The sequence below is a fragment of the Maribacter sp. genome (assembly GCA_020629415.1).
GTDB lineage: Bacteria > Bacteroidota > Bacteroidia > Flavobacteriales > Flavobacteriaceae > Maribacter > Maribacter huludaoensis.
This window is the reverse complement of record JAHDDL010000004.1, coordinates 36466-143361: the sequence shown is the minus strand read 5'-3', so window position 1 is coordinate 143361 and position 106896 is coordinate 36466. Positions and strand designations below refer to the sequence as shown.

Sequence of the window (106896 nt, the reverse complement as noted above, 5' to 3'; positions counted from 1 at the left end):
CGTTACCTGCAAGCTTAAAAAACCACGCTTGAATACAAATTGGAATCAGGTAAAGCTAATTTCGGTTTGGGAATTATAGATGATTTGAATGAATTATCACATTTTAAAATAGAACTGACTGACAAAAATGTACCAGAACAAATTGTTGCCTTTCGAAATAGAATTACGAATGCAGACGGAATTATAATTTGTGCACCTGAATATGTTTCAACATTTCGAGTGGTTTAAAAAATATGATTGAATGTTACATATCAACAACTATTTTCTCTAACATACCAATTGGACTTATTAATTAAATTAAGAATAAATAGTTGCTTAGCTAACTATTTTATTATATTTGCATCAATGATTAATAATAACCTATACTTTAAAATAGAACTTACCGCCAGAAGAATTAGACAGTATGGCCAAAATGTACTTAAATCTCATAATATTGATATTACTATTGAACAATGGCTTGTTTTAAACATAATAAATGAGAATGAATATATAAATCAAATTTCTGTGGGAGACAAACTTGTAAAGGATAAGCCTACTATTTCAAGAATGGTTAATCATTTAGAAAAAAAAGAGTACATAATAAAAACACCATCTTCAATAGATTCTAGAAAAGTTGAATTATCTATATCTAAAAAAGGACAAACTTTAATTAATGACTTATACCCAATTATCGAAAAAATCCGTTTTTCAGGTCTAAGTAAACTATCAGAAAAAGAAAATGAAAGTATTGAAACTATTCTAAATAAAATTCTAAAAAATCTAAGCGACTAATTTTTTGTCTATTTAGTTGTCTAGCTAACTTTAATAAATTAAACATTTTAAATTAAAAATTATGAAAACAAAAATTTTAACATTATTAACAATCGTTGTCTTATTTTCTTGTAAATCAAAAGCTCAAAATGGTAATACTGATGATATAAAATCTACACTAACATCATACATCCATGCAGGAGATATAAATGATGTTGCAAAATTAAAACCATACTTACATGATGACTTTAGAGTTGTATTATACGATACTAAAAAAGACGCCACATCTATTTTGGACAAAAAAACTTATGTATCATTTATAAAAACCAAAAAATTTGGAGGATATGAAAGAACTGCTAATTATGAAGATATTCAATTGATTGGAAATAATATGGCTTCAATAAAAATGACACTCACAAGCCCTGGGAAACCTACATTAAAGAATTTTTATTCATTGGTGAAAATCAAAGGTAAATGGTTGGTGTTTCAAGATTTTGTAACCTTGATTTTCTAATAATTAATGAAATATCTATTAATAGCTATTGTTTCTATTCTATCCATTTCTTTCTGTAAATCACAGAAAGAAGATAGTAATAGACAATTAATCAAAGAGAGTATTACCTATAAAGAAATAGGTAATACTCTCTTAAAATTACACCTTTTCACTTCAAATAAAGAGGAAAAAAAACCTGTAATTGTTTTTTTTCATCCTGGTGGTTGGATTTCTGGGTCACCATCATTCTTTTTTGAAAAAGCTAAAATGTTTTCATCATTAGGTTATCATACAGTTTGTGTACAATACCGATTAGCCAATTTAAAAACAACAACACCTAAAGACTGTCTTAACGATTCCAAAGATGCTTTAAGATATCTAAAGCAGAATAAGGAAAAACTAAACTTAGATATGTCAAAGTTATTTCTGATAGGTTATTCGGCCGGAGGACATTTGGCCCTAATGACTCAATTGAATACAGATGAATCAATCCCCATAGCGAATAGAGTATTTACCATTGCCTCGCCAGTAGATTTAATGGAAGATGAACTATTAAAAACATCTGTAATGACTACTAACGAAAAAATAGAACTATCGCCTATTAATCATATTCAAAACTTGAAAACCAAACTTTATCTCTTTAATGGCACAACTGATGAATATATAGCATATTCAACCATCTCAGATTTTAGTAATAAAGCAAAACAATTGAACAAAAATGTTGAATTAACCACCTTTAAAAATACTGGTCATTTTTTATTGACTACAACACATAAGGAAAAAATTGAACAAAAAATAAAACAAGAAATACTTAAAGAATAGTTTAATATGAATACTACAAATAAATCTATCGTTATTGATTTTATTGAACAGATATGGAATCTAAATCAGTTTGAAAAAATGGATACTTATGTTTCTGATGATTTTATTGACTATTCACTACCATCAAGATTACCTACCAACAAAAAAGGGATGAAAAATTGGATTATTGGAACTGGTAAATCATTTAAACATAAAACAATTATTGATACTATTGTTAGCGAAGAAGATAACGTAATTGTAAAAATAAAAATGAATCTTAAACACGTTGGTGTTTGGAGAGGCATCAATCCTACAGATTTAAATATTACAACTGAGGGTTATAGATATTATAAACTTAAAAACAAAAAAATTACAGCACATTGGGCTTTAATTGATGGTAATGCTATTCAAAATCAACTAATTCCATTTAAAGATAGAGATACTTGTTAAATTTCAAGAATAAAGCATATTATTTTTAAATCTTGAAATGATTTATTACAAACCATTCTTAAGAAGAAATTTAAAGTGTAAATAGGATTAGTTCCCAAACATAAAATTAAAAGCCAGCAGGTAACAAAGAACTGAGATAAAAAACAAACAAATTCTTCTTTAATCCGAGACAATATTATTTCAGGCTCATAGATTCAATAACTTGATTCTTTGAGCTTTTTTTATTCGATCTAGCTTCTATTTATCTAGGCAATATTGAAACGTATGTTTCATCATATGGCCTGCCAGATTTTGCAATGGCAAAAGACTGCTTTAAAAGTTTGTTGGCAACGGCTATCAGTGCCAGTTTCTTGCTCTTTCCCCTGTTCACGATCCGCTCATAAACCTCTCTGCATGCCCTATTGTGCTTACAAGCGTTAAAAGAACATAGAAACAATAGGTTGCGAAGTTTTCTATTACCGACCTTGCTTATTCGCGCACGACCTTTTACACTGCTCCCCGATTCCCGTATCGTTGGGGTTATACCTACATAGCTACAAAGCTGTGCCGCATTTTCGAACTTATTGAACCCATCGGTGACCACTATTAGGAACAATGCAGTCTTTTGACCTATACCTGGTATTGACATCAATAAAGTCAATTGCTCCTGTTGGTCCTCTTTTACCAATGACAGAATCTTTGATTCGATAGCGGCTACCTCTTTATTGAGCAGTTTCTTATTACGTATCAAGGAACGATAAACAAACTTTGAAGGTATGCCCAGAACAGCTTCTCCGTGTATCTTGTTCTTGGTCGCGGTACGTTGTTTTAAATAGATATCCAATAACCGGAACAACTGTAAACATTCGCTCTGGATATCCGTCAAGGCATTGTAAATAGGTACCTCGTTGACCAGTGCATATTCACATATAGCCTTGGCATCGCTCTTATCCGTTTTTACTTTAGCCAGTTTCATTTGAATGAAACGTTTTACGGATAATGGGTTTACTACTGAAACTATTACTCCATTTTTGTAAAGAAACTGGGCAAGTCTATAATGATAATAACCGGTTGCTTCCATAACGACCAATGAACATTTGGGCAGTTCCTTAAGGAATTTCTTAAATCCAGTTTCATCGTTCTTATACTGGTCGTGACCTTTGTTACTACCATGTACATCAAAGACATCTTTACTGATGTCGACTCCAAAAGTTTCTTTATATTTATTCATAAGATATGTTTTACGAAAGAACCGGCTACTTCTGCTCACAACAACTTGAAAACGAGATCTAAGGTCTCACAGAACTGAACGTGATCTAAGTAGTAAAAGAGAGAGGATTATCAATGTTGTCGAAGTCTAAAGCTTCACCGTATATAGTAACCTTAATTCTCTCTTTTGTTCTTTCTAGTTATATCAACAATTTACTGAGAATCAAACTTAAGCCGTATATAAAAAATAGCGCTAAGGTACAAGCCTGAATCGTTTTTCCTTTTAATTAAGTATATTGCTTTCGGAAAGATTAGTGCTTATAAATCCGCTACTTTTCATATACAAGACCGTTAGGCAACATATTGACCCGTCCTGAAATATGTATACAAAACACTTCAAGTATATGTATAAAAATGATGGATATGTAAAACGCTATAGTGAGAGCTTTAAGCTCAAAGTCTTGGCAGAACTTACCAAAGGAAACCATTCCAAAAGACAAATTGCATTAACTTACGGTATACAATCCAGTACTATAAACGTATGGATAAAAAAGTATGATCGTAAAGATTTAATGAACACCCGTGTAACCGTGCAAACAGACGACGAACTTTCCCGTATCAAAGCCCTTCAAAAAGAGCTGAATTATTAAAAACAATTTTAGCTGATGACTTCCGTTACACAGACACTTTAATAGAATTAAGCGGACTAAATGAGGTTTCTGACTATATTGCTGAATTTCATAAGCAATCTCCATGTATAACTTTTGCCCAAGCAAATGTGATTTCTCATCACAACAAAAATCTAGTAAAATGAAACACTCTTAATGAAAACAAAGAAGTAATTGACGGTGGGTCTAGTTTTTTACTAGTTGAAAACAATAAATTAATAGATATAACCGGCTTTTTTGAGGTAGATAATTATCCTGAACAATAATTCAAGCTTTTACAAATTAATGTTGTTTCAAAAATCACAGTAGTATATTTTATTATTACTGTGATTTTTTATTTACCCAATGTTTAAAAGTCCCCTACTTCTTCTCAGATACAAACACATTCAGATTCCAAGAAAATTAGAAAAGGGCTGGATTTCTATGAAACAATATTATATTAAATAGTCTAGAACTCTTTGTCCCTCCTATTGTCTCTACAGATGTATTAGCCAAAGCAAATGTTTTAGACCGTTAGATTGGAATGTGTTTAAACCTAAGCGTTGACATCCATACTCAGTACTTAGCCAAACCATGTAATCACACATTTATTTAAGCTAATGGATTATTCTAAATATCTTATCTTCAACTATAGAAATAAACATACGAGCCGAAACGTTGTAGGAAAGCTCTAAAAATTATTGCACCGAATGGAATTTGATCGTACCGGAATAATATTATATACCCTTGAATACAAAAATTGTGTGGATTTTTATGAAAATATTTTAGGTCTCAAGAAAATGTTTGTGGGCGAAAATTTAACTTGTTTTGAATTTGGACACGCATATTTGATGATAGAATTAGACGATGAGTATAATGGTCAAATAACGGAAATGGAAAGGACAAAAACTTGTTTGCGAATGAATGTTCCGAATGTGAAAATGTTTGCAGAAAAATTGACCAGAAAAGATATAAAAGTGGATTACCAAGAACATTCTTGGGGAACAATAGCCAAATTTTACGACCCAGACGGAAACTTATGTGCATTTAAGGACAGCAAAAAATTTGAAGAGCAAATTGCTGATATTAAAAAAATGGACTAATCAAAGCTTAACCGTTATAATCAATAGCTCTAAAAATATAATCCGTCTGATTGAAATGAAAGGCAAAATTATAGTAACAACATTTCTATCAATCCTAATAGGACTCTATATAGCCTTCCATTTCACGCTCTTTTCTGGAATGAATCCAATCCTAGATAAAATTTCCTTAGCTATTATGATTGCCATATTCATATGGAATCTAGCTCTTATATTTAGAAAGAAAAATAAAAAAATTAAATTAGTTCATTTATCCATATTGGTTTTGGCTATAGTATTCGGTCTTTATAAAGCTAAAGATTCTTTTGATTCACTTACTGAAGAAAATTCAAGAATTTATTATCAAACAGATATAGAATTAGAGAATTAAGTAATATAGCTCAAGACTCAAAGTCGCAACACAAATAGGCTCTTGTTCTTAACCTCAAGTATAGTTATATTTAGAGTGTCTATCAATTCTTTAGGGTTTGGCATTCAACATTTAAATAAGAACAAAAAAAGTTTGTGATTAATTATATTTTAGACAATTTACTATCGCAGATCAAGCAATCTTTTTGTGCATTATAAAAAATAGAAATAGCCTTATCCATAGCAAACTGCTACCGCATAAAAGAAACTAAGTGAAAACTAAAATTTATGAGCCAAACAGCGCTCTGGCCGACTTTATAAAGTGCTATTGGACATTGGAGAGTTCATTAGAAAACACACCTAAAAGAAATACGATAATTCCTGATGGAACCATGAAACTAATATTTCATTATGGTGACCTGTATTGGCATCATCCAAAGGATGGAAAAAGTTTCTTACAGCCAAGATGTTTTTTGATAGGACAACTTACAAAGCCTTATGTTGTTGAACCTGTAGGAGAAACAGGTACTTTTGTAATTCGTTTTAATTCAAACGGTTTTTCACCTTTTACGGACATTCCAATAAAAGAAATGGAAAACAAACCTATTTCCTTAAAAAAATTGTTCGGTGATAAAGGTGAAAAATTGGAATACGATATTTTAAATGCCAATAACACTGATGAACGCATTAAAATAGCCGAAACTTTTCTTTTTGCATTATTAAAGAGCAAAGAGGTAAAAGACCGTATAGTAAACGCTACAATTGAAGCAATAACGAAATACAAAGGACAGCTTTCTGTCAATGAACTATCTGATAGAGCTAGTCTAAGCCGTAGAATTTTAGCCAGAAAATTTTCTTCCAACATAGGGTTAAGCCCAAAACAACTTTCAAAAATTGTTAGACTACAAGCCTCTCTAAAGTCACTTTTAGAAAACGAGAATTCAAATTTAATAGATTTGACCTATGAGAATGAGTACTTTGACCAATCTCATTTTATTAAGGATTTTAAAGAGTTTACAGGGATTACACCTAAAGAATTTTACGGAGAAGAATTAAAAATGTCTTTGATTTTTGATGCTAAAAAATAGCATTGTCCCATTTTTACAATTTTAAGTCTCCCTGCATTCGCAAATTTGTAGGGAACTTTAAAACAATTAAAATGAAAACTGTAAATCCTGTTTGTTGGTTTGATATTAAAGTAGCCAACTTAGAAAGAGCTAAAAAATTTTATGAAACTGTTTTTGCCGTAACATTGACCAACTTACCTATTGAATGGGGAAAACAAGCCACATTCCCATTTGAAAATGATGGCGCAAATGCAACCGGGGCTTTGGTAGAAAAGGAAAACTATGTTGCAAATGACAACAACACCGTTGTTTATTTTGCCTCTGTAGATTGTACCACGGAAGAAATGAGAATCGAAAATACAGGTGGAAAAATACTAAAATCAAAAACACCAATAGGTGAATTCGGCTTTATATCAATATTTTTAGATAGTGAAGGAAACACAATTGGTCTTCACTCAAGAAAATAAGTGAAAGTAAAATCTTCCATATTAGTTTAGCGGTATAACAAATAGACTTAAAGTTTCTAAATTAGATGCTTTAAGTTTATTTCTTTGATCAGTGTTTTTTAAAGCAAAATATATTACTGACGTAATGATATCTTATTTATGAGGGCAACTTTAGATTTTGCTAAAATACACCCCCTCTCCCATTACATTTTTAACCAATTTAATTATACTATTTTCATCTTTAGAATTTTTAGAAATTCAATATTAACTATAGGCATTTAACACATTTAAAATGAATTTAAAGTACTCTTTGGGATACATCTTAACTATTCCTCTTTTACCAATTATGTACTTTCAAGGCAAAAGAATCAAAAAATCAGTTCCTAGGCTGCCAGAGGCCACAGGTATTGAAGGCTGTTCTACAGTATCTACCAATACAATATTACAAATGCTTACCATTGGTGAAAGTACTATTGCCGGTGTAGGTGTCCAAACCCACGAAGAGGGATTTACCGGGGCTCTAGCCCATAAACTGGCCACCGCACTAGACACAAGTGTAAATTGGAAAGTTTATGCCAAAAGTGGGTATACCGCTAAAAATATAAATGACAAAATTATTAATCTTATTACAGAAAAAAGTACAGATCTAATAGTAATAGGCCTTGGTGGTAACGATGCTTTTGAACTGAACTCACCTAAAAAATGGAACAATGATATTCGTAAGTTAATAGATAGTCTTAGAAGTAGATTTAAAAGTACTCCTATTGTCTTTACAAACATGCCGCCTATTAAAGAATTCCCTGCTTTTACATCACTGATAAAGTTTACCATCGGAAATTTAGTTGATATTCTTGGTGATGAATTAAATACAATTGTAAAAGATTATGAAAAAGTGTATTACTACGCTTTAAAACCATCTAGTAAAGACTATATACAGAGGTTCAATTTGGAGTTACAACCTTCTGACTTTTTTATAGATGGCTAGATCCATCAAAGCAAACGTATCAGATTTGGGCAAAAGACATAGCTAACTTTATTACGGTATCAGATGAAATTAAAAATAACTTGGACTTAGGACCATCAACCATTTAAAATAAATTAATGAGCATTATCAGCTTGCTTTTGGGCAAAAAGAAAACTATTAATCACCCTAAATTAGGCATAATTAAAAGTGATAGAATAAGAGGCAATAATTTAACCAAAACATATACGTGGCGCGGCGGCATTATAATAGGCAACAATACTATAAAAACACAATTTTATTTAAAAGGTAAAAGCTCCTCACCCCTTAGCAACCAAATAGACTTTGTTTGCCAACTTGTAGAAAATTGGGATAAACAGTTTCTACCCAAAATAGAAGAAGAAATTGTACAAGAAAAAATTAATACAATTAAAGCATTTTCTAATTGGAGAAATGATTTTTACCTCGCTGCAATTTATGCAAGAAATGACAGAAGCTCAGATTTTGAATTAACATTAGAACCCAAAAACGAAAACATTACAGATACCATGGGCATAGAGGTCAAAAATGGGCTCATTACCAAAGTATCGGTATATTAATATCTGATTGAGAACAGCAGTATTTAGATATTAAAAAAGAAATATTTCAAACCAAACCATAGAAACACACGCTAAATATTTCTACTTAAAAAAATTTATAATACATTTTTTAAATCTTACTAATTAAAAAATTGAATAGATAGTTTCGTTAAATTTATACTATGGATAAAATAGCGATATTATACCAAGCCCAATTACCGCCTATTAAAGAAGGTATTCAAAAACCAATGAAACCTGGAGGCTATGCAGATAGCGGAGCGGATATAGCTTTTGCATTATTAAAAAACCAATATCATGTAATTACACCTGTAGAACATCCAAATGAAAGTATTGACAAGGATTGGGTTTTTCCAGACACAGAAGATGGTATTAAAAATGCATTGAATAAAGGAGCAAACATCTTTTGGCTGAATACGGTGCTCTATAACCTCCACAACATTGAAAAATTTTATAACAAAGACCTCTTTATTGTAGGACAAACACCATCCTTAGTAGATACTTTTGATGATAAAATGTATACCAATTATATTTTAGCAAGTAACGATATACCTATCCCTAAAAATCAACTCATTACCAATGAAGATTACAATAACCTTTCATTGGACTTAAAATTTCCTTTAGTATTAAAACCGATAAGAGGAAGAGGAAGTCAAGGTGTAACGAAAATTAATAACCACAAAGATCTTTTAGATAGGTTACATGCTATGTTTTCAAACAATACCTATGGCACCGCTGTTTACATTGAAGAATTTTTAATTGGAAAGGAAATAACAATTACCGTAATGCCTAAAGGGAATTACATGGTAAACGGCAAAGAATTGTTTTATGATAGACCATGGTGCTTACCTGCTGTAGAAAGATATAATCATGATAATGGTATTGCCCCTTATAATGGAACAGTTGCTGTTATGGAAAACAGTAAAGTACTAAGTGATGCAGAGTTACAGAGTAATGAAATTCTAGAAGTTTATAAACATTGCGTTAAATCTGCAGAGATAATAGATATTAAAGCTCCCATTAGAATAGATTGCAGATCTAACAGTACAGGAAAATATTATTTATTTGACCTTAATATGAAACCGAATATGACCGGCCCCTCAAGGTCCCACAGAAATGACCAAGATAGTTTATCGTTACTATCTGCAAGAAAAGTAGGGTGGAATTATATTGATCTTTTGAGCAACATCCTGAACCAAAAATGGAACTCGGTATCCATAGACAAATAAACAACAAGCACTTTAAAATGAAAAGTCACAAATACGAAATAAAAGTTGAGTGGACAGGTAACGAGGGAAACGGAACTTTAAACTATACTTCTTACAACCGTAATCACGAAATTAAATCCATTGGTAAATATGATACAATTCATGGGTCTTCTGATCCGTCATTTTTAGGCGATAAATCAAAATATAACCCAGAAGATCTTTTTCTGTCTTCAATAACAGCATGTCATATGCTATGGTACTTACATTTATGTTCCGTACATAAAATTATAGTAACTGCATATGAGGATAATGCTACGGGTATAATGGCGGAAGATAATAACGGTAGCGGAAGGTTTACAGAAGTTACCCTTAACCCTACCGTTAGAATTTCGGATAAAAACAGAATTCAAGAAGCTAAAGAATTACATGAAGAAGCTAATAAAATGTGTTTTATTGCCAATTCTTGCAACTTTGAAATTAAACATAAACCTAATATTATTTCAGATTAAGACTCATAGAAAAATGTATGTACACCGTATTATACATTTATAAAAAATAGGCTATAAAACTAGATATAAGGCTATTGCACCAGAACACTACTACCCCATCATACCAATTTACAATACCACCTTTCCTTTTCGTATCCTATGTTTTCAACAGAAAATCAAAAATCTTAATTTTATATTAAATATTTTACCAATCGTTCGGTAATTAAAAAATAATATTACATTTGTACCATGAGACCACAAAAGGTATTGGACATAGAAATATTAACAGGGTTAACAAAAGTCTTTAGATCAAGAGGCTATGAAGGTGCTAGCTTAAAAGAATTATCAGAAGCTACCGGTCTTAAAAAAGCTAGTTTATATCATAGGTTTCCTAATGGCAAGCAAGAAATGGCAGATGCTGTATTGCAACACTTAGAAGATTGGGTTACCGACAATGTTTTTAATACATTATTGGACACCAACCTTGATCCATCTACTAGATTAAAAGAAGGCTTATCCGCAATTAGAACTTTATATGATGGTGGCAAAAACATCTGCATTTTTCGTGCACTTTCTATGCAAGCCGGCATTGAACTATTTGAAGAGCAGATCAACCAAGGAATGACCGCATACCTTTCTGCCTTTAAAGAAATAGGTATTGCCTTAAAATTAACTCCAGTAGCAGCAGAAGAAAAGGCCTTGCAAGTATTGATAGAAATACAAGGAAGCTTAATTGTAACCAAGGGCTTAGGAGATATCAGCATTTTTGACAAAACCCTACAGAACATTGAAAACAAGTATCTAAACTCATAAAAAAATTTAATACTATTTTTTACCGAATGTTCGGTAATAAATTCTAAACTATGAAAAAGTACCCATTACCCCCTTTTACAGAAGAAACAGCAAAACAAAAAGTACAATTGGCAGAGGATGCCTGGAACAGCAAAGACCCTATAAAGGTTTCCATGGCTTATACCGTTGACACTGAGTGGCGCAATAGAAGCCAGTTCATTAATGGTAGAAATGAAGTGCAACAATTTTTAGAACACAAATGGACCAATGAACAAAATTACAAGCTAAAAAAAGAGCTATGGAGCTATCATGGTAACCGAATAGCCGTAAGATTTGAATATGAATATCAAAATCAAGAAGGACAATGGTATCGTGCTTACGGTAATGAAAACTGGGAATTTGACGAAAATGGATTAATGCAAAAAAGATATGCAAGTATTAATGATTTAACAATTAAAGAAAACGAAAGAACATTATAAATGAGAACAATTAACCTTATATGCATCTTGGCATTGACACTAACAACATCATGTCAACAACAAAACACCACACAAAAAAACAAAGAATCCTCAATCATAAAAAACACAAAAACAATGAACACAATACAGTATAAAAAAGAAAATGTAAAGGGAATAAACATTGCCAATAGAGAGGCTGGTGATCCAAGTAACCCCACTATTGTATTATTACATGGTTTTCCTTCTTCATCGCACCAATATAGAAAAGTCTTAAATCAACTTTCTAATGAGTTTCATTTAATAGCACCGGATTATCCTGGTTTTGGAAACAGTGATTTTCCTTCTCAGAATGATTATCAATATACATTTGACCATATAGCTGAAACAATCAATTCTTTTTTAGAATCTAAAGCTATAGATAAGTATGCTATTATGATTCAAGACTATGGTGCCCCAATTGGATTTAGAATAGCAACCGCACATCCGGATAGAATAACTGCAATAGTCAATCAAAACGGAAATGCCTACGAAGAAGGTCTAGGACAAGCCTGGAAAACTACTATGGAATTTTGGTCCAATAGAAACAAGGAAACCGAAAAGGCCTTATTACCATCTTTTTCATTGGAAGGGTTAGAATGGCAGTACACGCACGGCACTAGAAACCCAGAAAACGTGAATCCGGACACCTGGCATTTAGATTTCTTAAGACTGTCTAGACCAAATGCACATGCCGTAAACCTAGATCTGTTTTATGATTATCAAAATAATGTAAAACTATACCCTAAATGGCAACAGTATTTACGCGACAACCAACCTCCACTATTGATCGTATGGGGTAAAAATGATGCTTTCTTTCCTGAAAGTGGTGCCCAAGCCTTTAAAAAAGATGTAAAAAATATAGACTACAACATTTATGATACCGGACACTTTGCACTGGAAGAAGACGGCAATGACATTATAGAGAAAATGAGGTCATTCTTAAATAAAAACGTACGATAAATAATATCGGTTTACAAAACAAAGCGGCTATGGGTAATACCCTAGCCGCTTTGTTTTTAGTATATCTTAACGAAATGTATTTTTTCTTTAAAAATTAAGCCATTAAATTAACCTACAATATTATGGGTCAAGAAAGAAAACATCCCCTTAAGTTATTAACTTAACCTTACAAAAGTCATTTGCATTTAGCTTGCATCTTTCTTAGATCAGTAGTAACCTTTAAATAAAACAACATGAAAATTTTAATAATAGGAGGCAACGGAACTATTGGTAAAACCGTAGTTTCTCACTTTAAAAATGATAATGAAGTTATTATTGCTGGCCGTACAACCGGTGATGTCACAGTAGATATTGCAGACAGCAGCTCCATTTCATCCATGTTTGAAAAAACAGGAAAATTAGATGCCATCATCTGTATTGCCGGAGAGGCAAAATGGGACAATTTCAACAACCTAACGGAAGAAGATTATTATATAGGTTTAAGAAGCAAACTAATGGGGCAAGTAAATTTGGTTCGCATAGGACAACATTATTTAAACAAAAAAGGCTCCATCACGTTAACTACCGGTATTTTAGCCGATGATCCCGTAGTAAAAACCACTAGTGCAGCTATGGTAAACGGTGGTATTCATAGCTTTGTACAAGCGGTTGCCCTTGAATTGGAAAATGAGATCAGAGTAAATGTGGTATCGTCTGGTATGGTAGAAAATGCCTATGAGAAGTATAAAGACTATTTTCCGGGGCACAACCCCATTCCTATGCCTAAAGTAGTAAATGGTTATGTACGTAGTGTAAAAGGTAGAGGAAACGGAGAAGTTATACGTTTGTATGATTAATAATGACTTCTTAAAACAAATTATCAACTGTTTTTCTATTTTTAATTGTGAAGAATAAAATTGATTTTATCCAAAAGTGGGAATACCCACAAGTTGTAGAGGTTTGGGAAGCTTCCGTCAGAGCTACACATCATTTTTTAAAGGAAAAGGATATCCAGTATTTTAAACCTTTGATCTTAAACACCTATTTAGATGCCGTAAATCTTCGTGCTTATAGAAATCACAATAAGGAAATCATAGCTTTTCTAGGTGTTGACCAAAGTAATCTTGAAATGTTGTTCGTACATCCAGATTATAGGGGCCAAGGTATTGGGGCATTGTTATTACAATATGCCATTAAAGACTTGAAAATAGACAAAGTAGATGTAAATGAACAGAATGAACAAGCTGTAGGTTTTTATGAACATTATCAATTTAAAACACAAAGCAGGTCAGAGTTAGATGCTACAGGTAAAACCTACCCTATTTTACATATGCAGTTAGAAAAATTTGGTGCATAATTTAAAAGCTTTTGACGTTCAGAAGGTTAATAAAATAACTAACTTTAGAAAAGAACTTTCTTTAGTATCAGAAAGAACAAAAAACTTTAAATCATGAAAAAACTTCTAGCTACAGTACTACTTGGCGGTCTTGTAATATCTTGTAATACTTCAGATAAAAACAAAGGGACTTCAATTGACAATTCAACCGAGACTACCGAAGAAATTGCGGATAAAAAATCAAATTTAAAATCTATTGAAAGTGATCAAGATTTAATTGCTACGGCATTAATGGCAGCACCAAAAGATAGTAGGGAAAATACTAAAGTTATCGGTTACAATATGGCAGGTGAATTTGTTACGCTAAAGGAAGGTGACAGCGAGTATATTATACTTGCAGACGACCCAAAGAAAGACGGTTTCAATGCCGCGTGTTATCATAAAGACCTAGAACCTTTTATGGCACGGGGAAGAACCTTACGTAACGAAGGCAAATCTTCAGACGAAATTTTTGCTATACGCGAAGCAGAAGTAAAATCTGGTAAAATAAAAATAACTCCCGGTTCTACTTTGCACATTTATTACGGTCCAAATACAACCTTTGACCCAGAAACATCACAAGTTGAAGGTGCTAAACTACGTTACGTTATATACACCCCTTTTGCCACATCTGAATCGATCGGTTTACCGGAAACACCCTCGGCTCCCAATCACCCTTGGATCATGGACCCTGGTACTCACAGGGCACATATTATGATTTCTCCGTTAGAAAATAAAGTAGAATAATACCATTGCACGTCTAGTAACATTCAAGTGATATGACCAAACGAATACTAAGTTACCTTGGTTGGCTTGTTGTAGCTATACTTTTAGGGTTATTTCACATGCGCATAGTTTTAGGACCGGCACCAGAATCAGACCATACTAAATTCTCGTTGTCAAGTATGGTATATGAATGGGCATTGGTACAGGTTGGCACAATCATTGGCTGTATTATTGCCGTTATATTTATTTTGCTAGATGTTGTATTTCTAAATAACAAACCTAAAGGTAATAGCAAACCAGTACTTTTTAAATTTCTGATTATTTCTATAATTGCTGTTATTGTTGGGGTTACCCATTATGTTTTAGAAGAAGTGATCAATGTTATTTAGATAAGCAGAGGTATAGATATTGTTACAAACTATATCTTAGCAATATGAATACAGTTGATATTAGGACAGTAGATGTTGTTCAGTATTTGCAGCCCTTACGGGAAGGAGGCTCCATGCCGGCCATCGTAAAAGCAAATGATGATTTTTTATATGTACTGAAGTTTAGAGGGTCTGGCCAAGGAAAAAAATCGCTCATTGCAGAATTTATTGGTGGAGAATTGGCACGTGCCATAGGTTTAAAAGTACCTGAACTGGTATTTATGAATTTAGAGGACTCCTTTAGACAAACAGAACCAGATGAAGAAATTCAAGATTTATTAAAGTTTAGTGTTGGGTTAAATCTTGGATTGCATTTTTTATCCGGCGCCATTACTTTTGATCCATTAATTTCTACGGCAGATGCATTGACGGCATCTAAGGTAGTAGTATTGGATAGCTTGATCAGCAATATAGATCGAACGGCAAAAAATGCAAATCTCTTATTTTGGCACAATGAGTTATGGGTCATAGACAATGGTGCCAGTTTCTATTTTCATCATAATTGGGAAACCTGGGAAAACCATTTATCAAGAACCTTCCCGTTTATAAAAGATCACGTACTATTACAACAGGCAACTGCCCTCTCTGAAGCAACAGCAGAAATTAAAAAGTACATTACCTTAGAAAAAGTAACTGAAATAGTTTTAAATATACCAGAAGATTGGCTAACAAGCGAGTCTGACGTTTTGAATGCGGATGAAAAAAGAGCTGCCTATATACAATTTATAAACACTAAACTATCAATGATAGATGTATTAGTAAAAGAAGCCGAAGATGCAAGATAGACATACATTTAAGTTTGCCATAGTTAGAATAGTGCCGAAGGTAGAAAGAGAAGAGTTCTTTAATGCTGGGGTGATTTTATTCTGTAAACGAACAAAATTTCTTGATATTAAATATCATATTGACGAGAAAAAATTAAAAGCTTTTTCTCCAGAAATAGAATACGAGATATTAAACGAATATTTAAAGGCATGGAAGCTAATATGTGAGGGTAATAATGCTGGCGGTCCTATAGGTAAATTAGACCTACCAGATCGATTTGGATGGTTAACAGCTTGCAGAAGCACCGTTATACAAAGCTCTACCACCAGATCAGGACTAAGTACAGATCCTGAAAAAGAGCTGGAAGATATTTTTAACAAGTATGTCTTGTAATTCTAATATCTGGTACAAGTCATCAGATAGAAAATAATGTATTTACTTTAATTTTATCCTTAAAATATTTATCGTTCTTTAATATCCAGGTTTAATAAGTAAGTTTATCAAAAATATATAGACCTACCTACCAAAAAAAAAGCAAAATCTCTCTTAAATGGAATCATCAAAACTTCAAACTATTATCCAAGGTATACCAAAAGCGGAACTACATTTACATTTAGAAGGTAGTTTTGAACCAGAGTTGATGTTCGAGATTGCAAAAAGAAACAACATCAACTTACCCTATGATTCCATTGAGTCTGTAAAAGAAGCTTACAAATTCAACAATTTACAAGAGTTTTTAGACATCTACTATGCAGGCGCACAAGTATTGTTGCACGAGCAAGATTTCTTTGATCTTACATGGGCATATTTAACCAAAGTTCACAATGAAAACGTAAAACATGTAGAAGTATTTTTTGACCCACAAACACATACAGATCGTGGAGTAAGTTTTGATGTGGTCATTAATGGAATTCATCGTGCCTTGGAAAAGGGCAAAAACGAGCTTAATATTTCTTATAAACTTATAATGAGCTATTTGCGTCATTTAAGTGAAGAGGCTGCTTTTAAGACCTTAGAAGAATCATTACCATTTAAAGACATAATTGATGGTGTTGGTTTAGATTCCTCGGAAATGGGAAATCCGCCAAGTAAGTTTAAAAAAGTATATAAAGCATCTGCAGAACATGGATACAAACTAGTGGCACATGCAGGCGAAGAAGGTCCTGCAGAATATATCTGGGAGGCTTTGGATATTTTAAATGTAGTGCGCATTGACCATGGTAATCGTTGTCTAACGGACGAAGCTTTGATAAAAAGATTGGTGAATGATAAAATTGCGTTGACCCTATGCCCTACCAGTAATGTTGCCTTAAAAGTAATTCAGAAGATGGATGAGCACCCGGTTGGCAAAATGTTGGACAAGGGGATTGTTGCTACCATTCATTCAGATGATCCTGCGTATTTTGGTGGATACATGAACGAGAACTACTTTCAAACGGCAAAAGCACTCAATTTAAGTTTAAAGCAAATAGAGCAATTGGCTATCAATGCATTTGAAGCTAGTTGGCTAAATGACGCATCCAAAGCAAACTATATTCAAGAAGTAAAAGATTATTTTAAGACTGTTTGATCAGCAAGGGGAATAAAAATTTCAAAGACGGTACCGTTGCCCAAAGAACTTTCTACCCTAATTTGCCCTTTGTGCGTGGTAACAATACGTTTTACAATGGCCAGACCAATACCGGTACCTTGATATTCTTCATCGCTATGTAAACGTTGAAAAATTTCAAAAACCTTGTTTTCATATTTTTGATCAAAACCAATACCATTATCTGTTACTACGATTTTGGAATAACGCGTATCTTCAACTAACTGCAACTTTGGATAATCTGCACCTTGTACAATTTTTCCAGTTACTTTTATAACCGGTTTATCTTCTTCTTTGGTAAACTTAATAGCGTTGGTGAACAGATTGAACAGCAATTGTTTAAACTGTATTGGCCTAACCGTAATTTCGCAATCTTTTGGAATTCTTAGTGTAGTTTTATACTGCTTAAGTTCTTCGCTCAATACGTCTTTTACATCTAAAACCAGCTTTTTTAACGAAACCGTTGTCAAACTATTATCAATAGTCTCGGTAGCGCCATACGTCAATAAATCTTGTATAAGGTTTCTCATACGAGCCGCAGAGCGATCAATTCTTTCTAGTTTATGTTTACCGGTATCAGAAAGATTATCAAACTCATTGTCACTGATTTGGGAAATGAACATTTGAATTTTACGTAAAGGCTCCTGTAGATCATGACTGCAGATATGGTTGAAAGACTCTAAATCATTGATCATCAATTCTAACTTTATCGTCTTGATTTCCAATTGATTTGTACGCAGAAAAACCTTTTTCTCTAATTTTTTAGAGAATTTTTTTAGCTTTTTATGGGCACGTTCAAGCTCTAATTTATTCTTTCTAAGCTCTAATAAATTAATTACCTGTTCAGACAATATATTTAGTGATTCTTTCTGACTAGGGGTTAATTTCTTTGGTTTGCTATCAATGACACATAAAGTACCTAGGGGAAGGCCGTTTGTAGTTTTTAAAGGTATACCTGCATAAAAAACAATATTAGGATCACCGGTGACCAATGGGTTGTCATGAAACCGTTCATCTTCCCGTGCGTTTTCAACAGTAAAAATAGGATCATCACCAGTAATGGCATGAGCACAAAAGGCATCTTCTATGGGCGTTTCAGAAACACCAAGCCCGTAGTGAGATTTAAACCATTGTCTTTTATCATCAAGCAACGTAATTAAAGAAATGGGTGTTTGACAAATTTCTGCCGCAAGTTTGGTTAGATTATCATAATCTTTCTCTGGTAAGGTATCTAAAATTGAATAAGAATTAAGAAGAGTCAATCGTTCTTTTTCCCTATTATGAACTTTGGCTTTTGTCATAGACTATTAAGAAGAGGTGGTTTTAAAAGCAACAAATATAAGGCCCAATTGCTTTTGATCGTTTAAATATAATACAATCCTATTAAAAAAAACCAATAAAAGGCAGAGCTGGGGAGTGAATGAGGCTTATAATTGATAAAATAAAAGGTTATAGCAGGCATTGAATATGGGCTTAGCTTAACCAAAAGAGTTGCCAATAAAGTTAAAATCTACTCTTGCATATTTATAAACTATTTCTTTTTGCGTTCTTATAAAAACATACTAATAACGTACGTAAAAAGAAAAAGCTCAATATCAGATAGATATTGAGCTTAACTCTAAGCGGAGAAAGAGGGATTCGAACCCCCGGAGGTGTGACCCTCAACAGTTTTCAAGACTGCCGCATTCGACCACTCTGCCATTTCTCCTGAGTGCCTCATCAGGTATTCCCTGAATGCGGGTGCAAATATATAAAGGTTTTCTTATCTAATAAAGTCTTTTATGAATTATTTTTTATCTCTGTTCTTTTAAACTTTTTTCATAGAAATGAAAAGGTTGAATTTCAGTTATTTATTACCTTGCCACGATGACAAATCCGCTTGTAAGTATACTTATCCCCTTTAAAAATGTCGATCAATATCTTAAAGAATGCCTTAAATCCATCCAAAAACAGACCTATTCAAATTGGGAAGTAATTGCAGTAAATGATAATTCAAGTGATAATAGTCTACAAATTGCCAACAAATTTGCAGTTAGCGATAGTAGGTTCAAAATTCTTTCCAATAAAGAATCGGGCATTATAACAGCACTTAGAAAAGCATACAATAATAGTAACGGCCGTTTTATTTCAAGAATGGATGCGGATGATTGCATGTCCCCCAAACGCATTGAAACAATGGTAAATTCACTTATTGAACACGGTAAAGGATATCTTGCGATAGGAAAAGTCAAGTATTTTTCAAAAACAGGCGTAAACGATGGCTACGATCGTTACGAGAAATGGTTGAACAAACTGACCGCTACCGGCGATAATTTTAAAGAGATATATAAAGAATGTGTTATACCCTCTCCCTGCTGGATGGTCCTTAAGGAAGATTTTGAGGCTAGTAATGCATTTAATCCCAATAGATATCCTGAAGATTATGACCTTGCCTTTCGTTTTTATGAAAAAGGATTAAAATGCATTCCCTGCACCACTACCCTACACTATTGGCGAGATTATGACAATAGAACATCACGCACCAGCGAACATTATGCACAAAATTATTTTTTGGATATTAAGTTGCATTATTTTTTAAAACTTGAATATAAACCTACGGACAGTTTGGTAGTTTGGGGTGCAGGAAAAAAAGGAAAAGCCATAGCCAGTACACTTGTAGAGAAAAATATTCCATTTTATTGGGTATGTGATAATGAAAAGAAAATAGGAAAAGACATTTATGGGGTACTGCTTAAGCACTACTCAGAACTGGAAAACATTAAAAAATCCAAGACCATTATTACCGTAGCAAATGAAGATGATCAATCTGTAATTGAATCATTTTACCATGAATTAAGACTAAAGCCGGCTATAGATTATTTCTTCTTTTGCTAATGAAGTATCTCAAAATAATAGTTGCTTTCTCCCAAGCTTCTAATTTCAAAATAATTATCTTTGCGTTAATCAAAATAAGGAATGCAATTTAAATATCCAGAACTTCTTTGGGGGCTTTTACTACTACTCATTCCTATTATAATTCATCTTTTTCAATTACGCCGATTTAAGAAAACACCATTTACCAACGTAAAGTTCTTAAAGCAAGTAGTATCTGAATCTAGAAAAAGTAGCACATTAAAGAAATGGTTATTGTTGATTACTAGAATGGGGCTGCTAGGAGCATTGGTTCTCGCATTTGCGCAACCTTTTATAGCCAATGAAACTGCTCTTCAAGAAAAAGAAACCGTTTTTTATCTAGATGATTCTTTTAGCATGAACGGGCAGGTCGAAAACGGCAACTTCTTTAAAAACACCGTTCAGGATTTTATAGAAAATATTCCTTCAGATCAACGATTTACGCTTTTTACAAATAAACAATCATTTAATGATGTTGTTATAAAAGACATCCAAAACGAACTGCTAGACCTTTCCGTTGGACCGAAGCAATTAAATATTTCTGAAATTATTTTAAAAGGTAAAACCTATTTTACCGATAATGCGGCATCACAAAAGAATTTGGTGCTCATATCAGATTTTCAAGAACGTATGGGAGACGTTACGGTTATAGATTCAACCAATAATGCTACTGTTCATTTTATAAAGCCTAGTAATGATTTTATTATCAATACCGCTATAGATACCGTTTTTATAGCAGAACGCAGTAATGACAACATAGAGTTAGTTGCACAATTATCTACAAATTCCGAAGAAAAAACAGTACCCGTTTCGCTTTACAACAATGATAAACTTATAGCCAAGACAGCGGCTAACTTTGATAAAAACAACAAAGCCGATGTTCGCTTTAGCATTAATGCAAATGATATTGTTCTAGGCAAAATAGCCATCGTAGATACCGGATTGGATTATGACAACCAATTCTACTTTAATATCGATGAAAAATCAAAAATTAAAATATTGGCCATAGGAAATACATCTTCAGATTTTTTAAGGAGAATTTATACCGAAGATGAATTTATATTTACCAGTAGCACTTTAGAACAATTGAATTATAGTACTATAGAAAGTCAAAATTTAGTTGTTCTCAACGAATTGGACAAACTACCCACTTCGCTAACAACCGCATTAAAAACGTTAACTGCTAACGGCGGAAGTTTTGTATTGGTGCCCTCGGCAAACGCCGATATTGCTTCGTACAACCAACTGGCATCAAGCTATAACAGAAGTCAGTTCTTGAACGGAATAAAACAGGATATGCCCATTGCCAATGTAAAAGCTGCGCATCCGTTGTTTGAGAACGTATTTGAAAAAAAAGTGACAGATTTTCAATACCCTATCGTTCAACAGCGCTATACATTTAAAACAAATGCGCCCGTAGCATTATCTTTTCAAAATAATGATCCTTTTTTAACCGGATTGCGGAATGCATATTTCTTTACTGCAGCAATTAATAGTGATAATTCCAATTTTAAAAATTCACCTTTAATTGTTCCCACATTTTATAATATGGGCACCAATAGTCTAAAACTTCCGCCCTTATATTCAATTATCGGTGATGATATAAAGATTGAACTACCGGTGACACTGCAACAAGATGATATCGTTAAAATTGCAAATGCCTCTGTAGAATTTATTCCACAACAACGTGTTTTACCCAAAAAAGTACAGATAACATTTACAGAAAATCCTAAAGAAGCAGGTATCTATACTATTGAACATAATGACGTTATTTTAAGGCACACAAGCTTTAATTACGATAGAAAAGAAAGTGTGCTATTATACAATACGCTACCTAAAAATAATAGTAATACCTCAGTATCAAACTTCTTTTTAGAAATTCAAAATAGCAATGCCATAAACGAGTTTTGGAAATGGTTTGCTATTTTAGCACTGGCTTTTGTTTTAATAGAAACGGTACTACAAAAATTCTTAAAATAACTATTAACGAACCTACCCATAAACCTATGAACATACTTTTAAAATCAGTTACGATAGTAAATGGGAGCACCAAGAATCTTCATCTAAAAAAGAGGGATATACTCATCAAAAACGGCAACATAGATACCATAGAGACCAATATAGAACCTAACGGTAAAACCAAGGTCATAGATATTAAGGACCTACATGTATCCTTAGGGTGGTTTGATAGCGGGGTCAGTTTTGGAGAACCTGGTTATGAGGAGAGGGAAACCATTGAAAATGGATTACTTACCGCTGCCAAAAGTGGATTTACAGATGTTATCTTAAACACTAGTAGTCACCCAACGCCAGATTCGGCATCTGATATAGTATATTTAAAAAATGCCGCAAAAAATCAATTGACCAAAATACATCCTTTAGGAAATTTGACCGTAAAAGGTGAAGGCGAGGTTTTGGCTGAACTTTATGATATGCAAAGTGCCGGCGCCCTAGGATTTTACGACTATAAAAACCCAATGGCAAATGCCAACTTATTAAAAATTGCCTTACAATACGCTCAAAATTTTGACGGAATGGTATTTTCCTTTCCGTTGGATAAAAGTATTTCTGGAAAAGGTATTGTCAATGAAGGAATTACCAGTACTAAATTAGGTTTAAAAGGCATACCGGCTCTGGCAGAAGAATTGCAGATAGCACGGGATTTATTTGTATTGGAATATACAGGTGGCAAGTTATTTATACCTACCATTTCTACGGCAAATTCCGTAAAACTAATAGCGGACGCCAAGAAAAAAGGATTACAGGTATTCTGTAGTGTTGCCGCCCACAATCTTAGTATTACGGATACGGCATTAGAAGATTTTGACACCCAATATAAAGTAATGCCACCATTACGTACAGCAACAGATACAAGAGCTTTACAAAAAGGAGTAAAAAACGGAACTATAGATTTTGTAACATCCGATCACACTCCGCTCAATGTAGAATTAAAACATGTGGAGTTTGATAATGCAGATTTTGGAACTATAGGACTGGAAAGCATATTTGGTATGTTAAATGAACTTTTTGATGTAGAAGAGACCGTTGCCCTGCTGACCAAGGGGCGCTCTGTTTTTGGAATAGAAGATCCAAAGCTAGAAGTAGGCAAAGAAGCGAACCTTTCGCTTTTTACTATAAATGACACTTATGAATTTTCACAAGATCAGATCTTTAGCTCAAGTAAAAACGCTATTGCAATTGGCAAAAAGATGAAAGGAAAAGTAATTGGCACCATTGCAAACAACCAATTAGTTTTAAATAATTAACATGGAGAAATCTACTGAAGTACAAGGTAAAACTACAGCGATAGTTGCCTATTTAACAATTGTTGGGGCAATTATTGCCTTGTCCATGAACAATGAACCACAATACCGTTTTGCAAGAATTCATACAAGACAAGCATTTGGTTTGCACTTAATGTTTCATGGTTTTGCCATATTCTCCAGTGTGTGGTATAATCAATACGCCCTTTATGGGCTATATCTTTGCTATATTGTACTTTGGGTATATGGTTTTATTGGCGCTTTAAGTAACAAAGAACAGATTGTACCTATCGTAGGTCCGTATTTTCAAAAATGGTTCACCTTTATTAAATAATATAATGACAACAGCTCCCCTATCTCTTGAACATATTATTAAACCCTCTAGCCTAACAGACAAAAAACCACCGGTTCTTTTTATGTTACATGGTTATGGTAGTAATGAGGAAGATTTGTTCTCCTTTGCTCCAGAATTACCTGAAGAACTTTGTATTATAGCTGTAAGGGCTCCATACATTTTACAACCTTATGGTTATGCTTGGTACGCCATTAATTTTGATGATGAAAAAGGAAAATGGAGCGATGATGATCAAGCTATAGAATCGCGTGATAAAATCAAGAACTTTATTGACGAAGCTTGTTCTACATATGGTTTGGATGAAGACAATATAAATCTTTTAGGCTTTAGCCAGGGAACTATCTTGAGCTATGCCGTAGCATTATCTTATCCAAAAAAAGTAAAAAACATTATAGCCTTAAGCGGATATATCAATGAATCTATTTTAACCGACAATTATAGGAACAATAATTTTGACGGGTTGAACTTCTATAGTTCTCATGGAGACATGGACCAGGTAATACCGGTAGACTGGGCTAGAAAAGCACCAGAACTATTACAAAGCTTAGGTATAGAACATGTATATGAAGAATTTCCTGCAGGGCACGGTGTTGCACCACAGAATTTCTACTCCCTTAAAAAATGGATTTCAGATAAAATTTAATTACTCCGCGTATATAATAAATGATCTACCAAGGTAAAGTCTACCCCAAGGTCATCTTTTAACTCGTATTTTATTAATAGCTCTCCCCAATATTTTCCATCCGAGAAATCGGTTAGAATCCATTTATGGTTAAGCACTTTAATTTTATTGATTTTAAAATCACTTTGCATTCCCTCGTAAGGTACTAGTGGATTGTCTCCTTTTTGAGCATTGGTTTCCAACAATTTATCTGCAACATAACCAGCAGGATCTTTCAAATCTAAATGCTCAAAATATGCCAAAGCATCATCATTGTTCTCCAATGAAAAATACTGCATATCAAGCACCTTTAAAGATGATTTTTGAACAGAGTCCTTTAATTCTTCGGTTTGTTTTTCTAATCTAGTAATTGTCTTGGCATTCGCTTCTGCCATATTACCGCTACTAACTACTAGATAAAGACAAATTAGTGATACAAATAGAAATAAATAAAGAAATATTTTACCCTTCATAGTTAAATAGTGATTGTTAAATTATCGTAGGCCAAATGTACATTATTCGGCAACATTTTTTCTACTTCGTCATGAAAACCAAGTAGGTGACTAATATGTGTTAAGTATGCTTTTTCAGGATTCACTTCTTTTATAAAACGTAGTGCTTCTTCCAAATTAAAATGAGAAATATGGGGTTCTATTCGCAATGCACTGACTACAATAACCTTAGAACCTTTAATTTTTTCTATTTCTTCGGGCATTACAGTTTTTACATCGGTTAAGTATGTAAAATCCCCTATTCTATAACCAAATACCTGCAGTTTATTATGCAATACGTTTATAGGGGTTACTTTTCTATCTCCTATTAAAAATGGCTCATTATTTTTGACCAAATTAATGTCTACTGTAGGTGCCCCTGGATATTTGTTCTCTTCCTGAAAAATATAATCGAATCTTTTTTTCAAGGATTGTACTACCCTATTATGTGCAAATACAGGAATATTACCTTGTCTAAAAAAGAACGGACGTATATCGTCTAACCCGGCAGTATGATCAGAGTGCTCATGGGTATATAGAATACCATCTAAATGGTCAACATTAGACCTGAGCATTTGCTGACGAAAATCTGGACCACAATCAATAACATAATTGTACTTGCCCCAAGAAAGCAAAACGGAGACCCGTAGCCTTTTATCTTTTGGATTATCACTTAAACAAACCGGATGCGTACTGCCAATAATGGGAATACCCTGAGAAGTTCCCGTACCTAAAAAAGTAATACGTAAATTGTTAATCATGTATTACAAATTTAATCCCTTTTTAATAAAATTGGTTATTGAAAATTATAAGATCATCGTATTTGATAGGGAATAAAAACAATAACCGAAAGTTCGTCCATTTTTTTACTCCTATTGCCCAATGTAACAACCATTCTTTATAACTTTGTTAAAAGTTAAACAGGTAAGAAATGGCATCGGTATTAAAAAAAGATAGTGTTTTTGAGAATATTCCTTCTATTAAAGCAAAAACCCTACGTATAAATCTAAATCCGGATATATACGGAACTTTCGCCGAAATTGGCGCCGGTCAAGAAACCGCACGTCACTTCTTTAGATCGGGTGGCGCCTCTGGTACCATTGCAAAGGCAATGAGTGCCTATGATAAAGATTTTAGTGATGCCATTTATGGTGTAGAATCTGACGGCCGCTATGTAACCCAAGCGAGATTGAAGACTATGTTGCATTATGAAATGCAACTGATGGAAGAGCGTATTAGTCGTGAAAACCATCCGGAAAGATTGTTCTTTTCATATGCCAACACAGTGGCTACCATTGATTTCTCTAAACGATATAAAGGTCACGGTTGGATAGGTATTCGCTACCAACTAGACCCTAATCAAAAAGAATATGATGAAATTATTCTTCATATTCGTTTTAAGCAGAACGAAGCAAGATTACAACAAGAAACTTTAGGCATACTTGGGGTAAACTTAATATATGGCGCTTTCTATAAGTATCATAAGCCAAAGAAAATGTTGAAATATCTATATGATCATATAGATAAGGATACACTAGAGATTGACATGATCAACTTCTCCGGACCTAATTTTAAGGAAGTTGACAACCGCTTAATGAGTTTACAGCTCATTAAGAATGATATGACAGATGCCGTAATGTTCGGCCCTGACGGCAACAACCTTTTACCCGCTGCCGTACTTTACAAAAAGAACATACTGGCCTTACGTGGTAGTTTTAGACCTGTTACCAAGGTTAATTTAGATATGTTCGAGAAGTCTTATGACATTTTCATTCGTGACAAAGGGGTTGACCAGAACAATACCATCGTTATTTTTGAAATTACACTTTCCAATCTAAAGGCATCTGGCGAAATTGATGAGCAAGATTTTATGGACAGGGCAGAATTACTTTGCTCTCTTGGTCATTCTGTAATGATTTCTAAATTCCAAGAATATTATAAATTGGTAGAGTATTTTAACAACTATACCAAAAATAGAATTGGTTTGACCATGGGCGTAAACAACTTGGTAGACATATTCGACGAAAAATATTACCGCCATTTAAGTGGTGGCATACTAGAGGCATTCGGCAAATTATTCTTTAAAGATTTACAGGTATATCTATACCCAATGAAAAACCCAGATACCGGGCAGATCATGACAAGTAACAATGTTAAGGTTCACCCACGTATGAAAGAATTATATAAATTCTTTAAATATAACGGTAAGGTAATGGACATAATTGATTATGAACCAGAAGTAATGCATATTTTCTCTAGAGATGTACTTAAAAAATTAATGAACAATGATGAGGGCTGGGAACAAATGTTACCGGAAGGAATTGCGGAAATCATAAAGCAAAAGCAATTATTTACTAGAAAAACGGAGGACCAAGAAACGGAGTAAGTAGTTGATATCTAAGATTTTGAAGAGAAAACGCCCATACAAAATAGGCGTTTTTTCATTACAATATCAAGAACTTACCATTAATCTAGTAGCTGCGCTGCGTGATCCTTGGTTTTTACCTTATCTATAACTTTAGTCACAATACCTTCACCATCTACCACAAAGGTTTTTCTATGGATGCCATCATACTCACGACCCATAAATTTTTTTAATCCCCAAACACCGAATGCATTGATAACGGTATGGTCTTCATCTGCCAATAACGGAAAAGGAAACTCATATTTGTTTCTAAAATTCGATTGCCTTTTTTCTGAATCTGCACTTACCCCTAAAAGTTCGTAGCCTTGTGATTGTAATTCTGCATAATTATCCCTTAAATTGCAAGCTTCTGCGGTGCAACCTGGTGTGCTAGCTTTTGGATAGAAAAATACAATTAGCTTTTTTCCTTTATAATCCGATAAACTCACAGTATTGCCATCTTGATCCTTTGCAGAAAATGATGGTACTTTATCACCAACTTTTAATGTATTCATCTATGATATTTTTAAATTTGTGTTTAAATATTTTCATTCAAAATTAAACAATTAATGACGAAAGCAGAAAAAATAGCTTTTACAATTAAAACATTACAAGAGTTATATCCAGAAATTCCTGTTCCATTAGACCACAAAGACCCTTATACCCTTTTAATTGCGGTGTTAATGTCTGCGCAAAGTACAGATGTTAGGGTAAACAAAATTACTCCCCTCCTATTTGCCAAAGCGGACAACCCCTATGATATGGTCAAATTAAGTGTTGATGAAATTAGGGAAATTATAAAGCCCGTAGGCCTATCGCCCATGAAGGCTAAAGGAATTCATGGTTTATCCCAAATTTTAATTGATAAACATGACGGTGAAGTACCGCAAGAGTTGGAGCATTTGGAAGCATTACCAGCTGTTGGCCACAAAACGGCAAGTGTGGTGATTTCCCAAGCTTTTGGCATTCCTGCTTTTCCAGTAGACACCCATATTCATAGGTTATTATATAGATGGGGTTTTACCAATGGAAAAAATGTAGTACAGACAGAAAAAGATGCCAAACGTTTATTTCCTAAAGAAATTTGGAACGATCTTCATTTGCAAATTATATGGTATGGTAGAGAATACTCACCGGCAAGAGGTTGGGACTTGGATAAAGATATAATTACGAAGACTATTGGTAGAAAAACTGTACTTAACGACTACTATAAAAAGAAAAAAACCCGCTAAAAGCGGGTTTTGTTTATTAATTCAAAAAAGTTTCGAATTCTAAATCTTCGTGTTCAAATTCATAAAGGGCTTGAGAATAGCTCAATAAGAAGTTGATTGTTTTCGGACAAACTTTGTTAAATCCGGTCTGTTCTTGATAATCTGAGTAAATTTTTTCCATACTTCCTACGTTGTTACAATAAAATAACGCAGCAAATTTGGAAATATTGTTTATTCTATTTTCTACTCCAAATTAATTCGTAAGAACTATATTGTTTTTTTCAATGATTTTTCTAAGGTTGATTAAAGCATAACGCATTCTTCCTAAAGCAGTATTGATGCTAACTCCCGTATTTTCAGAGATTTCCTTGAAACTCATATCTTTGTAGATACGCATTAAAAGAACTTCTTTTTGATCGTCTGGTAATTCTTCAACCAATTGTCTTAAATCAGTATCAATTTGATTTTTTATTAATTGTTTTTCGGCATTTAACTTATCATCACCAATTACGGAGAAAATATTAAAGTCATCACTACCTTCAAACATTGGCATTCTTTTGTTTCTTCTAAAGTGATCGATGATTAAGTTATGAGAAATTCTCATTACCCATGGTAAAAATTTACCCTCTTCACTATACTTACCTCTTTTTAAGGTTTTGATCACCTTAATAAAAGTATCTTGAAAAATGTCTTCTGTGATATCCCTATCTAAAACCTTAGAATAGATAAAACTAGTAATACGTTGATTGTGTCTGTTAATTAAAACCTCAAGAGCACTTTCGTTACCGTTGATGTAATCTTTAACTAATTCTGAGTCTTCAATTTGTAGTTTCATACGAGTTACTTTCTTTAATTGGTTAAGAATGGGAAATCTTTTAGTTAATTGGTTTATTTTTTATTTCTGATATAAAACTAGAGAAAAGGGGGGCTGTAGGAAAAAGTATGTTGTCAAACCGCGTTTTTTTGATGTGAAACATCGAAAAAGTATATTTCTACACAATAAATAGATTTTCAGATAGTTCGGCCAGGAAATGTAGGAAAGAATAAAATAGCCAAAAAGCCCTTGATTATTAGCACTACAATAGTATACCTATATGTAAGGACCCCTTAAAAACCTTATTCTCCTACAATTAAAATGAGGCTTAAAAGCAATAAATTACAACACTAAACAAATTTTAAGCATAAAAAAACCCTCAGGCAATGCCTAAGGGTCTATATATAAATGTAAGATTATTCTAGTTTAAGTTACTCTCAAACTGCAATCCATCTACCTCTGTAATATTTAAAGACTTAGAATAAGAAAGTAAAAACTGAATTGTTTCTGGCTTTGCTTTTACTAATTTCGTCTTATTCTGGTCTTTTGTGTATATTTTTTCCATGCTACATGTTGTTTAGGTTCATCTAAAGAACGACACATGGATGAAGATAGTAGATCCTCTCGACCTAAGACCTATTAATTCGTTAAAACTATATTATTGGCCTCTACCAACTTTCTAAGGTTAATTAAAGCGTAGCGCATTCTACCCAATGCAGTATTAATACTCACACCCGTATTATCAGAAATTTCTTTGAAACTCATGTCCTTATATATACGCATTTCTAAAACCTCTTGCTGATCCTCAGGTAATTCTTTGATCATACGAAGCAGATCAGAATCTATCTGTTCTTTTATCAATTGCTTTTCTGCGTTCAACTTGTCATCACCTAATAAAGAAAATATGTTATAACTTTCTTTACTATTATACATTGGCATTCTATTATGTTTTCTAAAATGATCAATAATAAGGTTATGCGCTATACGCATTACCCAAGGTAAAAATTTACCTTCTTCATTATAAGCACCTCTTTTAAGGGTACGTATAACTTTCATGAATGTATCTTGAAAAATGTCTTCGGTAAGTTCACGGTCTCCTACTTTGGAATAAATGAAACCTGTAAGACGAGAATTATGACGATTAATAAGCGCTTCTATAGCTTTTTCGTCTCCTTGAATATATTGTTTTACTAATTGGGAATCTTCAACTTGTACTACCATAACGTTACTTGTAGGGTTAAAAAGCAGCCCCAAATTCATAATGAATAAGGGTCTAATGGTTAAATTCTAACTTTAAAAGTAATGTTGCGTTATAGGCAAATTGTGTTTTTGTGAGAGCTCAAAGATATAAAAAAATAAATACTCTTATAAAAATGTGAAAATTTCTTATGCAATTATTAGATAAACTGCATTTTTTAGTTCAGAAAAAAGGCAAAGCGTATCTTTGTAAACTTAGATATTAGTATGCCTACACTCGCTGAAGTAAATCCGAAGGAAAACATTATTATAAAGGGAGCAAAACTGCACAACCTTAAAGATATAGATGTTGTAATACCTAGAAATAAACTTGTTGTCATTACAGGACTATCAGGTTCAGGTAAATCAAGTTTAGCTTTTGACACCCTATATGCAGAAGGCCAAAGGCGTTACGTAGAAAGTCTATCTTCCTATGCCAGACAATTTTTAGGTAAACTTGACAAACCTAAAGTAGACTATATAAAAGGTATAGCACCGGCAATTGCCATTGAGCAAAAGGTAAACTCTACCAACCCAAGATCAACAGTTGGTACAACAACAGAGATTTATGATTATATAAAGCTTTTATATGCACGTATTGGCAAGACCTTCTCTCCTATTTCTGGCAAAGAAGTAAAAAAACATACCGTTACCGATGTTGTTGACCATGTTAAAACGTACCAACAGGGAACAAAACTTTTGCTTTTGGCCCCTATTGAAATAAGAGAGGATAGAGATGCATTAAAATCTTTGGAATTATTTTCTAAACAAGGTTATGCACGTATTAAATACAATGATAAAGTTCTTCGTATAGATCAAGCTCCTGAAGATATCGGTAAAAAATTTGATTTGGTCATTGATAGAATAATTACCAAAGATGATGAAGATTTTTATAATCGTTTGGCAAATGCTATAGATACCGCTTACTTTGAAGGTAAGGGAGAATGTTTGATCGAGGAGTTAGATAACGGAAAACAAACAGCGTTCAGTAATAAATTTGAACTGGACGGTATGACCTTTTTAGAACCTAACGTTCATTTGTTCAGTTTTAACAATCCGTACGGGGCATGTTCAAAATGTGAGGGTTACGGAGATGTCATTGGTATTGATGAAGATTTAGTTGTTCCAAATACGGCGCTATCTGTTTACGAAAATGCTATTTTTCCATGGAAAGGTGAAAGCATGAGTTTTTACCGGGACCAATTGGTCAACTCAGCTTACAAATTTGACTTTCCTATACATAAACCTTGGTTTGAACTTACGGAAGAACAAAAACAATTGGTTTGGGATGGTAATGCGCATTTTATTGGGCTTCATAAGTTCTTTGGAATGTTAGAAGAAAAAAGTTACAAAATTCAAAACCGGGTAATGCTTTCCAGATATAGAGGCAAGACCAAATGTAATATTTGTAACGGCAAACGTTTACGTCAAGAAACCGATTATGTAAAAGTTGGCGGAGCATCTATTTCTTCGTTGGTAGGGCTATCCATAGAGAAACTAATAATCTTTTTTAAAGAACTAGAATTGAATGAAAGCGATGCCACTATAGCATCAAGATTATTAATAGAGATAAACACACGACTAGGATTTTTGGATAAGGTGGGCTTAAACTACTTGACGACAAATAGAAAATCGAACACATTATCCGGTGGGGAAAGTCAACGAATAAATCTTGCAACATCTTTAGGTAGTAGTTTGGTGGGATCAATGTATATATTGGATGAACCTAGTATTGGCCTACACCCCAAGGATACCGAAAATCTTATTGATGTATTAATATCATTACGAAACTTGGGCAACACGGTAATTGTTGTTGAACATGATGAAGATATTATGAAAGCGGCAGATATGGTGATCGATATAGGTCCTGAAGCGGGTACACATGGTGGTGAGGTGGTAGCACAAGGTACGCTAAAAGAAATATTAAAATCAAAATCACTTACCGCGCAATATCTAAATGGTAAGATGGAAATTAAAATTCCCAAAGAACGTAGAACATCTAAAAATCATATAACTATTAAAGGTGTGCGAGAGCATAACCTTAAAAATATCAATGTCACTTTTCCATTAGATATGTTAACTGTAGTTACAGGAGTATCCGGTAGTGGTAAAAGTACCTTGGTAAAAAAACTGCTATATCCTATAATATTAAAAGAAACAGGAGGGTATGGCGAAAAGGCTGGTCAGCACACATCCGTAGAAGGTAAATTTAAACATATTAAGCATGTAGAGTTTGTAGATCAAAACCCTATAGGTAGATCATCACGATCAAACCCGGTTACCTATATAAAGGCATATGACGATATCAGACATTTATATGCCAATCAAAAACTCAGTAAAATAAGAAACTACCAAGCAAAACATTTTTCATTCAATGTTGATGGCGGTCGTTGTGAGAAGTGTAAAGGAGAAGGCGAAATTACTGTAGAAATGCAGTTTATGGCAGATGTTCACTTAGAATGCGAAACTTGTGGCGGTAAAAGATTTAAGAAAGAAGTACTAGAAGTTACTTTTAACAATGCCAATATAGACGATGTTCTTAATATGACCATTGATAATGCCATTCAGTTTTTTGAAACTGGAGAACAGACTAGAATTGTCAACAAATTAAAACCTTTGCAAGATGTAGGCTTGGGATATGTAACTTTAGGTCAATCTTCTTCTACCCTATCCGGCGGAGAGGCACAACGTATTAAATTGGCTTCTTTCTTAATTAAGGGTAGTACTAAGGATAAAGCACTTTTTATATTTGACGAACCCACAACCGGATTACACTTTCACGATATACAGAAGTTACTGAAGTCCTTCAACGCACTTATCAAGAAAGGACATTCTATTGTTGTTATTGAACACAATATAGATTTAATTAAATGTGCAGATTATATTATTGACCTTGGACCCGGTGGTGGAGAAAATGGAGGACAGTTATTGGCAGAAGGCACTCCAGAAGAAGTCGTAAAAAGTAAAAAATCGTATACGGCGAGCTACCTAAAAGACAAATTAGATTAAAACTCTTTAAAAAAACACAACCAAACAAAACATAAAATATTGATTTTAAACTAGTTAAAAAGAATTGCATTTTTTTGGCACGCTGTTTGTTATATACTAGGGGAATGTAAATATTTACATTTAGAACAACTGCCTAAGGGGCAGATTTAAACCTTATATTATGAAGAACTTAGTACTACTAATTTCAGCGGTTATTTTTAGCACCACAGGTGTTTTCGCTACAGGTATTAATGAAGATAAGGTTGCAAACAGCAATACTTATAGATACGACAATTCATTTATTTTTATAGAAAACGGAATAACATTTTCTGTTTACCCAGATGGTGAATTTGATTTTTATATTGAAAACCAAGTTACGGGAAGTAAAAATGGAATAACATTTAATTCAGGTTATGATTATAGTCCGTTTGCACAATATGATGACTACGGTGCCGTAATCCAGGTAGAAAATGTACCTATCTTTTATGACTACTATGGTCGTGTAAGCGCCATTGGCGAAGTAAACATAAACTACGCGAACAATAGAGTACGTAGCGTTGGTGGCATGAACGTATATTATAATAACCGTGGATTTTACGATTACCACACAGGTTTTATTAATATTTACAACAGAAGTTATGTTTACCGTCCATTTCACAGATGGTTCGTAAGACCGGCAGTAGGATTTAGTTTCGTATACAATAGTCCGTACAGAAGATATTATACTCCTGTAAGATATTCTTACTACAGACCTTACAGAAACAATTTTAGAAGGGCCTATGTAAATGTTGGCAAACAGTACAGATACAATAAAGTTAGAAATAATAGAGCTACCGTGTATAGAAATGATAAGCGGGTTGCGGTTAGAAACAATAACTATAGAAACAATAGAACTGTTGCCAAAAGAGATAAAGGTCTAAGAACAAACAGAACGTTGGCATTTAACAATACATCAAGAACTAATAGAAGTTCAACGGTAAATAGATCAACTACTGTTAGACGTAGTAATACAAATAGTGGTAGAACAACACAAAATAGAACAGTTACAAGAAGTACTAACAACGGTAAGGTAAAAAGAAGTAATAACACTGCGGTGCGTACTTCACCAAATAGAACAGTTACCAAAAGAGAAGTAAGCCGCACACCAAGAAGTACAACTGTAAAAAGAACTACGACTACGTACAAAAAACCGGTAAGCAGAAGTGCAAACACTAGAACTGCAACAAATACCAGAACACAACGTAGTACCGTAACCAGAAAAGCGACCAGTAGTCCTTCTAGAAGTACGGTAAGTAGAAGTTCTAGTTCAAGATCTGTAAACAAAGCTCCTGCTAGAAGCTCAAGCTCTAGATCAAGTTCAGCAACTAGAAGCAGTAGAAGATATTAAAAATAGTTTTTAGGTTGGTTAGTTGTAAAGCGCCGTAGTGATTTTGTTCACTGCGGCGCTTTTTCTTATTAAATTGGCAAATTACATGTGGGAAATAATTTTACAAACCTCTTTGGTAAATTAGATTCAATAAACATTTCTTCCTTAGTTACCGGGTGCTGAAACCGAAGAGACCGTGCATGTAAATACAACCCCTTACCTTTTAGTTGCAACCCTTGTAAAAAATACTTGGGGTCACCTAATATTGGATTTCCAATGGATAGTAAATGTTTACGTAATTGATGACGTCTTCCCGTATAAGGGCTTAACCTGACTAAATTTAAAGACGAAAAACGTTCTGAAACAATCGTCTCAACAACCTCAAAAGAAGAAGTTGCGTGCTTATCATCTATGTCATTATCTATAATTCCGCTACTCTCCATTTTTCCTACAGTTACTGCATAATATTCTTTTGTAACATTCTTATACTCAAATAATTTGTTCAATTTAGTAATTGCGCTATTTGTTTTCCCAACCAACAGTAAACCTGTAGTAGCATAATCTAAGCGATGTACAGGTTGCGGCACAACAGCATCGTCGACAGAGCTTTTTTTTAGATTCTGTGGTAGTGCATTGGCAACCGTTTTAAATCCGTTACCACTTACCAGAATTCCGGCAGGTTTATTGATGACGGCCAAATATTCATCCTCAAATACTACATTAAGCTTAAGAACTAGTCTAGTATTCGTTGTATTTTCAGGTATTTGATATATGATTTCTTCCCCACCAAAAATCATGGTCCCAGTTGTAGCAACATTACCATTGACAAAGAGCAATTTTTTCTTAATCGCTTTCTTTAAGGCAGATTTACTTTTAATTCTATAAAATATACCTACCCCATATTCTTGCAATCTCAAAGGAGCTATAATTATAGGGACTATATGTATTTCTTTTAATTGCATAATAACTATGCAAAGTTAGTTAGGTTTTAGCATAAACCTAAACAATTCATTTTTGGACTACTAAAAAACCGAAGTGAGTTAACAACAACGGGCATATCATCTTAATTTTCAATTAACTAAAAAGCTACCTAACAAACCCATGAAAAAAATCAATCACAAAATTCTTAGACAGTTAATTATTCTTGCACTAATTATTTTTTTAGGCGGATTGATCGTAAAATACATGTTACCCTATATCTCTGGAGTTTTAGGTGCACTTACGCTATATGTGGTACTGAGAAAATGGATGCTAAAATTGATTAACAAAGGGGTTAAAAGATCATGGGCTTCTATGTTACTAATACTAGTAGCGTTCATTGGTATTTTTATACCTATTTCAGGTGCCGGTTTTATGTTAAGTACACAGCTAGGAGATTTCGCCGATAAATCTGAACAAGTAACCAAAGCCTTTAAGGACCAAGTATCAAAAATTGAAAAATATATAGGTTACGATATTTCATCGACCATTGACCCCCAACAGGCATCTGGCTGGTTAACGGATAATATGCAAGGTTTTGCCAGTAGCACTTTTAACATATTTATTTCTTTGGGAATTTTATTGTTTTTACTTTATTATATGTTGAAGAGTCCAAAAAAGCTAAAAGAATCCTTATTGGAGTATATTCCATTAAGCAATAAAAATCTAGTAATCTTAGGCAAGGAAATTGACAACGTAGTTCGTTCTAATGCCATTGCCATACCTTTAGTTGCTTTAGCACAAGGAATTATAGCATTAATTGGATTTTATATTTTTGGTGTAGAGAATCCGTTATTTTGGTTTGTAATAGTCACTATTGGTTCAATGATACCTTTCATTGGTACCTTCATTGGTATTTTTCCGGTTTTTGTACTAAGTCTTGCCAGTGGCGAAGATTTTCAAGCCTGGGGCGTTTTAATATATGGCGTAACCGTAGTAGCAATGACCGATAATCTTATTAGACTTTTTGTTCTTAAAAAATTGGATAGCACACACCCTTTAATAACCTTAATTGGTGTTCTAATAGGTATTCCCCTATTTGGTTTTGTAGGATTAATTTTTGGTCCGTTGATTATCAATCTCTTTTTAATCATCGTTAAAATTTATAAACAGCAATATGGCATACAAAAACCGAATAGGCCACGTGCCCAACAGATGTAATTAACGGCTCAAGTATTTACTTAAAAAGCCGTAAACATCTTCGGATATTTTAAAGCGGTACAGAACACCTACGTAGAATATCATCATTAAAATGCTTTTAAGTATAATATTCAGTAACGGATGAAAAGAAAAATTAAAAGCAGAAAAAATTACGGCAACAACTATTAACAATGCTAGTACTTTTAATGTTTCATAGGTAAAAGGCAATATCTTAAATTTAGAATTTACATACCCCAACTTTAACGTATTATATATAAAAAAGGCACTAAAACTAGCAATAGCCGCACCGTTGATTCCATAAGTAGGTATCATCCAAAGATTAAATAATATAGCAAGCACGGCCAATAAAACTCCAAAAAACAAAATAGAACGATAATAATCAGAATTAAATAAAATACTGTTATTATTTCCTAACAATGCATCATATACTTTAACCAAACCTACCCAAAACACAATCATAAATCCGCCAGAATATTTCTCGGGCAGCAATTCATAAAGTTCGCTTAAGTTCAATAGAATTAACAGAAAAAGTATACCGGAAACTATAAACAACGTTAAAGAACTTTTCTGGTACAACTGTGCCAATGCACGCTTGTCGTTGTTGTTTAAATAAGTAGCCGTTAACGGATATGTTATTTGATGCATTGCCCTAGACGGCACTGCTATAGTAGATGCGATAAAACCTGCTACGGAATAAAATGCCACATTTTCAAGCTTTAGAAAATTGTTCAGCATTACCTTATCGACCTCCATAAGCACAATAGCTGTAGAACCTCCCAATATAATTAGGGCGCTATATTTAACAATGGTCTTCCAATTTTTTGGAAGCTCAAAGTTCAATATAGGTTTACGTATTGTATATGCATACAATTTCATGATTATAGCACGTAAAAGGTAAAAGCCTACCAAAGCATTGATAAAAAACTCAATATCAATAACCTTGAAGTATAAAAGAAGTAAAAGTATGGTCTGACCTATTCTACAAAAAATCTCTTTCATAAAATTGCCGAACATAGATTTCATCTTAATTCTGGCCCATGCGTAAAAAACCTCAAAATATGCCATTGCCATACCCGTTAAAAAGATATGCCATACATAATCCCTGACCACGTCGTTTTGTTTAGAGAGTAAGTTTCCAATAGCATCGTTGGCTACGTAACTTATGAAGGCAACGGGAATTATTAAAATTAAAGGCAGTAACAACATCAACGTCAAAAATGAATTTTGACTTTGCTCATTACTGAAGCTTGAATAAAATTTAACCAAGCTATTAGGCACACCAAAGGCCAGAATAGGCATAAGCACTGCAGATACGGATAATATTACCTGTATAAGGCCATAATTACTAGGCTGCATAAAATTGGTATACAAAAACAAGGTATTAGCAGCCCCTATAGCAAAACCAAAATAGGTTACAATAGTGTTGTTCAATGATTGTTTAAGTACGATGCCCATTAAATATATTCGACCAATTTACGGGTGAGCTCCCTTCTGCTATATTGCTCAATATTACCAGAGGTTACCTGTAATGTTCCTTTTTTAAATTGTTGAAACCAACTTAAAAGTACGTTTTTCAATTCAATATCATCCGTATAATCAAATATTTGACCGGTATGCGTCTCCTTAATAATGGAAGCAACTTCCCAATTTTTAGGACCTACACCTAATATAGGCCTCCTGGCCGCCATATATTCAAACAACTTACCAGGTATAATACCAACGGTATCATGAGAATCTATTTCTACCAATAACAAAATTTGGGACGCCCTTTGACATACCAATGCATCTTTATGAGAAACATAACCAACTATTTCAATATAATCCTGTAGTCCAAATTCCGTTAGTGTCGATAATAATTCTTCACTTACCACACCTATAAAACGTAGTTGTAGCGCATTTTTAATATCCTCATTCTCTTCTACCAAATTTGATAATACCCGCCATAAATTCAAAGGGTTTCTACCACTTAACAAGGAACCAATATGAGCAATGGTAAATTTGGCATCTAAATTGCCATCTGCCGCCACTTCACCATCAAATCCATTGGTAATCACCTTAATTGGCTTATTGGTAATATCCTGAAACTCTTGCTTCGTTTTAGTGCTGGTAACTATTATTTTATCGGCACTGCACAAAACATCGGACTCCAATTGTTTGTGTTTTTTTTCTGCAGATGAAGTTAGTTTTAATTTTTTATGATAGCCAATAGTAGTCCATGGGTCACGAAAATCCGCTATCCATTTCAATGGTCTAGCTTGCTTTAAATAATAACCGATTAAATGAACACTATGCGGAGGGCCGGTAGTGATTATAGTTTCTATGCCCTCTTTGTCCAAAACATCTTTTAAAAAATGGACCGATGGTTTTACCCAAAATTTTCGTGCATCCGGTATAAACAGATTGCCACGGATCCATAACAACGCTTTCTCTACAAAAGACTGATTTTTAGACTGAATAATACCGGAACTTATACGTTTTGTTTTCTTGTTAGAAAATATAGAAGCTATACGATAAGGCTCCTTTATTGGATGTTTGTAAATTTTTAGACCATTGGGAATATCTTGAGAAAAAGATGTGTCTAAAAGTGGATAATGAGGATTTTCAGGAATATACAGAACAGGTTCCACATTAAAATCCTTCAAATATTTTACAAACTTTAACCAACGCTGAACTCCAGGACCGCCGGCGGGTGGCCAATAGTAGGTAATGACCAGCACCTTTCTCATTATGCTTCTTCTTCCTTTTTAGAGTTCCAGAACGAAAAGCCAAATCCACCAATAATAACCAGGCCTAACAAAATTGTACTTGCCAAGGTGATCTTACTTCCTGTTTCAACTACTTCCGGCTCAAATTTAAATTCAATTTTATGCTCTCCTGACGGAATTTTTAATGCCCTAAGAACATAATTCACTTTAAAATGATCACTTTCCTGTCCATCGATATAGGCATTCCATCCATTCTTATAATACATCTCAGAAAACACAGCAACTCCTTCATTACTATTTTTAGTTGTATAGGTTAAATGATTGGGCTCATAATCGCTTAATAAGATTAAAGCAGTAGAGTCTACTTGATAAGTCAATGGATAAATATCAGAAAACTTTGAGGAATTAAAAACCGCTACATTTTTGGTATCTAAACTATCTAAAGCCATGATTTCAGCATCTGCATTGGCAACAGGTTCTAATTGAGAAACAAACCAAGCATTGCCGTTTGCATTAGGGTTTTCAATAGGAAATGAATTACCCTCTTGATCTTGCCTGATAACATATTTAATATTCATCATATTTAAAACGGACAAATTACCGTTATAAACATGAAAATTAAACAAATCTTGCATACCTGCAGGTTTAGCCGCATGATAGCCCGTTATACTTTGATGGAAGTATGCTGTTTTGGCGGAATCAAATCCGTCTGTTTGATCAAAAACCCTAAAAACCCCGTTATCCTTAGCAATAATCTTATTTGCGCTAGTCTCTTGAAAAGGCTCTAACATTTTACGTTTAGAAACAAAATTATCATTGTTCACATATCTTAGGTCCACCCCTACCAAATCAATTACAACTAAAACTCCAATTGCAATTATCAAAAAATTCATTTTCAATTTCTCTTTGAGGTACAACCAAATTAATAATGCGGTACCCAGCGCAAAAGCCAAGGAACGTAATAAATCGCTCGTATAAACACTTTTACGGTCTAAACGAAGCATTTCCGGTAATTCTTCCAGACCGGTCATTCTAAGACTATCGTCATTGGCACCTACAAAATGAAAAGCACCTTTAAATATGAACAGCACCACACCTAAACCTAGAACAATCGCTGAAGCTATAGTCAGAGCTTTTATCTTATCGGCCTGTGGAACTTTGCCTTTAAATAATTTTTTGAGTGCTAAAATGGCCAAAACCGGAACACAAAGTTCCAATACAATTTGTATGGATGAAACAGCCCTAAACTTATCATAAAGCGGAAAGTAATCGATCATAAAATCTGTCAAAGCACTGAAGTTTTTACCCCAAGACAGTACCAAGGACATAATAGACCCAAAAAGCAACCACCATTTATGTTTGCCCTTCACTAAAAATAATCCAAAAATAAATAAGAAAAATATGACTGCGCCCAAATATGCCGGACCAGAAGTCCCCGGTTGCTCCCCCCAATACAAAGGAAGACCACTAACAAAATCCAAAGCACTAGACCTAGCTAGACCTTTATCTATCAAATAATTATAAGACTTGGAGTCTTCACCCAAATTCTCCTGACTTGCACCACCAAAAAGACGGGGAACAAATAAGTTTAAAGATTCGGTAATACCATAACTCCAATTGGTAATATATGCCTTGCTCAACCCCCCGGTATCTTCTTTGGGCGAACCATCTGGGTTGATCGTTAACTCACTTTTGCCACGTGTGCTCCAATCAGCATATTCTTTTGTTGCCATCAACCCGGTAGCATTGGCAGCAATACCAAGGGTGACCGCTAACAATAAAATACCAACGGACAAGAAATAATGTTTCAACTTCCCATCTTTTATGGCATACACCAAATAGACCACTCCTAATATGAGTACCAATAACATAAAGTAATAGGTCATCTGGTAGTGGTTAGCTGTAATTTCCAAAGCCATGGCCAAGGCGGTTAAAACAAAACCCCACAGGTATTTCTTTCTAAATACCAGAACAATACCGCCCAACAATACCGGTAAATAGGCCATAGCATGTGCTTTTGCATTATGCCCGGCACCCAAAATAATAATAAGATAAGTAGAAAAACCAAACGCCAAAGCACCGACTATTGCCAACCTATAGTCTACTTTTAAACAACAAAGAAGTATATAAAAACCAATAAAATAGAGAAACAGGTAATCTGCCGGTCTAGGAAGAAACCTAATTAACCGATCTAATTTTTTTATATAGTTATGTGGATAGTTTGCTCCAAGTTGGTAGGTTGGCATACCACCAAAAGCACTATTTGTCCAATACGGTTCTTGATCTTTAGCCTTTCTAAAATCATTCTGCTCCTTTGCCATACCCGTATACTGTGCAATATCATGCTGGTACATTACTTTACCCTGCAGGACCGGACTAAAATAAGCCAAGGCGGCAATGATGAAAAATACGACAACAAAAAAATTGATGAAAAAGAATTTTAAGCCTTGCTTCATTTGCTAAATAGTAGTGTTTTGACAAAGATAACTAGTCTAGCTCTTCAAAATCAATGTATTCACCTACTTTTTCCGAATCGTTCTTTTTTCTAGATGGTTTTTTATTGATAATAACAGTTTCTTCTTCCTCGTGATCAAAAGGCCTTTGATTGTCAAAAGCTTCCCTAAAATGGGATTCAGTTTTCTTGACAGCGTAGTTCAAAATTCTAGGTGCAAACAATTTCGCCAAAAACTTCAGCAAATAGTACGCCAAAAGAATAATTAATATAGTTTTTAAAAAAGCCATTTATTCTTACTTAAGATATATCAAAAATACAATTATCACGTTGTATATAAAGAATCATACTATTAAAATAAATATAAAATCGTGTTCATAAATAGAATATTTACCACCTCTAAATCATATAAATACGTTTTAACGCTACTATTTTTTCTGCCTTTTGCGGGTATTTCCCAATATACAGATGTAATAAATTCTAATAGACCCGGCGTATCTGTAAGTGCGTATGCAGTAGGCAGAAATGTGGTACAAGCAGAAATGGGCCTGTTTTATGAGCAAAAGGACCATACACTTTTAAATACAGAATCTAATATTTGGGGTACAGATATTTCTTTACGATACGGTTTACTGTTCGAAAAACTAGAATTGAACTATGAAGGTACGTTTCAAGCCCAAAATCTAACTTATTTAAATTTTGACTTAGAAACCAACCGTAGAGATTTTTCCAGAAACAGATTGGGATTGAAATTTTTAGTTTACGACCCATTCAAAAATCCTGAAGCGAACAAGCCAAACTTATATAGCTGGAGAGCGAACCATAAATTTCAATTCAAAAACCTTTTACCTGCCGTTTCAATTTATGGTGGTGCAAATTTTGTATTAGGAGACAATCCTTTCTATGTAGGAGAGCCAACCATTTCATACCGCGGAATGATAGCAACACAAAGTAGATTAACACCTAGATTTGTATTAATTACCAATACTGCCTTTGATAGAATTACCACAGATGACCCTGAACTAAGCTATACCATTTCATTATCCCACGCGTTTAGAAATCCTAAATGGAGTGTGTTTGTTGAACATCAAGGAATAAATAGCGATCGTTATTCAGATTTGTTGATCCGTGGTGGTATTGCCCATTTATTAAAAGAAAACATTCAATTCGATTTTAATATGGGAGCTAGTTTAAAAAATACCCCTACCCGCATTTTCTTTGGTATAGGCGGCTCTTATAGAATGGATTTTCATAAAGACAAACTTAAACCTATTGAAGACCAAGAAGCAGATCAGAATGGCGGGGCAATAGACAAAAGGGCAATGAAGAAAAAAAAGAAAGAAAAGAACAAAAAAGGTAGCGGTGCCGAAGACATTGACCTTGGTCCTTCAAAAAAACAACTTAAAAAATTAAAGAAAGCGGAAAAAAAGAAAAAGAAAGAGAGTAGCGAAATTGACTTTTAAAGCACTGGCGCCACAACCCAATTTTCATTCTCAACCACTTTAATTTGTTGATTAATATTACTAATATTGACACTTCTAAAGAAGTTCAATGATCACACTACATGAAGCAAAAACAAAGCAAGACCTAAAACGCTTTGTAACCTTTCCTTTTTCGTTATATAAAAACAACAAGTATTGGGTACCACCAATAATAAATGACGAGCTAGAAAGCTTTGACAAGTCTAAAAACCCTGTTTTTAAAGATGCCGAAGCATGGTTCTTTCTTGCTAAGAACGGAGATAAAATTGTAGGTCGTGTAGCTGCGGTGATCAATCATCTAGAAATCAATCAACAAAACGTAAAAAAAATGCGCTTTGGATGGTTTGATTTTGTAGATGACCCAGAAGTATCAAAAACACTTTTAGAGAAAGTTGCAGAAATAGGTAAACAGAACAACCTAGAATATATGGAAGGCCCAGTAGGGTTTTCAAATTTAGATAAAGTGGGTGTTCTAGTAGAAGGTTTTGACCATATAGGTACTATGATCACATGGTACAACCACCCTTATTACAAAGACCATTACGAAAATTTGGGCTTTGTTAAGGAAAAGGAATACATGGAAAATAAATTTCCGGCAAAAAATGCAGATCCCGCACTATTTACAAAATTGAACGATTTGGTAAAAAGACGCTACGGATTAAAAGAAGTGAACTTTACAACTACCAAACAGGTTATGCCAATGGCAGATGAAATGTTCGACCTTTTTAACGAAACCTATGCCAACCTTTCATCTTTTGTTCCAATAACAGAAATACAAAAAGCTTACTTTAAAAAGAAGTATATAAGTTTTATTAACCCAGAGTACATTAAATTCATTAAAGATAAAGAAGACAAACTAATAGCCTTTGCCATAGTAATGCCCTCCTTTTCAGAAGCTTTACAGAAGGCAAAAGGTAAGTTGTTCCCATTTGGGCTTTTTCACTTATTAAAAGCTAAGAAAAACAGTAAAGATGTTATTTTCTATTTAATAGGTATTCATCCAGATTATCAAAATAAGGGAGTTACGGCCGTCATTTTCAACGAGTATTACAAAACGTTCAAAGCAAAAGGAATAGATATGTGCTATAGAACACCGGAATTGGAAGAAAACCTAGCAATCAAACAAATGTGGAAGCATTTTGACCCTGTCATCTATAAACGTAGAAGAACATATAGAAAACCACTTTAAAAATAAAAAGCCCGAAATCTAATGATTTCGGGCTTTTACAATTTCGTGCAATAAGAATTTACTCTCCCATTGCGGCCGCAACTGCGGCAGATAATCTTTTATAAGTTCCATTCTGCAAACGCTCTCTAATAGAAGAGAATGCCTGCAATGTTTCTTCTACATCCTGTAACGTGTGGGTAGCGGTAGGTATTAAACGTAAAAGTATAAGACCTTTAGGTATTACCGGATATACTACTATAGAACAGAAAATACCGTGGTTTTCACGTAAATCCTTTACCAAGGCCATAGCCTCTGGTATACTACCATTTAGATAAACCGGAGTAACACAACTAGTAGTTGTGCCAATGTCAAATCCTTTTTCTTTTAATCCGTTCTGCAACGCATTTACATTTTCCCACAATTTAGCTTTAAGCTCTGGTTGGGTACGTAACATCTCTAAGCGCTTTAAAGCACCTTTCACATAAACCATAGGTAATGATTTAGCGAACATTTGAGAACGAAGATTGTATTTTAAATAATCAATAATTTCTTGATCGGCGGCAACGAAAGCTCCAATACTTGCCATAGACTTAGCAAAAGTTGCTAGGTAAACATCAATACCATCTTGCACACCTTGTTCTTGGCCTGCACCGGCACCGGTCTCACCCAAGGTACCAAAACCATGTGCATCATCTACCAACAACCTAAATTTGAATTTTTCCTTTAAAGCAACAATTTCCTTTAGTATACCTTGCTCGCCACGCATACCAAAAACACCTTCGGATATTACCAAAATACCACCACCGGTCTGTTCTGCCAATTTGGTTGCACGCTCTAAATTCTTTTCTAGACTCTCTGCATTATTGTGAACGAAAGTAAAACGTTTACCCATGTGCAAACGCACACCGTCAATTATACAGGCATGACAATCAACATCATACACTATAATATCATCTTTAGTAACAAGGGCGTCTATTACAGACATAAAACCTTGGTATCCAAAATTCAGCAAATAAGAAGCTTCCTTTTGTACAAAAGCAGCACATTCCTGCTCCAATTGCTCATGAAACTCTGTATGACCACTCATCATTCTTGCTCCCATTGGGTATGCAGAACCATATTCAGCTGCAGCCTCACCATCTACCTTCTTAATCTCAGGAAGATTCGCCAAGCCTAAATAATCATTGATACTCCAGGTGATAACATCTTTTCCCTGAAATTTCATTCTATTAGAAATAGGACCTTCCAATTTAGGGAACACGAAGTAACCCTCTGCTTGTGAAGCCCATTTACCTAAAGGGCCTTTATTCGCTAAAATTCTATCAAATAAGTCTTTCATTGTTTAATTTGGATCTGTCTGCAAAAGTAAATAATTTTGATAAAAGAACATAAATTATTTATAACGCAAAAAAGTGGGCTATAAACCCACTTTATTTACAATTATATCTTAAAAAAATTACTTAATATATTGAATTTCCTGTGTTTCTTCCACCGTTTGCGTATTCAAGAAACCTTGATCCTCCATCCACTGGTCACTATATATTTTACTCATATAACGAGAACCATGATCAGGAAATATACACACTACATTACTATTTTTATCAAAGGTGTTCAATTCATTCAATTGTTTAATGGCCTGCATAACCGCACCACTGGTATACCCTACAAAAATACCTTCAGTTCTAGAAATTTCTCTAGCTGTATGTGCACTTTCAGCATCGGTAACTTTAATAAACTCATCTATAGCACTAAAATCCGTAGCACCGGGAATTAAGTTTTTTCCCAAACCTTCTATTCTATAAGGATAAATCTCATTGGTATCCAATTTACCGGTTTCATGATATTTTTTTAGGACAGAGCCATAAGCATCTACACCAATAACTTTTATATTCGGGTTTTGTTCCTTTAAATACCGTGCCGTTCCAGAAATTGTACCACCTGTACCACTACAGGCAATAAGATGTGTAATTTGCCCACCAGTCTGCTCCCATATCTCTGGACCAGTAGATCTATAATGGGCTTCCATATTCAACTGATTGAAATATTGGTTGATATAAATAGAACCTTTTGTTTCTTTATGCAACCTTTTTGCAACTTCGTAATATGACCTTGGATCATCTGCACTTACATGAGCCGGACATACATATACCTTTGCACCCATTGAGCGTAGCATATCTATTTTATCCGGAGATGACTTTGAACTTACCGCTAGAATACAATCGTACCCTTTTATAATACTTGCCATTGCAATACTAAAGCCGGTATTTCCCGAAGTTGTCTCTATTACTGTGCTGCCTTCCGTAAGTAAACCTGCTTTCTCTGCCTGCTCAATAATATGAATCGCTATTCTGTCTTTTGAAGAGTGACCCGGATTAAATGCTTCTACCTTAGCGTAAAAATTACCGGTAAGGTTTTCTGCTATTTTATTCAACTTAACTAGTGGTGTATTACCAACCAGCTCTAATATATTGTTGTAAGCCCTGATCTCATTTTTCATAAGGGGGATATCAATGTTTAATTAATATTTGTAGGAAATCGTTAAAATTTCCGTAGCAAATTTACAGTTTTTTTTCCACTATGCGATTTTACCTTCCAAATCTAAAAGAAATGCATATTCTTTTGCAACCTCTTTCAAAGACTCAAACCTACCCGAAGCACCGCCATGACCGGCGTCCATATTTGTATTTAATAGCAATAATTGGTCATCTTTCTTAAACTCCCTAAGCTTAGCGACCCACTTTGCAGGTTCAAAATACTGTACTTGAGAATCATGTAAGCCCGTTGTTACCAACATATGAGGATATGCCTGAGCCGTAACATTATCATAAGGAGAATATGACTTCATATAATCGTAATATACTTTGTCATTGGGGTTGCCCCATTCATCGTACTCCCCAGTGGTCAACGGTATTGAATCATCTAACATAGTAGTAACAACGTCTACAAAAGGTACCGCAGCAATAACACCGTTATAAATATCTGGTTGCATATTAATAATTGCACCCATTAACAGACCACCTGCAGATCCGCCCATTGCATACAAATGCTTATCGCTGGTCATTTTTTGCTCAATTAAATATTTAGAGCAATCAATAAAATCCGTAAACGTGTTTTTCTTTTTCAACAGTTTTCCTGTCTCGTACCACTTACGACCTAGGTACTCCCCTCCCCTTATATGAGCAATAGCAAACACAAATCCGCGGTCTAACAAACTTAATCTTACGGTAGAAAAATACGGGTCTATTGTAGACCCGTAAGATCCGTATGCATATTGTAAAATTGGCGTATTCTCATTTATGACCGTATCTTTTCTATAAACAAGTGACATCGGTATTTTTTCCCCGTCCCTGGCGGTTGCCCACAAACGTTCTTCCTTATAATTTTCCTTGTGGAACAGGCCACCAAGGACTTCTTGTTCTTTTTTGATTTCCTTTTCTTTGGTACGCATATTAAAATCAATGACCGAACTTGGTGTTGACATAGAGTTATAGGAGTATCTAAGAACCTCTGTATCAAAATCAGGATTACTACCTACATATGCAGTATATGTTTCACTTTCAAAAGGTAAATAGTATTCATCCGCACCGTCCCAACGAATAATTCTTATTTTATTAAGACCGTTCTCACGTTCTGAAAGCACATAATATTCCTTAAAAATATCTATATCTTCTAAAAGCACATCTGTTCTGTGCGGAATGAATTCTTGCCAATACCCAGAAAAAGTCTTGTCTTCAGATGTACGCATTAATTTAAAATTCTCCGCATCATCTTTATTCGTTAATATAAAGAAACTATCGTCATAATGAAAAATGGTATATTCCAATCCGCGTTCTCTAGGTGAAAACATTTGAAAATCACCATCAGGCGTATCCGTTGAAAGAATTTGAAATTCTGAAGTTAAGGTACTAAATGATCCAATTACCAAAAATTTCTTTGATTTGGTTTTATAAATAAACGTACTGAACGTATCATCTTTTTCTTGAAAAACCAATACATCTTCAGATGTAGGCGTACCTAATTTATGTTTATAAATTTTATCCGATCTAAGGGTAACCGGATCTTTACGAGTATAAAACAGGGTTTCATTATCATTTGCCCAGACACCACCACCTGTTGTATTCTCAATTTTATCCTCTAAAACCAAACCTGTTTCAAGATTTTTAATCTGTAGGGTATATTGCCTTCTAGAAACAGTATCCACACCAAAAGCAGCCATTTTATTATTTGGACTAATGGCTATACCTCCAAGACTAAAGTAATCATAGCCTTTAGCCATGTCATTGCAATTGAACATGATTTCCTCTTCAGTATCTAGATTATTTTTAAATCTAGAGTATAAAGGGTATTCACCACCAATAATATATCTGGTACTATACCAGTAATCATTCAATTTATAAGGAACAGAAGAATCGTCTTCTTTGATCCTACCTTTCATTTCCTGAAATAAATCTTCCTGAAATTTTTTGGTATGCTCAGTTAAGGCATCGTAATATTTATTCTCAGCTTCCAGATAAGAAATAACATCTTTGTTTTCTTTATCGTTCAACCAATAGTAATTATCAACCCGAACATCATCATGAATGATCAATTCTTTCGGAAGTTTTTGCGCCTTTGGCGGATGCTTAACACTCATACAAAATACATTATAAAATAAGATGGCAAAAATAAGACTAATTAACAGACCCCCGTTTTATTACCGTTAAAAACTAGAATGCCTCTATTTTTATTATTTTTACAACCTAAAATAAAAATGAAATTATGTTCGGAGATATGATGGGTATGATGGGAAAACTCAAAGAAACCCAAAAAAAAGTAGAAGAAACTAAAAAAAGATTAGATACAGTTTCATTAGAAGAAAAATCTAACGATGGTTTAATTTCTGTGACAATTACAGCGAATAGAGAAGTCAAGAAAATAGTAATAGATGACAGTCTTTTGCAAGATAAAGAGCAATTAGAAGATTATTTAATACTTACCTTGAACAAAGCTATAAAGAACGCAACCAACGTAAACGAAACAGAATTAGCTGCAGTTGCCAAAGACGGAATGCCCAATATTCCTGGGATGGATTCGTTATTTAAGTAAGATTGGCAAGTTATTTGTAGATATTCTTTAAAATATAAATTATGAAGTATTTTATTTTATTATTCATGATTCCGCTTTTTGCTTCGGCTCAAGCAGATTTCAATAGCGTAGACGATTCTAAATGGTTAACTAATTATGATACTGCCATTTCAAAAGCTAAAAAGCAAAACAAGAACGTTTTGGTTTACTTTACCGGTAGTGATTGGTGCCCGCCTTGTAAAATGCTTAAAACAGATTTATTCGACACTAAAGAGTTTAAAGAACTATCCAATAATTACATATTACTTTATATAGATGTACCCAGAAACAGAGATTTAATATCAGAAAAACAAATGGTGCACAATAAAGCCTTATTAACAAAATTAAATAAGAAAAAAGTATTTCCGTTATTCAAGATTATAGATGCAAAAGGAAATGAATTAGATAAATTATCCGGTTATAGCATGAACGGTGTTGTAGATTCGCACCTTAGACTTTTAGAGAAGAACAAGTAATAAGATTCATTTAAAAATAAAAAGGGCTTACATGATGTAAGCCCTTTTTATTTTTAAATACCACTGTAACCCATATAAAACATAACGCTTAGGTAAATGCATGACATTCTTTTTAAATAGCTAGATAAAACACCTAAGGGCAAGCCCTGAGGTATTCAAAGAAATTAAACTATTAAATTCGAGGCAAGCCTAGGGGTATTATACCCTTTGGTGGTGCCAATAAAAAACTACAATCGTTTCCATGAAATTAAAAAGTTAATCACTCCTATTATTTGTCATATCTCTGATTACAAGCATTGTTACTGATTACATTTCTTATAATTAAAACCAACCCTTGGAACCTCAGCAATAAAAATTATCCTGACAACCTAAATATTAGTAACCAAGACTCTTTAAAGCACATATTAAACTTTACTGATTACAATGAATCGTAAAGTAAAAATCATACGTATAGAATGGTAGTTATAAAGCATAAAAAAAGGGCTTACTTGTTGTAAGCCCTTCTTCACTAAATAACCTAATAATTAGTTATTAATTAATCTAAATTGAGTTCTTCTGTTTACAGCGTGCTCTCTTGCAGTACAAGAAACACCATCGCTACATCTGTTCAATAATTTAGTTTCACCGTAACCGTTAGCAACTAAAAGACTAGAGTTAACACCTTTAGAGATTAAGTAATCTGCTACAGCTTTAGCTCTTCTTTCAGAAAGATCTTGGTTAGAAGCCGCACCACCTTGAGAATCTGTATGAGACGCTAATTCAACTTTAACACCTGGGTTTTGAGCTAATACAGGCAACAATCTGTTATCTATGATACTTTTAGCTTGAGAAGTTAACGTAGCACTTCCAGAATCCCAGTTGATAGGTAAAGCTTGGTACTCAACTAATGCACATTCTACTTCTTTCCATGTAGTTAAACCACCTTTTTCCTTTAAAACTTCTTTTGTAATAGTCGTAGTTTTTGCAGGAACTATTTCTTCAACAGTATAAGCATCTTTATCCAATACGGTTTTAGTAATTTCTCTGTACTCAGCAGGAATAATTTTCTCTACAACAGTAGCAGGAGAAATCAATACTGATTTAGTGTACGATCCATTCTTAGAAGGTAATGGAGTACTTGTTGTTGAAGCATCACTTGCAAGAACCTGAGTTGAAATTGTCTCAAATTGTGCTGGATACCCTTTGTAACACCAGTATCTACAATCATCTGGATTTCCAGATTCACAATCAGGAGCGGCAACACCTAACTCCCATTGAGCGTAAGCTGGCTTTATTTCTAATGTTTGTGTGCTAGGAGAAAAAGAAGCAGGAATCACCTGTAAAGAATTTCCACCTCCTTTAGATACATACGTTACCGTTTCTGTTCCCCACTTAGCAGGAACTACTGTAAGTACTTTTTCTTCTTCTCTCACTAATACACGTTCTGTCACTGTCTTAAAAGTAGCAGGAATCGTTTTTAAAATCTTGTACGACGGATTTGTTGTAATCGTAGTAGTTTCATTTACATAAACATCTGGAGTTGTACAACGCACGTAACATTTACCTGGCTCTGGATTTGAAGGCAAATCTTGGGCCATTGCAAACGACGCTGAAAATGCAACTGCTAGGAATAATACTTTTTTCATTTTGATAAGGATTTTTTTTTAATAATTAATATTTGGCAATTTATGTTAATATTTTAACATTTCAATAAGAAAAGCCCTACTTTTTAAAAGCTTTTTCTTAATCAAAAGTTAATGAATCAACCTCTCAATAGATAAGACACAGTATTATTTAAAAAGTCACTAAAAAGCAGAGAAAATATTAATTATCTTTAGTGAGATGATCAAAATAGATAAAAAAGAAGATGGGCTATATCAGTTTATTTTAAAATCTGAAAATGGCAATACATTATTAAAGAGCGTTCCATTTAGTACTGAAAACGAAATAGATAGCGCTTTAAAAGAAGTGAAATTTTTAAAGAACAGCAACGGTAAATTGTTTGAGCGCAGAACAAACACGGATGGCAAATTTTTAATTGAATTAAAAAATACCGATGGAAAAATAATTGGCTCCAGCGGACTTTACTCCTCTGAAGCCGGTATGGAAAACGGTATTTTAAATATATCTAACAGTATTGACATTGATATTAAATAGATTTTAATATCATCAATAATTCATTATGCATATCATCAGTATAATCTAAATGGGTAACCATTCTTAACTTACCCTGACCCATGCTTATGATTAAAACATTTTTTTCTTTTAGTCTATTCACAAACTGATCACTGGACATAAAAGACTCATCAATCTCAAAAATGACGATATTAGTCTCAATAGGTTCCACTTTTTTTATAAAAGATTTGGCAGACAGCGCAACACCTATCTCTTTTGCCTTTATATGATCTTCCGTTAATCTTTCTACGTGATTATCTAAGGCATAAATTGCCGCTGCCGCCAGAAATCCGGATTGGCGCATACCACCACCGAAAATTTTACGAATACGAAGCGCTTTATCCATTTGCTCTTTGGTCCCTAATAATAAAGAGCCAACTGGGCAACCCAAGCCTTTACTTAAACAAACGCTAATAGTATCGAATAGCTGTCCATACTGTAATGTAGTTTCATTTTTTTCTACCATGGCATTCCACAAACGGGCCCCGTCTAAATGAAATCCTAATTTATGATCATCACAAACCTTTCTTATTTTTTCAAGCTCTTTAAAATCCCAGCAAGTACCACCACCTTTATTAGCGGTATTTTCTACACAGACCAAAGTAGATAACGGACTATGGTAAAAATCTGGCGGGTTAATAGAAGCTTCCACTTGTGCCGCTTTCATTGTACCTCTGTCCCCATCCACCAAGCGACATGAGACCCCACTATTAAAACTTACTCCACCACCCTCATAATTATAAATATGCGCGTATTTATCACAAATTAATTGCTCACCAGGTTGAGTATGCAATTTTATGGCCGTTTGGTTGGTCATAGTGCCACTAGGAAAAAACAATGCAGACTCCATTCCAAAAAGTTTGGCCGCTTTATCCTCTAACGCATTTACCGTTGGATCTTCTTTAAAGACATCATCACCAACAGCTGCCGACATCATTGCATCTAACATACCTGGTGTAGGTTTCGTTACCGTATCACTGATAAGATTAATAAGCATAAATAAAATGTAAAGATTGAATTAATGAAAACAATTTGTTCCTATTGGCGACCCATCAGGAATTTTTGGCGAAGGTATCACTTTGAACAATTCTGGGCGTGCTTTAAAAGAGTTAATCCTCCTAACCATTTCCGCACTTATAGCAGATGTTCCAGAATCTTTTTCCAACAGAGCACTTAATTCCGTTAATTTTTGAGATGCAATTGCATTTACCTGTGGATGCACATTTGTGTGCCCTGCCAAGTTCATAATATGATGCAATACCCTAAAATTAATAATAGTCTGCGCTTCGTTCAAATAAGCGTCTTTCTGTTTATTATTAATAGTCGATGCTATTAATTTATTAAACACATCATCTAATCCTAAATTTCCTTGATCAATAGCTTTTTGCTGAATAAGCCTAGAAGCTTTCTCTGGATGCAATAAAAACTTCAAGGTCATATCCGAAGCAGTTTCTACCGCAGACAATGCATCAAAAGAAACTCCTGTTTTACCTTTTATAGACTCTCTTGTACGGGGAGTACCAAAAGATCTTGGAGGAAACAAGCTTAACTTATCCTTAGGTATGGCCAATTCATTTGCGTCTAAAGTTTTTAAAACACTTCTTAATGCCTTCTCTTGCATCTCTTTACCAGCAATAGCTACAACTTCTTGCCCATCACCTTTTATTGCATAATTATATTCTAATCCGCCTATAACCTTTGCTACACCTTCCGTTTGATATCTATGAAAAAAATAAAGCGGAACAAATACGTCTTCTAAAACGGAATACGGTGTACCTTCTTTAATATTATCAACAGAGAAATTGTTTATAGCCACCTTGCGCAGTTTTAACATATCATCTAATTCTTTGCTAACATCTGTACCATTATCCCAAAGGTGTGCCAACACATGTGCGCTACCTTGCGGGCGTGCATCTTGATCGGTTATATATCGTAATCCGTCCGCTTTTGCTTTATCTAGAATTTTATTCAAACCTTCCTGCTCATTTTCACCATCGTTAAAATCTTGATAGGAATAAGCAACCGTAACCTTATCCCAATCTCCTATGCCTACTTCATATGCCTTAGAAAATTCAACCTTACCATCGTTTAAGGTAAATTGTGGATGCGGATAATCCATAACCGATGATTTACCGGTTGTACTTGCCGCGTAATTGTGGGCAAAACCCAAGGTATGACCAATTTCATGAGCAGATAATTGACGAATACGTGCAATGGCCATTTCTAACATTGGTTGGTAATTATCATCTCTTTCCGCAAAAGGTCTATTCATCAATGCCTGGGCAATCAAGAAATCTTGTCGTATTCTCAAGCTACCTAGACTAACATGACCTTTCATAATTTCACCAGTTCTGGGATCTGTTATACTACTACCATAACTCCACCCTCTTGTAGAGCGGTGTACCCATTGTATTACATTGTACCTAACATCTAGGGGGTCGGCATCATCGGGTAGCATTTTAATTTGAAAAGCATCTTTATAGCCAATTGCTTCAAAAGCTTGGTTCCACCAACGGCCACCTTCTAAAAGTGCAGACCTAACAGGCTCTGGCGTGCCGTTATCCAAATAATAAATAATAGGCTCGACCGCCTCACTGACCGCTGCTGTAGGGTTCTTTTTCTCTAAACGATGCCTTCTAATAAATTGCTTTAAAATATTAGATTCCACCGGGGTGGCATAATCATAATAGCTAAAAGGAGATGAACCGGACCTAGGATCAAACACTCTTTTTTTATACTTATTATCAGGTAACGCTATAAAAGAATGATGCTCTGCAACGGTAACCAGATCTGCATTGGGTGCAACACTCCTTATATAACTACCTGTTGCCTGACCTTTAAATGTCAAAGTAACATCGAACTCAACATTTTTAGGAAATGCCTTCGTCCTTTCTAAAGCAAAGGCACTTTTAGATTTATCCAGACTATAAGAACCTTGCTCGGTTCTTTTTAATCGGTTAGACACACCATGGGCATCTTGCATTAAAAAATCGGTGATATCAATTATATATTTACCACCCTTCTCTTCTATTATTGGAAAACCGAACAATATTGATTTTGCAAATGCTTGCTCAACAGATTTACGCTCTAATTCATTTTCGGTAATTGCCCTATACTTTAAGTTAGGCTGAACCAAAAGTAATTTGTTACCGGCTTTTTTGAAAAATACCACCTGCTCATCGCCAAGCTGACCACGATCCAAACCAATATCATTACTACCAATACCACTACTTAAAGCATACACATATAAGAATTCTTCTTCTAAATTATCTACCTCTAAAAAAATCTTATCAGTGTTAGCGTCGTAATAAAAATCATAAAGTCCCTCGTACTTTACAAAATTTTTCTTTTGGTCGTTAAACTGTGCAAACAACATATTAAAGGACAGTAGTACCAACCCTAAAAAAAGTGCGTAGTTTTTTCTCATTTTCTATAAGTTTTGCTTAAAAGTATTGAAAAACTAACGAACCAAAACCAAGAGCAACTAACTAAATTATAAAAATCATTCTTGTTAAAAAACCTACAGAATAATTATAGAATAAAGAAAAATACTGTCGATTATTACAGAAATGCCATTTGTTTATTGCTTTTTATCCTGTACCTTTTACAAAAGAATATATATGACCAATATTGAAAATCAAATTTTCTCTTCTTATCAAAGAAACCCAGACCTATATGATGAAATCTATGATAAGAACGGAAAAATAAAGGGGGTATATCAAAAACTGTTCAACCTTTATGGCGAACATTCCATTAACGATTATGTTTCTTTGAACAACAAGGCAAAATCATCCTTTTTCAATCAGGGTATTACTTTTCAAGTATATGGCGATAAGAATGTTCAAGAAAAGATTTTTCCGTTCGATTTATTTCCTAGAATTATTGACCCCGTGGATTGGGACATAATAGAACGCGGGTCTATACAAAGAAGCAAGGCTCTGAACTTATTTCTATGGGATATATATCACGATAAAAAAATATTAAAAGACAATGTTGTTCCTATAGATTTGATAACGTCATCTGCCAACTATTTAGATCAGATGAACGGAATAAATCCGCCTGGCGGCATTTACAACCACATATCCGGCACGGATGTCATTAAACATAAGGACGGTAAATATTATGTCCTTGAAGATAATATTAGATGTCCCTCTGGTGTAAGCTATGTCATATGTAACCGCACAGCACTTAAAAAGGCCTTATTTGGTGTATTCAACCACTACCAAACACACACCGTTACAAACTATGCCGAAAATTTATTAGAACTCCTAGAGTCTGTAAAACCCAAAGGTGTGGATATACCTAATGTAGTAGTCATAACACCAGGTATGTACAATTCGGCATTTTATGAACACTCATACTTGGCCAAAACTATGGGAGTTGAATTGGTAGAGGGCCGAGATCTTTTTGTAGAAAATGATTTTGTTTACATGAAGACCATAAAGGGACCGGAGAAGGTAGATGTTATTTATAGAAGAATAGACGATCAATTTATAGACCCATTAGAGTTTAACCCAGATTCTGTTTTAGGCGTACCAGGCTTGTTCGCTGCATATAAAAAAGGAAACGTGACTCTTGCTAACGCGCCCGGCACCGGAGTAGCAGATGACAAGGCGGTCTACACCTACATGCCACAGATCATTAAATATTACCTAAATGAAGAACCAATTTTAAACAATGTCCACACCTACCACTGCAGTAGACCAGATGAATTAAAATATGTTCTTGAGCAAATTCATGAATTAGTGATCAAACCTGTAGATGAAGCTGGCGGTTATGGTATTTCTATAGGAAATAGGCTGACCAAATCAGAAATAGAAAAGGTTAAGGCCGAAGTCAAGGCAAGCCCAAGAAAATATGTAGCACAACCTATAATGTCCTTGTCCGTTCACCCAACATATATAGACGACTCTGAGTCTTTTGAACAACGACACGTAGATTTAAGAACATTTACAGTACTTGGCAAGGACAAAGAATTTGTTTTAAAAGGCGGATTGACACGTGTTGCATTAAAGAAAGGAAACTTAATAGTCAATTCATCTCAAGGAGGTGGATCAAAAGACACCTGGGTACTAAAAAAATAAAGAAATTATATGTTAGCAAGAGTTGCCAATAATCTATTTTGGATGGGACGTTATATTGAACGTTCAGAACACGTAGCAAGATATTTAAATGTAAATTACTTTTCATCATTAGATGCTCCCAATATAAAATCACAAGACCGCCAGTTTGTTTTGCGCTCTATGTTATTTATGGTTGGCGACCCGGAAAAAGATGACAAGAAATTTTTAAAGGAAGAAGATGTTCTGTACAAAATTGGGCTAGACCCCAACTATAGTTCATCTATTATCAACAACATTAAATTTGCACGTGAGAATGCCAATAGCGCTAGAGATTTAATTTCTACAGAACTATATGAGGCAATTAATAAGTTCTACCATTTTGTCATCAACTACCCTAAAGAAGTATTTGTAAAAAACGGCCTTCACGAATTTACTACCCATGTAGCAGAAATGACAGATATTCTAAGAGGAAAGATTCGTGGCACATTATTACATGATGCAACTTATGCAATCATTTCTATGGGTATAAATATAGAGCGAGCAACTCAAATAACCAGAATGATCAATGCCAAGTTTAATGATGCAATGCTGTCACAAGGTGGGGAGAACGAGAGATTTAGAAAAAGTTTTGAATGGACCACCCTTTTAAAATGTGCAGAATCTTATGATATGATGCGCAGGTTCTATAAAAAAACACCTACAAGCATTACTACATTAGAGTTTTTGATCCTAAATCCCAACTGCCCTAGATCGGTAATGAATTCGTTAAACCAGGTCAACCAACATGTTAAAATTTTAAACCCAGAAAAACGATATAACAAGGACTCAACAGCTTTTTTAATTGGTAGGGTCAGATCAGAATATGAATTTAAATATATTGAAGAAATAGATGAAGATATTAAATCATTTATTGAAGACATTTTAAAAAGTCTTGTTGATATAAGCAACAAGGTAGATGAAGAGTTTTTTAACTATTAAGAGGGCAAAATAAGGTATATTTGTTCCTATGCCGAGAGAATTTGAGATTACCTATAGTGCAACCAATGTTTATGACGAATGGGTTTATGATGCACATTGGCAATTTTTAATAATTCCTGTGGAAAATGAGACCCAGCATGAGGTAGAAATTGAATTTAGCAATTCGCAATATGCAATTACCGAGAATTCCATTAACGGTTATGGCTTTAAAACGTTGCGAGTTCACCCTAAAAAAAAATTCAAAGAAATTTCATTTGAAGCAAAGTTTAAGTTTTTAAAAGAAGAAATAGATCCTTATAATTTTAGAATAAGCTTAGATAAATCATCAGCTTACGATACACTGCAAAATTTAGGTTTTAAAATTACCCATGAACGCTTTTTAAAAGCTACCACTTACACCACAATTAAAAATACGGAAGAGCAATTATTTAGGTTTAATAATTCATTGTCCATTTTCGATAATCTTGTATCGTTAAATAATTTTACTTTTAATTACATCAAATTCACCACAGGTGCCACAGAAGTGAATACCATCTTAAAAGATATTATTTCTAATCAAAAAGGTGTGTGTCAAGATTTTGCGCATCTTTTCTGTGCATTATCACGTAGTAACGGTATACCTACCCGATATGTAAGTGGCTACCTTGATCAAAATAACAATTACCAAGGAGATTCTCAAATGCACGCATGGGTAGAATCATATATACCTGAAATTGGATGGAAAGGTTTTGACCCTACAAATAATATTTTGGCCAATACGAACCATATTAAAGTATGTCACGGTAAGGACTATAATGACTGCGCCCCGTTAAAGGGAATAATACATTCGCACGGCAAGAACAAGACAATACACTCGGTAACCGTAGAAAGCCAACAATAGGTATTCTAAAATATCTGCTATGATTATTTAAAAGAGTATTATTTTTACCCAAAATAGAATTGTATGAACATAAGTACAGACCATTACAAAGGTCTTATAGATCGCCTTGGTGCGTTAAGGAGGTATCTTTGACATTGATGCCAAATTAATAGAAATAGAGAACGAGCAAGAGAAAACCTTGGCTCCTGATTTTTGGGACAATCCCCAAGAGGCACAGGCACATATGAAATTTATCCAATCAAAAAAGCAATGGGTAGATGATTATGAAGCCGCACAATTACTAGTAGCAGATTTGGAGGTATTGATCGAATTTCAACAAGAAGGCGAAGTTTCTGAAGAAGAGGTTGAACGCCAATATGAAAAAGCGGTCAATACGCTAGAAAAGATGGAGTTCAAGAATATGCTTTCTGAAGAAGGTGATGAACTACCGGCTGTACTTCAAATTACCGCAGGAGCAGGTGGTACTGAAAGCTGCGATTGGGCAGCTATGCTTATGCGCATGTACATGATGTGGGCAGAAAAGAACGGTTATAAAATTAAAGAGCTCAACTATCAGGAAGGAGATGTTGCCGGTATTAAAACAGTAACATTGGAAATTGACGGTGAATTTGCTTTTGGCTGGCTAAAGGGTGAAAATGGTGTACATCGTCTAGTGCGCATATCGCCTTTTGACAGTAACGCAAAAAGACACACTTCTTTTGTATCTGTATACGTATACCCTTTGGTAGATGATAGTATAGAAGTAGATGTCAACCCTGCTGATATTACCATAACCACAGCTAGATCAAGCGGTGCGGGAGGACAAAATGTAAACAAAGTTGAGACGAAAGTACAACTGACCCACCACCCTACCGGAATTCAAATTTCTTGTTCGGACAGTAGAAGTCAACATGATAACAGGGCTACGGCAATGAAAATGCTAAAATCTCAATTGTACGAAATAGAACTTCGAAAAAAGATGGAAGCGCGTCAAGAAATTGAATCCTCTAAAATGAAGATCGAATGGGGTTCTCAAATCAGAAATTATGTTATGCATCCATACAAATTGGTAAAGGATGTAAGAACAGGTCAGGAAACAGGTAATGTCGACAACGTTATGGATGGCGATATAGACCAATTTCTAAAAGCCTATTTAATGATGATGGGACAAAAAGAAGAAGAATGAAAGTAATATCTCTGCTTGTTTATAAACCTGCAGAGATATACATAATTTAAAGTAATACACATAATGATTAAAATATATCACAATTCTAGATGCAGTAAATCTAGAGAAGGACTTAAAGTACTTGAAAATTCTGGCAAGAAATTTGAAGTGGTCAAGTATTTAGAAGACATACCAACAAAAGACGAGTTGCGAAATATTATTAGCTGTTTAGGTATAAAACCAATTAATTTAGTACGTAAATCAGAAGCAATCTGGAAAGAAAAATTTAGAAATTTACCGCTAAATGATGAGGAAATATTAGACGCAATGATCGCATACCCTAAGCTTATAGAAAGACCTATTGTAATAAATGGCAATAGCGCGGTAATTGGCAGACCATCTTCTAATATAGATGAATTGTTAAAATAAGGATCAGCATAATTATCTTAACAAACAATTAACCATTTTCAGTTAAACCATTATAAAACTTTATAATCTAAACACATGAAAAAAGTAATAAAATATAGCCCTCTAAAAGTTTTAGCGTTGCTATTAATTCTTTTGGGAAGTTCTGAAATTTACGCGCAATACGGTTATGGCAATAACGGTTACGGATCACGCGGTGGTTACGGTTATGGTAGACAAAGAAGTTCTATACCGCAGGCACAAGCACCCGCAGAAGAACCAAAACCTAAAACCGCAGAAGAATTGGTAGACGGTGAAATGCCAAGAATTACGGAAGCACTAGCGTTAAATGAATTTGAACAGGCCGTTTTAAGTTCTGTTTTAAAGAAATATGTGCAAGAACGCATAGAGGCTCAAATTCTTAAACTACCGCCGGAGAAAATGGCAGAAGTTTATGAAAACATTACAAAAAGGCAAGACGAAGAGTTAAAAGCAGGTTTGCCCTTAGAAAAGTACGAAGCTTTTGTTGCACTTCAGAAAGATGGTGTATCAAAAACTTTAAAGAAGAATAAAAAGAAGAAAAAAGAAAAACGAAAGAAATCTAAAAACGAATAAATGAAACCAATTTTCCCGTTACTCCTTCTCCTAGTACTATCATTTAATTACGCAAATAGTCAAAGACCTGGGGGAGACCGGGAAAGAGGACCAATTATTATTACAGGTAAGGTTCTGGATAAAGATGATAACCTACCATTGGAATATGCTACATTAGTACTACAAAGTGTAAACAACCCTGATAAAATTACAGGAGGTATCACAGATATTGACGGAAATTTTAAAGTTGAAACTCCACCAGGTAAATACAACATTTCCATTGAATACATTTCTTATAAAACGTACAAACTGCCCGATCAAATTTTAAGAGCATCTACAGACCTGGGAACAATAAAGCTTGCTTTAGATGTAGCCCAATTAGAAGCTGTAGAGGTTGTTGGCGAAAAGACTACCGTAGAAGTACGTTTGGACAAAAAAATCTATAATATCGGTAAAGATTTAACCAATAGTGGTGCAACCATTACCGACGCCCTTAATAATGTACCATCTGTTGATGTTGATGTTGAAGGTGCTATAAGTTTGAGAGGTAATGAGAACGTTAGAATACTCATTAATGGCAAACCATCTGCCCTAGCGGGGTTTGGTTCAACAGATGCCCTAACACAACTACCGGCAGATGCAATTGAAAAAGTAGAGGTAATTACCAGCCCATCTGCAAGATATGATGCAGAAGGTACAGCAGGTATTTTGAACATTGTACTTAAGAAAGAAAAAACACTTGGTTTTAATGGCTCGGTAAATACAACTATAGGATATCCTGTTAATAGTGGTCTTTCCGTGAATGCCAACTTACGAACAGATAAGTTTAACCTGTTCAACACCACAGGTTATAACTATAGAGACGCTCCAGGTAATGCATTTTATGATAACACTTACACCTCTGGGTCATATGATAGGATTATAGAGGACAGGGACTATTTTAGACTTAGAAAAGGTTTCAACACTAATTTGGGACTTGAGTATTTTATAACAGAAGAATCTTCAATTACAGGAAGTATATTTTATAGAACCTCTAAAAGTGAAGATAAAACTGAAAATACCAACAAAAGGATTGTTAACAGTACGCTAGATAGTGAAACATTTAGAACTGAAGATGAAGGTGAAGATGACGAGAACTATCAATTTTCTTTGAATTATATTAATAATCTTGATGATGACGGACAAAAACTAACCGTAGACGCTCAATACTCTAACGGCGTAGAAGATAAGACCAACATCATACAGGAAAACAATACATTGCCTAATGATGATTTAATAGTTTTGGAAAATGTCTTTGAAAAAGAAACCCAAAATGAATATTTGGTACAAGCAGATTATGTTTTACCTATGGGCGATGCACAATTTGAAGCTGGGTATAGAGGTACTTTTGAAAAAACAGAAACAGATTATAGATTGGACTCTTTGAACCAAACCACCGGTCTGTTCGATATCAACCAAGACCTAACCAATTTATTTGCCTATACTGAAAATGTAAATGCGCTATATACTCAATATGGTAACAAATACGGTAAATTTTCCTTTCTTTTAGGCTTACGTTTAGAGAACACCCAGTTAAAAGGAGAATTGACCTCTTTGTATGATTCTTCTGAACTAGAGGATCAATTAGGAGTAGATGTGGATGCAAATTTCGATAAAAATTATTTAGGGCTTTTCCCAACTGTAAACTTGATTTACGAACTGGGTGAAAATGAAAACATTTCATTAGGCTATAATAGAAGGATAAATAGACCTAGGGGCAGGTATGTTAACCCTTTTCCTTCACGATCTAGTAGAACAAATATTTTTCAAGGAAATCCTGACCTTGACCCTGCGTTCTCCAATGCTTTTGACGTTGGTTACTTAAAGAGATGGGATAATCTAACTCTTACCTCATCTGTGTATTACCAACGAGAAACAGATTCATTTGAACGTATACAAGAAGAAACCGGTGAAACCACTACAGATGGCATTGAAATTATCAGGTCTATTCCAATCAACCTATCCACAAATGACAGAATTGGGGTTGAAGCAGGTATTTTATATAACGCAGCAAAATGGTTGCGATTGAACTCTAGCTTTAATTTCTTCCAGTTCTCTACCGAAGGTGCTTTTAACGGTATTGATTATGGTACTACAAATACCAGCTGGTTCGCTAGATTTAGCTCAAAGGTTTCCTTACCGGCAAAAGTAGACTGGCAAACAAATGCATTCTATAGAGGACCATCTTCTACGGCCCAAACTGAAAACGGTGGTATTTTCTCATTGAACTTAGCATTTAGCAAAGATATTTTAAACGACAATGGAACACTTTCACTTAATGTAAGCGACTTATTGAACTCTAGAAAAAGAACCTCTTACACGGAAACAGAGTTCTTTACATCAGATAGTGAATTTCAATGGAGACAACGTCAAATAACTATGGGCTTTGTATACCGTTTTAATCAACCAAAAGAGCGTAACAAAGGTAACAGAAGAGGAAACAATGATGATGACGGAGATGAAATAGAAGGTTAAATACAAATAACAAGATATAAAAAAAGGAGCCTAAAGGCTCCTTTTTTTATATAATTCTATATCTATGCTTCTCTTGCGGCTTTTTTCTTGTCGCGTCTTTCTTTCAATAACTCCATAATGTTACCACCTAACCAGTAAGGGACAACAAATAATAACAAAAACATCATTAACCAAAAACCTATGGTCAGTATGGTTAAAAAAGCTAAAAATCCTAAATATTGGTCAAAATCAAACATATCTTCTTACTTATATATTACAAAGATACCATAAACGAATTATTTTTTGCAAACGTTCTGTAAAATTAATTTCACTTTTCACCACAAAGTTGTCCTAAGAAAAATAAATGTAAACCTTATTTTTGAGGATATTTAATAAGTTAACTAAAGATTCATATAAATTATAAGATTATGGAGTTCAGAATCGAAAAAGATACCATGGGCAATGTTGAAGTTCCCAAAGACAAATATTGGGGTGCACAAACAGAACGCTCGCGTAATAATTTTAAAATAGGACCATCGGCATCTATGCCCTTGGACATTGTTTACGGATTTGCATATTTAAAAAAATCTGCAGCGTACACCAATTGCGAACTAGGGGTTTTATCTGAAGAAAAAAGAGATTTGATCGCTCAGGTATGTGATGAAATTTTAGAAGGAAAACATGATGACCAATTTCCGTTGGTCATATGGCAGACAGGTTCTGGAACGCAAAGTAATATGAACGTGAATGAGGTGGTTGCCAATAGGGCTCATGAAATTGCCGGCAAAGTAATTGGTGAAGGTGAAAAGACAATTCAGCCAAATGATGATGTAAACAAGTCACAATCATCAAATGACACCTTCCCTACAGGTATGCATATAGCTGCATACAAAAAAATAGTTGAGGTGACCATACCGGGCGTCACACAATTGAGAGATACACTTCAGAAAAAATCGGTTGAATTCAAGAACGTAGTTAAAATTGGTCGTACGCATTTAATGGATGCCACTCCCCTAACCTTGGGTCAAGAATTTTCCGGTTATGTTTCTCAATTGGACCATGGTTTAAAAGCTTTGAAAAATACCTTAGCTCATTTAAGTGAATTGGCTCTTGGTGGGACTGCCGTTGGAACAGGATTGAACACACCGGAAGGTTATGACGTGCTTGTTGCAAAATATATTGCAGACTTCACAGGCTTGCCTTTTATAACCGCTGAAAATAAGTTTGAGGCGCTAGCTGCGCATGATGCCATTGTGGAAAGCCACGGAGCTTTAAAACAATTGGCTGTATCATTGAACAAAATAGCAAACGATATTAGAATGATGGCTTCTGGTCCACGTTCAGGAATAGGTGAAATCATTATTCCTGCCAACGAACCAGGTAGTTCAATAATGCCAGGTAAAGTGAACCCTACTCAATGTGAAGCAATGACAATGGTTTGCGCACAAGTTATGGGCAATGACGTTGCTGTAAGCGTTGGTGGTACACAGGGACATTATGAATTGAATGTCTTTAAACCATTGATGGCAGCAAACATTCTTCAGTCTGCACAACTAATTGGTGACGCCTGTGTAAGTTTTGAAGAGCATTGTGCTTCAGGTATAGAGCCAAATCACGGTGTGATCAAAGAGTTACTGAACAACTCTTTAATGTTGGTTACTGCTTTAAATACAAAAATTGGGTATTACAAAGCTGCAGAGATTGCCAACACAGCACATAAGAACGGAACTACATTAAAGGAGGAGGCTGTCAACTTAGGATATGTAACCGCCGAAGATTATGATGAATGGGTAAAACCAGAAAATATGGTAGGTAGTTTAAAAGACTAAAATCAACCCTACCTTAAATAAAAAAAGGCGACCAAACTGGTCGCCTTTTCTATTATGAATTTTAAAACTATTACTTCAACATAAACTTAGAAGTACCCAATAATTTTAGTTGGTCGTCATATACGTTTACCATGTAATTTCCATCTTTGAAATCACCAGAAGGCTTACTGATATAATCACATACATCTAAAGATTTGTTCTCGTAGTAAAAATTTGTTTGCTTACTATAAGTTATAGAAGCCCCATTATCATTTGTCATAGAATTGCTACCGCCAAGTACATTACCTTGGGGATCCAAAACTTCCAAGAAAAATTCTCTGTCACCGGCTTGTGCAATTACGTTATCGGCAACAGTAAAACAAATTTTAAATTTATCGGTCGCCTTAGCTCTCTGTGTAGAGACCAATTTACCACTGTTACGTTCTTTTACTGCATCAACATTAAATTTAGACAGGTTTAATGCAGAACCTTTTTCTACTACTTGAGCCAAGTTTGTATTTTGTACTACCAAAGAGTCATTAAAAACAGTTTGCTTTTCCAACTCAACATAAGTACTATCACGTTGCATGGCAATAGCAGTATTTGAACGAGTTAAAGAATCAACTTGCTTTAATAATTGCTCTCTCTCAGCTTTAAGCACACTTACCTGTCTTCTATACCTAGACAAGGAACCAATATCAGCTTTCATTGTCTTAACAGAATCAATATACTTGGCAATATTGTCTCTAGCACTTACCAACTCTTCATTAGTTGCATTGCTTTCTAAGATAGCTTTGTCGTATTCAGATTTTAAGCTATTCAAATCTTCAACTACTAATTCTTTTTCTTTTGTAAGTACTACTTCGGTCTTCTTTTTATCTTGGTAAAGACTTACTGTATAAATGATAGTACCTAAAAGCACAACACCTAAAAGAGCGGTCAAAACCTTTAAGCCGTTGTTGTTTTTTGTTTCAGTCATAATTTTAAATTTAATAAAGTGTCTGTTTGTTCGAGTTATATACGTGGCAATTTAAATTTTAGATTTTTTAATGTTAAATTAATTTATAATACTTGGCCTATACCAATACAAGAAGATATAACTTGGGCATTAATAAAACAATATTTAGAAACCATGCTAACCATTGTACCTTACGAGCATAAATATAATCAAAACTTTAGAGACTTGAATATTGCTTGGATCAATGAATATTTTAAAGTGGAAAAAAAAGACAGGGAGCTATTGAACGATCCGCAATCTTCCATTATAGCTAAAGGTGGGTATATCTTTATAGGATTATGGTATAATAAGCCTGTTGGATGCTTTGCATTGATCAAAAAGGAAATAGACCGTTATGAATTGGGTAAAATGGCAGTAAACAAAAGCCATCACGGATTAAAAATAGGTCAGTCTATGCTGGCTTATGCAATTGATGTTGCCCGTACCGAAAATTGGAAAACCCTAGAGTTATATTCTAGCACAAAATTAGATGCCGCTCTGCATATATATAAGAAATTTGGATTTAAAGAGGTACCCTTAGAAGATAATTTAGAGTATCTTCGATCTGATGTTAAAATGGAACTAACTCTTTTAAACGTAACCTAATGAAAATAAATAAATTGCTCTTTTTATCTCTCGCTTTTGCCTTTGTTATTTCATGTAAAGATGTAAAAAAAGCCGAAGTCGAAACCAATGCTACAACTGAGACTGACGAAAAAAAATCGGTTACCGAGATAATAAACGAACGAAAATCAGAAGACATTAAAATCATTCCCATTGAACATGCTACAGCAGTAATAGAATATAACGATGTTGTTGTTTATATTGACCCTGTTGGTGGAGCTGACGCTTTTAAGGACCAAAAAAAACCTACGTTAATATTGATAACAGATATACATGGTGATCATTTAAGTTCAGAAACATTAGATGCCTTAGATACTACTAACGCAACAATTGTAGTACCGCAAGCAGTTGCCGATAAATTATCTGAAAAATATAAGGAACAGTTGGTCATTTTATCCAATGGTAGCAGTAAAGAACTTAGCGAAATTACTATAGAGGCCATACCAATGTACAACTTAAGAAAGGAAGCTTTAAAATTTCATGAAAAGGGACGTGGTAACGGCTATATTCTAAATATTGACGGTCAACGTATTTATTTCTCCGGAGATACCGAAGATATTTCTGAAATGCGTTCTTTAAAAAATATTGACAAAGCTTTTATATGTATGAATTTACCATACACTATGACAGAAGAAAGTGCCGCTGCCGCTGTATTGGACTTTAAACCTAAGCAAGTATACCCTTATCATTACAGAGGCAAGCCAGATGTAAGCGATGTGGCTAAATTTAAGCAATTAGTAGATGCAGGCAATCAAGATATTGAAGTGATTCAGTTAGATTGGTACCCTAATGAAGAATATTAATGTTAGCTGTTTTTTGAAAATAAAAAAGCCCGCAATTGCGGGCTTTTTCTTTATAGTTGAAATACTATCTAATTAATTTCTTGTACTTAATTCGTTTCGGCATAAGATCTCCGCCTAACCTCTTCTTCTTGTTTTCTTCATAATCGGAGAACGACCCTTCAAAGAAATACACTTGAGAATCGCCTTCAAATGCCAAGATGTGTGTACAGATACGATCTAAGAACCATCTATCGTGAGAGATGACTACGGCACAACCTGCAAAATTCTCCAAACCTTCTTCTAAAGCACGTAATGTATTTACATCCAAGTCATTGGTAGGCTCATCCAATAAAAGCACGTTACCTTCTTCTTTCAAGGTCATTGCCAAGTGCAAACGGTTACGTTCACCACCGGACAACATGCTCACTTTTTTATTCTGTTCACTACCCGAAAAGTTGAATCTACTTAGGTAAGCCCTAGAATTGACCTGCTTACCACCCATCATTACCAACTCTTGCTCATCACTAAAGTTTTGCCAAATGGTTTTTTCAGGATCTATGTTAGAATGACTCTGGTCTACATAGGCTACTTTAGCGGTTTCACCGGTTTCAAATTCACCTTTATCCGGTGTCTCCTCCCCCATGATCATTCTAAAAATAGTGGTCTTACCTGCACCGTTTGGTCCAATAATACCAACAATACCCGCTTGTGGCAATTTAAAATTAAGGTCTTCATAAAGCAACTTATCATCGTATGCCTTACTTACGCCTTTAGCTTCAATAACATTGGTACCCAAACGTGGTCCGTTAGGAATATAGATTTCCAGTTTTTCATCAAGTTGTTTTTGATCTTGACTCATCAACTTATCGTAGTTCTTAAGACGTGCTTTCTGTTTGGTCTGTCTACCCTTTGCTCCTTGACGAACCCATTCCAGCTCTCGCTCTAATGTTTTCTGTCTTTTAGAAGCTGTTTTACTTTCTTGTGCCATACGTTTAGACTTTTGATCTAACCAAGAAGAGTAGTTCCCTTTCCAAGGTATACCTTCACTTCTATCCAATTCAAGAATCCAACCGGCAACATTATCCAAGAAATATCTATCGTGCGTTACGGCAATTACCGTTCCCTTATAAGATGCCAGGTGATGCTCTAACCAATGTACAGATTCTGCATCTAAGTGGTTGGTAGGCTCATCTAACAATAAGATTTCCGGCTCTTGTAGCAACAACCTACATAAGGCCACCCTTCTTCTCTCACCACCCGAAAGCACTGAAATTTTCTTTTCAGGATCTGGGGTACGCAAGGCATCCATAGCAATTTCCAATTTGGTATCTAGTTCCCAAGCATTAGCTGCATCTATCTTATCTTGCAATACAGCCTGCTGATCCATCAACTTCTGCATTTTGTCCGCATCTTCATAAACCTCGGGAAGACCAAACATATCGTTTATCTTATTGTATTCATCAAGAATGGCCACCGTTTCGGCAACGCCTTCTTTTACAATTTCCAAAACGGTTTTATTTTCATCCAGTTCTGGCTCTTGTTCCAAATAACCAACTTTATATCCTGGAGAAAAGACTACATCACCTTGAAAATTTTTATCTACACCTGCTATTATTTTTAACAAAGTAGATTTACCAGAACCGTTTAGACCTAAAATACCAATTTTGGCACCGTAGAAAAAACTTAAGTATATGTTCTTTAAAACTGGGGTGTTAGCATTCTTATAGGTTTTCGTAACTCCTGACATGGAGAAGATTACCTTCTTATCGTCTGACATAAAATTATAGTGTTTAGTGAAAAAATTATCATCCAGTAGAAGAAATCCCTACTAGTTAAAAATATTGATTATACTCTACCTTTAAGGGCATTGAACACCCAAGCAATGGCAAAAAAACCTATTCCAACAGATGCAAAACCCCAACCAGCGACATCATCATATCTAAAGGCCCCTAATGCAATAAGTGCAAGCCCTACGAAGATCATTATAAAAGTAGCCCAAGTGAGCACAGTGTTCTTGTTCATTTTTGAATCAATTAAAATTTAAGCGAGCATCAAATATCGTAAATTTTAAAATATTTACTCACTAATACCGCTGCTATTATTCAAACGGGAACACAATTCCCGTTTTTTCACGAACCGTATCCGTAATTGTAATGAGATCCAAACTGTTTTGATGACTCCAAAATGCACTTTCCTTCTTGCCAGAATTTAAACAATTATGCACTTCTTCTATTTCATGAACATAGCCTTTACCCCTCTTACCGACTTCATTACTTACTACATCCCCATCTTTTTCCAAGGTAAAACCAGTAGTTTCATGCCATCTTGGATGAATAAAAATTGTTCCTTTACTTCCTGCTATTTCAGATTTCTTTTCAGAGTTAGAATTGAGTCCGCTATACAAAATGGCTTGTGCGTTATCATAATTAAAAATCATACTACATTGCACCTCTACCCCAGTTTTATAAAAATTGGCGGTTGCCTTAATATCCTTGGGCATCCCCAACAGTAAATAAGCTAAAAATATAGGATAGATTCCTATATCTAGCAGAGAACCTCCTGCAAGATCAGGATTTAACAGCCTACCGTTTTCATCCCTATCCAGAGCATAAAAAGCAAAATCTGAATGTAGATAACCTATATCTCCTATAGTCCCATTATCTACAAGTTCCTTTACTTTTTTAATGGTAGGATTAAAACGTGACCATAATGCTTCCATAAGAAATACATTATTCTCTTTAGCAGCAGTTACCATTGCCCGAACTTCTGAAGCATTGACTCCCAATGGTTTTTCACAAAGTACGGCGTTACCGGCTTTCATGGCGGCAATGCTCAAATCTGCATGGGAAGTGTGCGGTGTTGCCAAATAAATTATATCTACCGTATTACTATGAAACAACTCTTCATAACTACCAAAAGCATTTGGAGCTCCATATTCTTTGGCAAATGTGCGGGCCTTCTCCAAGCTTCTAGATGCTACCGAAACCAATTGACCGCCATCTACCAAAGCTAGATCCTTAGAAAAACTATGTGCTATGTTACCTGCCCCAACAATACCCCACTTTATCATACTTTTTATTTTTGTTGCATGTACACCAAAATTAACTTCTTATCTTTATGCGAAGAAATTAAATATACAGAATGGATTTAAAATTCAATCAAAACGAAGATAGGAATAAGTTGTTATTATCTGACCTTAGACGAAAGCTGAACGAGGTTTATTTAGGTGGAGGAAAAGCAAAAATTGCCAAGCAGCACGATCAAGGTAAAATGACCGCTAGAGAACGTATTGATTATCTATTTGATCCAAGAACCGAACAGATTGAAGTAGGAGCCTTTGTTGGCGAAGGCATGTACAAAGAACATGGCGGCTGCCCTTCTGGCGGTGTTGTTATAAAAATTGGATATGTAAAAGGAAAGCAATGTATAGTAGTTGCCAATGATGCAACGGTAAAGGCTGGCGCATGGTTTCCTATTACCGCCAAAAAGAATTTAAGAGCACAGGAAATTGCTATTGAAAACAGACTTCCTATTATTTATTTAGTAGATAGTGCCGGCGTGTACTTACCATTGCAAGATGAGATTTTCCCGGATAAAGAACACTTTGGGCGCATATTTAGAAACAATGCGATTATGAGCAGTATGGGCATAACCCAAATTTCTGCGGTTATGGGCAGTTGTGTTGCCGGTGGCGCTTACTTACCTATTATGAGCGATGAAGCTTTAATAGTAGATAAGACCGCCAGTATTTTCTTGGCAGGAAGCTATTTGGTGAAAGCCGCAATAGGTGAAAGCATAGATAATGAAACTTTAGGTGGCGCTACTACGCATTGCGAGATTAGCGGGGTAACCGATTATAAAGCGAAAGATGATGCAGCTGCTTTGGACACCATAAAGAATATTATGGATAAGATCGGTGATTTCCCAAAAGCGGGATACAACCGAAAGAAAAGTATAAAACCAAAAGAAAATCCTGATGATATCTATGGTATACTACCTAGCTCAAGAGCGGAACAGTATGACATGATGGAAATTATTAAGCGATTGGTAGACGACTCGGAATTTGAAGAATACAAAGCCGGATACGGACAAACCATACTTACCGGATATGCACGAATAGATGGATGGGCAGTTGGTATTGTTGCCAACCAAAGAAAAGTTGTAAAGACAAAAAAGGGAGAAATGCAGTTTGGCGGAGTCATTTATTCCGATTCTGCAGATAAGGCAACCAGATTTATAGCCAATTGCAACCAAAAGAAAATTCCGTTAGTTTTCTTGCAAGATGTAACCGGATTTATGGTTGGTAGTAAAAGTGAGCATGGTGGTATTATAAAAGATGGCGCCAAAATGGTAAATGCGGTGAGTAACTCCGTCGTACCAAAATTTACCATTGTTATAGGCAATAGCTATGGAGCTGGAAACTATGCCATGTGCGGTAAAGCTTATGACCCTAGGTTAATTGTTGCTTGGCCAAGTGCTGAACTTGCGGTGATGAGCGGAAACTCTGCTGCAAAAGTTCTTTTACAAATTGAGAAGGCTTCATTAAAAAAGAAAGGTGAAACCATCACTGAGGAAAAAGAAACGGAACTATACGATAAAATCAAGAAGCGTTACGACAACCAAGTTTCACCTTATTACGCAGCTTCAAGGTTATGGACAGATGCCATCATTGACCCAAAGGACACGCGTAAATGGATTTCAATGGGTATAGAAGCCGCTGATCATGCACCTATTGAAAAGCCTTTTAACATGGGGGTTTTACAGGTGTAATTAATTAAAAATATTAAGTATCAACATTTTAAACTATTTACATTAAAAAAACCACAATACATTTTAAATGTATTGTGGTTTTTTTATAACTAAATCAATGGTCTATATGTTGTAAAAAGTTTACCAAGATAACTGGCAACAATATTTACCGCATTCCATTCTATTGACTTTTCAACATATAGTTGTTGAACTATTCGTTAATACCCACATAATGAATATAAAAATTAATTGCCCTGATGACCTTTCACTCGTGGAATCAACAACAATTCGGTCTGTCTTCCATTTACATATCTAAATCCATCTTCACCATAGAACCCGGCTTCTTCAAGCATGATTCTGATATCTCTATTCCATTCCGGTATGTTGATGGTCGTGTTTAGTTCAATGGCATAAACAGTATTCGGGTTAAGACCATAGTTTTCTCCATCGTCACGCATTACACCACCTTGGGCATCCCACATTCCTATAGTTGTACCGGCAGAATGACCATAAGTACCTAACGGATGCGTGTAAATAGAAGGTCGTAATCCTGCAGTTTTAGCCTCGTCCAGAGATTTTTTAAGAATTTCGTTTCCAGACTTTCCCTTGACCATATTGCCTGTTAAAAAATCTTGTAATTTGTTCCCTTCCATTAGTCCGTTTACCAAAAACTCCGGAGCAGAAGTTTCTTCTGGCTTTAATACATACGCTAATTCTTGACAATCGGTATTTAAACGCAGATATGTAATTCCAAAATCGCAGTGTACTAGATCCCCAGGTAAGATTACCATACTCTCGGGTTTGTTTGCAAAAGAATAAAATTCACTCTTTTTTCCTTTCTCACTTCTTTGAACGTCTACAGTTGGATGAAACCAAGTTTCCAAACCTAAATTGGTGACTTTCTGTCTCATCCACCACACTACATCTGACGTAGTGGTTACACCGGGAGTTATTACTTTCTCCGAGAATGCTTCGGCTATGATATCATGTGTAATATCTACCAATTGATCATAGATAACCATTTCACGTTCAGTTCTAGTTTCGATCCAGCGTACGGCAAGTTGCTCAGCAGATGTCACTTTTGAAGTATATTTTTTAGGCAAATTTGCCATGAATTCCTCATAATCCGTCTTTACCAATCCATCGGCAATATTATGGTCTGTAGAATAATTAAGTCCAATTCTTCTTGGATTTCTTTCTGATATTAACTGCATTAATCTCTTCCATTGATCAGGCTCCTTTTCCTTATCCCAAGCGGAAACAATATTCTTACCAACATTATAACGAGCAACGGCTAATTTTTCAATAGTGTTTTTTGCTTTATCTCTATAAAACAAAAGAATAGTTCTTCTACGAGCGTTTAACCATGTAGCAGGCAGCATGGTCTTAATAACTGGATCCTCATTGTATTCCCTTGAAATCACCACCCACATATCAAGGTCAGCGGCATCCATAAGTTTTGGAAGTAAATTGTTAAAACGATCGTCTAGAATTTCATCTATAACAATGGCCCTTTCTTTTTCATTGAGAATTTGTTGGGCGTTCAATAAAAAGCCCTGAATAAAAATAAATACGGTAATTAGTTGTTTGATCATTAGATAGTGGTTTTTCTAATGATGAAAATAGCGGAATATATTAAGGCTTCAAAATTTGTTGTACAGTTTTAGAACGTTGTATTTTTCCACTATCGGTTCTTTGAAATTCTTTAGCTATCAAAATCGTTTTAGGTTTCTCAAATTTTTTGAATTCAGAAATACCATCAATAATTTTCTGAATGTCTTTAATTTCTGCATCTTCAACCACTAAAACCACTTTTTGCCCTAATTCATTATCTGTAACACCGGCAACAAAAAACGGAGTATCTATATAGTTTGATATTACTTTTTCAATATGTTCCGGATGCAACTTTACCCCACCAGAATTAATAACATTATCAAGTCTGCCCAACCAGTTAAACTTAGTTTTTGAAAGCATTTGGACCACATCATTGGTTACCACCGTTTCGTCTGAAATTTCTGAAGCATTAATTACCAAACAACCTCTATCATCTGTAGCAAGTTCTACATTTGGCAACACCGTAAAAGGAGCATCTTCAACTTCTTTATCGTTTAACGGTTTTATAGCGATATGAGTAATGGTTTCCGTCATACCATAGGTTTCATAAATGCTATTATCAACACCCTTTAAAGCTTCTCTTATTGAATTAGAAATAGGTGCACCACCAATAATTAATTTATGTATTTGATGTAGTTTAGATAAAGAGTTACTTACCTGTAAAGGTACCATAGCCGCAAAATCAAAAGAATCCGTAATACCTTCCAATGGGTATGAACTTGGTGGCACTAAATAAATATTTAGGCCCAAAACCATTGCTCTTATAAGCATCATTTTACCAGCTATATATGTTGCGGGCAGACAGAGTAAAGCAGTTGACCCAGGCTTAAGGTTAAAATAATTACCGGTTGCAAGAGCGCTATTTACCATCTGTTCTTTCTTCAATAGTATAGTCTTTGGAGCGCCCGTAGATCCTGAAGTTTTTACAGAAAGTGTTGGCAAATCATCTATCCAATCTAAAAGAAATTCACCTATATGCTTTTCAAATTCCTCGCCTTCTTTAATTAAACTATAACCAACCTCTTTTAAATCATCAAAAGAAATTGTCCTACCTTGAATTGAAAAACTAGGGTGTATTTTCATTTTGAATAAATTTTAGTTTTACTCTTGTGTCAATAAAAATTCTTCTTTAGATAGAACCTTACCGGTTAATTTTTCTTTCCAATCGGTCCATCCATATTTTTTTGAAAAGATGAGTAAAAGAATAGGAAAAGTAATAAATACAGGAACTAAAATATCCCAACCTAAAACTGGGTCTGAAATATCTCGATAAATTGAATTTGTTTGAAAAGCGGTCCAATCTGCAGTCATTAATAGAGCTCCAATTAAATTATTGGCTGCATGAAAACCTAAAGCCAATTCTAACCCCTCATCCATAAGCGTAATAATACCAAGAAAAAAACCAGTTCCTATATAATACACCATTATCCCATACCCTAACTTCTCTACTTCAGGATTACCTAAATGCATTAACCCAAAAAACACCGAGGTAACTATTAAAGGTACCCATCTATTTTTCACCGCAATACCTAAACCCTGCATCATATGTGCCCTAAATAAGTATTCTTCAAAACTTGTTTGCAAAGGAACTAGTAAGATACCTATCACTGCTAAAGTTAAAAATGGTACCAGTTTAAAATTAAAAACATAATCCTCAGGTGACAAATAAACTGCTATTAATGTCATTAAAACAGTTAAAACTCCCCATAATACAAAAGAAAAAAAGATTCTTTTCCAACTTATTCTCTTTCGAGATGTAGTTAAAGAAGTTATACTTTGAGAGTGTACTAATTTTGTCCAACCAAGCACCACAAGTAAACCAACTGCCAATGGAGCCAATATTATAATTAAAACCAGGTTAGAGCCGAAGCTATTAATCATCTGTGCCATACTATCTTCAACACTAACCGGAGATAACAAGATTGCTATATAGTTCAAAATCATAAAACCAATAAAACAACCAGGAATTATTAAATATTTCCATAATCCAATATCTCCTTTATAACCTTGCTCTATATACATAAACTATCTATTAAATTTTTATTCCATTTTTTAGAGCTGTTGTAAAACAACCCTCCGTTATTTACTTCTAACGGACTATCTATATTATTTGTAAATAAAGATCCCGTACCCAAACCTTGTGGCATTTGGTTACCTAACGTTGCGGTCCACTGTGCAATGGCATTTAAACCAATATTACTCTCTAATGCACTGGTAACCCACCAACCAATTTTATTCTTTTCGGCAATTTTAATCCATTCATTACTACCTGCAAAACCACCTACCAAGCTGGGCTTTAAAATAATATACTGTGGTTGTATAGTTTGTAGCAAGTCTACCTTTTTCGTTACATCTACTACACCAATTAATTCTTCATCTAAAGCAATTGGCAACGGTGTACTTTTACAAAGTCTTTGCATTTCTTCCCATTGTCCCTGTTTTATAGGTTGCTCAATTGAATGTAAATTAAGTTTTGACAATACTTCTAGCTTGGACAAGGCTTCTTTTGGAGAAAATGCACCGTTAGCATCTACTCGCAATTCAATTTCATCTTTAGAGTAACGCTCTCTAATAGATTTAAGCAATGCAATTTCCGTATCAAAATCAATGGCACCAATCTTCATTTTAATACATGAAAAACCATCTTTTAGCTTATCTTCTATTTGCTGATGCATAAATTCTTTATCGCCCATCCAAACCAGACCATTAATTGAAATTGGTTGTTGGTGTTCTAAAAAAGTGGAATCAAAAAGATGAAAAGGATTATTAGAACGCATGGACAAAAATGCCTGTTCCAAACCAAATTGAATACTAGGAAAATCTCTTAACTGTTCTACTAATTTAGCTTCCCCTAATTCAATATTCTCCGCAACCCAATTACATTTTTGCTCATATTCAGGCACATCATCAAAACTAAGTCCTCTAAAAAGTCCGCATTCACCTATTCCCCATTTACCTTCATCCTCCAAAATCAAAAACCACGTTTCTTTAGTTCGCAGAATTCCCCTAGAAGTTCCGCTAGGATTTTTAAAATCTAAAAGATACTTTTTAAATGTTGCTTTCATATTATCCTTCAAATTTAACTATATTTTGAGTTTAAACATGATGTTATGGACAGTATAGAAAATAAGGTAATCTGGATAACAGGAGCATCTTCAGGAATTGGCGAAGAACTAGCATACCAGCTAAACGAACTTGGCGCTAAAATTATACTTTCCGCAAGAAGGGAAACTGTGCTATTAAAAGTAAAAAACAAGTGCAAATATCAAGATCATGTAACCATATTGCCTCTAGACTTAACGGACTTCAATTCTTTAGGAATCGTTACTCAAAAAGCTATTAAAATTTATGGGCATATTGATATTTTAATCAACAATGGCGGATTAAGCCAGCGTTCCCTTATAGTTGACACAAAATTTGAAGTCTACCAACAAATGATAGACGTTAATTATCTGGGTACCATAAAATTGACCAAACACTTACTTGACCATTTTATAGCTCAAAAGAGCGGCCATTTTGTTACCGTTACTAGTTTAATGGGTAAATTTTCATCTCCTTATCGATCTGGGTATTGTGGTGCCAAACATGCGTTACATGGCTTCTTTGACGCATTGCGAATGGAGCATGAAAAAGACAATATCAATGTTTCTATCATCTGCCCTGGCTTTATACAAACCAATGTGGCTAAAAATGCATTAACGGGTGATGGTTCTGCATTACAAAAAGAAGACAATGCCACAGAAAACGGAATGCCGGTTAACGAATGTGCACAAAAAATAATCTCTGCAATTAAAAAGAAACGATTTGAAACTTACATAGGCGGAAAAGAAAAATTTGGTATTTACCTCAAAAGATTCTTCCCTAGACTTTTACATAAAGTGGTTATGAACAGTAAAGTTCGTTAAGCCTATTTAAAATTAAACCAGAAACGCACACCTTCTTGGGTTTTATCTGTATTCAATGAAGTTTGAAGCTGATTTGCCAATCTGCTCATTAAACGTATACCCATTGAGGAGCTTGCCCTTTCGTCTGAATCTTCAGGTAAACCTATTCCATTATCGGTATACTCAAAGAAACCTTCTTGACCAGCTATTTTTCGTAAATGAATATATATCTTTCCGTCACTATCATCGTTCGGGAATGCATATTTAAATGAATTAGAAACCAACTCGTTTAATATAAGTCCAAATGGTATTGCTCTATCAATATCCAATTCTACTCCTTCCGCATCAATGGTAATATTAATATTATGTCCGCCTTTTTTGTAAACCGATTGAATACTATTGATTAAACTTTCAATATAGCCCTGCATCTCAATTACCGATAAATCATCGTTTTGGTATAACTTCTGATGTATAAGGGCCATTGCTTTTACCCTACTCTTGCCTTCCTCCAATGCAGCAATAGCAGCTTTACTTCTTGTATTTTTAGTTTGTAAGCTCAACAAACTAGAGACCATTTGAAGGTTATTTTTAACCCTATGATGTATCTCTTTAAGTAATGAATCTTTCTCTACTAATGAATTTTCAATAATAAATTTCTGCTCGGCAATTAAACGTTGGTTTTTAATACTCTTTAAATACGCATATACTAAACCGGCAAAACCTATAAGTGTAAAAATCAAGGATACAAACACCAAACTAATCTTATCATCTCTTGCCTTAATATCTTTTCTAGATTCTTCTAACTGAGCTTTTTGTTGCTCCATAGTTTTTCTAGAATTCTCTAAATCTTGGGCAACAACAGAAGTTAATTGCTGATTCTTGATATTCGATGCTAATGCATCAATAGAATCCCTAATTCTTATGTTCTTCTTAAGGTATACCGTAGAGTTTTTGTAATCCCCGGTTTTAAAGTAATAATCTGCATAAATTCTATTACGCTTTAAAATATTATCAGACTTTATAGGATTAAGGTCATCGCTCAAATAATCGGTAGCTTTGGCATAATCATCCAACTTTAAATAACATTCTGCTAGAGCCAAGGTATTTTCAATAATATCAGAAGAGAATTTACTTTTATTGTATTTCTTGATGATATCCCTACTTTCTTCTAAAAACGGAATAGCTTTTTCATACTCACCTAACTGAACATGGCTTTTACCAATATTACCAATAATCAACCCGTTAAGAATTCTTCCGTCAGCAATTTCTTTATCAGAGCGCTCATTTGTGACATCACTTAAAAAAACTTTTATTAGTCCTTCGGCTTTTTTATAATAGCTTAACGCTGTAGCCGTTGATTTATCTAATCTTAAATAATCACCTATAGTATTGTTGTAGATTGCTTGACCGTAATAATCATCGTCTTTAAGTACTTTCTTTTCTTCGGTCATATAATCTCGCATAGCCTTTCTATACTGACCTAAACTTGCATAAATGTCATAAAAGGCGACATTATCAGTGAAACCTAATTCACGTTTAACCCTTCTAATCTCTATTTGCTTGTCATATAATTCAAGCATTTTATAATTATTGTCCAAAATGCCCAGAATAGTCTTTTTAGACTCCACATCTAACTTTAACAAGTCGTCATATAAAGGTCTTGCAATTGCCAAACTTTTCTCATAGTTACCTAAATCATAATAAATTTGGGACTCAATAAGTTGATAATTACGGATAGATACGGAATCTTTGGTTTTTTCAGAACTGTTCAAGTAAACCTTTACGGTATCTAACCAATCATACGGAGAATTCTGATTGTAACGATTTGGCGTATTGAAAAAGAAAAAAGAACGTAATTCACCATTCTCTAAATCTTGAAACTGTTTGTAGTAGTCTTCATTTTGAGTTGTAGTATTATCTTGTGCAAAAACTAGGCACGTATATACACCTAAAACCAAAGTGCACAATAATCTCAAAATATTCTGTTTTTTCATATCTCAATAAAAGCAGAATCAAACTTAAATCTTATTGTTGAATCTACTAAATTTTTGTTGTGAGCCTTCGTTACATGATTTTCAAATAACCTACAGCTCAAAAAGCGTGTTCTACGTACTTTTTAAAAATTCATAGAAAACCGAAACAAATTCTACACTTAAAACTAAGTTTTGAAGAAAAATAGCCGCGATTCCTAATATCTCAAAATTAAAAAGAACACATTGGTGTTAAGATTAATTGTTGTGTAACCCGCAATAGTTGTTGTGAAATCTATTTCATCTCTTTTTATAAGCATTTCATCGATAAAAATATACACTTTATCGATGATAAAATACATTTCATCTAAGTAAAATTCAAAAAAAAACACCTTAAAAAGGTGTCTTTTAAAAAATATTAGTTTTCTAATTAAGAATTCATAGCTGAAATTATAAATTCCTTAAAATCTTTAGAAATCGGAATCAATGTATTATTTATCATAATATCCTTAGAATTAATTGCATCTATATGATCAACATTTACGATATATGATTTGTGCGCTCTATAAAATTTATTCTGCGGTAATTTCTCTAAATAATCTTTTAAAGGAGAACGTACCAAGAATTTTTTATCGATCGTATTTACCTCCAAATAAACATTATCTGCTTTTATAAATTGAATATCACCAAATTGTATTCTATAATACAGATGTTGCTTTTTTACGAAAATTGAGTCTTTTAATATAGAATTGGACATTGCAACATCTTCAGTGTTGGCAGTATTTGCCGCACCATTATTTGCCGCAGTCTGCTTACCGTAAATAAAATTGGATAATGCTATTTCTATAGAAGTATATAGATCTTGCTGCTCAAATGGTTTAACCAGGTAACCATTTGGCTTCACTGTCTTTGCATTTTCAACTGTTGCCCTATCAGAGTTAGAAGTTACAAAAATGAAAGGAATATCATAATTCTCCCTAATATGTTTCCCTAAATCAATACCCGTTTTATCAGATGCAAGAATGATATCAATTAAAACAAGATCTACCTGTTGGGTCTTTAAAACCTCTACAGCTTGTTCGTAGACAATTACATTATCTACAATTTCATATCCTATTTCCTCTAGCATAGATTGCATATCATCGGCGATGATCACATTATCCTCAACAATTAGAATTTTTATGGGTTGTTCCAAGGTTTAAATTGGTTTGTGGGTTATACTCAAAATTACAAAAAATAATAATAACTAATAAAAAACAACAGGGCGATAAAAAAGGTACTTAAAGCCAATTTTTTAAGCTCTGGATCTAGTTCTGCCTCATTATTAGTACGTGCTACTTTTCTTAAATGTACAAATATGAAAAGGTAGCCTACAAGACATACATAACGCAATTGCGATCCATTTGTTGTAATCAAAAAACAAAACAGACATAAAAACGAGATAATTGACAATGTGTAGTGATATTTTTTTGCACTTGGTAAACCCATTTTTACGACCATGGTGTTCTTACCTACAGCAGCATCAGATCTATAGTCCCGCATATTATTAAGGTTTAGGACACCAACACTCAAAAGACCTATAGAAATTGCCGGTAAAAAGGTCATAAAGGAAATAGCTTTTAAGTATAAGAACATAGAACCTAAAACACTTACCAACCCAAAAAATATGAATACAAAAATATCGCCAAGTCCATTATAACCATAGGCAGATTTACCTACCGTGTATGTTATTGCGGCCCAAATTGCAAAAGCTCCCAATAATAAGAACAACAAGGGATATAGCATGTTATCTAAACCAAAAGACGTAATAATTAGCGATACAATGAGAATTGCATTTACAACGATACTAATATAAATACCTGTCTTTAATTGAGCAGCTGTGAGAAGACCGCTCTGCAAAGCACGTTTGGGTCCTAATCTATCATCACCATCCGTACCTTTTACGCCATCTCCATAATCGTTGGCAAAATTAGAGGTAACTTGTAACCCAATAGTAGTTAATATCGCCAATATAAAAATAGTGCTGTTGGTAATCCCATGATAAGCGGCCAAAGCACTGCCTACAAGTATTCCAGAAATGGATAAAGGGAGCGTTCTAAGTCTTGCTGCGTTTAGCCAAGCTCTAACTTTAGTCACTAAAACGGATCTTCTATTTGAATTCTTTTACCATCTTGGTAAGAAGCAACAAAAGCATCTCCAAAACCAATATCCACTAATTGTTTTCTAAAAGATTGAGCTTCTTCTAAAGTCTCAAAATTACCTAATGAATAAGAATAAAAAGGGTTTGTTTTTACAAAGAGCGTATTGGTCAAAGCTTCTGAAGCCAAGGTCACGTTATTATCTACAAAAGACTTAACCTGAACAGAATATATCTTTTCTTTTTGCAAAAATTCCTTAGCCAGGTAAAACTCTTTTACAAGACTTAATTCTTCGTTTTGTTCTTTTAAATTTTCAAGTCGGGTTCTAATGGCATCTACACTATCGATAGAAGTTAAAACTAAATCGTTCGATGAGTTTCTACTAAACCCTCCTGAACTTGAGATACCTGCCGTGTAAGAGGTAAAAGCCAAACCGCCAATAATAAAAAAGGCAGTTATACCAGCCAATATATTTCGCTGAATCTTACTCTTCTTTAATTCTTTATTCTTGAACTTTATTTGATCCAATAAGCGCTCATTAATAATCTGGGCCTTATCGACATCTTTATGTAATTCCAATAAATCACTTTCTTCTATAAAAGGCATAATTACAGGGGTAATTTTTAAGCTTAAAACTTAAATGTAAGCCAAAAATTGTTAATAACTTTTTATTTACAACAAAAATAAAATTAAATGTAAGGTATTACAAAAAACTAGACGATTATTTGAAATATTCTGTTGAAAATCAATAAGAATTGAATATTCTTACAATTTTAGTTTAATCGTCCAAAAGAGTAATACCATCAGATTCTATTTTGATTTTACGTTCTCTATATAATGTACCCAGACCTTTTTTAAAGGTCTTTTTGCTCATCTGAAAAACGTCTCTAATTTCTTCGGGTGCAGATTTGTCATGCAAACCTAAAAACCCACCGCTATCTACCAGAACTTCATATATTTTTTTAGCTGCAGGCTCCAGTACTTTTGCACCTAATGGCTGTAATGAAATATCTAATTTATTATCTTTCCTAATGGTCTTAATACAACCAGGTATTACATCACCAATATTAATTGGTTTAAATACTTCATTAAAGTAAACCAGACCTTTGTGTTTTTCGTTTACAATGACCTCCCAACCTAAATCTGTTTGTCTGGTAACCACCAAATCTACCTTTTCCCATTCCTTAAGGTCAATGGTATCATTATTCAAAAATTTATCGAGCTTGTTAGAAGCCACTAATCTACCGGAACGATCATCTAAATAACAGTGGACAACATACCACTGCCCTTCTTTCATCTTTACCCTTTGTTCACGAAATGGAACCAAAAGATGTTTTTCAAGGCCCCATTGCATAAATGCGCCAAATTCGTTTACCTCCGCTACTTGTAATAATCTAAATTCCCCTAACATTATGTCCGGTTCCAAGGTAGTTGCAACTGGTCTTTCATCATAATCCAAATAACAGAAAACTTTAATTTTCTCACCTATTTCATATGCTGTTGGCACATATTTATTTGGCAACAATACATCATTTCCATCTTCATCTCCCAAAAAAAGCCCCACACTAGTGTCTCTTAAAATTTCAAGGTTGTTTATACGTCCTAATTCTATCATGTTGCAAAATTACATTTTAAATATTTAAAATTTAAGCTAAAAAAAAAGACCGTTACCAAAAGGGTAACGGTCTTTACTTTGTTTGTCATCTGACTATTTATCGTAAACAGATTCTTTTTTGAAATGTTGACAAAGCTTGTAGTAAATTACAGCTCTGTGCTTGTTTCTGTTAGATGAACCGTACTTGTCCATAACAGTTGCAATAGCTTCATCTAATTTAGCATTGTCAGGTAGACCCAACTTTTTGATCAAGTAATTGTTCTTTACGGTATCCAATTCTTTTTGATCGCTACCAGATACTTTAGAAGCATCAATATTGTAAATAGATGGTCCAAGACCAACAGTTACTTTTTTAAGCAAATCCATATCTGCATTCTCACCAAATTTATCTTTGATATCTGCAGCATACTTTTCGATTAAATCGTCTCTTTTACTCATGTTAAATGTGTTATAATTAATGGTTAATACACCACTAAGATATGAAACGAAAATAATCAATCAAAATTTTATCGTTTATTAATGTAGGCGTAGTAATTTCCAGTAATTGCGGACGACTAGATACTTTGAAAAAACTACCCAATTGATGCTGTAGCTCTACCGATGTTCTCGCCGTTATATAATCAAAGCCATACATGGCACAAAGATGCGCTGCGTTTAATGAGTGCCTGGTCTCAAAATAGGTTTCAAAAACATGTGAATTCTCTTTTCCCGGAAGTATTCTAAAAATTCCACCACCACCATTATTAATCAAAATTATCCTAAAGTCAGATCTTAAGTAACTATTCCACAATGCATTACTATCGTAAAAAAAACTCAGATCACCTGTAATGAAAAGTGTAGGTGCACTACTAACCACAGATGCCCCTACAGCGGTAGAAGTACTGCCATCTATGCCACTGGTACCTCTATTACAAAAGACTTTTACGGTAGGGTTTATGTTGAACAACTGGGCATATCTAATGGTAGAGCTATTCGCCAATTGTAGGGTATAGTCATTTGGTATAGCTGTTAAAATATGTTCAAAAGCCAAGAAATCCGAAAATGGAATTTCTTTTAAATATGCCTCTCTTTTTTGTTCATAGTTCTTTTTAATCAAATTCCAGTGCGTAAAATAATCACTTTTTGTGATAGTATTATCCGTATACATTTCACTAAAAAAATCACTTACAGAAACTTTTATATGTTCTTCTAAACAGAAAAAAGTATCGTTTGCAAATTGCCCGCCAACATGCCAATGGTGTTCTGGCACATAATCTCTTAAAAAAGCCTTTACTTTCTTTGAAACTATGAGTCCGCCAAAAGTAATAAGCACCTCAGGTTTTAGCTTTTTAAACAACAATTCCCTGTTAGTATGCATTTCTATAGGTGCAACTAAAGAATCAATACTATTGAAAAAATTAGGATGGTGAATGTTAGATGTAGTTTCTGTCAACACCAGAACACTTGGATCATTAGCTAATTTCTCTAGCAATATATCTGTAATAATATTTGGAGTATTTACCCCAACTAAAACCATTTTACGGGTAGAAGTATTCCAAATGCGTTTATGGTCTTCTAAACTGATCACATCTTCCACCTTTACCGGTATAGCACTTATTTGAGGAGCTATTGAAGGTTCTGAAAGCGTATTGTACAAAGGTTCTTCAAAAGGGGCATTTATGTGTACTGGAGTATTGGTAGTCAGCGCAATTTCTAAAGCAAGGTTTAATTCCGCATCATTGTAATTTTGAACTTCTTGCTGAACATCGCTTACTTCCTTATCAGAAATCCACTCTGGTCTATATTGCAACACCTTATTTGTGGCATGACTTACATCTTGTTTTAGATTGGCAGAATATCTAATATGATTTTCAAATACATTTTGTTGATTTATTGTTTGCCCATCCCCTATTCCTAATTTATAAACCGGTCTATCCGCAGAAATAACCAATAGCGGAATATTACTAAAATACGCCTCTGCTACCGCGGGATAATAGTTTAAAAGAGCACTCCCAGAAGTACATAAAACTACAACAGGCTTCTGCAGTTGTTGCGCCATGCCCAAGGCAAAAAAAGCGGCACAACGTTCGTCAACAATGCTATAACAGGCAAAATAAGGATTCTCCGCAAATGCTATGGTCAAAGGTGCATTCCTGGATCCTGGTGATATTACTACATTAGTAATATGCTTTGCCCGGCAATGTTGAACAATAGATTGTGCGGTAGGTATAGCGGAGTATTTCATGTAGTTCAAAAATACGACCAAAGCAGATCATCTCCCAAAAGTTGGGTATCTATTTACTAAGTAGAACACGCAACATGGTACTACTTTTTAAAGCAGTTTCTTCCCACTCCTTTTCAGGTACAGAGTCCTTTGTAATACCACCACCTACATATATTTTAACCTTTTGATCACACAATTGCATGCAGCGGAGATTCACAAAAAGTTCAGAAGTTTTCATAACGCTTCTATAGGCACTATTCTCTTGGTTACGACGATTTTTATTCCGTGGCAATTCTGTTTTCGTATTCAGCTCTCCTAAAAATCCGGTATAAAAACTACGTTCGTACAATTCGTTTTCTAAAATAAACTTTTTAGCGTTTTCTAACGGACTTCCGCAAACCGCGGGTGTTGGGTGTAACGCCTTTAGTACATTACCAAATTTGTTGGGTGCAAAGGTGCCATTCATTTCTGTTCTTAGATGCCAAAGCTGACCAGCTTTAATAGACTCTCTTTCAGAACTATTTATAGATACAACCTTGTCCTTTAAAGTTTCAAAAATATAATCGGTAACCAATTGCTGTTCCTGTAATTCCTTATTGGTCCAAGTTGGTTCCTTATCACCTACCGCAACTTGTGTACCTGCCAATGACATTGTCGTAAATTGAGAGCCAATACCCTTTACTAGAATTTCTGGTGTAGCTCCCATCCAAGCTCCAATTTTTGGATGATACCAGAAATAACAAAAAGCATTTTTATATGCTGAAAGAATGCGTTGATAAATTTTAAAATAATCGTCCTTACAAATGACCTCTATTTTTCTTGAAAGTACAACCTTATCGAAATCTTCTCTACCGATACTTTCAATAGCTTTTGATATCAATTTAAGATATCTGCCCTTCTCCGCAGCATCATTCTGTGGTGTTCCATGACCGCTCTGTATAACCTCATCAAAAGAATCTAAACCAACTTTTTCTACAGCGTCCATTTTCATTAGTATAGCATCCGAATTTAAGTCGAACGGAGCAAAAACGAATCCGGTTTCGGTAAAATCCACAACCTTATGAAGGGCATCGTCATCTTGAAAAATACCCACCAATTCATTTTCATTGGGCTTACTGTACAATACAAAAGGCAACTGCTCTTTAAAGCAATCTTTGGCACGATAAAAAAGTGGTTGCACCATACTAGTTTCTGGGTAATGCGATAGTGGTTAATTTACAAAGAGAGACCAATTGATCATCTTCATTGGTAACCCTTATTTCCCACAATTGCGTAGTTCTACCCTTGTGCATAATGGTAGCTTTAGCAAAGACAAAACCATCTTTTACGCTTTTAACGTGATTGGCAGTAATTTCCAAACCCCTAACAAAGAATTTATTACCGTCTAGAAAAACATAAGATGCAGCGCTACCAATACTTTCTGCCAATGCCGCTGTAGCCCCACCGTGCAAAACCCCGTCCGGTTGATGTACTTTAGGGGTTACGGGCATTTTAGCCAACAAAAAATCTTCTCCTACATCAATGTATTCGATCTCCAGAGTCTCCATCAAGGTATTTTTAGAAGATTCGTTACAAATTTTAAGAATTTTCTCTTTGTAGTCGTTCATTCTTTTTTTTGTAAAATTAAGCATTACATTACCAAAAGAAAAGGATAACAGTAATGATCGTTTTATGAAAAACCAAATAAAAAATGTAAGCTACAGAACTACGAATACGTATGAAACGTTAAACGAATTGAATAGCAACACCAAGCAAATTTGGATTGTTTTTCATGGCATAGGTTTCTTAAGTCGATTTTTTCTAAAGTACTTTAATGAGCTTCCCAAAAGTGAAAATTATATCATTGCTCCTCAAGCACCTTCTAAATACTATTTAAAAAATGAATATAAACATGTAGGCGCAAGTTGGTTGACAAAAGAAAATACGGCACTTGAAACCAAGAATCTATATCATTATTTAGATGCGGTTATAGAAAATGAAAAACTGCCATCTGATCGTAAAATTGTTTTCTTTGGATTTTCACAAGGAATTTCAATAGCACTTCGTTATTTGGCGTATTCCAAAATAGAATGCTCAAAATTGATACTTTACGCTGGAGGAATTCCCAAGGAATTAGAAGGATCTGACTTTACACATTTAAGAGACAAAACAGAAATATTTTCGGTTACAGGAAGCAACGATGAATTTTTAACACCAAATAGGTTAAAAGAAGAAAACACAAAACTTAAAACACTTTTTGGAGATACTATCATATATACTACTTTTAACGGTGGACACGAAGTGAAAAAAGAAGTTATAAATCAATTTGCAAAATGAACACTGCACCAACCTTAGAAAATGAGCGGGTTATACTGAGTCCGTTGAACATAGATAATTATGAAAAGCTTATACCTATAGCTTCACAGGAAAATTTGGTTCAATACTCCCCTTCCAATATTGAAACTCCCGGCGTTTTAAAAAAATATGTTGAAACGGCATTACAGCAATTAGCGGCAGGCACAAGTATACCCTTTATTATTTATGACAAAAAACACAAAGTCTATGCAGGTTCTACCCGTTTCATGCATATCAATAAAATTAACAAAGTGCTACATATTGGATTTACATGGGTCGGCCGTGAATTTCACGGTACAGGATTAAATACACAAATGAAAAAACTAATGCTGGACTATGCTTTCCAAACAATGGATTTTGAAAAAGTAGAGTTTCGTGTAGACGAAAGAAATATAGCATCAAGAAAAGCAGTAGAAAAACTAGGGTGCACCTTAGAAGGCATACTGAGAAAAGATGTGTACCTATTAGATGGTTTTAAAAGAAATACATGCTGTTATGGGCTTCTGCGCGAAGAATGGCAAAACGGAAACAAATAAGCATGACTACTCTATAATTTTTTTCTCGGCAAGATAGTACGTAATTTTTCTAGTAGTATAGGTATTATCGGGCGTCACAATTTGTTTGATCCAATTGCCTGGCTCTGAATTATCATATTGATAGATGTACTCCTTTTTTATGATACCGGCACCTCTTTTGGCGGTTTCGGCTATCAACATTCCTTTTTCATCGTATTCATAGCTGGTACGCGTCGTTGGCTCAAATTTTTTCAGTTCAGAATTATATTCAAATTCTTGTTGCGCCATTAATCTCCCATCCATACTGAACACTTCCTCAAAAGCTTCGCTTTCTTCACCATTTAAATACTCTTTAGTTAAAACGACCCTTTGTTCCGGTTTATTTGCAGGCTTTAAAGTTGAAGTTCTAATAGATTTTACTGGGTTGTCATTTAACAAATAAGTTACGGTATTTTCTCCTTTAAACTTCTTGTGCTCTACCAACGTTTTATCTGTACCATCATTATTTGTTCTCTCAATACTTGCCAAATCTCCAAACTCATCATAAACATATATATATTGATCTAAAAATTGCTTGTCATAAGAAAATATACGCTCCTGTATGGTTAAATTATCTGTAGAATCTATTTCATAAAAATGGGCTATAGATGTACTTGGATCAAAAGTATTGTTCCTGTAAGATTCAGCTCTTTTCTCTAAAAGCTCCCCTTTGCTGTACTTATAATAAACAACATCATAATCTGCCTCATTATATCTGGTTACGGATTTAGTCAATAGACCGTTCTTATTAAAGTCGTATTCCTCTTTACCATAATCGGTACTTACCAAACAGAATTTTACATCACCTTTTAAATCAAAATCTTCTAATGTAAAGATTTGAATTTCTTGTCCTCTTACGATAGAAAAAGCCGCAATAAAAACAAATAAAAACAGAAAATATCGTTTCTTGACCATACTACAAAATTACTTCATTAATGATAGGGATAAAAGAATATCCCGTAAAATTGAAAAGGGACGGTAAATACCGTCCCTTTTTTATATCAAATAATAATTCTATTACTTAACCTCTTCAAAGTCTACATCTTCAACATTATCACCTTCAGAAGCACCACCGTCAGCAGTTGGCTCTCCTTGTGGAGCACCTTGAGCATCTGCTTGTGCTTTGTACATTTCTTCAGATGCAACTTTCCAAGCTTCATTGATTTTATCCAAAGCTGGTGTAATAACAGCCAAGTCTTTAGTTTCATATGCCGCTTTCAATTCTGCTAAAGCATCTTCAATTGGTTTTTTCTTATCGTCAGATAATTTATCGCCAAATTCAGTAAGTTGAGATTCAGTTTGGAAAATCATTCCGTCTGCTTCGTTCAACTTATCAGCAGTTTCTTTCGCTTTTTTATCAGATTCTGCATTTGCTTCAGCCTCAGCTTTCATCTTCTTGATTTCTTCTTCAGTTAAACCAGAAGAAGCTTCAATACGAATATCCTGAGTTTTGTTCGTAGCCTTATCAGTTGCAGATACTTTAATTATACCGTTAGCATCGATATCGAAAGTTACTTCAATTTGTGGAGTACCTCTTTTTGCCGGTGGAATACCATCTAAGTGGAATCTACCAATTGTCTTGTTATCGTTTGCCATTGGTCTTTCTCCTTGCAATACATGAATTTCAACCGATGGTTGGTTATCAGCAGCAGTAGAGAATACCTGAGACTTTTTCGTTGGTATCGTTGTGTTAGCCTCTATTAATTTAGTCATTACACTACCCATAGTTTCAATACCTAATGAAAGAGGTGTAACATCTAATAACAATACATCTTTAACATCACCGGTTAAAACACCACCTTGTATTGCCGCACCAATTGCAACAACCTCATCTGGGTTTACACCTTTAGAAGGTTTCTTACCAAAGAATTTCTCAACAGCTTCTTGTACCGCAGGTATTCTAGTTGAACCACCAACTAGGATAATCTCATCAATATCGCTCTTAGAAAGTCCTGCAGATTTCATGGCAGTCTCACATGGCTCAATAGTTCTTTTTACCAAATCAGCGATCAGTTGCTCAAACTTAGATCTTGTCAAAGTTCTTACCAAGTGCTTAGGTCCTGAAGCCGTAGCGGTAACATATGGCAAGTTAATTTCTGTTTGTGCAGAAGATGACAATTCAATCTTAGCTTTTTCAGCAGCTTCACGTAAACGTTGTAACGCCATTGCATCTTTTCTAAGGTCCATATCTTCTTCAGATTTGAACTCCTCAGCTAACCAATCTATAATTTTTTGATCAACATCATCACCACCTAAGTGAGTATCACCATCAGTAGCCAATACTTCAAATACACCGTCACCTAACTCTAGGATAGATACATCATGTGTACCACCACCAAAGTCAAAAACAACTATCTTCTGATCTGTATCTTTTTTGTCCATACCGTATGCTAAAGAAGCAGACGTTGGCTCGTTAATAATACGTTCTACAGTTAAACCAGCAATTTCACCAGCTTCTTTAGTAGCTTGTCTTTGCGCATCATTAAAATATGCAGGTACGGTAATTACTGCACGAGAAACTTCTTGACCTAAATAATCTTCAGCCGTTTTCTTCATTTTCTGAAGAATCATAGCCGATAATTCTTGTGGAGAATATAAACGACCGTCTATATCAACTCTTGGTGTATCGTTATCACCTTTAACTACTTTATACGGTACTCTTTCAGCCTCTTTACTTGATTCTGAATATTTATTGCCCATAAACCTTTTAATAGAATAAATGGTTTTATGTGGGTTGGTTACCGCTTGCCTTTTGGCCGGGTCCCCTACTTTAATTTCACCTCCATCAACAAAAGCGATGACAGATGGTGTAGTTCTTTTTCCTTCTGCATTTGGAATTACTACTGGCTCATTACCTTCCATTACGGAAACACAGGAGTTGGTAGTACCCAAATCTATTCCTATAATCTTACTCATTTTATATGTTTTAAATTAAGTGCTTTATTTTACAATCGATATGTAAATGACAAACAATATGCCAAGCCACAAAAACTGACATGATGTCACTAAAGTGAATTTACACGGTATAATTATGCCAATACAGAATAGTAAAACATTACCAAAACATTGTACCTTAGCCTACAAAATTTATACGATTTGGAGATAGAAAGCATTAGTGTTTTTGATATGCTAAAAATAGGCGTAGGTCCTTCTAGTTCACATACATTAGGTCCATGGCGCGCTGCCGAAAGGTGGTTGGCCAGATTAAATTCTAAAGACAATCTTGAAAAAGTAGAAGAAGTAGAAGTTCACCTATATGGCTCATTATCTTTGACAGGTAAAGGCCATGCCACTGACTATGCCGTAATGCTAGGTTTATTGGGTACGGACCCTGAAATAATTCCTATTGACACTATCGATCCCTTGATAGATAAAATAAAAAAGGAACATGTGCTACTTTTAGATGGTAAATACAGTATTTCTTTTGACCCTAGCAAACATATTATATTCAACAAAAAATTTCTTCCTTTTCATGCGAACGGATTAAAGTTTCAAGCCAAATTGAAATCGGGCAGAAAAATATCAAAGACTTATTATTCCATTGGAGGCGGATTTGTCATTAGTGAAGAACGCAAAAATGCCAAGCGAAAGGTTGATATGTTTGAAAAGTTTCCGTTTCCTGTTCAAAAGGGAACAGAACTTCTAGATTTTTGCAGAAATAAAAACCTTAAAATTTCAGAACTTGTCCTGGAGAATGAAAGGTCTCTACGGGATGATGTGAAAATTGATCATGAACTAAACCGTATTTGGTCTACCATGCTAGAATGTATGCATACGGGATGCCATACGGAAGGAACTTTACCTGGCGGCTTGCACGTAAAACGCAGGGCTTTTGAAATGCACAATAAGTTAAAGAGTAACCTGCCCTATTCTACCCCCGAAGAATGGTTACAAAGTATTAGACAGACAGAAGTTAAATTTAGGCAAATCTTACAATGGGTAAGTTGTTTTGCACTAAGTGTAAATGAAGTAAACGCATCTTTGGGGCGTGTAGTTACGGCACCAACTAATGGAAGCGCCGGTGTAATACCTGCAGTACTAATGTACTATTTGGTCATTGAAAACCATGCCGGTAATTTTGAGCATGTAAAACAATTTTTACTGGTAGCCGGTGAAATTGGGAGCATCTTTAAAAAAGGAGCCACCATTTCAGCAGCAATGGGTGGCTGCCAAGCTGAAATTGGAGTTTCTTCCGCTATGGCCGCAGGTGCACTTACGGAGTTATTGGGCGGTTCACCAGAGCAAGTACTTATGGCTGCGGAAATTGCCATGGAACATCATTTAGGGCTTACCTGCGACCCAATTGGCGGATTGGTGCAAATACCATGTATTGAACGTAACTCTATGGGTGCCATAAAAGCTATTAACGCGGCCGAACTTGCCCTAGGTTCCGATCCTACAGCCGCCAAGGTACCATTGGACAAGGTTGTACAGACCATGTGGGAAACAGCAAAAGACATGAGCTCAAAATATAAAGAAACCTCTGAAGGCGGATTAGCGGTAGGTGTTTTTCTGAGTGATTGCTAACCATGTTCTATAACAAGCCCCAGTTTATTTAATATTTACATATGCACCTGAATCTTTTATATCCGCAATTATTCAGCTAACTTTAATTTATGAAAAATCTGATTTCTGAAAGGGTAGCCGATTTTGTTAAGAACTACCCTCCGTTTAATGTTCTTGACAGCAAATCTCTCTTTCAGTTGGCAGAACAGGTACTTATCATCTATAAAGAAAAGAACAGTATTATTTTCACTATAGATGAACCTCAGCATTCCCATTTTTATGTGGTTCATAAAGGAGCCGTTACCTTAAACAATCCGTCAACCTCAAATATTGTAGATTACTGTGATGAAGGAGATATTTTCGGTCTACGCCCGCTTTTCGCCAATGAAAATTATAAATTAGAAGCTAGAGCGCATGAAGAGTGCATTCTATATGCAATTCCCATAGATATATTTAAACCGATTGCAAAACAGAACGATCAGGTAACTATATTTCTAATGGAAAGTTTTGCCAGTAACACCCGTAATCCATACGCAAAAAGTCAAAAAGGACAGCTTTACGATAATGAAGATCAAGAAGAGCTCACCGAAGAAATAGCACTGCCAGATTTACAGTTGGCCAGCTACTCAAAGAAATTAGTGACGTGCTCCACAAGAACCACTATTAAAAAGGCTGCCGATATGATGACCAAAAAGAATATTGGATCATTATTGATTACTACTAATGAGTTGCCCGTAGGTATTATAACAGATAAAGATTTTAGAAACAAAGTAATATCTGGAGAACAGCCCATATCGGCTTCTGTGAAATCAATAATGACCACACCGGTCATCACTTACCCAAAAAACCTGACCATTACCCAAGCACAAATGGCTATGATGAAAAGTAACATTAGCCACTTGGTCATCACCGAAGACGGTACGCCAAATTCTTCAGCATTGGGCATCCTGTCCAAGCATGATGTAATGGTTTCTTTAGGTGATAATCCCGCAGTACTGGTAAAAGCAATAAAACGCACCTCTAGAATTAAAAAAATTAAGCAGATACGCAAAAGTGTTATGGTGCTTTTGACCGGCTATTTGGAGCAAAACATTCCGTTGGGATTAATTGCCAAAATCATATCCGAACTAAACGACACGTGTATAAAACAGGTAGTAGAAATTTCTCTTGCCAAAATGGACTCGCCCCCACCCGTTAAATTTGCATGGCTTGCACTGGGAAGCCAAGGCAGAAGCGAGCAACTTTTACATACCGATCAAGACAATGCCTTGGTGTTTGAAAATGTACCGGAAGAAGACCTACCAAAAACAACCACCTATTTTCTTGAACTTTCCAAACATATTACCAAAGGATTGAACACTATTGGTTATGAGTATTGCCCTGCAGATATGATGGCCTCTAACCCTAAATGGTGTTTAAGTCTAGAAGAATGGAAAAATAAGCTATCCTACTGGATCGGCAACCCCGGACCAAACGAAGTATTGATGTCGTCTATTTTTTTTGATTACAGTTTGGCATACGGAGAAAGAAGCCTTTTAGACAACATGTCCGACCATATTTTCAGAACCGTTAAGAACTATCCTATATTTTTAGTGCATTTGGCAAATGGAGCACTTCAAAGTCCGTCTCCCACAGGTTTTTTTAGGCAATTTGTTGTGGAACAGGATGGGCAACATAAAGATTCCTTTGACCTAAAAAGTAGAGCTTTAAGACCCTTGGTAGATGCTGCGCGTGTTTTAATATTATCACATTCGGTTAAGGCAATTAGCAACACTTGGGAACGCTATGAAAAATTAGCGGAACTTGAACCTAACAACAAAGAATTGTACATGGCCTGCTCTTATGCCACAAAAGCTTTATTGAAATTTAGAACAAGACAGGGCTTGGCCAATCATGATTCGGGCAGGTTCATTCAATTGGATCAATTGAGCAAGCAAGAAAAAATGAAATTAAAGCGCACCTTTAAAGCTATTAAAGAGATACAGGAATTAATTACTCTTCGTTTTAAGATCACAAATATTTTAGGCTAATGGGATTATTTAAAAGAACACCTAAAAACCTACCCGCTTTTTGGAAAAACTATGAGAATCTTTTTAAGGAAACACAAAGTAAAAATTTCAAGGAATTAATTTTTGTTGTCTTGGATACAGAAACTACGGGATTTAGTTTTAAAGACGATCGTATACTCTCAATTGGCGCCGTAAAAATCAAAGATGGGACCATCTCGGTTCAAGAAGTTTTCGACAGCTATTTAGAACAAGAAAAATTCAGTAAAGAAACGGTGCACATTCACGGTCTATTAAAAAATGGACAACGAGAATGTATCAATGAAATTTTGGCTCTTGAAAAGTTTTTGGCCTACGTTGGCAACGCCATTATTGTAGCACACCATGCAGGTTTTGATATAGGCATGCTAAATAGCGCTCTAGAGAGACATGGTTTACCTAAATTAAAGAATACGGTACTTGATACCGGAGTCATTTATAAAAAAACGCTCATAAAATCTTACTTGGTACAACCAAAACCAAATTACACCTTGGACGAACTTGCCGAAAAATTCTCTATTTCCAGAAAAGATAGGCACACAGCACTAGGCGACGCCTACATAACAGCCGTCGCCTTTTTAAAAATTACCTCTCGGTTAAAAGAAAAGAAAAACTTTTCCCTCAAATATTTGCTTAGATAAACTTAAAGGCTTTCCAAATAATTTAAAACATTTCTATTGATCCGGTCGTGTATATGTGTAGTATCGGCTTTTACAAAAGTTTCGCCGGTAATGTGTTCGTAAAGCTCAATGTAACGTTCAGATACGGATTCAATATATTCATCGGACATTTCAGGAACGGTTTGTCCTTCTAGACCTTGAAAACCATTTGAAATAAGCCATTGCCTTACAAACTCCTTAGAAAGTTGTTTTTGAGGTTCATTGGCATCTTGTCTTTGCTGATATCCTTCTGAATAAAAATATCTAGAAGAATCCGGGGTATGTATCTCATCTATCAAAACAATTTCACCATCTTTTGTCTTTCCGAATTCATATTTGGTATCCACCAGTATCAAGCCCCTTTCGGCAGCGATTTCCGTTCCTCTTTGAAAAAGCGCATAAGTATACTTTTCTAGCAGCGCATAATCCTCTGCAGAAATTATGCCTTTACCAAGAATATCCTCTTTCGAAATATCCTCATCATGATCACCCATTTCCGCTTTGGTGGCAGGAGTAATAATTGGTTTTGGAAATTTATCGTTCTCTTTCAGTCCATCGGGCATAGCAACACCACATAACGATCTTTTTCCAAGTTTATATTCTCTAGCGGCATGACCAGATAAATAGCCACGTATTACCATTTCAATTTTAAATGGCTCGCAAGCAACACCAACGGCAACATTGGGATCAGGTGTTGCCGATAACCAATTAGGCACGATATCGTCGGTAGAAGCCATCATTTGGGTCGCGATCTGATTTAGAATCTGTCCTTTATAAGGTATTCCCTTAGGCATTACCACATCAAACGCAGACAACCGATCGGTTGCCACCATGACCAACATATCGTTCTCTAAAGTATACACAGATCTTACTTTGCCCTTATAGACGTTCTTTTGACCCGGAAAATTAAATTCGGTTTCGTAAATAGTTTTCTTTGACATGTTAATTCTTAATTGTGGTGTTCTATTGTTTTGTATGCTTCAATAACCTTTTTAACCAGTTTATGACGAATTACATCTTTATCGTCTAGATAAATAATCTCTATACCTGGTACATTTTGTAAAATTAGCAAAGCTTCTTTTAAACCGGAAATTGTTCTTCTAGGTAAATCTATTTGCCCGGGATCACCGGTAATTAAAAATCTGGCGTTTCTACCCATTCTTGTCAAGAACATTTTCATCTGTGCATGGGTAGTATTCTGTGCCTCATCTAAAATTACAAAGGCATTATCTAAAGTTCTACCGCGCATAAATGCCATTGGTGCTATCTGTATGGTACCATTTTCAATATAATGTACCAACTTCTCCGCAGGAATCATATCCCTTAGGGCATCATACAATGGTTGCATATAAGGGTCAAGCTTCTCTTTAAGGTCACCCGGTAAAAAACCTAGATTTTCACCAGCTTCAACGGCAGGCCTGGTCAATATAATTTTTTTAACCTGTTTTTCTTTTAAGGCCTTAACGGCAAGCGCAACACCTGTGTAGGTCTTACCGGTACCGGCCGGACCAATGGCAAAAACCATATCGTTCTTTTTAGAGGCATCTACCAAACGACGTTGGTTTGCAGTCTGTGCTTTTATTAACCTGCCGCTTACACCATGAACCAATGTTTCTCCGCTATTCTTAGATGATTTAAGCTCATCATCTTCAGAACTTGTCAACACTCTTTCTATGCTGTTTTCGTCTAATTTGTTGTATTTAATGAAATGTTGCGTCAGCAAATCGAACCGCCTTTCAAACTCTTCCAAAAGTTCTTCATCCCCAAAGGCTTTGATCTTGTTGCCACGGGCAACAATTTTCAATTTAGGAAAGTATTTTTTTAATAAATCAATATGCTCATTTTGCTGCCCAAAAAACTCTCTTGGGCTAATTTCGGTAAGTTCTAGAATTATCTCGTTCAAACAGTCGGTTTTATAATGATTTATAGTTAGCGAAGATTAGTTTCTAATCGCTGTTTTTTGTTTAATTTTGTATATCAAATTTAAGCAAATTTTAAATTCGACTAACCAAAAACATATCAACATTGCTGTATGGCAATTATCACCCTCACAACAGATTTCGGATTAAAAGATCACTTTGTAGCTGTTTTAAAAGGCTCCATATACACAGAATTGCCCGATGCCAAAATTGTTGATATATCGCATGATATCATGCCTTTTAACATTCAAGAGTGTGCATATATTCTTTCTAACTCTTACAACAGTTTTCCTAAAGGAACTATTCATATTGTAGGTGTAGATTCTGAAGAAACACCAGAAAACAAGCACATTGTCGCTCTAATCAACGGACACTATTTTATTGGTGCAAACACTGGTGTCATTGGGCTCATCACTTCTGAAATGACTCCTGAAAAAGTATTTGAAATAAATTTACCTGATTCTATTGCCAACTCATTTCCCGTCTTAAATGTTTTTATACAAGTTGCCTGCCATATAGCTCGTGGAGGCACATTGGAATTAGTAGGCAAACCTTTTACCGAACTTAACGATTTAAGAGAATTTGCTCCTAGAATTGTAGAAGACGGCAAAAAAATTATTGGTAGCGTTATCTATATTGATAACTATGGAAATGTAATTACCAATATTCGTAAAAATTTGTTCGATGCCTACAGAAAAGGCAGGGACTATACCGTTTTGGCACGAAATCATAAAATAACAAAGATTCATAGAGCTTATAATGAATTTATAGATTACAGTCTAGAAAAGAACCAGCGCAAAAGTGCAGGTGACCTTTTGGCAATATTTAATTCATCCAATTATATTGAATTGGCCATTTACAAAAGTAATCTTACCACAGTAGGTGGTGCTTCTACATTATTAGGTTTAGATTATAGGGATACTATAATGATAGATTTTGAATAATAAAGCAAATATGATCACCTGAGAATTTAGGCTTATTTTTAAATTAATTAAGATCGGCAAAAGTTAATAACTAATAGACAAACACAATTATTATCATGTTAACTTATTAATAACTAGAAATATACACTACCTTGAGCAATAACAAACTGTTAATAAGTTTGTTTCCTTAAAAAGGGCAATTAAAATATCTTTGTTGGTAACGAAAACTGCCAACTAAAAAGGAGTTTAAACCTATTTCCCTTGAGAATTTCAGGAGAAATATCAATAAAAATTAAAGAATGAAATTTATAGTTTCAAGTACCTATTTGCTAAAACAACTTCAAATATTAGGAGGTGTAATCAACAACAGTAATACATTACCCATATTGGATAATTTTCTGTTCGATTTGCAGAAGGACAAACTGACCGTCTCAGCTTCCGATTTGGAAACCACTATGAGTTCAGTTATAAAAGTAGATTCTGACAACGAAGGTACTATAGCTGTACCGGCAAGATTGCTTTTAGAAACTTTAAAAACTTTTCCAGAACAACCTCTTACTTTTGTAGTAGAGGATAACAATACAGTAGAAATTAGCTCTAACCATGGTAAATATGCCCTTGCATATGCCGATGGAGCCGAATTTCCTAAAGCTGTAGAATTGACGAGTCCAAGTTCTACGACCTTGCTTGGCGATATCTTGGCAACGGCGATCAACAAAACAATTTTTGCTGCAGGAAATGACGATTTAAGACCTGTAATGAGCGGAGTTTTCTTTCAATTTTCTCCAGAGAACTTAACGTTTGTTGCTACAGACGCACATAAACTGGTTAAATATCAACGTACAGATGTTAGGGCTTCTCAGGTAGCGGAATTTATCATGCCTAAAAAACCTTTGACTTTGTTAAAAGGTATATTGGCAGGTAGCGAGTCTGATGTTCTTATTGAGTATAATGAAAGTAATGCGAAGTTTAGCTTTGACGAAACCGAACTGATCTGTAGACTTATTGATGGTAAATACCCAAATTACGAAGCGGTTATACCAAAAGAGAACCCTAACAAACTTACGATCGCTAGAAATCAGTTTTTAAGTTCAGTTAAAAGGGTTTCTATTTTCTCAAATAAGACGACACACCAGATACGTTTAAAAATAGCCGGGGCAGAATTGAATATTTCTGCAGAAGATCTAGATTACTCTAACAAGGCGGAAGAAAGGTTAACGTGTTCTTACCAAGGTGATGACATGCAAATTGGTTTTAACTCTAGATTCTTAACTGAAATGCTGAACAATTTAGGTTCAGATGAGGTCTCTTTAGAAATGAGTTTACCAAACCGTGCAGGTATTTTGACCCCAACAGATGGCTTAGACGAGGGTGAATTTGTAACCATGCTGGTAATGCCCGTAATGCTTAACGGTTAATACCAAATACTTATATACTAAAAAAGGGTCAGCTAAAAAACTGACCCTTTTTTTATTTTAAAATCTAATTAAGATATGAATCTTATAGTGCCAAAATAACTTGGTGACTCTCCATTACTAGCTTTTATAGCATTGACGGCCGGCATAACAATTGACAAAATACCTGCAAAGATCAATAACAATATTCCAAGCCCAAATAACAATATACCTGGAATACCAATTACCAAGTACAATATTAAAGATAACTGAAAATTGATAACAGATTTGCCATGCTCATCCATACCTATAACTGAATCTTTGGTAGTTAGCCAAATAACTAGCGGAACTATAAGTCCGCCAAAACCTGTTATAAAATCTAAATACTGAGACAAATGTGTAATGACCAACAAATTACGGTCTTCACGAACAACTACTGCGTTTTTATTTACTAGTTCCATTTTTGATTGATTTAATGATGAATACTATAAATATGACGCACAAACGCTCAATTTGTTACAAATTTTAGGAAAATTATAGTTTTCTGTTCAACTTTTTAAGTTTTTCTTGCTCTTTCATAATCTTCATTTGACTCTTAGCGATCTTATCTTCTTTTTTCTGAATATCAACCGGAGACAATGTGCCTTTTACCCTCCCTTTTTCTAGCTGTCCTTTTAACTTCTCAATTTGTTTCTCTGAACTAGAAATAGATTTCTCTTTTGCCTTAATTTGTTTTTTTAGCTTCTCTTCTTTCTTTTTTGCGGCATCTTTTTTCTTTTGTTCAGCAGCTTCCTTTTTTGCTTTTTTAGCTTCGGCTTTAGCATCCTCAACATCTTTCTTCACCTGCTCCAAATCGTTATCATAATTTACCGAAACTTCCTCAGATGTTTCAGGGGCATTATCTTGGGCAACGGCTATAGCACCAACAAACATGAACGCCAACAATAGAATTACTTTTTTCATATTTAATATACATTTTATTGCATGCGAAATTAATACATAATTATATACCGAAAATAAAATCGCAATAAATTAAGAAAACTACAACAGTAATAATTGATTATTTTTGCAGCATGATTCAAACAGACACTATTATAGCATTAGCAACACCGGCAGGCGCAGGAGCTATTGCGGTTATTAGGCTTTCAGGTGCAGATGCAATTACCATCGCCTCTAAACAATTTGAATCAGTTTCCGGTAAGATTTTAAAAAATCAAAAAAGCCATACCATACATTTAGGCTATATTAAGGATGGTGAAAATGTTTTGGACCAAGCACTTGTTTCAATTTTTAAAAATCCGCATTCTTATACTGGGGAGAACGTCATAGAAATATCCTGTCATGGCTCTCCTTATATTCAACAACAAATTATTCAATTGTTTCTTAGAAACGGTTGTAGAACGGCAGATGCTGGCGAATTTACATTAAGGGCCTTTTTAAACGGTAAGATGGATTTAAGCCAGGCGGAAGCTGTTGCCGATTTAATTTCGAGTGATAATGAGGCCAGTCATCAAATTGCAGTTCAACAAATGCGCGGCGGATTCAGTAACGAGATAAAGCAGCTACGTACAGAATTGTTGAATTTTGCTTCTTTGATTGAATTGGAACTCGATTTTTCCGAAGAAGATGTAGAGTTTGCCGATCGCTCCGCATTTAAGGATCTACTGACCCGTATTCAAAAAGTTCTACAAAGCTTAATAGATTCCTTTGCCGTAGGAAATGTTATTAAAAATGGAATACCAGTTGCCATCGTTGGTGAACCAAACGTAGGTAAATCTACTCTTTTAAATGCCTTTTTAAATGAAGAACGTGCTTTGGTATCAGATATAGCAGGAACTACCAGAGATACTATAGAAGACGAAATTTCCATAGGAGGTATAGGATTTAGATTTATTGATACCGCCGGAATTCGAGAAACCGAAGATATTGTTGAAGGTATGGGTATTAAAAAAACCTTTGAAAAAATAGAACAGGCACAAGTTATTCTATTACTTGTTGATGGATCAAAGCTTTTGGCGGATGACCAAAAGTTAAAAAACACGGTTATAGATTTTGAAAAAATAAAGAACAAGAATCCTTTAAAACCTTTAGTTCTACTAGTTAATAAAGCCGATACCCTTTCCGAAGACGATAAAAATAAAATAGGCACCTATTTAAATGATGTAAAATACCTTTCTGCAAAAACAGGTGAAGGTGTAAAAGATTTACAAAATAGCCTTCTAGAATTTGTAAATACCGGTGCATTACGAAATAACGAAACCATAGTTACCAACACACGCCACTACGACTCTTTGTTAAAAGCATTAGAAGAGATAGAAAAAGTGCAATTTGGAATGAATGCAGAACTTTCTAGCGACTTAATGGCAATTGATGTTCGTGAAGCACTTTACCATTTAGGGGAAATTACCGGGCAAGTAACCAATGACGAATTGTTGGGAAATATATTTGCTAATTTTTGTATCGGCAAATAAAATATCAATACTATAGATCAACCATGTATGGTTTCATCCTTACCGTAATTCTGAATTACTTTTGCTTCAAATTCAACTAACTCTTGCCAACGTTTATCTACATCAACATCTTGACCATATTTACGGGCAAAACCAATAAATGTGGTATAATGACCCGCTTCGCTAATCATTAAATCTCGATAAAATTCAGCTAATTCAGGGTCTTTAATTTGTTCTGAAAGTAATTTAAAGCGTTCGCAACTTCTTGCCTCTATCATAGCAGAAAATAACAGCCTATCTACCATAGACTGCAATCGGCTTCCTCCTTTATTCATAAACTTATACAACTCGTTCACGTAACTGTCCTTACGCTCTCTACCCAATGTATAGCCCCTTTCTTTGATTATATTATGAACCATTTGAAAATGCACTAATTCTTCTTGAGCTAGAAGAAGCAGATCAGTCACCAAATCAGGATATTCAGAATTAAGCGTAATTATAGTAATGGCATTGGTTGCCGCTTTCTGTTCACACCATGCATGATCAGTTAAAATCTCTTCAAGATTTTTCTCAACAATATTGACCCAGCGCGGATCAGTAGCAAGTTTTAAATGCAGCATGATATTCATTTTATGTAAAAGTAGGTGTCAGTTAAGAGACTACAACAAACAATGTGATTTTAATTTTTGAAAACATCATATCAGTAGCAACTTATAAACCTTAAAATAGCTACATATTTCTACGATACTGTCCTCCTACTTCAAACATAGCATGTGTAATTTGCCCTAAAGAACAGTATTTAGCTGTTTCCATTAATTGCTCAAAAGTATTTTCATTCTTTAGAGCAACATCTTGTAATTTTTTTAATGACGCATCTGCAATTACAGCGTTTCTTTCCTGTAATTCTTCAAGATTACTGATCTGAACCTTCTTCTCATTTTCTGTTGCGCGAATAACTTCATCAGGTATTACGGTAGGTGAACCTTTTGAAGACAAAAATGTATTTACCCCAATAATAGGCAATTCACCCGTATGCTTTTTAGTTTCGTAATAAAGACTCTCTTCTTGAATTTTACTACGTTGGTACATACTTTCCATTGCCCCAAGAACTCCACCACGGTCGGTAATTCTATCAAACTCAACCATAACGGCTTCTTCCACCAAATCGGTCAGTTCTTCCGTTATAAAAGAACCCTGCATAGGATTCTCATTTTTAGCCAACCCAAGCTCTTTATTAATTATTAATTGTATTGCCATCGCTCTTCGTACAGAATGCTCCGTAGGTGTGGTAATTGCCTCGTCATAAGCATTGGTATGCAAAGAATTACAATTATCATAAATAGCGTAAAGTGCTTGTAACGTAGTTCTAATATCATTAAAATCTATCTCCTGGGCATGTAAAGAGCGACCAGATGTTTGAATATGGTATTTCAATTTTTGTGATCGTTCATTACCCCCATATTTCAACTTAATGGCTTTTGCCCAAATTCTACGTGCCACTCTACCGATTACAGCATATTCAGGATCAAGTCCGTTACTAAAGAAAAAAGATAGATTTGGCGCAAAATCATCAATGTGCATACCTCTAGAAATATAGTATTCTACAAAAGTAAAGCCATTTGCAAGCGTAAAAGCCAACTGACTAATAGGGTTTGCACCAGCTTCTGCAATATGATATCCAGAAATGGAGACCGAATAAAAATTACGCACTTTTTGATCAATAAAATACTGTTGTACATCACCCATTAAACGTAATGAAAATTCAGTTGAAAAAATACAGGTATTTTGTGCTTGGTCTTCTTTTAAAATATCCGCTTGTACCGTACCTCTAACCTTAGACAATGCTGCCGACTTTAATTCTTCATAGATATCAGCTTTTAATACTTGATCACCGGTCACACCCAAAAGCAATAGACCAAGACCATCATTACCCTCTGGCAGTTCTCCAGAATAGGTAGGACGCTTAGCTCCTAATTTATTATAAATAGCGTCAATTTTTCTATTTACTTCATTTTCTAATCCATTGGCCTTAATATATTTTTCACATTGCTGATCAATAGCTGCGTTCATGAAAAATGCCGCTATAGTAGCTGCAGGTCCGTTAATGGTCATGGAAACAGAAGTTGTGGGCGCACATAGATCAAAACCTGAATACAATTTTTTAGCATCGTCCAAACAGCAAATACTTACACCAGAATTACCAATTTTACCATAAATATCAGGACGATTTCCAGGGTCTTCGCCATATAAGGTTACGGAATCAAATGCCGTAGACAGCCTAGCTGCAGGCAAACCTTTAGAAACGTAATGAAAACGCTTATTCGTTCTTTCAGGTCCGCCTTCCCCTGCAAACATTCGGGTTGGATCCTCCCCTTGTCTTTTAAAAGGAAAAACGCCTGATGTAAAAGGAAACTCACCAGGTACATTTTCCTGTAAAGACCATTTTAGGATATCTCCCCAACCTTCATATTTTGGTAAGATTACTTTTGGTATTTGTGTCTGGGATAAAGATTTTGTCGTAGTTGCTACCTTCACCTCTTTACCTCTTACTATATAGGTGAAAAATTCTCCTTCATAATTAGCCTTCTTCTCATGCCATTCATCAATAATTTTTTGATTGTGTGGGTCAAGGTCTAATCGTAGTTCTTCCTTCGCAGCTTCAATAGCTATTAATACATCATCTTTGTCTTTTAGTATTTCAGCTGATTCTTTAAGGCTAAATAACTTTTGGGCAATAGCTTTTTGATCTTCGGTCCTTTCATTATAATCTCGGATAGTATCGGTTATTTCAGAAAGATACCTGGTACGCTTTGGCGGGATGATATAGATTTTCTCGGACATTTCTCTTGAACTTTGAAAACTAGACCTAAGATCTTCCGCTCCCGTTTTGTTCACCAAAGTATCTATAACGGCCCTATACAATTGGTTCATGCCCGGGTCATTAAATTGAGAAGCAATGGTGCCGTAAGCCGGAAGTTCTTCTAAGGCTGTATCCCATAACTGATGGTTTCGCTGGTACTGTTTTTTTACATCTCGTAAAGCATCTAAGGCTCCGCGTTTGTCAAACTTGTTAAGTGCTATCAAATCAGCAAAATCAAGCATGTCAATTTTTTCCAATTGCGTGGCAGCTCCATATTCCGGAGTCATAACATATAAAGA

The 106896-nt window shown here is 34.7% G+C and carries 103 protein-coding genes and 1 tRNA gene; 59 read left to right on the top strand and 45 right to left on the bottom strand.

Annotation, left to right across the window (positions count from 1 at the left end; all coding sequences use genetic code 11):
• Positions 1–39: 39 nt before the first annotated feature.
• From QZ657_RS17210 to QZ657_RS03315, 5 genes are all read left to right on the top strand, one after another.
• The gene (locus tag QZ657_RS17210) at positions 40–228 is read left to right on the top strand and encodes an NAD(P)H-dependent oxidoreductase (protein ID WP_366934149.1); all 189 of its coding nucleotides are present in this window, start codon (positions 40–42) and stop codon (positions 226–228) included.
• 117 nt (positions 229–345) lie between these two features.
• Positions 346–771 carry a MarR family winged helix-turn-helix transcriptional regulator gene (locus tag QZ657_RS03330; RefSeq protein ID WP_157766167.1) on the top strand — a complete coding sequence of 142 codons (426 nt, stop codon included), beginning with the start codon at positions 346–348 and terminating at the stop codon, positions 769–771.
• A 61-nt stretch (positions 772–832) separates the two neighbouring features.
• Positions 833–1264: a nuclear transport factor 2 family protein gene (locus QZ657_RS03325; RefSeq protein WP_066316411.1), complete on the top strand. Its 432-nt coding sequence runs from the start codon at positions 833–835 to the stop codon at positions 1262–1264.
• A gap of 6 nt (positions 1265–1270) precedes the next feature.
• On the top strand, positions 1271–2065 hold the full coding sequence (locus QZ657_RS03320) for an alpha/beta hydrolase (RefSeq protein ID WP_291964965.1): 795 nt from the start codon (positions 1271–1273) through the stop codon (positions 2063–2065).
• 6 nt (positions 2066–2071) lie between these two features.
• Positions 2072–2494 carry an ester cyclase gene (locus QZ657_RS03315; RefSeq protein ID WP_291964963.1) on the top strand — a complete coding sequence of 141 codons (423 nt, stop codon included), beginning with the start codon at positions 2072–2074 and terminating at the stop codon, positions 2492–2494.
• 241 nt (positions 2495–2735) lie between these two features.
• On the opposite strand, the gene QZ657_RS03310 is transcribed toward QZ657_RS03315, so the two are convergent.
• Complete coding sequence (locus QZ657_RS03310; protein WP_291964961.1) at positions 2736–3704, bottom strand: transposase; 969 nt, start codon at positions 3702–3704, stop codon at positions 2736–2738.
• A gap of 382 nt (positions 3705–4086) precedes the next feature.
• Here QZ657_RS03310 and QZ657_RS03305 point away from each other — a divergent pair, with 382 nt between their 5' ends.
• The 19 genes from QZ657_RS03305 to QZ657_RS03215 all read left to right on the top strand — a co-directional run bounded on the left by QZ657_RS03305 (position 4087) and on the right by QZ657_RS03215 (position 17635).
• Positions 4087–4332: a transposase gene (locus QZ657_RS03305; protein WP_291964959.1), complete on the top strand. Its 246-nt coding sequence runs from the start codon at positions 4087–4089 to the stop codon at positions 4330–4332.
• Positions 4333–5039: 707 nt separating this feature from the next.
• Positions 5040–5432 (top strand): VOC family protein, encoded by a 393-nt coding sequence (locus tag QZ657_RS03300; RefSeq protein ID WP_291964957.1) that lies wholly within the window; start codon positions 5040–5042, stop codon positions 5430–5432.
• Positions 5395–5799, top strand: coding sequence for a hypothetical protein (locus tag QZ657_RS03295; RefSeq protein WP_291964955.1), 405 nt, complete (start codon positions 5395–5397; stop codon positions 5797–5799). The genes QZ657_RS03300 and QZ657_RS03295 overlap by 38 nt, the downstream gene beginning before the upstream one ends.
• A gap of 250 nt (positions 5800–6049) precedes the next feature.
• The gene (locus QZ657_RS03290) at positions 6050–6865 is read left to right on the top strand and encodes a helix-turn-helix transcriptional regulator (protein ID WP_291964953.1); all 816 of its coding nucleotides are present in this window, start codon (positions 6050–6052) and stop codon (positions 6863–6865) included.
• A gap of 71 nt (positions 6866–6936) precedes the next feature.
• Positions 6937–7311 carry a VOC family protein gene (locus QZ657_RS03285; protein ID WP_291964951.1) on the top strand — a complete coding sequence of 125 codons (375 nt, stop codon included), beginning with the start codon at positions 6937–6939 and terminating at the stop codon, positions 7309–7311.
• A gap of 271 nt (positions 7312–7582) precedes the next feature.
• Positions 7583–8275: an SGNH/GDSL hydrolase family protein gene (locus QZ657_RS03280; RefSeq protein WP_291964949.1), complete on the top strand. Its 693-nt coding sequence runs from the start codon at positions 7583–7585 to the stop codon at positions 8273–8275.
• Positions 8276–8391: 116 nt separating this feature from the next.
• A complete protein-coding gene (locus QZ657_RS03275) occupies positions 8392–8850 on the top strand; it encodes a hypothetical protein (RefSeq protein WP_291964947.1) in 459 nt (152 codons plus the stop codon).
• 161 nt (positions 8851–9011) lie between these two features.
• Positions 9012–10076, top strand: coding sequence for a carboxylate--amine ligase (locus QZ657_RS03270; RefSeq protein ID WP_291962844.1), 1065 nt, complete (start codon positions 9012–9014; stop codon positions 10074–10076).
• A 17-nt stretch (positions 10077–10093) separates the two neighbouring features.
• Positions 10094–10564, top strand: coding sequence for an OsmC family protein (locus QZ657_RS03265; protein ID WP_291962842.1), 471 nt, complete (start codon positions 10094–10096; stop codon positions 10562–10564).
• A 228-nt stretch (positions 10565–10792) separates the two neighbouring features.
• On the top strand, positions 10793–11356 hold the full coding sequence (locus tag QZ657_RS03260; protein WP_291964945.1) for a TetR/AcrR family transcriptional regulator: 564 nt from the start codon (positions 10793–10795) through the stop codon (positions 11354–11356).
• A 50-nt stretch (positions 11357–11406) separates the two neighbouring features.
• Complete coding sequence (locus tag QZ657_RS03255; protein WP_058103141.1) at positions 11407–11814, top strand: nuclear transport factor 2 family protein; 408 nt, start codon at positions 11407–11409, stop codon at positions 11812–11814.
• 114 nt (positions 11815–11928) lie between these two features.
• Positions 11929–12792 carry an alpha/beta fold hydrolase gene (locus QZ657_RS03250; RefSeq protein WP_291964943.1) on the top strand — a complete coding sequence of 288 codons (864 nt, stop codon included), beginning with the start codon at positions 11929–11931 and terminating at the stop codon, positions 12790–12792.
• A gap of 233 nt (positions 12793–13025) precedes the next feature.
• Positions 13026–13628, top strand: coding sequence for a short chain dehydrogenase (locus tag QZ657_RS03245; protein ID WP_099191873.1), 603 nt, complete (start codon positions 13026–13028; stop codon positions 13626–13628).
• Positions 13629–13675: 47 nt separating this feature from the next.
• Positions 13676–14128: a GNAT family N-acetyltransferase gene (locus QZ657_RS03240; RefSeq protein WP_291964941.1), complete on the top strand. Its 453-nt coding sequence runs from the start codon at positions 13676–13678 to the stop codon at positions 14126–14128.
• A gap of 93 nt (positions 14129–14221) precedes the next feature.
• A complete protein-coding gene (locus QZ657_RS03235; RefSeq protein ID WP_291964939.1) occupies positions 14222–14893 on the top strand; it encodes a hypothetical protein in 672 nt (223 codons plus the stop codon).
• A 32-nt stretch (positions 14894–14925) separates the two neighbouring features.
• Entirely contained in the window at positions 14926–15261 is a 336-nt protein-coding gene (locus tag QZ657_RS03230; protein ID WP_291964937.1) for a hypothetical protein, read from the top strand.
• 44 nt (positions 15262–15305) lie between these two features.
• Positions 15306–16085: a HipA family kinase gene (locus QZ657_RS03225; RefSeq protein WP_291964935.1), complete on the top strand. Its 780-nt coding sequence runs from the start codon at positions 15306–15308 to the stop codon at positions 16083–16085.
• On the top strand, positions 16075–16458 hold the full coding sequence (locus tag QZ657_RS03220) for a DUF3037 domain-containing protein (protein ID WP_291964933.1): 384 nt from the start codon (positions 16075–16077) through the stop codon (positions 16456–16458). Before QZ657_RS03225 ends, QZ657_RS03220 begins: the two co-directional genes overlap by 11 nt.
• Positions 16459–16615: 157 nt before the next feature.
• Positions 16616–17635, top strand: coding sequence for an adenosine deaminase (locus tag QZ657_RS03215; RefSeq protein ID WP_291962828.1), 1020 nt, complete (start codon positions 16616–16618; stop codon positions 17633–17635).
• Here the strand turns inward: QZ657_RS03215 and QZ657_RS03210 are convergent.
• Positions 17617–18954, bottom strand: coding sequence for an ATP-binding protein (locus QZ657_RS03210; RefSeq protein WP_291964931.1), 1338 nt, complete (start codon positions 18952–18954; stop codon positions 17617–17619). The two genes, QZ657_RS03215 and QZ657_RS03210, sit on opposite strands and share 19 nt — an antisense overlap.
• Before the next feature lie 322 nt (positions 18955–19276).
• Positions 19277–19361 (bottom strand) — tRNA-Ser (locus QZ657_RS03205).
• Positions 19362–19519: 158 nt separating this feature from the next.
• On the opposite strand from QZ657_RS03205, the gene QZ657_RS03200 reads away from it, so the two are divergent.
• From QZ657_RS03200 to QZ657_RS03180, 5 genes are all read left to right on the top strand, one after another.
• A complete protein-coding gene (locus tag QZ657_RS03200) occupies positions 19520–20527 on the top strand; it encodes a glycosyltransferase family 2 protein (RefSeq protein WP_291964929.1) in 1008 nt (335 codons plus the stop codon).
• A gap of 81 nt (positions 20528–20608) precedes the next feature.
• Entirely contained in the window at positions 20609–22525 is a 1917-nt protein-coding gene (locus QZ657_RS03195; RefSeq protein WP_291964927.1) for a BatA domain-containing protein, read from the top strand.
• A gap of 26 nt (positions 22526–22551) precedes the next feature.
• Entirely contained in the window at positions 22552–23811 is a 1260-nt protein-coding gene (locus QZ657_RS03190; protein WP_291961054.1) for a dihydroorotase, read from the top strand.
• A gap of 1 nt (position 23812) precedes the next feature.
• Positions 23813–24142, top strand: a complete 330-nt coding sequence (locus QZ657_RS03185; RefSeq protein WP_276472990.1) for a hypothetical protein — start codon at positions 23813–23815, stop codon at positions 24140–24142.
• Positions 24143–24146: 4 nt separating this feature from the next.
• Entirely contained in the window at positions 24147–24806 is a 660-nt protein-coding gene (locus QZ657_RS03180) for an alpha/beta hydrolase (protein WP_291964926.1), read from the top strand.
• Here QZ657_RS03180 and QZ657_RS03175 read toward each other — a convergent pair.
• Entirely contained in the window at positions 24803–25297 is a 495-nt protein-coding gene (locus QZ657_RS03175; protein WP_276472992.1) for a hydrolase, read from the bottom strand. The two genes, QZ657_RS03180 and QZ657_RS03175, sit on opposite strands and share 4 nt — an antisense overlap.
• 2 nt (positions 25298–25299) lie before the next feature.
• Entirely contained in the window at positions 25300–26076 is a 777-nt protein-coding gene (locus QZ657_RS03170; protein ID WP_291964924.1) for an MBL fold metallo-hydrolase, read from the bottom strand.
• A 170-nt stretch (positions 26077–26246) separates the two neighbouring features.
• On the opposite strand from QZ657_RS03170, the gene QZ657_RS03165 reads away from it, so the two are divergent.
• A complete protein-coding gene (locus QZ657_RS03165; protein WP_276472994.1) occupies positions 26247–27701 on the top strand; it encodes a TonB-dependent receptor in 1455 nt (484 codons plus the stop codon).
• A gap of 80 nt (positions 27702–27781) precedes the next feature.
• Here QZ657_RS03165 and bcp read toward each other — a convergent pair whose 3' ends face one another.
• The gene (gene bcp / locus QZ657_RS03160) at positions 27782–28234 is read right to left on the bottom strand and encodes a thioredoxin-dependent thiol peroxidase (RefSeq protein ID WP_291964922.1); all 453 of its coding nucleotides are present in this window, start codon (positions 28232–28234) and stop codon (positions 27782–27784) included.
• A 54-nt stretch (positions 28235–28288) separates the two neighbouring features.
• Here bcp and QZ657_RS03155 point away from each other — a divergent pair, with 54 nt between their 5' ends.
• A complete protein-coding gene (locus tag QZ657_RS03155) occupies positions 28289–28951 on the top strand; it encodes an endonuclease III domain-containing protein (RefSeq protein ID WP_291961061.1) in 663 nt (220 codons plus the stop codon).
• Between the two features lie 232 nt (positions 28952–29183).
• Here QZ657_RS03155 and QZ657_RS03150 read toward each other — a convergent pair whose 3' ends face one another.
• Positions 29184–29765, bottom strand: a complete 582-nt coding sequence (locus tag QZ657_RS03150; protein WP_276472997.1) for an RNA polymerase sigma factor — start codon at positions 29763–29765, stop codon at positions 29184–29186.
• 618 nt (positions 29766–30383) lie between these two features.
• Positions 30384–30965, bottom strand: coding sequence for an RNA polymerase sigma factor (locus tag QZ657_RS03145; protein WP_276472998.1), 582 nt, complete (start codon positions 30963–30965; stop codon positions 30384–30386).
• A 243-nt stretch (positions 30966–31208) separates the two neighbouring features.
• Here QZ657_RS03145 and uvrA point away from each other — a divergent pair, with 243 nt between their 5' ends.
• Both uvrA and QZ657_RS03135 read left to right on the top strand, forming a co-directional pair.
• Positions 31209–33989, top strand: coding sequence for an excinuclease ABC subunit UvrA (gene uvrA / locus QZ657_RS03140; protein WP_291964920.1), 2781 nt, complete (start codon positions 31209–31211; stop codon positions 33987–33989).
• A gap of 160 nt (positions 33990–34149) precedes the next feature.
• The gene (locus tag QZ657_RS03135) at positions 34150–35355 is read left to right on the top strand and encodes a hypothetical protein (RefSeq protein WP_291964918.1); all 1206 of its coding nucleotides are present in this window, start codon (positions 34150–34152) and stop codon (positions 35353–35355) included.
• A 68-nt stretch (positions 35356–35423) separates the two neighbouring features.
• On the opposite strand, the gene QZ657_RS03130 is transcribed toward QZ657_RS03135, so the two are convergent.
• Positions 35424–36296 (bottom strand): RluA family pseudouridine synthase, encoded by an 873-nt coding sequence (locus QZ657_RS03130; RefSeq protein ID WP_291964917.1) that lies wholly within the window; start codon positions 36294–36296, stop codon positions 35424–35426.
• A 139-nt stretch (positions 36297–36435) separates the two neighbouring features.
• Here QZ657_RS03130 and QZ657_RS03125 point away from each other — a divergent pair, with 139 nt between their 5' ends.
• Positions 36436–37473 (top strand): AI-2E family transporter, encoded by a 1038-nt coding sequence (locus QZ657_RS03125; RefSeq protein ID WP_291964915.1) that lies wholly within the window; start codon positions 36436–36438, stop codon positions 37471–37473.
• On the opposite strand, the gene QZ657_RS03120 is transcribed toward QZ657_RS03125, so the two are convergent.
• Genes QZ657_RS03120 through QZ657_RS03105 form a run of 4 tightly spaced genes read right to left on the bottom strand, consistent with a single transcriptional unit; the run spans position 37474 to position 42920 of the window.
• The gene (locus QZ657_RS03120; protein ID WP_291964912.1) at positions 37474–38928 is read right to left on the bottom strand and encodes an oligosaccharide flippase family protein; all 1455 of its coding nucleotides are present in this window, start codon (positions 38926–38928) and stop codon (positions 37474–37476) included.
• Positions 38928–40199, bottom strand: coding sequence for a glycosyltransferase family 4 protein (locus QZ657_RS03115; protein WP_291964910.1), 1272 nt, complete (start codon positions 40197–40199; stop codon positions 38928–38930). The genes QZ657_RS03120 and QZ657_RS03115 overlap by 1 nt, the downstream gene beginning before the upstream one ends.
• Positions 40199–42634, bottom strand: a complete 2436-nt coding sequence (locus QZ657_RS03110; RefSeq protein WP_291961071.1) for a YfhO family protein — start codon at positions 42632–42634, stop codon at positions 40199–40201. Before QZ657_RS03110 ends, QZ657_RS03115 begins: the two co-directional genes overlap by 1 nt.
• Before the next feature lie 31 nt (positions 42635–42665).
• Positions 42666–42920: a DUF4834 domain-containing protein gene (locus tag QZ657_RS03105; protein ID WP_291964908.1), complete on the bottom strand. Its 255-nt coding sequence runs from the start codon at positions 42918–42920 to the stop codon at positions 42666–42668.
• Positions 42921–43007: 87 nt separating this feature from the next.
• On the opposite strand from QZ657_RS03105, the gene QZ657_RS03100 reads away from it, so the two are divergent.
• The gene (locus tag QZ657_RS03100) at positions 43008–44093 is read left to right on the top strand and encodes a transporter (protein ID WP_291964977.1); all 1086 of its coding nucleotides are present in this window, start codon (positions 43008–43010) and stop codon (positions 44091–44093) included.
• An 88-nt stretch (positions 44094–44181) separates the two neighbouring features.
• Positions 44182–45300, top strand: coding sequence for a GTP cyclohydrolase (locus QZ657_RS03095; RefSeq protein WP_291961074.1), 1119 nt, complete (start codon positions 44182–44184; stop codon positions 45298–45300).
• A gap of 58 nt (positions 45301–45358) precedes the next feature.
• Here QZ657_RS03095 and QZ657_RS03090 read toward each other — a convergent pair whose 3' ends face one another.
• The 3 genes from QZ657_RS03090 to QZ657_RS03080 all read right to left on the bottom strand — a co-directional run bounded on the left by QZ657_RS03090 (position 45359) and on the right by QZ657_RS03080 (position 49912).
• Positions 45359–46618 carry an aminotransferase class I/II-fold pyridoxal phosphate-dependent enzyme gene (locus QZ657_RS03090; RefSeq protein ID WP_276473008.1) on the bottom strand — a complete coding sequence of 420 codons (1260 nt, stop codon included), beginning with the start codon at positions 46616–46618 and terminating at the stop codon, positions 45359–45361.
• Between the two features lie 117 nt (positions 46619–46735).
• Positions 46736–47776: a PLP-dependent cysteine synthase family protein gene (locus tag QZ657_RS03085; protein WP_276473009.1), complete on the bottom strand. Its 1041-nt coding sequence runs from the start codon at positions 47774–47776 to the stop codon at positions 46736–46738.
• A gap of 78 nt (positions 47777–47854) precedes the next feature.
• Positions 47855–49912 carry a S9 family peptidase gene (locus tag QZ657_RS03080; RefSeq protein WP_291964906.1) on the bottom strand — a complete coding sequence of 686 codons (2058 nt, stop codon included), beginning with the start codon at positions 49910–49912 and terminating at the stop codon, positions 47855–47857.
• 125 nt (positions 49913–50037) lie between these two features.
• Between QZ657_RS03080 and QZ657_RS03075 the strand changes: the two genes are divergently transcribed.
• Positions 50038–50364 (top strand): YbaB/EbfC family nucleoid-associated protein, encoded by a 327-nt coding sequence (locus QZ657_RS03075; protein ID WP_291961077.1) that lies wholly within the window; start codon positions 50038–50040, stop codon positions 50362–50364.
• Between the two features lie 41 nt (positions 50365–50405).
• Positions 50406–50858 (top strand): thioredoxin family protein, encoded by a 453-nt coding sequence (locus tag QZ657_RS03070; RefSeq protein ID WP_276473012.1) that lies wholly within the window; start codon positions 50406–50408, stop codon positions 50856–50858.
• Between the two features lie 524 nt (positions 50859–51382).
• Here QZ657_RS03070 and QZ657_RS03065 read toward each other — a convergent pair.
• Positions 51383–52483, bottom strand: a complete 1101-nt coding sequence (locus QZ657_RS03065; RefSeq protein ID WP_276473013.1) for an OmpA family protein — start codon at positions 52481–52483, stop codon at positions 51383–51385.
• A gap of 196 nt (positions 52484–52679) precedes the next feature.
• On the opposite strand from QZ657_RS03065, the gene QZ657_RS03060 reads away from it, so the two are divergent.
• Positions 52680–52994, top strand: a complete 315-nt coding sequence (locus QZ657_RS03060; protein WP_291961080.1) for a YegP family protein — start codon at positions 52680–52682, stop codon at positions 52992–52994.
• Here QZ657_RS03060 and QZ657_RS03055 read toward each other — a convergent pair.
• A complete protein-coding gene (locus tag QZ657_RS03055; RefSeq protein WP_291964904.1) occupies positions 52987–54009 on the bottom strand; it encodes a threonine aldolase family protein in 1023 nt (340 codons plus the stop codon). The genes QZ657_RS03060 and QZ657_RS03055 overlap by 8 nt on opposite strands.
• A 21-nt stretch (positions 54010–54030) precedes the next feature.
• Positions 54031–56439 (bottom strand): zinc-dependent metalloprotease, encoded by a 2409-nt coding sequence (locus QZ657_RS03050; protein WP_291964903.1) that lies wholly within the window; start codon positions 56437–56439, stop codon positions 54031–54033.
• 193 nt (positions 56440–56632) lie between these two features.
• Here QZ657_RS03050 and QZ657_RS03045 point away from each other — a divergent pair, with 193 nt between their 5' ends.
• The 7 genes from QZ657_RS03045 to QZ657_RS03015 all read left to right on the top strand — a co-directional run bounded on the left by QZ657_RS03045 (position 56633) and on the right by QZ657_RS03015 (position 64590).
• The gene (locus QZ657_RS03045) at positions 56633–58096 is read left to right on the top strand and encodes a circularly permuted type 2 ATP-grasp protein (protein ID WP_291964900.1); all 1464 of its coding nucleotides are present in this window, start codon (positions 56633–56635) and stop codon (positions 58094–58096) included.
• Between the two features lie 9 nt (positions 58097–58105).
• Positions 58106–59053 (top strand): alpha-E domain-containing protein, encoded by a 948-nt coding sequence (locus tag QZ657_RS03040; protein WP_276473018.1) that lies wholly within the window; start codon positions 58106–58108, stop codon positions 59051–59053.
• Positions 59054–59081: 28 nt separating this feature from the next.
• A complete protein-coding gene (locus tag QZ657_RS03035; protein WP_291964899.1) occupies positions 59082–59933 on the top strand; it encodes a transglutaminase-like domain-containing protein in 852 nt (283 codons plus the stop codon).
• Between the two features lie 63 nt (positions 59934–59996).
• Positions 59997–61098 (top strand): peptide chain release factor 2 gene (gene prfB, locus QZ657_RS03030; RefSeq protein WP_276473020.1). Its coding sequence is split into 2 segments (ribosomal slippage): positions 59997–60062 and positions 60064–61098, totalling 1101 coding nucleotides; the frame shifts between segments, so codons are not numbered across the junction.
• 63 nt (positions 61099–61161) lie between these two features.
• Positions 61162–61506, top strand: a complete 345-nt coding sequence (arsC, locus tag QZ657_RS03025; RefSeq protein ID WP_276473021.1) for an arsenate reductase (glutaredoxin) — start codon at positions 61162–61164, stop codon at positions 61504–61506.
• Between the two features lie 75 nt (positions 61507–61581).
• Positions 61582–62097, top strand: coding sequence for a hypothetical protein (locus QZ657_RS03020; RefSeq protein WP_291964897.1), 516 nt, complete (start codon positions 61582–61584; stop codon positions 62095–62097).
• Entirely contained in the window at positions 62098–64590 is a 2493-nt protein-coding gene (locus QZ657_RS03015; RefSeq protein WP_291964895.1) for a TonB-dependent receptor domain-containing protein, read from the top strand.
• A gap of 62 nt (positions 64591–64652) precedes the next feature.
• Here the strand turns inward: QZ657_RS03015 and QZ657_RS03010 are convergent, their stop codons facing one another.
• Positions 64653–64826 (bottom strand): hypothetical protein, encoded by a 174-nt coding sequence (locus QZ657_RS03010; protein WP_167333102.1) that lies wholly within the window; start codon positions 64824–64826, stop codon positions 64653–64655.
• 171 nt (positions 64827–64997) lie between these two features.
• Here QZ657_RS03010 and fumC point away from each other — a divergent pair, with 171 nt between their 5' ends.
• Complete coding sequence (fumC, locus tag QZ657_RS03005; protein ID WP_291964893.1) at positions 64998–66398, top strand: class II fumarate hydratase; 1401 nt, start codon at positions 64998–65000, stop codon at positions 66396–66398.
• Between the two features lie 70 nt (positions 66399–66468).
• Here fumC and QZ657_RS03000 read toward each other — a convergent pair whose 3' ends face one another.
• Complete coding sequence (locus QZ657_RS03000; RefSeq protein ID WP_276473025.1) at positions 66469–67356, bottom strand: hypothetical protein; 888 nt, start codon at positions 67354–67356, stop codon at positions 66469–66471.
• Between the two features lie 153 nt (positions 67357–67509).
• Here QZ657_RS03000 and QZ657_RS02995 point away from each other — a divergent pair, with 153 nt between their 5' ends.
• Complete coding sequence (locus QZ657_RS02995) at positions 67510–67980, top strand: GNAT family N-acetyltransferase (protein ID WP_291964890.1); 471 nt, start codon at positions 67510–67512, stop codon at positions 67978–67980.
• Positions 67980–68801, top strand: a complete 822-nt coding sequence (locus QZ657_RS02990) for an MBL fold metallo-hydrolase (RefSeq protein WP_291964889.1) — start codon at positions 67980–67982, stop codon at positions 68799–68801. Before QZ657_RS02995 ends, QZ657_RS02990 begins: the two co-directional genes overlap by 1 nt.
• A 64-nt stretch (positions 68802–68865) precedes the next feature.
• Here QZ657_RS02990 and ettA read toward each other — a convergent pair whose 3' ends face one another.
• The 3 genes from ettA to QZ657_RS02975 all read right to left on the bottom strand — a co-directional run bounded on the left by ettA (position 68866) and on the right by QZ657_RS02975 (position 71850).
• Positions 68866–70557: an energy-dependent translational throttle protein EttA gene (gene ettA, locus QZ657_RS02985; RefSeq protein ID WP_291964887.1), complete on the bottom strand. Its 1692-nt coding sequence runs from the start codon at positions 70555–70557 to the stop codon at positions 68866–68868.
• 68 nt (positions 70558–70625) lie between these two features.
• Positions 70626–70802: a CAL67264 family membrane protein gene (locus QZ657_RS02980; protein WP_091605214.1), complete on the bottom strand. Its 177-nt coding sequence runs from the start codon at positions 70800–70802 to the stop codon at positions 70626–70628.
• A 76-nt stretch (positions 70803–70878) separates the two neighbouring features.
• Positions 70879–71850, bottom strand: coding sequence for a Gfo/Idh/MocA family protein (locus tag QZ657_RS02975; protein WP_366934148.1), 972 nt, complete (start codon positions 71848–71850; stop codon positions 70879–70881).
• Positions 71851–71921: 71 nt separating this feature from the next.
• Here QZ657_RS02975 and QZ657_RS02970 point away from each other — a divergent pair, with 71 nt between their 5' ends.
• Entirely contained in the window at positions 71922–73550 is a 1629-nt protein-coding gene (locus QZ657_RS02970) for an acyl-CoA carboxylase subunit beta (protein ID WP_291964883.1), read from the top strand.
• A 224-nt stretch (positions 73551–73774) separates the two neighbouring features.
• On the opposite strand, the gene QZ657_RS02965 is transcribed toward QZ657_RS02970, so the two are convergent.
• Genes QZ657_RS02965 through QZ657_RS02950 form a run of 4 tightly spaced genes read right to left on the bottom strand, consistent with a single transcriptional unit; the run spans position 73775 to position 78208 of the window.
• On the bottom strand, positions 73775–75124 hold the full coding sequence (locus tag QZ657_RS02965; RefSeq protein ID WP_291962482.1) for a M24 family metallopeptidase: 1350 nt from the start codon (positions 75122–75124) through the stop codon (positions 73775–73777).
• A gap of 40 nt (positions 75125–75164) precedes the next feature.
• Positions 75165–76226 (bottom strand): AMP-binding protein, encoded by a 1062-nt coding sequence (locus QZ657_RS02960; RefSeq protein ID WP_291964881.1) that lies wholly within the window; start codon positions 76224–76226, stop codon positions 75165–75167.
• Between the two features lie 18 nt (positions 76227–76244).
• Positions 76245–77165, bottom strand: a complete 921-nt coding sequence (locus QZ657_RS02955) for a CPBP family intramembrane glutamic endopeptidase (RefSeq protein WP_291964879.1) — start codon at positions 77163–77165, stop codon at positions 76245–76247.
• Positions 77156–78208 (bottom strand): o-succinylbenzoate synthase, encoded by a 1053-nt coding sequence (locus tag QZ657_RS02950; protein ID WP_291964877.1) that lies wholly within the window; start codon positions 78206–78208, stop codon positions 77156–77158. Before QZ657_RS02950 ends, QZ657_RS02955 begins: the two co-directional genes overlap by 10 nt.
• Positions 78209–78253: 45 nt before the next feature.
• Here QZ657_RS02950 and QZ657_RS02945 point away from each other — a divergent pair, with 45 nt between their 5' ends.
• Complete coding sequence (locus QZ657_RS02945) at positions 78254–79048, top strand: SDR family oxidoreductase (RefSeq protein ID WP_291962476.1); 795 nt, start codon at positions 78254–78256, stop codon at positions 79046–79048.
• Between the two features lie 2 nt (positions 79049–79050).
• Here QZ657_RS02945 and QZ657_RS02940 read toward each other — a convergent pair whose 3' ends face one another.
• From QZ657_RS02940 to QZ657_RS02900, 9 genes are all read right to left on the bottom strand, one after another.
• Positions 79051–81021 (bottom strand): sensor histidine kinase, encoded by a 1971-nt coding sequence (locus tag QZ657_RS02940; RefSeq protein ID WP_276473035.1) that lies wholly within the window; start codon positions 81019–81021, stop codon positions 79051–79053.
• A gap of 406 nt (positions 81022–81427) precedes the next feature.
• Positions 81428–82192 carry a LytR/AlgR family response regulator transcription factor gene (locus QZ657_RS02935; RefSeq protein ID WP_291964875.1) on the bottom strand — a complete coding sequence of 255 codons (765 nt, stop codon included), beginning with the start codon at positions 82190–82192 and terminating at the stop codon, positions 81428–81430.
• Positions 82193–82224: 32 nt separating this feature from the next.
• Positions 82225–83133, bottom strand: coding sequence for a 1,4-dihydroxy-2-naphthoate octaprenyltransferase (gene menA / locus QZ657_RS02930; RefSeq protein ID WP_291964873.1), 909 nt, complete (start codon positions 83131–83133; stop codon positions 82225–82227).
• Positions 83133–83741, bottom strand: a complete 609-nt coding sequence (locus tag QZ657_RS02925) for an SPOR domain-containing protein (protein WP_276473038.1) — start codon at positions 83739–83741, stop codon at positions 83133–83135. The genes menA and QZ657_RS02925 overlap by 1 nt, the downstream gene beginning before the upstream one ends.
• A 172-nt stretch (positions 83742–83913) precedes the next feature.
• Positions 83914–84750 carry a S1 RNA-binding domain-containing protein gene (locus tag QZ657_RS02920; RefSeq protein WP_291964871.1) on the bottom strand — a complete coding sequence of 279 codons (837 nt, stop codon included), beginning with the start codon at positions 84748–84750 and terminating at the stop codon, positions 83914–83916.
• A gap of 93 nt (positions 84751–84843) precedes the next feature.
• Positions 84844–85188, bottom strand: coding sequence for a DUF2853 family protein (locus QZ657_RS02915; protein WP_133673696.1), 345 nt, complete (start codon positions 85186–85188; stop codon positions 84844–84846).
• Between the two features lie 34 nt (positions 85189–85222).
• Positions 85223–86974 (bottom strand): 2-succinyl-5-enolpyruvyl-6-hydroxy-3-cyclohexene-1-carboxylic-acid synthase, encoded by a 1752-nt coding sequence (menD, locus tag QZ657_RS02910; protein WP_291964869.1) that lies wholly within the window; start codon positions 86972–86974, stop codon positions 85223–85225.
• Positions 86975–87023: 49 nt separating this feature from the next.
• A complete protein-coding gene (locus tag QZ657_RS02905) occupies positions 87024–88136 on the bottom strand; it encodes a chorismate-binding protein (RefSeq protein ID WP_291962465.1) in 1113 nt (370 codons plus the stop codon).
• Position 88137: 1 nt separating this feature from the next.
• Entirely contained in the window at positions 88138–88560 is a 423-nt protein-coding gene (locus tag QZ657_RS02900; protein WP_276473042.1) for a PaaI family thioesterase, read from the bottom strand.
• Positions 88561–88624: 64 nt separating this feature from the next.
• Between QZ657_RS02900 and QZ657_RS02895 the strand changes: the two genes are divergently transcribed.
• Positions 88625–89269 carry an alpha/beta hydrolase gene (locus tag QZ657_RS02895; protein WP_291962460.1) on the top strand — a complete coding sequence of 215 codons (645 nt, stop codon included), beginning with the start codon at positions 88625–88627 and terminating at the stop codon, positions 89267–89269.
• A complete protein-coding gene (locus tag QZ657_RS02890; RefSeq protein WP_291964867.1) occupies positions 89266–89823 on the top strand; it encodes a GNAT family N-acetyltransferase in 558 nt (185 codons plus the stop codon). The genes QZ657_RS02895 and QZ657_RS02890 overlap by 4 nt, the downstream gene beginning before the upstream one ends.
• Positions 89824–89829: 6 nt before the next feature.
• On the opposite strand, the gene QZ657_RS02885 is transcribed toward QZ657_RS02890, so the two are convergent.
• Both QZ657_RS02885 and dnaK read right to left on the bottom strand, forming a co-directional pair.
• Complete coding sequence (locus tag QZ657_RS02885) at positions 89830–90756, bottom strand: hypothetical protein (RefSeq protein ID WP_291964865.1); 927 nt, start codon at positions 90754–90756, stop codon at positions 89830–89832.
• A gap of 102 nt (positions 90757–90858) precedes the next feature.
• Positions 90859–92757 carry a molecular chaperone DnaK gene (gene dnaK / locus QZ657_RS02880; protein WP_276473046.1) on the bottom strand — a complete coding sequence of 633 codons (1899 nt, stop codon included), beginning with the start codon at positions 92755–92757 and terminating at the stop codon, positions 90859–90861.
• A gap of 186 nt (positions 92758–92943) precedes the next feature.
• Between dnaK and QZ657_RS02875 the strand changes: the two genes are divergently transcribed.
• The 3 genes from QZ657_RS02875 (at position 92944) to QZ657_RS02865 (ending at position 97033) form a co-directional block, all read left to right on the top strand.
• Complete coding sequence (locus QZ657_RS02875) at positions 92944–94368, top strand: L-serine ammonia-lyase (protein ID WP_291964974.1); 1425 nt, start codon at positions 92944–92946, stop codon at positions 94366–94368.
• An 89-nt stretch (positions 94369–94457) separates the two neighbouring features.
• Complete coding sequence (locus QZ657_RS02870) at positions 94458–96377, top strand: DUF294 nucleotidyltransferase-like domain-containing protein (RefSeq protein ID WP_291964862.1); 1920 nt, start codon at positions 94458–94460, stop codon at positions 96375–96377.
• Positions 96377–97033, top strand: coding sequence for a PolC-type DNA polymerase III (locus QZ657_RS02865; RefSeq protein WP_291964860.1), 657 nt, complete (start codon positions 96377–96379; stop codon positions 97031–97033). Before QZ657_RS02870 ends, QZ657_RS02865 begins: the two co-directional genes overlap by 1 nt.
• 2 nt (positions 97034–97035) lie before the next feature.
• Here the strand turns inward: QZ657_RS02865 and QZ657_RS02860 are convergent, their stop codons facing one another.
• Both QZ657_RS02860 and QZ657_RS02855 read right to left on the bottom strand, forming a co-directional pair.
• Positions 97036–97992: a phosphoribosylaminoimidazolesuccinocarboxamide synthase gene (locus tag QZ657_RS02860; RefSeq protein ID WP_291964858.1), complete on the bottom strand. Its 957-nt coding sequence runs from the start codon at positions 97990–97992 to the stop codon at positions 97036–97038.
• 8 nt (positions 97993–98000) lie between these two features.
• Positions 98001–98954 (bottom strand): PhoH family protein, encoded by a 954-nt coding sequence (locus QZ657_RS02855; protein WP_291964856.1) that lies wholly within the window; start codon positions 98952–98954, stop codon positions 98001–98003.
• 129 nt (positions 98955–99083) lie between these two features.
• Here QZ657_RS02855 and QZ657_RS02850 point away from each other — a divergent pair, with 129 nt between their 5' ends.
• Complete coding sequence (locus QZ657_RS02850; protein WP_276473051.1) at positions 99084–99914, top strand: S-adenosyl-l-methionine hydroxide adenosyltransferase family protein; 831 nt, start codon at positions 99084–99086, stop codon at positions 99912–99914.
• A gap of 278 nt (positions 99915–100192) precedes the next feature.
• Positions 100193–101311, top strand: a complete 1119-nt coding sequence (gene dnaN, locus QZ657_RS02845) for a DNA polymerase III subunit beta (RefSeq protein WP_276473052.1) — start codon at positions 100193–100195, stop codon at positions 101309–101311.
• A gap of 68 nt (positions 101312–101379) precedes the next feature.
• Here dnaN and QZ657_RS02840 read toward each other — a convergent pair whose 3' ends face one another.
• Both QZ657_RS02840 and QZ657_RS02835 read right to left on the bottom strand, forming a co-directional pair.
• Entirely contained in the window at positions 101380–101748 is a 369-nt protein-coding gene (locus tag QZ657_RS02840; RefSeq protein WP_276473053.1) for a DUF4870 domain-containing protein, read from the bottom strand.
• A gap of 73 nt (positions 101749–101821) precedes the next feature.
• Complete coding sequence (locus tag QZ657_RS02835; RefSeq protein ID WP_291964853.1) at positions 101822–102250, bottom strand: hypothetical protein; 429 nt, start codon at positions 102248–102250, stop codon at positions 101822–101824.
• 110 nt (positions 102251–102360) lie between these two features.
• Between QZ657_RS02835 and mnmE the strand changes: the two genes are divergently transcribed.
• A complete protein-coding gene (gene mnmE, locus QZ657_RS02830; protein ID WP_291964852.1) occupies positions 102361–103758 on the top strand; it encodes a tRNA uridine-5-carboxymethylaminomethyl(34) synthesis GTPase MnmE in 1398 nt (465 codons plus the stop codon).
• A gap of 17 nt (positions 103759–103775) precedes the next feature.
• Here mnmE and QZ657_RS02825 read toward each other — a convergent pair whose 3' ends face one another.
• Together QZ657_RS02825 and QZ657_RS02820 are read right to left on the bottom strand one after the other, a co-directional pair.
• Positions 103776–104357 (bottom strand): tRNA-(ms[2]io[6]A)-hydroxylase, encoded by a 582-nt coding sequence (locus tag QZ657_RS02825; protein ID WP_291963574.1) that lies wholly within the window; start codon positions 104355–104357, stop codon positions 103776–103778.
• A gap of 109 nt (positions 104358–104466) precedes the next feature.
• Positions 104467–106896, bottom strand: a 2430-nt coding sequence (locus QZ657_RS02820) for a methylmalonyl-CoA mutase family protein (protein WP_291964850.1), incomplete at its 5' end; no start/stop codon positions are given.

Bases quoted from the DNA above. Each gene is read 5' to 3' on its own strand.
- QZ657_RS03120 (WP_291964912.1), bottom strand. From the start codon at position 38,928: ATGGGCATCGTACTTAAACAATCATTGAACAACACTATTGTAACCTAT.
- QZ657_RS03195 (WP_291964927.1), top strand. From the start codon at position 20,609: ATGCAATTTAAATATCCAGAACTTCTTTGGGGGCTTTTACTACTACTC.
- QZ657_RS03285 (WP_291964951.1), top strand. From the start codon at position 6,937: ATGAAAACTGTAAATCCTGTTTGTTGGTTTGATATTAAAGTAGCCAAC.
- QZ657_RS03260 (WP_291964945.1), top strand. From the start codon at position 10,793: ATGAGACCACAAAAGGTATTGGACATAGAAATATTAACAGGGTTAACA.
- QZ657_RS03175 (WP_276472992.1), bottom strand. From the start codon at position 25,297: ATGAAGGGTAAAATATTTCTTTATTTATTTCTATTTGTATCACTAATT.
- QZ657_RS02940 (WP_276473035.1), bottom strand. From the start codon at position 81,021: ATGAAAAAACAGAATATTTTGAGATTATTGTGCACTTTGGTTTTAGGT.
- QZ657_RS02870 (WP_291964862.1), top strand. From the start codon at position 94,458: ATGAAAAATCTGATTTCTGAAAGGGTAGCCGATTTTGTTAAGAACTAC.
- QZ657_RS02950 (WP_291964877.1), bottom strand. From the start codon at position 78,208: ATGAAAGCAACATTTAAAAAGTATCTTTTAGATTTTAAAAATCCTAGC.
- QZ657_RS02850 (WP_276473051.1), top strand. From the start codon at position 99,084: ATGGCAATTATCACCCTCACAACAGATTTCGGATTAAAAGATCACTTT.
- QZ657_RS03270 (WP_291962844.1), top strand. From the start codon at position 9,012: ATGGATAAAATAGCGATATTATACCAAGCCCAATTACCGCCTATTAAA.
- QZ657_RS03105 (WP_291964908.1), bottom strand. From the start codon at position 42,920: ATGGCTTTTTTAAAAACTATATTAATTATTCTTTTGGCGTACTATTTG.
- QZ657_RS03040 (WP_276473018.1), top strand. From the start codon at position 58,106: ATGTTAGCAAGAGTTGCCAATAATCTATTTTGGATGGGACGTTATATT.
- QZ657_RS03145 (WP_276472998.1), bottom strand. From the start codon at position 30,965: ATGGTAGTACAAGTTGAAGATTCCCAATTAGTAAAACAATATATTCAA.
- QZ657_RS02905 (WP_291962465.1), bottom strand. From the start codon at position 88,136: ATGGTGCAACCACTTTTTTATCGTGCCAAAGATTGCTTTAAAGAGCAG.
- QZ657_RS02945 (WP_291962476.1), top strand. From the start codon at position 78,254: ATGGACAGTATAGAAAATAAGGTAATCTGGATAACAGGAGCATCTTCA.
- QZ657_RS03250 (WP_291964943.1), top strand. From the start codon at position 11,929: ATGAACACAATACAGTATAAAAAAGAAAATGTAAAGGGAATAAACATT.
- QZ657_RS03035 (WP_291964899.1), top strand. From the start codon at position 59,082: ATGCCGAGAGAATTTGAGATTACCTATAGTGCAACCAATGTTTATGAC.
- menD (WP_291964869.1), bottom strand. From the start codon at position 86,974: ATGAAATACTCCGCTATACCTACCGCACAATCTATTGTTCAACATTGC.
- QZ657_RS03255 (WP_058103141.1), top strand. From the start codon at position 11,407: ATGAAAAAGTACCCATTACCCCCTTTTACAGAAGAAACAGCAAAACAA.
- QZ657_RS03220 (WP_291964933.1), top strand. From the start codon at position 16,075: ATGCAAGATAGACATACATTTAAGTTTGCCATAGTTAGAATAGTGCCG.
- QZ657_RS03280 (WP_291964949.1), top strand. From the start codon at position 7,583: ATGAATTTAAAGTACTCTTTGGGATACATCTTAACTATTCCTCTTTTA.
- QZ657_RS03230 (WP_291964937.1), top strand. From the start codon at position 14,926: ATGACCAAACGAATACTAAGTTACCTTGGTTGGCTTGTTGTAGCTATA.
- QZ657_RS03305 (WP_291964959.1), top strand. From the start codon at position 4,087: ATGTATAAAAATGATGGATATGTAAAACGCTATAGTGAGAGCTTTAAG.
- QZ657_RS03155 (WP_291961061.1), top strand. From the start codon at position 28,289: ATGACGAAAGCAGAAAAAATAGCTTTTACAATTAAAACATTACAAGAG.
- QZ657_RS03170 (WP_291964924.1), bottom strand. From the start codon at position 26,076: ATGATTAACAATTTACGTATTACTTTTTTAGGTACGGGAACTTCTCAG.
- QZ657_RS02975 (WP_366934148.1), bottom strand. From the start codon at position 71,850: ATGATAAAGTGGGGTATTGTTGGGGCAGGTAACATAGCACATAGTTTT.
- QZ657_RS02895 (WP_291962460.1), top strand. From the start codon at position 88,625: ATGAAAAACCAAATAAAAAATGTAAGCTACAGAACTACGAATACGTAT.
- QZ657_RS03225 (WP_291964935.1), top strand. From the start codon at position 15,306: ATGAATACAGTTGATATTAGGACAGTAGATGTTGTTCAGTATTTGCAG.
- QZ657_RS02900 (WP_276473042.1), bottom strand. From the start codon at position 88,560: ATGAACGACTACAAAGAGAAAATTCTTAAAATTTGTAACGAATCTTCT.
- QZ657_RS03015 (WP_291964895.1), top strand. From the start codon at position 62,098: ATGAAACCAATTTTCCCGTTACTCCTTCTCCTAGTACTATCATTTAAT.
- QZ657_RS03265 (WP_291962842.1), top strand. From the start codon at position 10,094: ATGAAAAGTCACAAATACGAAATAAAAGTTGAGTGGACAGGTAACGAG.
- QZ657_RS02860 (WP_291964858.1), bottom strand. From the start codon at position 97,992: ATGTCAAAGAAAACTATTTACGAAACCGAATTTAATTTTCCGGGTCAA.
- QZ657_RS03325 (WP_066316411.1), top strand. From the start codon at position 833: ATGAAAACAAAAATTTTAACATTATTAACAATCGTTGTCTTATTTTCT.
- QZ657_RS03300 (WP_291964957.1), top strand. From the start codon at position 5,040: ATGGAATTTGATCGTACCGGAATAATATTATATACCCTTGAATACAAA.
- QZ657_RS02990 (WP_291964889.1), top strand. From the start codon at position 67,980: ATGAAAATAAATAAATTGCTCTTTTTATCTCTCGCTTTTGCCTTTGTT.
- fumC (WP_291964893.1), top strand. From the start codon at position 64,998: ATGGAGTTCAGAATCGAAAAAGATACCATGGGCAATGTTGAAGTTCCC.
- uvrA (WP_291964920.1), top strand. From the start codon at position 31,209: ATGCCTACACTCGCTGAAGTAAATCCGAAGGAAAACATTATTATAAAG.
- QZ657_RS02955 (WP_291964879.1), bottom strand. From the start codon at position 77,165: ATGTATATAGAGCAAGGTTATAAAGGAGATATTGGATTATGGAAATAT.
- QZ657_RS03310 (WP_291964961.1), bottom strand. From the start codon at position 3,704: ATGAATAAATATAAAGAAACTTTTGGAGTCGACATCAGTAAAGATGTC.
- QZ657_RS03055 (WP_291964904.1), bottom strand. From the start codon at position 54,009: ATGCTTATTAATCTTATCAGTGATACGGTAACGAAACCTACACCAGGT.
- QZ657_RS03075 (WP_291961077.1), top strand. From the start codon at position 50,038: ATGTTCGGAGATATGATGGGTATGATGGGAAAACTCAAAGAAACCCAA.
- QZ657_RS02890 (WP_291964867.1), top strand. From the start codon at position 89,266: ATGAACACTGCACCAACCTTAGAAAATGAGCGGGTTATACTGAGTCCG.
- QZ657_RS03180 (WP_291964926.1), top strand. From the start codon at position 24,147: ATGACAACAGCTCCCCTATCTCTTGAACATATTATTAAACCCTCTAGC.
- QZ657_RS03115 (WP_291964910.1), bottom strand. From the start codon at position 40,199: ATGAGAAAGGTGCTGGTCATTACCTACTATTGGCCACCCGCCGGCGGT.
- QZ657_RS02885 (WP_291964865.1), bottom strand. From the start codon at position 90,756: ATGGTCAAGAAACGATATTTTCTGTTTTTATTTGTTTTTATTGCGGCT.
- QZ657_RS02915 (WP_133673696.1), bottom strand. From the start codon at position 85,188: ATGAGTAAAAGAGACGATTTAATCGAAAAGTATGCTGCAGATATCAAA.
- QZ657_RS02970 (WP_291964883.1), top strand. From the start codon at position 71,922: ATGGATTTAAAATTCAATCAAAACGAAGATAGGAATAAGTTGTTATTA.
- QZ657_RS03185 (WP_276472990.1), top strand. From the start codon at position 23,813: ATGGAGAAATCTACTGAAGTACAAGGTAAAACTACAGCGATAGTTGCC.
- QZ657_RS02920 (WP_291964871.1), bottom strand. From the start codon at position 84,750: ATGATAGAATTAGGACGTATAAACAACCTTGAAATTTTAAGAGACACT.
- QZ657_RS03210 (WP_291964931.1), bottom strand. From the start codon at position 18,954: ATGACAAAAGCCAAAGTTCATAATAGGGAAAAAGAACGATTGACTCTT.
- QZ657_RS02865 (WP_291964860.1), top strand. From the start codon at position 96,377: ATGGGATTATTTAAAAGAACACCTAAAAACCTACCCGCTTTTTGGAAA.
- QZ657_RS03320 (WP_291964965.1), top strand. From the start codon at position 1,271: ATGAAATATCTATTAATAGCTATTGTTTCTATTCTATCCATTTCTTTC.
- QZ657_RS03045 (WP_291964900.1), top strand. From the start codon at position 56,633: ATGACCAATATTGAAAATCAAATTTTCTCTTCTTATCAAAGAAACCCA.
- QZ657_RS03200 (WP_291964929.1), top strand. From the start codon at position 19,520: ATGACAAATCCGCTTGTAAGTATACTTATCCCCTTTAAAAATGTCGAT.
- QZ657_RS02965 (WP_291962482.1), bottom strand. From the start codon at position 75,124: ATGATCAAACAACTAATTACCGTATTTATTTTTATTCAGGGCTTTTTA.
- QZ657_RS02980 (WP_091605214.1), bottom strand. From the start codon at position 70,802: ATGAACAAGAACACTGTGCTCACTTGGGCTACTTTTATAATGATCTTC.
- QZ657_RS03050 (WP_291964903.1), bottom strand. From the start codon at position 56,439: ATGAGAAAAAACTACGCACTTTTTTTAGGGTTGGTACTACTGTCCTTT.
- QZ657_RS03150 (WP_276472997.1), bottom strand. From the start codon at position 29,765: ATGAAACTACAAATTGAAGACTCAGAATTAGTTAAAGATTACATCAAC.
- QZ657_RS03130 (WP_291964917.1), bottom strand. From the start codon at position 36,296: ATGCAATTAAAAGAAATACATATAGTCCCTATAATTATAGCTCCTTTG.
- QZ657_RS03215 (WP_291962828.1), top strand. From the start codon at position 16,616: ATGGAATCATCAAAACTTCAAACTATTATCCAAGGTATACCAAAAGCG.
- QZ657_RS03235 (WP_291964939.1), top strand. From the start codon at position 14,222: ATGAAAAAACTTCTAGCTACAGTACTACTTGGCGGTCTTGTAATATCT.
- dnaN (WP_276473052.1), top strand. From the start codon at position 100,193: ATGAAATTTATAGTTTCAAGTACCTATTTGCTAAAACAACTTCAAATA.
- QZ657_RS03010 (WP_167333102.1), bottom strand. From the start codon at position 64,826: ATGTTTGATTTTGACCAATATTTAGGATTTTTAGCTTTTTTAACCATA.
- QZ657_RS02995 (WP_291964890.1), top strand. From the start codon at position 67,510: ATGCTAACCATTGTACCTTACGAGCATAAATATAATCAAAACTTTAGA.
- QZ657_RS02925 (WP_276473038.1), bottom strand. From the start codon at position 83,741: ATGCCTTTTATAGAAGAAAGTGATTTATTGGAATTACATAAAGATGTC.
- QZ657_RS03110 (WP_291961071.1), bottom strand. From the start codon at position 42,634: ATGAAGCAAGGCTTAAAATTCTTTTTCATCAATTTTTTTGTTGTCGTA.
- QZ657_RS03060 (WP_291961080.1), top strand. From the start codon at position 52,680: ATGATCAAAATAGATAAAAAAGAAGATGGGCTATATCAGTTTATTTTA.
- QZ657_RS03000 (WP_276473025.1), bottom strand. From the start codon at position 67,356: ATGACTGAAACAAAAAACAACAACGGCTTAAAGGTTTTGACCGCTCTT.
- QZ657_RS03065 (WP_276473013.1), bottom strand. From the start codon at position 52,483: ATGAAAAAAGTATTATTCCTAGCAGTTGCATTTTCAGCGTCGTTTGCA.
- dnaK (WP_276473046.1), bottom strand. From the start codon at position 92,757: ATGAGTAAGATTATAGGAATAGATTTGGGTACTACCAACTCCTGTGTT.
- QZ657_RS03330 (WP_157766167.1), top strand. From the start codon at position 346: ATGATTAATAATAACCTATACTTTAAAATAGAACTTACCGCCAGAAGA.
- mnmE (WP_291964852.1), top strand. From the start codon at position 102,361: ATGATTCAAACAGACACTATTATAGCATTAGCAACACCGGCAGGCGCA.
- QZ657_RS03165 (WP_276472994.1), top strand. From the start codon at position 26,247: ATGGCATCGGTATTAAAAAAAGATAGTGTTTTTGAGAATATTCCTTCT.
- QZ657_RS02835 (WP_291964853.1), bottom strand. From the start codon at position 102,250: ATGAAAAAAGTAATTCTATTGTTGGCGTTCATGTTTGTTGGTGCTATA.
- QZ657_RS03125 (WP_291964915.1), top strand. From the start codon at position 36,436: ATGAAAAAAATCAATCACAAAATTCTTAGACAGTTAATTATTCTTGCA.
- QZ657_RS03275 (WP_291964947.1), top strand. From the start codon at position 8,392: ATGAGCATTATCAGCTTGCTTTTGGGCAAAAAGAAAACTATTAATCAC.
- bcp (WP_291964922.1), bottom strand. From the start codon at position 28,234: ATGAATACATTAAAAGTTGGTGATAAAGTACCATCATTTTCTGCAAAG.
- QZ657_RS03080 (WP_291964906.1), bottom strand. From the start codon at position 49,912: ATGAGTGTTAAGCATCCGCCAAAGGCGCAAAAACTTCCGAAAGAATTG.
- QZ657_RS03135 (WP_291964918.1), top strand. From the start codon at position 34,150: ATGAAGAACTTAGTACTACTAATTTCAGCGGTTATTTTTAGCACCACA.
- QZ657_RS03095 (WP_291961074.1), top strand. From the start codon at position 44,182: ATGATCACACTACATGAAGCAAAAACAAAGCAAGACCTAAAACGCTTT.
- QZ657_RS03245 (WP_099191873.1), top strand. From the start codon at position 13,026: ATGAAAATTTTAATAATAGGAGGCAACGGAACTATTGGTAAAACCGTA.
- QZ657_RS02960 (WP_291964881.1), bottom strand. From the start codon at position 76,226: ATGAAAATACACCCTAGTTTTTCAATTCAAGGTAGGACAATTTCTTTT.
- QZ657_RS03020 (WP_291964897.1), top strand. From the start codon at position 61,582: ATGAAAAAAGTAATAAAATATAGCCCTCTAAAAGTTTTAGCGTTGCTA.
- QZ657_RS03090 (WP_276473008.1), bottom strand. From the start codon at position 46,618: ATGAAAGACTTATTTGATAGAATTTTAGCGAATAAAGGCCCTTTAGGT.
- QZ657_RS02840 (WP_276473053.1), bottom strand. From the start codon at position 101,748: ATGGAACTAGTAAATAAAAACGCAGTAGTTGTTCGTGAAGACCGTAAT.
- QZ657_RS03190 (WP_291961054.1), top strand. From the start codon at position 22,552: ATGAACATACTTTTAAAATCAGTTACGATAGTAAATGGGAGCACCAAG.
- QZ657_RS02825 (WP_291963574.1), bottom strand. From the start codon at position 104,357: ATGCTGCATTTAAAACTTGCTACTGATCCGCGCTGGGTCAATATTGTT.
- arsC (WP_276473021.1), top strand. From the start codon at position 61,162: ATGATTAAAATATATCACAATTCTAGATGCAGTAAATCTAGAGAAGGA.
- QZ657_RS03070 (WP_276473012.1), top strand. From the start codon at position 50,406: ATGAAGTATTTTATTTTATTATTCATGATTCCGCTTTTTGCTTCGGCT.
- QZ657_RS03085 (WP_276473009.1), bottom strand. From the start codon at position 47,776: ATGAAAAATGAGATCAGGGCTTACAACAATATATTAGAGCTGGTTGGT.
- ettA (WP_291964887.1), bottom strand. From the start codon at position 70,557: ATGTCAGACGATAAGAAGGTAATCTTCTCCATGTCAGGAGTTACGAAA.
- QZ657_RS03315 (WP_291964963.1), top strand. From the start codon at position 2,072: ATGAATACTACAAATAAATCTATCGTTATTGATTTTATTGAACAGATA.